At 58.7% G+C, this 91886-nt stretch carries 82 protein-coding genes and 4 pseudogenes; 29 read left to right on the top strand and 57 right to left on the bottom strand.

Annotated elements, in window-relative coordinates; genetic code table 11:
* Positions 1-112: 112 nt before the first annotated feature.
* Positions 113-295: pseudogene (locus GTU76_RS30085) on the top strand (VanW family protein); the annotation flags it as partial.
* 39 nt (positions 296-334) lie between these two features.
* Here the strand turns inward: GTU76_RS30085 and GTU76_RS21430 are convergent.
* The 23 genes and pseudogenes from GTU76_RS21430 to GTU76_RS21320 form a co-directional block, all read right to left on the bottom strand.
* Entirely contained in the window at positions 335-832 is a 498-nt protein-coding gene (locus tag GTU76_RS21430) for a hypothetical protein (RefSeq protein ID WP_180699526.1), read from the bottom strand.
* A 59-nt stretch (positions 833-891) separates the two neighbouring features.
* Positions 892-1362 (bottom strand): hypothetical protein, encoded by a 471-nt coding sequence (locus GTU76_RS21425; protein WP_180699525.1) that lies wholly within the window; start codon positions 1360-1362, stop codon positions 892-894.
* 152 nt (positions 1363-1514) lie between these two features.
* Entirely contained in the window at positions 1515-2042 is a 528-nt protein-coding gene (locus GTU76_RS21420; protein ID WP_175554718.1) for an SMI1/KNR4 family protein, read from the bottom strand.
* Positions 2043-2229: 187 nt separating this feature from the next.
* On the bottom strand, positions 2230-2619 hold the full coding sequence (locus GTU76_RS21415) for an immunity 22 family protein (RefSeq protein WP_016983323.1): 390 nt from the start codon (positions 2617-2619) through the stop codon (positions 2230-2232).
* Positions 2620-2917: 298 nt separating this feature from the next.
* Positions 2918-3340: a HEAT repeat domain-containing protein gene (locus GTU76_RS21410; RefSeq protein WP_016983322.1), complete on the bottom strand. Its 423-nt coding sequence runs from the start codon at positions 3338-3340 to the stop codon at positions 2918-2920.
* 157 nt (positions 3341-3497) lie between these two features.
* Positions 3498-3899 (bottom strand): hypothetical protein, encoded by a 402-nt coding sequence (locus GTU76_RS21405; RefSeq protein WP_180699524.1) that lies wholly within the window; start codon positions 3897-3899, stop codon positions 3498-3500.
* A gap of 162 nt (positions 3900-4061) precedes the next feature.
* Positions 4062-4493, bottom strand: a complete 432-nt coding sequence (locus GTU76_RS21400; RefSeq protein ID WP_175554717.1) for a hypothetical protein — start codon at positions 4491-4493, stop codon at positions 4062-4064.
* Positions 4490-5419 (bottom strand): annotated as a pseudogene (locus tag GTU76_RS21395) (RHS repeat-associated core domain-containing protein); the annotation flags it as partial. The gene GTU76_RS21400 and the pseudogene GTU76_RS21395, both read right to left, overlap by 4 nt.
* A gap of 64 nt (positions 5420-5483) precedes the next feature.
* Positions 5484-5771, bottom strand: coding sequence for a barstar family protein (locus GTU76_RS21390; RefSeq protein WP_175554716.1), 288 nt, complete (start codon positions 5769-5771; stop codon positions 5484-5486).
* A gap of 6 nt (positions 5772-5777) precedes the next feature.
* Positions 5778-8255: pseudogene (locus GTU76_RS21385) on the bottom strand (RHS repeat-associated core domain-containing protein); the annotation flags it as partial.
* Positions 8256-8539: 284 nt separating this feature from the next.
* Entirely contained in the window at positions 8540-8845 is a 306-nt protein-coding gene (locus GTU76_RS21380; protein WP_180699523.1) for a hypothetical protein, read from the bottom strand.
* Positions 8846-9056: 211 nt separating this feature from the next.
* Entirely contained in the window at positions 9057-9527 is a 471-nt protein-coding gene (locus tag GTU76_RS21375) for a hypothetical protein (RefSeq protein WP_180699522.1), read from the bottom strand.
* A gap of 342 nt (positions 9528-9869) precedes the next feature.
* Positions 9870-10295 (bottom strand): SMI1/KNR4 family protein, encoded by a 426-nt coding sequence (locus GTU76_RS21370; protein WP_016983324.1) that lies wholly within the window; start codon positions 10293-10295, stop codon positions 9870-9872.
* Positions 10292-15229 (bottom strand): RHS repeat-associated core domain-containing protein, encoded by a 4938-nt coding sequence (locus GTU76_RS21365; protein WP_180699521.1) that lies wholly within the window; start codon positions 15227-15229, stop codon positions 10292-10294. Before GTU76_RS21365 ends, GTU76_RS21370 begins: the two co-directional genes overlap by 4 nt.
* Positions 15226-15966, bottom strand: a complete 741-nt coding sequence (locus GTU76_RS21360; RefSeq protein ID WP_180699520.1) for a DUF4123 domain-containing protein — start codon at positions 15964-15966, stop codon at positions 15226-15228. Before GTU76_RS21360 ends, GTU76_RS21365 begins: the two co-directional genes overlap by 4 nt.
* Positions 15956-17998: a type VI secretion system Vgr family protein gene (locus GTU76_RS21355; protein WP_180699519.1), complete on the bottom strand. Its 2043-nt coding sequence runs from the start codon at positions 17996-17998 to the stop codon at positions 15956-15958. Before GTU76_RS21355 ends, GTU76_RS21360 begins: the two co-directional genes overlap by 11 nt.
* A 130-nt stretch (positions 17999-18128) precedes the next feature.
* Positions 18129-18644, bottom strand: a complete 516-nt coding sequence (locus GTU76_RS21350; RefSeq protein WP_007919523.1) for an Hcp family type VI secretion system effector — start codon at positions 18642-18644, stop codon at positions 18129-18131.
* Positions 18645-19075: 431 nt separating this feature from the next.
* Positions 19076-20455 (bottom strand): 2-oxoadipate dioxygenase/decarboxylase HglS, encoded by a 1380-nt coding sequence (hglS, locus tag GTU76_RS21345; protein WP_180699518.1) that lies wholly within the window; start codon positions 20453-20455, stop codon positions 19076-19078.
* Between the two features lie 88 nt (positions 20456-20543).
* A complete protein-coding gene (glcF, locus tag GTU76_RS21340; RefSeq protein WP_016983315.1) occupies positions 20544-21764 on the bottom strand; it encodes a glycolate oxidase subunit GlcF in 1221 nt (406 codons plus the stop codon).
* A 2-nt stretch (positions 21765-21766) separates the two neighbouring features.
* Positions 21767-22816, bottom strand: coding sequence for a glycolate oxidase subunit GlcE (gene glcE / locus GTU76_RS21335; protein WP_016983314.1), 1050 nt, complete (start codon positions 22814-22816; stop codon positions 21767-21769).
* A complete protein-coding gene (gene glcD / locus GTU76_RS21330) occupies positions 22816-24315 on the bottom strand; it encodes a glycolate oxidase subunit GlcD (protein WP_180699517.1) in 1500 nt (499 codons plus the stop codon). The genes glcE and glcD overlap by 1 nt, the downstream gene beginning before the upstream one ends.
* A 37-nt stretch (positions 24316-24352) precedes the next feature.
* Positions 24353-25279, bottom strand: a complete 927-nt coding sequence (locus GTU76_RS21325) for an alpha/beta fold hydrolase (protein ID WP_016983312.1) — start codon at positions 25277-25279, stop codon at positions 24353-24355.
* Positions 25280-25300: 21 nt separating this feature from the next.
* On the bottom strand, positions 25301-26755 hold the full coding sequence (locus GTU76_RS21320; protein WP_180699516.1) for a flavin-containing monooxygenase: 1455 nt from the start codon (positions 26753-26755) through the stop codon (positions 25301-25303).
* A 177-nt stretch (positions 26756-26932) separates the two neighbouring features.
* Here GTU76_RS21320 and GTU76_RS21315 point away from each other — a divergent pair, with 177 nt between their 5' ends.
* The 3 genes from GTU76_RS21315 (at position 26933) to GTU76_RS21305 (ending at position 30303) form a co-directional block, all read left to right on the top strand.
* On the top strand, positions 26933-28006 hold the full coding sequence (locus GTU76_RS21315; RefSeq protein ID WP_180699515.1) for a diguanylate cyclase: 1074 nt from the start codon (positions 26933-26935) through the stop codon (positions 28004-28006).
* Between the two features lie 215 nt (positions 28007-28221).
* Positions 28222-29460: a M20/M25/M40 family metallo-hydrolase gene (locus tag GTU76_RS21310; RefSeq protein ID WP_016983309.1), complete on the top strand. Its 1239-nt coding sequence runs from the start codon at positions 28222-28224 to the stop codon at positions 29458-29460.
* Positions 29461-30000: 540 nt separating this feature from the next.
* Positions 30001-30303, top strand: coding sequence for a hypothetical protein (locus GTU76_RS21305; RefSeq protein ID WP_016983245.1), 303 nt, complete (start codon positions 30001-30003; stop codon positions 30301-30303).
* 133 nt (positions 30304-30436) lie between these two features.
* On the opposite strand, the gene GTU76_RS21300 is transcribed toward GTU76_RS21305, so the two are convergent.
* The 8 genes from GTU76_RS21300 to GTU76_RS21265 form a co-directional block, all read right to left on the bottom strand.
* Positions 30437-31306, bottom strand: a complete 870-nt coding sequence (locus tag GTU76_RS21300) for an isocitrate lyase/PEP mutase family protein (protein ID WP_007919546.1) — start codon at positions 31304-31306, stop codon at positions 30437-30439.
* 166 nt (positions 31307-31472) lie between these two features.
* Positions 31473-32507 carry an arginine N-succinyltransferase gene (astA, locus tag GTU76_RS21295; RefSeq protein WP_016983246.1) on the bottom strand — a complete coding sequence of 345 codons (1035 nt, stop codon included), beginning with the start codon at positions 32505-32507 and terminating at the stop codon, positions 31473-31475.
* Positions 32508-32568: 61 nt separating this feature from the next.
* The gene (locus tag GTU76_RS21290; RefSeq protein WP_180699514.1) at positions 32569-33585 is read right to left on the bottom strand and encodes an arginine N-succinyltransferase; all 1017 of its coding nucleotides are present in this window, start codon (positions 33583-33585) and stop codon (positions 32569-32571) included.
* A 118-nt stretch (positions 33586-33703) separates the two neighbouring features.
* Positions 33704-35053: an APC family permease gene (locus tag GTU76_RS21285; RefSeq protein ID WP_016983248.1), complete on the bottom strand. Its 1350-nt coding sequence runs from the start codon at positions 35051-35053 to the stop codon at positions 33704-33706.
* An 81-nt stretch (positions 35054-35134) separates the two neighbouring features.
* Positions 35135-35887 carry an N-formylglutamate amidohydrolase gene (locus tag GTU76_RS21280; RefSeq protein WP_180699513.1) on the bottom strand — a complete coding sequence of 251 codons (753 nt, stop codon included), beginning with the start codon at positions 35885-35887 and terminating at the stop codon, positions 35135-35137.
* On the bottom strand, positions 35871-37202 hold the full coding sequence (locus GTU76_RS21275; RefSeq protein WP_175554704.1) for a glutamine synthetase: 1332 nt from the start codon (positions 37200-37202) through the stop codon (positions 35871-35873). The genes GTU76_RS21280 and GTU76_RS21275 overlap by 17 nt, the downstream gene beginning before the upstream one ends.
* Positions 37199-37843, bottom strand: coding sequence for a cysteine hydrolase family protein (locus GTU76_RS21270; RefSeq protein ID WP_180699512.1), 645 nt, complete (start codon positions 37841-37843; stop codon positions 37199-37201). The genes GTU76_RS21275 and GTU76_RS21270 overlap by 4 nt, the downstream gene beginning before the upstream one ends.
* Before the next feature lie 2 nt (positions 37844-37845).
* Positions 37846-38700 (bottom strand): MurR/RpiR family transcriptional regulator, encoded by an 855-nt coding sequence (locus GTU76_RS21265; RefSeq protein ID WP_016983252.1) that lies wholly within the window; start codon positions 38698-38700, stop codon positions 37846-37848.
* A 331-nt stretch (positions 38701-39031) separates the two neighbouring features.
* On the opposite strand from GTU76_RS21265, the gene GTU76_RS21260 reads away from it, so the two are divergent.
* Entirely contained in the window at positions 39032-39604 is a 573-nt protein-coding gene (locus tag GTU76_RS21260) for a histidine phosphatase family protein (protein ID WP_175554702.1), read from the top strand.
* Positions 39601-40356 (top strand): precorrin-6A synthase (deacetylating), encoded by a 756-nt coding sequence (gene cobF, locus GTU76_RS21255; protein WP_016983254.1) that lies wholly within the window; start codon positions 39601-39603, stop codon positions 40354-40356. The genes GTU76_RS21260 and cobF overlap by 4 nt, the downstream gene beginning before the upstream one ends.
* Positions 40357-40576: 220 nt before the next feature.
* Here the strand turns inward: cobF and GTU76_RS21250 are convergent, their stop codons facing one another.
* The 3 genes from GTU76_RS21250 to GTU76_RS21240 are packed head-to-tail and all read right to left on the bottom strand — an operon-like array spanning position 40577 to position 43158.
* Positions 40577-41758, bottom strand: a complete 1182-nt coding sequence (locus GTU76_RS21250; protein WP_016983255.1) for an acetyl-CoA C-acetyltransferase — start codon at positions 41756-41758, stop codon at positions 40577-40579.
* Positions 41759-41769: 11 nt separating this feature from the next.
* Positions 41770-42435 (bottom strand): CoA transferase subunit B, encoded by a 666-nt coding sequence (locus tag GTU76_RS21245; RefSeq protein ID WP_016983256.1) that lies wholly within the window; start codon positions 42433-42435, stop codon positions 41770-41772.
* Positions 42436-42459: 24 nt separating this feature from the next.
* Entirely contained in the window at positions 42460-43158 is a 699-nt protein-coding gene (locus tag GTU76_RS21240) for a CoA transferase subunit A (RefSeq protein ID WP_016983257.1), read from the bottom strand.
* 184 nt (positions 43159-43342) lie between these two features.
* Between GTU76_RS21240 and GTU76_RS21235 the strand changes: the two genes are divergently transcribed.
* A complete protein-coding gene (locus GTU76_RS21235) occupies positions 43343-44230 on the top strand; it encodes a LysR family transcriptional regulator (RefSeq protein WP_016983258.1) in 888 nt (295 codons plus the stop codon).
* 199 nt (positions 44231-44429) lie between these two features.
* Here the strand turns inward: GTU76_RS21235 and GTU76_RS21230 are convergent, their stop codons facing one another.
* Both GTU76_RS21230 and GTU76_RS21225 read right to left on the bottom strand, forming a co-directional pair.
* A complete protein-coding gene (locus GTU76_RS21230; RefSeq protein WP_016983259.1) occupies positions 44430-45272 on the bottom strand; it encodes an NAD-dependent protein deacetylase in 843 nt (280 codons plus the stop codon).
* A 55-nt stretch (positions 45273-45327) separates the two neighbouring features.
* Positions 45328-46374 carry a class I SAM-dependent methyltransferase gene (locus GTU76_RS21225; protein WP_016983260.1) on the bottom strand — a complete coding sequence of 349 codons (1047 nt, stop codon included), beginning with the start codon at positions 46372-46374 and terminating at the stop codon, positions 45328-45330.
* Between the two features lie 413 nt (positions 46375-46787).
* On the opposite strand from GTU76_RS21225, the gene GTU76_RS21220 reads away from it, so the two are divergent.
* Positions 46788-47627 carry an HvfB family MNIO-type RiPP peptide maturase gene (locus GTU76_RS21220; protein WP_016983261.1) on the top strand — a complete coding sequence of 280 codons (840 nt, stop codon included), beginning with the start codon at positions 46788-46790 and terminating at the stop codon, positions 47625-47627.
* Positions 47628-47631: 4 nt separating this feature from the next.
* Positions 47632-48372, top strand: coding sequence for an HvfC family RiPP maturation protein (locus tag GTU76_RS21215; RefSeq protein ID WP_180699511.1), 741 nt, complete (start codon positions 47632-47634; stop codon positions 48370-48372).
* 1 nt (position 48373) lies between these two features.
* On the opposite strand, the gene GTU76_RS21210 is transcribed toward GTU76_RS21215, so the two are convergent.
* The 4 genes from GTU76_RS21210 to GTU76_RS21195 form a co-directional block, all read right to left on the bottom strand.
* Positions 48374-49402: an NAD(P)/FAD-dependent oxidoreductase gene (locus GTU76_RS21210; RefSeq protein WP_180699510.1), complete on the bottom strand. Its 1029-nt coding sequence runs from the start codon at positions 49400-49402 to the stop codon at positions 48374-48376.
* Entirely contained in the window at positions 49389-51572 is a 2184-nt protein-coding gene (locus tag GTU76_RS21205; RefSeq protein WP_180699509.1) for a hypothetical protein, read from the bottom strand. The genes GTU76_RS21210 and GTU76_RS21205 overlap by 14 nt, the downstream gene beginning before the upstream one ends.
* A 241-nt stretch (positions 51573-51813) precedes the next feature.
* Positions 51814-53121, bottom strand: coding sequence for a sensor histidine kinase (locus tag GTU76_RS21200; protein ID WP_016983265.1), 1308 nt, complete (start codon positions 53119-53121; stop codon positions 51814-51816).
* Positions 53118-53858: a response regulator gene (locus GTU76_RS21195; RefSeq protein ID WP_016983266.1), complete on the bottom strand. Its 741-nt coding sequence runs from the start codon at positions 53856-53858 to the stop codon at positions 53118-53120. Before GTU76_RS21195 ends, GTU76_RS21200 begins: the two co-directional genes overlap by 4 nt.
* Before the next feature lie 297 nt (positions 53859-54155).
* On the opposite strand from GTU76_RS21195, the gene GTU76_RS21190 reads away from it, so the two are divergent.
* From GTU76_RS21190 to GTU76_RS21180, 3 genes are read left to right on the top strand one after another with little or no spacing between them, the layout of a single operon-like run.
* Positions 54156-54419, top strand: coding sequence for a DUF2790 domain-containing protein (locus GTU76_RS21190; protein WP_180699508.1), 264 nt, complete (start codon positions 54156-54158; stop codon positions 54417-54419).
* A 29-nt stretch (positions 54420-54448) separates the two neighbouring features.
* Positions 54449-54787: a hypothetical protein gene (locus GTU76_RS21185; protein ID WP_180699507.1), complete on the top strand. Its 339-nt coding sequence runs from the start codon at positions 54449-54451 to the stop codon at positions 54785-54787.
* Between the two features lie 37 nt (positions 54788-54824).
* Complete coding sequence (locus GTU76_RS21180; protein ID WP_180699506.1) at positions 54825-56036, top strand: cytochrome c biogenesis protein DipZ; 1212 nt, start codon at positions 54825-54827, stop codon at positions 56034-56036.
* Between the two features lie 17 nt (positions 56037-56053).
* Here the strand turns inward: GTU76_RS21180 and GTU76_RS21175 are convergent, their stop codons facing one another.
* Positions 56054-56515 (bottom strand): GNAT family N-acetyltransferase, encoded by a 462-nt coding sequence (locus GTU76_RS21175; protein WP_180699505.1) that lies wholly within the window; start codon positions 56513-56515, stop codon positions 56054-56056.
* Positions 56516-56740: 225 nt separating this feature from the next.
* Here GTU76_RS21175 and GTU76_RS21170 point away from each other — a divergent pair, with 225 nt between their 5' ends.
* Both GTU76_RS21170 and GTU76_RS21165 read left to right on the top strand, forming a co-directional pair.
* Entirely contained in the window at positions 56741-57013 is a 273-nt protein-coding gene (locus GTU76_RS21170; protein ID WP_180699504.1) for a DUF4242 domain-containing protein, read from the top strand.
* Between the two features lie 33 nt (positions 57014-57046).
* Positions 57047-57859: a class I SAM-dependent methyltransferase gene (locus GTU76_RS21165; RefSeq protein ID WP_180699503.1), complete on the top strand. Its 813-nt coding sequence runs from the start codon at positions 57047-57049 to the stop codon at positions 57857-57859.
* A gap of 152 nt (positions 57860-58011) precedes the next feature.
* On the opposite strand, the gene pcsA is transcribed toward GTU76_RS21165, so the two are convergent.
* Positions 58012-58734, bottom strand: a complete 723-nt coding sequence (gene pcsA / locus GTU76_RS21160) for a phosphatidylcholine synthase (protein WP_180699502.1) — start codon at positions 58732-58734, stop codon at positions 58012-58014.
* Between the two features lie 260 nt (positions 58735-58994).
* Between pcsA and GTU76_RS21155 the strand changes: the two genes are divergently transcribed.
* Positions 58995-59777, top strand: coding sequence for a tellurite resistance TerB family protein (locus tag GTU76_RS21155; RefSeq protein WP_180699529.1), 783 nt, complete (start codon positions 58995-58997; stop codon positions 59775-59777).
* 92 nt (positions 59778-59869) lie between these two features.
* Here the strand turns inward: GTU76_RS21155 and GTU76_RS21150 are convergent, their stop codons facing one another.
* Positions 59870-60328 (bottom strand): REP-associated tyrosine transposase, encoded by a 459-nt coding sequence (locus tag GTU76_RS21150; RefSeq protein WP_180699528.1) that lies wholly within the window; start codon positions 60326-60328, stop codon positions 59870-59872.
* A gap of 314 nt (positions 60329-60642) precedes the next feature.
* On the opposite strand from GTU76_RS21150, the gene GTU76_RS21145 reads away from it, so the two are divergent.
* The 3 genes from GTU76_RS21145 to ligD are packed head-to-tail and all read left to right on the top strand — an operon-like array spanning position 60643 to position 65593.
* Positions 60643-62019 (top strand): iron-containing redox enzyme family protein, encoded by a 1377-nt coding sequence (locus GTU76_RS21145; protein ID WP_180699501.1) that lies wholly within the window; start codon positions 60643-60645, stop codon positions 62017-62019.
* Positions 62020-62030: 11 nt separating this feature from the next.
* The gene (locus tag GTU76_RS21140; protein ID WP_180699500.1) at positions 62031-62984 is read left to right on the top strand and encodes a methyltransferase; all 954 of its coding nucleotides are present in this window, start codon (positions 62031-62033) and stop codon (positions 62982-62984) included.
* Between the two features lie 17 nt (positions 62985-63001).
* Positions 63002-65593, top strand: coding sequence for a DNA ligase D (gene ligD, locus GTU76_RS21135; protein WP_180699499.1), 2592 nt, complete (start codon positions 63002-63004; stop codon positions 65591-65593).
* Here the strand turns inward: ligD and GTU76_RS21130 are convergent, their stop codons facing one another.
* From GTU76_RS21130 to sodC, 3 genes are all read right to left on the bottom strand, one after another.
* Complete coding sequence (locus GTU76_RS21130; RefSeq protein ID WP_016983278.1) at positions 65594-65995, bottom strand: hypothetical protein; 402 nt, start codon at positions 65993-65995, stop codon at positions 65594-65596.
* 80 nt (positions 65996-66075) lie between these two features.
* Positions 66076-66390, bottom strand: a complete 315-nt coding sequence (locus GTU76_RS21125; RefSeq protein WP_016983279.1) for a DUF2388 domain-containing protein — start codon at positions 66388-66390, stop codon at positions 66076-66078.
* Positions 66391-66549: 159 nt separating this feature from the next.
* Positions 66550-67071: a superoxide dismutase family protein gene (gene sodC, locus GTU76_RS21120; protein ID WP_016983280.1), complete on the bottom strand. Its 522-nt coding sequence runs from the start codon at positions 67069-67071 to the stop codon at positions 66550-66552.
* A gap of 224 nt (positions 67072-67295) precedes the next feature.
* Here sodC and GTU76_RS30605 point away from each other — a divergent pair.
* Positions 67296-68072 (top strand): annotated as a pseudogene (locus GTU76_RS30605) (MCP four helix bundle domain-containing protein); the annotation flags it as partial.
* Positions 68067-68930, top strand: coding sequence for a methyl-accepting chemotaxis protein (locus GTU76_RS30600; RefSeq protein WP_412071516.1), 864 nt, complete (start codon positions 68067-68069; stop codon positions 68928-68930). The pseudogene GTU76_RS30605 and the gene GTU76_RS30600, both read left to right, overlap by 6 nt.
* 146 nt (positions 68931-69076) lie before the next feature.
* Here GTU76_RS30600 and GTU76_RS21110 read toward each other — a convergent pair whose 3' ends face one another.
* Positions 69077-69508, bottom strand: a complete 432-nt coding sequence (locus GTU76_RS21110) for a nuclear transport factor 2 family protein (RefSeq protein ID WP_016983282.1) — start codon at positions 69506-69508, stop codon at positions 69077-69079.
* Between the two features lie 521 nt (positions 69509-70029).
* On the opposite strand from GTU76_RS21110, the gene mqo reads away from it, so the two are divergent.
* Positions 70030-71676, top strand: coding sequence for a malate dehydrogenase (quinone) (gene mqo, locus GTU76_RS21105; protein ID WP_180699497.1), 1647 nt, complete (start codon positions 70030-70032; stop codon positions 71674-71676).
* Between the two features lie 177 nt (positions 71677-71853).
* Here the strand turns inward: mqo and GTU76_RS21100 are convergent, their stop codons facing one another.
* Complete coding sequence (locus GTU76_RS21100) at positions 71854-72282, bottom strand: nuclear transport factor 2 family protein (protein WP_175554684.1); 429 nt, start codon at positions 72280-72282, stop codon at positions 71854-71856.
* Positions 72283-72720: 438 nt separating this feature from the next.
* On the opposite strand from GTU76_RS21100, the gene GTU76_RS21090 reads away from it, so the two are divergent.
* The 3 genes from GTU76_RS21090 to GTU76_RS21080 all read left to right on the top strand — a co-directional run bounded on the left by GTU76_RS21090 (position 72721) and on the right by GTU76_RS21080 (position 75164).
* Positions 72721-73167, top strand: coding sequence for an NUDIX hydrolase (locus tag GTU76_RS21090; RefSeq protein WP_026000463.1), 447 nt, complete (start codon positions 72721-72723; stop codon positions 73165-73167).
* A 121-nt stretch (positions 73168-73288) separates the two neighbouring features.
* Complete coding sequence (locus tag GTU76_RS21085; protein ID WP_180699496.1) at positions 73289-74500, top strand: helix-turn-helix domain-containing protein; 1212 nt, start codon at positions 73289-73291, stop codon at positions 74498-74500.
* Between the two features lie 31 nt (positions 74501-74531).
* A complete protein-coding gene (locus GTU76_RS21080) occupies positions 74532-75164 on the top strand; it encodes a Vgb family protein (RefSeq protein WP_180699495.1) in 633 nt (210 codons plus the stop codon).
* A 122-nt stretch (positions 75165-75286) separates the two neighbouring features.
* Here the strand turns inward: GTU76_RS21080 and GTU76_RS21075 are convergent, their stop codons facing one another.
* The 9 genes from GTU76_RS21075 to GTU76_RS21035 form a co-directional block, all read right to left on the bottom strand.
* The gene (locus tag GTU76_RS21075) at positions 75287-75478 is read right to left on the bottom strand and encodes a hypothetical protein (RefSeq protein WP_016983288.1); all 192 of its coding nucleotides are present in this window, start codon (positions 75476-75478) and stop codon (positions 75287-75289) included.
* A 202-nt stretch (positions 75479-75680) separates the two neighbouring features.
* A complete protein-coding gene (locus GTU76_RS21070) occupies positions 75681-77069 on the bottom strand; it encodes an amidohydrolase family protein (protein WP_180699494.1) in 1389 nt (462 codons plus the stop codon).
* Between the two features lie 13 nt (positions 77070-77082).
* Positions 77083-78450 (bottom strand): nucleobase:cation symporter-2 family protein, encoded by a 1368-nt coding sequence (locus GTU76_RS21065; RefSeq protein WP_180699493.1) that lies wholly within the window; start codon positions 78448-78450, stop codon positions 77083-77085.
* Positions 78451-78701: 251 nt separating this feature from the next.
* Complete coding sequence (locus GTU76_RS21060; protein ID WP_180699492.1) at positions 78702-79745, bottom strand: CobW family GTP-binding protein; 1044 nt, start codon at positions 79743-79745, stop codon at positions 78702-78704.
* Positions 79746-79833: 88 nt separating this feature from the next.
* Entirely contained in the window at positions 79834-80463 is a 630-nt protein-coding gene (locus GTU76_RS21055) for a UbiX family flavin prenyltransferase (protein WP_175554678.1), read from the bottom strand.
* Entirely contained in the window at positions 80460-81845 is a 1386-nt protein-coding gene (locus tag GTU76_RS21050; protein WP_180699491.1) for a UbiD family decarboxylase, read from the bottom strand. The genes GTU76_RS21055 and GTU76_RS21050 overlap by 4 nt, the downstream gene beginning before the upstream one ends.
* Before the next feature lie 244 nt (positions 81846-82089).
* Positions 82090-82995 carry an amidohydrolase family protein gene (locus tag GTU76_RS21045; RefSeq protein ID WP_003224037.1) on the bottom strand — a complete coding sequence of 302 codons (906 nt, stop codon included), beginning with the start codon at positions 82993-82995 and terminating at the stop codon, positions 82090-82092.
* 4 nt (positions 82996-82999) lie between these two features.
* Positions 83000-83929, bottom strand: a complete 930-nt coding sequence (locus GTU76_RS21040; RefSeq protein ID WP_099758662.1) for an amidohydrolase family protein — start codon at positions 83927-83929, stop codon at positions 83000-83002.
* Between the two features lie 374 nt (positions 83930-84303).
* On the bottom strand, positions 84304-85227 hold the full coding sequence (locus GTU76_RS21035; protein WP_180699490.1) for a LysR substrate-binding domain-containing protein: 924 nt from the start codon (positions 85225-85227) through the stop codon (positions 84304-84306).
* Positions 85228-85345: 118 nt separating this feature from the next.
* On the opposite strand from GTU76_RS21035, the gene GTU76_RS21030 reads away from it, so the two are divergent.
* From GTU76_RS21030 to GTU76_RS21010, 5 genes are all read left to right on the top strand, one after another.
* Complete coding sequence (locus GTU76_RS21030; RefSeq protein WP_175554675.1) at positions 85346-85810, top strand: (2Fe-2S)-binding protein; 465 nt, start codon at positions 85346-85348, stop codon at positions 85808-85810.
* Complete coding sequence (locus GTU76_RS21025; RefSeq protein ID WP_180699489.1) at positions 85810-88023, top strand: xanthine dehydrogenase family protein molybdopterin-binding subunit; 2214 nt, start codon at positions 85810-85812, stop codon at positions 88021-88023. The genes GTU76_RS21030 and GTU76_RS21025 overlap by 1 nt, the downstream gene beginning before the upstream one ends.
* A gap of 6 nt (positions 88024-88029) precedes the next feature.
* Complete coding sequence (locus GTU76_RS21020) at positions 88030-88920, top strand: LysR substrate-binding domain-containing protein (protein ID WP_180699488.1); 891 nt, start codon at positions 88030-88032, stop codon at positions 88918-88920.
* 192 nt (positions 88921-89112) lie between these two features.
* Positions 89113-90609 carry a helix-turn-helix transcriptional regulator gene (locus tag GTU76_RS21015; RefSeq protein WP_180699487.1) on the top strand — a complete coding sequence of 499 codons (1497 nt, stop codon included), beginning with the start codon at positions 89113-89115 and terminating at the stop codon, positions 90607-90609.
* A 135-nt stretch (positions 90610-90744) separates the two neighbouring features.
* The gene (locus tag GTU76_RS21010) at positions 90745-91002 is read left to right on the top strand and encodes a DUF1652 domain-containing protein (RefSeq protein WP_122600016.1); all 258 of its coding nucleotides are present in this window, start codon (positions 90745-90747) and stop codon (positions 91000-91002) included.
* The last annotated feature ends 884 nt before the right edge of the window (positions 91003-91886 follow it).

Raw genomic sequence — 91886 nt, 5'->3', positions numbered from 1 at the left:
CCGCATCCCGTTTGAAATCTGTCGAAAAATATCGTCTGGTCAAATCACACCTCGTCGTTGGGCGTAGATTAACGCCCTTTAGGGGTGTCCAGAATCATTAAGCCAGATCAATCGCTATCACGTGTTTCAAGAGGCGCATCGGTTTGTGCGGGAGGGTGCGCGGGTGTATCGGGAGAATGAGATCTGGCGGGAGGTGAGGGAGAAGGGGCAGGTTGGGGAGTTGGTGGAGCGGGTGAGGTTGTATCGGAATCGGGTGGTGGTTAAGTATGACGTGGCAGATGAGTTGATCGGGTAGGGCGCGTGAAAGCACTTCGCTGACGATGGCGCCCTTTGATCAGTTTCTGAAATACAACTCATCCAGTTGGCGTCTGCGTATCGAGAGGTACTCCTCCCATACCTTGGGAAAGTCCTCATCTTTGGTTAGAGGGAAAGTCAGATAAATGTACTTTCCAACAACGCTGATGTATTGCCTCGCGCGTTTGAAGGCCGGCTGCTCGTAAGCTGCGACGCTTTCATCGTAGGCGTCATGGTAGTGATAGATGCTTACCCGATGGGGAGCGATCATGCATCGCGAAAAATCGATCACCCAGCAGCTATCAACGGCTGTACTCAAATAACCGTAAACACCATCAGTAGATAGATGCAGGCATGAATTTGCTTGGGTGCCGTCGTCATCGTTGACCAGAATGATCTGGTCCGCGAAGTAATGAATATTCCTGCCGTCCGGCCCTTGCAAAGACAAGCTCCAACCTTCGGCTCCCATACGGAATTCACCGTTGTTATCAAAGGTTGCTGTCCATCCATTGGCTAGAGTGATCTGGTGTTTATTCATGAGGACTGGTCAAGTATCGAGCTTACGGTGGTATGAGGTAGTCACATTAAATATCTTGCTCAAAGGTGTTCGAGGTCAATTAGACAGCCTTTGAGTTCTAATCGCTTGATCTCATCATTGAATTTGTATCTTGGCAAGAGTTCGTTTTTTATGTCGTAGTGCTGTCTAAGGAGACGGAATAATTTCCCTATGTTGCTTTTGCTTTTTTCGTCAAGGCTCTCGACTAAGTCGTAGTTGTTGTCCGACAGAAAAGCGATTTTGTTTTTAAGGGTGTAGTAAGCGCTTATGTTTGAAAGCAATCCTTCTGCATCTGAATAATCTTCTTTTAAGTGTTCTGCATAATTCTCAAATATAGTTGTCAGCAGGTGTTGTGCTGATTGCTGATGTTTTAAAACTCCGCACATTTCCTGCCAGTTGCTAACGAAGAGATGGTCTCCCCAGTCGGAGCCGCGGGCAAAATATTTCCCATTGCCTTTGAAGAAATCAGATGTTTCATGAAGTTCTAAAGCTGTTTCAAAGGTGGTTTTCATAGAAACTTTTTCCAATCATCAAAATTTTCAATGACGCTGGGGAGAAAAGGGGGTGGATTTATTATCAGTTTGTAGAAAATAAATCTGTCCCCTTTTTGTCTTTTTATTCGTTTGGTTCGCTCCTTTTTTAAAGATTTTTAATGGTGTGAGGTTTAAGATAAGTACCAAATCAAAAACTCAAAGAAGCTAGCCCATTTTTGCTGTGTTTTACCAGCTAGGAAATCATCTCGGTTAGCAAGGCTGAAGTCTAAAACTTCGCCGCTATTTATGTCATACAAGTAACAGCCTTCGCCTTGAATGTTGGTGAGGCAGACAAGGTTTTCCGGTAGCTCCCATACTTCGTGGATGAAATTTGTTCCGATTTCGATTTCGTTGCTTGGGTCGGCGATGTCACACAATTCTTCATCAGAAGAACTGCTTTTAAAAAAAGTTATTGTGTAGTTTAAAAAAAACTCTGCGAGTTCGCTATTTATGTCTATGTTTAGCTGTTTTAAAGCCTCGGTAACTGATTGCTTGTCTGTTCGAAGGGTATTACCCGGCTGATTTTCAATTAGTAATTTTAATTTGGTCGGTATCATTTTGCGGCCTGCGCTGCACGGTCTTTCCAATATCGCGGGACTTTTTCTTGAATGATCAATCAGGGGCGGACCACTTTTACAACGCGAAAAATTGCAGCTCATAGTGCAGGCCGCCTTCAGAAAAAGAAAACGTGATCTGTCCCCCGTTTACGCTTCGCCATATTTTCCATATGCCTCAGCTACAGGCTCTAATTGGGGTTTGTCAAAAAGAAAAATAGGCAGGGTTATTTTCAGCGTGTAGAAAATAACTCCATCCCCTTTTTTCTTTATCGGTTGCGTCTCATGTGTCCTAATCTTGATATTCAAACTGACCTCGATATGTGAATTCGATGCCTCGTAATATGGTAGCTGTGGTTTTTCCTTTATAAGCACAATCATAAATTGCAATAACAGTGTTTATTTTTTCAGGTAAAGTAGAGAGGTTTTTCTTTTTTATTTCAGCGATGATATCGGAGTCATAAGAAAAATCCTCGATTGCTTTTTCCAAGTTTTTAGTTGGCTCTACGATATCAGCTTCAATAAAGTCGTCGTCAATAAAGCCCAGAGAAAATGCATTGCTGAACTCCGATCCTAGAGATTCTCCATCGTCAGAATAGGCCGGCGTCACTATTTCCCGAAGAGTGGATTGCTGCCAGTCGGCGTTTGCAGTCCAAATTGATACTGTTTTTTTATTACTCATCTTTTTCTCCTCAATTTTTAAGGCCGGATGGGAGAGAGTCCACTCCACCTTCTAACCTCCGACCCGCCCACTCATTGAGGCCCTGTCGGAACTCGCCGTAATCTTTCGAATTGTCAATTATTTTAAGTATTTCATTATGTGCTTTTGTGGACCCTTTGCCCCCATGATGACCAGTAGGGTTCACAAATTTCACTTCAGCAATCGCGGTCCGTAGCTCATAGATCTGCTCAGCAGAAAAGGGGACAGATTTATTTTCAGTTTGTAGAAAATAAATCTGTCCCCTTTTTTGTCGTCTTTATTAGGAACCTTGGTTTTGTGATTTTTTTAGTAGGTTTTTGAGTTCAGGGTAACAATCAATTTCTTCATCGGGTAGATTATCTATGATTCGCTGAATTTTATTAGAGTATTTTTCCTCAATAAATGCTTCAGTCCAATCAAGTTCGGAAGCTGCGGTGACTGCTACCTCGGAGAACGTAGAGTCAAGAAGTTTTTTTAAAATCTCTATCGCTTCGGGCGATCGCAACTCTCCCAGAGCAGCAGCGCTTCTTTCTTGCCAGTATTCCTCTTTTAAAAGAATTGATTCATTAAGTTGTTGCCAGTCCATGGCGTTAAATTTTCCTAAAACTCCATGAGCTACCTGTTCAGTAATGTACTCATTCCAATTTGAGTCTTCATTCGGTCCAAGCCAGTAGTTATATTTTTCGTAAATCTTGCTGTTCATGTTGTTCAGGGACGGATCACGTTAAATAGCGAGAAAGAGGAGAGTTCCCAAGTGGCAGATTATGGATGTAAAAAAACTGTGATCTGCCCCGTTTAAAATAAGGAGTTGTGGTCTGTCCCCGTTTTATTTATTTCAATTACCTGGAGTCGATTTGTTTTTATTGAGTGCTATCGCTGGTATGAACGCAATCATGATCATCCATATAGATTAGCACTTTGAAGTTGTCGTCGACTATCCAGAATGGGAATCCAGTCGTTTCGGAAAATAGCGTTTTAAGATCTGCAGAGTTTGCTAGTTTCCAAGCGTGAATCTTACTGTCTTGAACTATTAGTAAGGGGTTTTCAAAATTTTCGAGAGTGTCTACTTTTTTCCAGAAGTCTGGGTTGTGTTTTTTCTGGGGGTTCTTCAAGTAGAAAGGGTCGAGGCTCTTTGTCTCAGAAGAAAAAAATGATCTCGTTAGCTTGGCGATCAATTTGGCTAGTTCATTGTTGCGTACTTTCTCATGCGCTAAGTTGTGCTCTGCTAATGCCGAGTCGATTTCTTTTTCTAGGCAGTTCATTGAGGATTTCCAGTTCTCGCGCGTTAGACAGGCAAAGATTCCAATAATACAGAAAAAAGGGGCGGATTTATTTTCAGCTTGTAGAAAATAAATCTCTCCCCCTTTCTGTTTTTTTGTCATTGCAATTGTAGTTTTTCTCCTTTGAGTTGTAGATTTGATTTTCTAAGTTTTCTGAACTGGATACGTGTCGCCCGTGATTGTAATTGATCTTCCATCTGATTTTATGTCTTCGATGCTGTTAATAACCACCTTAAGCTCTCTTGAGTTGGGGAATAAGAAGTAAAAAAGCTCGAAGTAAAGATAATCTTTTATAAGGCTGGCAGCCAAATTGTGATGGTCGTTTAAAATTTCATTAAAGGTTGGATAACCTATTTTTTTTAGTTCGGGAATGTCAGCGTAGCCTTGCTCAGAGTCATCAATTTTGCATTCGGCAATAAATGAGTTTGCATGGTTGATGAAGTTTTCCGGGAACTCATCGTTGTTTATCGTCATTTCGTATTTTTTTGTTTCGAGAATTGATTTCTCACCGAAGCCAAGGCTCCTGTAAGTGACCGTGTTTAGATTGACTTCTGTGCCGGCTGATTTAAATATCATGGAAATTCTCCAGGTGGTATTAGCGTGATCGTACCATCCTCTTTAAGCGTTATTGAACCTGATGGTCTATAAGCTTCACCTGCTTTCTGATCCTGCTCAGAACGTTTACCTGAGCGTTGGAAAAATTCTTCTGGAGATTTTATTTCTTCAATGGATGCAGTTTTGTTGCCCGGCGCGATTTTAGTTTCTTCGAGCGACAAAAAGCCTTCCTTTCCCTCAAATGATTTTTTAAGGTCCTTAAGTATTTTGCCGGCTTTATTTGCATTGACATCTCCGAATCCAACATCCAAGTCGCTACCGGGGTGACTGTCCCCCCTTACTCGACTTCCGCCGATGACAACGGACGTTCCCTTTTTATACGATTGTTCAAGGATCATTTGAGCCTGCTCCTTAGGCAGTCCAGGCAAATGTTCTTGTAGGAAAGCGGCTTGTTCCTCTGGCCCAGAGGTTTTTATGACCGTTTTCTTTGGGTATTTATTAAATACTGAATTTTCAGTCCATTTGGGAGGTTCGGCGTCAGGACATTGTCCTGGCGTACAATTTAAACCTAGCGGATCTACCCAGCCCGTTGGATTCGGCACGTATTGGTAACCGTTCAATCCACCGACTAGCTTTATCGGATCCGGCGTCAAAAACCGTCCAGTCCCCGGATTGTAGTAGCGGTGGCGGTTGTAATGTAATCCTGATTCGGTATCGAAATACTGACCCTGGAAGCGCAATGGGTTATCGATCTCGCTGACGTCCAGCGCTGCCAGGTTACCGTAGGCTCGGTACTTCGCCGACCACATGATTTCACCACTGTAGTCGGTGAGCTCCTGCGGTGTGCCAAGGTGGTCGAGTTGGTAATAGAACGGCGTGGCTTTACGTGGGCCATCGAGCATCGCCAATGGGCGGAAACTGCCAGGTTCGTAGATGTAGCTGCGGTGTTATTCAGGGACAGACCACCTTCAGACAAAATAAAACGTGGTCTGCTCCCCGTTTACAGCTTTACTATTTCAGTTGGTAACTAAATTTCTCATCCAGTCCAAAGTTTTCATCTTGAGTTTTGACTCGATCAAGAATAATTAATATTTTTCTATATGAGTCGCCCATTAGTTCTTCTGAATGTTTTGAGTTTGTCCAAATTAATTCAATTGGGCGCTCTACATCGGTGCTGAGTAGATCCCAAAGCGCATTAAGATTATTTCCATAGTATTGAGTAACAGAAAAAGCAGACGCTATCCGCTTATGGAATTCTTGCTCAGATGAGATGGACAATCCATCAAGCTCAACTATCATTTTGATTCACTTCCACTTTCCAATAGGGGTAACAGTTTCGTAATGATCACTAGTTATGTAGAGGAGTCCGTCATCTGAGTAGAGTAGCCTGGTCCCCGGCTGATTGCTCCGCGACATCGTGTTATTGAGACCGACGTCAGCTTCATACCAGGTTCGGCCGGGGGCTGAAGGAAGTACGTTTGTATCATTGTAAAAAACATCACCGCCTAGCTGCCCGCCAGGAACGCTATTGTTGACTGCTTTACCTTTTTTCCATCCGCTTTGTGTTGCCTGAGCTTTTGTAACGTAATTTGGGGGAAGATCACCAGTGGCCCGCAAACTTTCGACTAAGGGATTCGCAGCCTCAGTCGTTCTAAGATCACGCTTCATGGCTTCGTATTTGGCGGCGTTATGAGCGGAGTTGTTATAGGGTTCAGGCTCATCACACTCTTTACTTGCTAGCCCCAACGGATCCACCCACCCCGTAGGGTTGGGCACGTACTGGTAGCTATTCAACCCACCCGCAAGCTTGATCGGATCCGGCGTCAAAAACCGTCCAGTTCCCGGATTGTAGTAGCGGTGCCGGTTGTAATGTAACCCCGTTTCGGCATCGAAATACTGACCCTGGAACCGCAACGGGTTATCGATCTCGCTGACGTCCAGCGCGGCGAGATTACCGTAGGCTCGGTACTTCGCCGACCACATGATCTCGCCGCTGTAGTCGGTGAGCTCCTGCGGTGTGCCGAGGTGGTCGAGTTGGTAATAGAACGGCGTTGCTTTACGTGGGCCTTCGCCATCGAGCATCGCCAATGGGCGGAAGCTGCCCGGTTCGTAGATGTAACTGCGGTAACGGTTTTCGGCGCTTTCGGCAATCAGGCGTTCGCCTTGCCACAGGAATTCGGTGATGTGGCCGTCGACGGTTTTTTCTATACGTCGACCGAAGGCATCGTACTTGTAGGTTGCAGTGCTGCCACCCGGTAGGCTAACGCCGATCAAGCGGTGCTGGCAGTCGTAACGATACTCGGTGACGAGTTTCTGTCCTGTGCCACGGCGCTCGCGAATCAGATTGCCGTAGGCGTCGTAGTCGTAGTAACGATCACCCTGCATCAGCAGGCGGTTGCCTTTGACGTTGGCGAGGTTTGCTGTGCCTTCATTGCTTTGGCCCAGCAGGTTGCCCGCCGGGTCATGGGCGAAGCTTTCCGGAGTAGCACCGCGCACGCTGATGAGTCGATCGAGCGGGTCGTAGTGGTAGCTGCGATTGCCTTTGCGGCTGTCATCAATGCCAGCGAGGTTGCCGTTGGCATCGTAATTATAACGACGCTGGAACAGGTTCTTGTCTCGCTGGCCAACAGTGTGGGCTTGCAGGCGGCCTTGTTCGTCGTACTGGTATTGGCTGAGCAGCAAACCTTGCTGACGTTTTTGTTCGCGCCCAGCACTGAACTGGTGAGAGGTCAGGCGCGAGCCATTGAGGTCGATGCTGCTCAGTTGTCCGCCCGGTTGGTGACGGTAATCGAGTTTGCTGCCGTCAGGGAGGCGGCAGTGTTTGAGCTGACCAACGCTATCGTACTCGTAGCGCAGGGTGCCCCAACCTTGGTGTTCTTCGATGAGGCGGTCTTGCAGGTCGTATTTGTAGGCGAGCGGCCAGTTGCCGTCATCGACGTTTACGAGGCGACCGAGGGCGTCGTAGCTGTAGTGGATTTCTTCGCCATCGGCCAGGGTTTTCACCAGCAGCCGGCCAGCCGCATCGCGCTGATACTCAGTGACCAGTTCGCTGCCATCGTCGCCGAACTCGGTTTTCTTCAGCAGTTGGCCGTTGAGGTCATACTCGTAAGCCGTGCGACGACCGTCGAAGCCTGTTTCCTGCTGGATCAGGCCGTTCGCGTAGTAGTCGAGGTGGTATTGCTCGCCGCGCTCGTTTTCGATTTCAGTCAGCAGCAGACGAGAGTTGTCATAGCGATAGCGAAGTTGGCTGCCGTCCGGATTGATGCGGCGGCAGACCAGATGCAGGTTGTCGGCGTATTCGTACCGAGTGATGCGGCCGAGTTCATCGCGTTCAGCGGTGACATTACCGTAGGCGTTATAGGTAAACGCACGGGTTGCACCGCCCGGCAGTGTAACTTGGGCGAGGCGATTAGCGGCGTCCCACTGGTATTGGGTAATGGCGCCGGACTCTTCCTGGCGGGTAATCTGCCGACCCAGCGCGTCGTAGCGATACTTGCGCTGGCCGCCATCGGGCAGGCGTTCTTCCAGCAACTGGCCGAGGTTGTTCCAGCCGAGTTGATGACGGCTGCCGTCCGGGTGGCGAATCTCCAGCAGACGCCCCTGGCCGTCGTAGCTGTATAGCGTGGCATTGCCGTCCGGATCGATTTGCTGGGTGATATCGCCTTGACGGTTGCGTTGGTACTTCCAACTGGCTTTGCCGCGATGAACATCACTCACGAAGCCGTTGATGTATTCGTACGTTGTGGCTTCGTGTTCCGGCGGGATAACGGCAGTCATCAAGCCGTTGTCGTTGGAGAAAAGGGGACAGATTTATTTTCAGTTTGTAGAAAATAAATCTGTCCCCTTTTGTCCCCCTTTTGTCCAATATTAAGGAATCAAGTCGCGTCTAGAGCTTTAAGTGTTTCGGGCCGTTCTGGTCTTTTGTCTTTCGATTCGGGCATGTTGTACGCGGCAAAGCCGTGGCCTTTATGCGTTTTTTATTGTTGCAATAATAAGTGGTAAATAGACCTAAGGTTTCCGGGGGGTTACATTTTTTACGAAGGGTCTGTTTTTTGACTGCGTAAAGATTACGCTATTTTTATTTTATTCAGGGCGTGATATAACGCTTTTTCAAGTTCGGCCCAAGTTTTCGCACTTTCGCTGTATATTGGCGACTCCCAGTTTTGATCTGAGATTAGCGAGATTCTAAAGGCGCCATTTTCGCTGAATTCTGGGTACCATCCAATATCGATTATTTGTTCGAGTGGCAGTGATGCTTGTAAAAGGTCTTCTTTGAGTCCGTCGGTTACAAGTGTGATGTCGGATCCAACTAGTGTGGAGAGATCATCGAAGGTTATTGTTCCGCCGAGCGTTGTTATCTTATTAATGTTCATCGCTTATTTTTTCTTCTTGGTTAGCCTTTTGAAGGCGTCTTCAGATATCGGATGTCCATGTATGGTATTCGCACTCAATTCCACCCTCATGTACCGGGTTTCTTTTTCGTCGTTAGCGCCGATCAGAAAAGGGGACGGATTTATTTTCATTTTAGAGAATAAATCTGTCCCCTTTTTGGTCACCTTTTTACAGTGGGTTCCGTCGAAAGAGTTAGAGGCTCTCTATATTGGTTGGGCCGCCGTCATCAATGAGTTTTCTCATGCGGCGATTATAGAGTTCAAGGTCTTGAACATTATTGTTGGCTTCGATTGTTTTTCTCAGAAAGGTCATGACATGTGAAATTTTCTGTTTCTCACTATCAGCAGCATCGCGTACAAGATCAAATCCATCTTTTGACAAGAAAGGATGTTTATTTCTTAGGTAGTAATAGCAGCCAATGTTTTCAAGCAGGTCGCTGGCGTCATTTTTTGTAAACTCAACCGAGTTTAAGTATACGCTAAATGCATTCCTCAATATTTCGATCGAGCTTTCTAGCGATTTTAAATAGCCGCATAGTCCTTGCCAATTTATGATATGCAACTGGGTTCCCCAGTCGGGGTCTCTTGTGAAATATTGGCCATTACCTCTGAAGTAGTCAGGGAATTCATTCTTTTTCAAAGCTACTTCAAAGTTGGTTGTCATTGAAGTTGTTCTCAGTCGTCAAATTGGCTTAGAAGCTCGTTCATGTCGGCGCCGTGGTCGATTTTTCCAGAGCCAATAAGAGCGGCCTCTTTTGTGCCGCTCTTCGTCTCACCTCCAGGAACCCATTCTTTAGGATAAGCGCCTGCTTCATTTCCATTCGGTATTTCGTATTTGAATCGTGGATCGTCAGGTTTTATTTTTACTAAATAAATTTTAGCTGATGATAGATCGCAGAAAAGGGGACAGATTTATTTTCAGTTTGTAGAAAATAAATCTGTCCCCTTTTTGTCTTTTTATTCGTTTGGCTCGCTCCTTTTTTTAAAGGTTTTTAATGGTGTGAGGTTAAGATAAGTACCAAATCAAAAACTCAAAGAAGCTAGCCCATTTTTGCTGTGTTTTACCAGCTAGAAAATCATCTCGGTTAGCAAGGCTGAAGTCTAAAACTTCGCCGCTATTTATGTCATACAAGTAACAGCCTTCGCCTTGAATGTTGGTGAGGCAGACAAGGTTTTCCGGTAGCTCCCATACTTCGTGGATGAAATTTGTTCCGATTTCGATTTCGTTGCTTGGGTCGGCGATGTCACACAATTCTTCATCAGAAGAACTGCTTTTAAAAAAAGTTATTGTGTAGTTTAAAAAAAACTCTGCGAGTTCGCTATTTATGTCTATGTTTAGCTGTTTTAAAGCCTCTGTAACTGATTGCTTGTCTGTTCGAAGGGTATTGCCCGGCTGATTTTCAATTAGTAATTTTAATTTGGTCGGTATCATTTTGCGGCCTCCGCTGCACGGTCTTTCCAATATTGCGGGACTTCTTTCTTGAAAAGTTCCCTGTTTACAGGCTCATCTGGATGTTGATTGTGGCCATAGGGGTGAACCGCTTCCCGGCCTTTACCTTTGAGAGTCGTAAGGTGTGTCTTGCGACTCAACTCAAAAAGCGGTCCCTTTCCGTTCTGCCTTGAGTGATGGAGCTGTAGCTGTTGAGGAACCCCATCTTTCATTATGTAAGGGGCACCGCCTTCTTTTGCTCTGTCTAAGTTCGACATGCCCTTGTGCTCTAAATCCCAGTCAATATCCTGTTGGAAAACCTTATATTCGTTACCGGTGCCTTTACCGCTTGCTTTCCATGTGGTTTCGGTTTTAAAGAACTTTGGATTTTTACCACTCTCGGGTCCAGGGACATCAGGAGCGCCTTCGCTGACCTTTGCGCCATTTTCTGGTGCCTCAAGTCCACTTGGAGGCTTGCACCCATTACCCTCTGGGCAATTATCGAGCCCCAACGGATCTACCCACCCCGTAGGGTTAGGCACATACTGATAGTTGTTCAAACCACCCGAAAGCTTGATCGGATCCGGCGTCAAAAACCGCCCGGTGCTTGGATTGTAGTAGCGGTGCCTATTGTAATGTAACCCCGTCTCCGCATCGAAATACTGACCCTGGAAGCGCAGAGGGTTGTCGATTTCGGCGATGTCCAAGGTGGCCAGGTTGCCATAGGCACGGTATTTCGCCGACCACATGATTTCGCCGCTGTAGTCGGTGAGTTCTTGAGGTGTGCCGAGGTGGTCAAGTTGGTAATAGTACGGGGTTGCCTTGACGGGGCCCTCGCCATCGAGCATTGCCAGCGGACGGAAGGTGCCAGGTTCGTAGATGTAGGTGCGATAGCGATTCTCGGCACTTTCGGCGATCAGGCGTTCACCTTGCCAGAGAAACTCTGTGGTCTGACCATCGACGGTCTTCTCAATGCGACGACCAAAGGCGTCGTACTTGTAGCTTGCGGTGCCGCCACCGGGCAGCGTGACGCCAATCAAGCGATGCTGGCAGTCGTAGCGGTATTCGGTGACCAGTTGCTGTCCGGTACCACGGCGTTCCCGGGCCAGATTGCCGTAGGCGTCGTAGTCGTAATGCCGGTCGCCTTGCATAAGCAGGCGATTGCCTTTCACGTTGGCGAGGTTCGCAGTTGGCAGATCGCTTTGGCCGAGCAAGTTGCCGGCCGGGTCATGAGCGAAGGTTTCGGGAGTGGCGCCGCGAACGCTGACCAGACGATCCAGTGGGTCGTAGTGGTAGCTGCGGTTTCCTTTGCGGCTGTCATCGATGCCGGCCAGGTTGCCGTTTGCATCGTAGGCGTAGCGGCGCTGGAACAGATTGCGATCCTGCTGACCTACCGTGTGCGCTTGAAGCCTTCCCTGTTCGTCGTATTGGTATTGGCTAAGCAGCACGCCTTGTTGGCGCTGCTGTTCACGGCCAGCGTCGAACTGATGCGTAGTCAGGCGCGACCCGTTGAGGTCAATGCTGCTCAGCCGACCGCCGGACAAGTGGCGGTAATCGAGTGTGCTGCCATCCGGCAGGCGGCAGTGATTGAGTTGGCCGACGCTGTCGTACTCGTACCGCGTGGTGCCCCAACCTTGGTGCTCAGTGATCAGGCGATCTTGTACGTCGTACTCATAGGCGAGGGGCCAGTGGCCGTCGTCAACGTTTACCAAGCGACCCAAAGCATCGTAGCTGTAATGGATTTCTTCGCCATCAGCGAGGGTTTTGACCAGCAAGCGGCCAGAGGCGTCGCGCTGGTACTCGGTCACCAGCTCACTGCCGTCGTCACCGTATTCGGTTTTCTTCAGCAGTTTGCCGTTGAGGTCGTACTCGTAAGCGGTACGACGCCCGTCAAAACCGGTTTCCTGCTGGATCAGCCCATTTGAGTAGTAATCGAGTTGATAGTGTTCGCCGCGTTCGTTTTCGATGTCGGTGAGCAGCAGACGCGAATTATCGTAGCGATAGCGCAGTTGGCTGCCGTCCGGGTTGATGCGACGGCTGACTAGATGCAGGTTATCGGCATACTCGTAACGGGTTACGCGGCCCAGTTCGTCGCGTTCAGCAGTGACGCGGCCGTATGGGTTGTAGGTGAACGCACGGGTAGCGCCGCCGGGCAGCGTGATCTGTGCCAAGCGGTTAGCCGCATCCCACTGGTAGTGGGTGATTGCACCCGTTTCAGCCTGACGTGTGATCTGGCGACCGAGCGCATCGTAGCGGTACTTGCGCTGACCGCCGTCCGGCAGGCGCTCCTCCAGCAATTGGCCGAGGTTGTTCCACCCCAGTTGGTGGCGGCTGCCGTCGGGATGGCGGATCTCCAGCAGGCGTCCCTGGCGATCATAGGTGTAATGCGTAGAGTTGCCATCCGGGTCGACTTGCTCAGTGATGTCACCCTGGTCGTTACGCCAGTAGATCCATTTGGCGGTACCGCGATTCACCACACGGACAAAGCCCTTGTAGTACTCGTAGGTGGTCGCCGCGTCTTCTGGCGGGATCACCGCGATCAAACGGCCGGCCTCGTTGTACTGATATTCAGTGACCGCACCCATCGGGTCTTTTTCGGCGATCAGTCGGCCTTTGTCGTCATAGGCTTTTAAGTGCTCGGCACCATCCGGATCAACTTTGGCGACGAGTCGCGCCTTGTCGTCGTGGGTATAGATCTCTTCGCTGCCATCGGCGTTGGTAACGGTGACGCTGCCTTTGTCATCCCACGCATAGTGCGCATCCATCTGAGAGAAACTGGCCCAGTGATGGATGCAACGTGCGGACTTGCCTTCCTTTTCCCACTCCCAGTAGAAGCTTGCGCCTCCGGCGAGCTGCCGCTCAAGAATGACGTTCTGTTCGTTGTAGGCATAACGCTCGGACTCTCCCAGAGCGTTTGTGGCTTTGATCAACCGATGTTGAGCATCGTACTCATAGGTGGTCAGCGTCTGAACGGTGTTCCAGGCGTCTTCGAGATTGTCCGCCGGAATGAATTGCTGATAGTCGATGGCGACAATATGCTTGCGGTCGTACCGCACAAGCAATGCACGACCAGCCCCGTTATCCACGCGCTTGATTCGACCATGGATGTCACGGGTGATGTGCAGGCGATTGTCGTAGTTGTCGCTGATGGCGATCAACGTCGCGCCTTTGCTGTTGAAGCGGAAGTGATAGAACTGCGGCTTTTCGCCGGCTTGAGTCAGTACGAGTTCGGACGGATCGTCGCCAATGAAAATCGCGGCTTCTGAAAGGCTGTTGGTGATTGCCGGGCGCTGTACGCTGGGCAGCGGAAAAGTGGTGACCCGGTTTTCGTGATCCGTCCACACGACCTCGTCGCCATTGATGTCCACCCGCTGAGCGAGAGCGTGACTCCATCCATAGCCTAGACCGCAGTCGATTTCAGCCGCGCTGGTTCGGTAGAGACGAGTCCAGCTGAATGGCAGCAGGCCGCCGAGTTCACCGTCGGTAATGGTTAGCAGCTCTTCACCGGTGACCATCGAGACCGGGCAGCCGTTCGTACAGGTCTTCTTCGCGCAGGTGGCGCTTTTGTCATCGGGCGTCTTGGACTGATCGGGAACGTCGTCGACTTTTTCTTCAGGTTGCAAAGTGGATTGGTTCTTTTTCTTGTCCCTTGGGAACGAAGAGGCGTCTTTGACTTCCTGTTTCGGAGTATCTGCAGTTTTAGGCAGTTGTTTTGCGGGAGACAGTCCCTCTAGTTGGCTTTTGGGTTCAGCCTTGCGCGAGCCAGCCTTTGGCGCTTCAGTGGTAGCTTCATCGATTTTCAGCGCTGCGGTTTTGGCAGGCTTCATCGGCACATTCTTGGCACTGGCGATGATTGGCTTCGATACTTCCGCATGGGCGGGCAGGGCGTGTTTGTTGCTGAGTGTCATCAAGGTCGACGCAAGGTCTTCAAGATACTTGATCGCTTCTCCGGATTTGACGGTGGAGAGGACTTTGGTGCCCGCTCTCACGGCCAGCCCGGCGCCACCTGTTAGACAGATACCCACCAGTACGTTGATCAGGAATTCCGAGGCAATGGCAGTCATCACGTCGACAACAACCTGCGGCGGCAGCATGCCGACCCAAGCGACAATGGCGGAGACGTATATGAACATCAGCGGCTCATCGCTGAGGATCAATAGCCCTGAAGCAATCGACTCCTTGGAAGCAGCGTAAAGCTTGTCGATCTCAATATCCGACAGATACTTTTTAAGTTTTTCGTAGTTTTTCTTCGGATTGGCGAGCAGGTCGAAAAGGCTTTTGATGTCGTCCCACAGCCGCAGCAGCGCTTCTTCGAAACCGTCCAAGGCTCGTTTGAGCAAAATCACCGAACGCCCGGCACGATCCGCTGCAGAGTAACTGGCCCATTGCGGCTTAAACTTGCTCGACCATTCGCTCTGCAACCAGCCATCAAGCTTGCCGATAACGCCTTGATAGGAGTCATAGAGCGCCTTGACGTCGCTCTGGGATACGTTGGGGAAAAAAGTGATGCGGTAAGTCTGACCTCTCTTGGCCCCCTCGATCACTTTGATGCCGCTGGGTCCGATCATGGTTTCGATGACCGGACCGGTAACGTCGTCGTAAAAGGTACCCTTGGTGACCGGTTCCAGTTTGACTGGCGTGTTGCCAATCGGCACAAAGCGCGCCGACTCGAACATATGAATTAGCGTGAAATCACCTACCAACGGGCAAGTGGCATAGGTCTTCACCGCACCTGTTTCGGTTTTCCGTTCGGTGATGCTGACTTCGTTGCCGACCTTGAAGGTCTGGTCGACGTCCAGCGCCCAGCCAGTCCAGAAACCGTCTGCCCATTCCTTGTAATCACTCAGGCAGTTTTTGAAGTCTTTGAGAATCAAGTTCACGTCAGGTGTTTTGGCGTCCAGCACACGCAGGACCAGGGTACCAATCGGGGTATTCATGACGTGACTTCCTTTGTCAGCTCTGCGGCGAGACGCTCTGCCATCTCTTCTGTGTTTGGGTTCTGGCGCACGAAGCGCTCAACCTTTCTGCGCAAGTTGGCTTCGGGGAGTTCGAAGTACAACTCAGGGCAATCTTCGGATAGCCACTGCATCAGGTTTTCAACGACGGTGGTGTGGTCCTTTTTCGCGAGAGCATCCAAAAGCGTTTGGGGGATCTCCCACCAGGGCCACTCTTTTGCGGGAGGTACCGCTCTTCTGCCGACATCGAGCGTCTGCCCGTTAATCAGGTAGCGTTGGAACACCGGCAGCAATTCACCTGCTGTAGCACCTAACCCTTCGATGATCGGATGAAAATGTCGACCATCCCAGAACCTGAAAAACACCTCAGTGGCGTCCGGCATTTTTACCTGAGTCAGGCTGCGCAAATGCTCCAGCACCGTTTCCGGCGCGCTGGTGGATACCGCTAGCCAACCCCAATCCGATGCATCGGTTTCAGTAATCCATTGCAGAAAACTGGCATTGGGGCTGATCTCGGCGAGATACGGCATGACAGGAAGCCAATCAGCGTAAGGCGTTCCACCCCAAATAGGGTGAAGTTGTGGTGCGGCATCTTGCTGATAGAAAGGCTTGAGCGGCTCGGAATCACTCGCCGCACTAATAACCAAATACAAACGCTCACCAGTCTGCAACGGCTGTTGCGCCAGCCAATCCTTGGGTGTAATTCGATCAGATGGCACAGGCACCTGCCTTGCATTTTTCGCATTCTTCGCAGAATGGCGCGTTACGTTTGAGGGTGTTGATCTGGGCTGGGGTCAGAACCTGGCCGGCCTTGTCGGCGTCGGCCTGTTTCAGGATTCCGGGTATCAGCGGGGCGGCACCAGTGCCGCTCCCTGGACTGCCGCCGGAGTTCATGTTGATCACCGGGCCGCTCAGGGTCACGCCGCCGGCGTCGATCTTGATGAAGCTGCCGCCGCCGATCAGGGTCAGCTCGGCGCCGGCTTCCATTACCACCTTCATGCCGCTGCTGAGGTGGATTTCTTGCCCAGCGTCGATGAACTGGCCGGTGCCGATCTTGATGTGTTGGTTCACGCCGACGGTGAGGTGATCATTGGCGCGGGTTTCGACTTTGCGGTCGGCGTAGACGGTGTGGTGTTCTTCGGCCTTGAACTCGCTGTAGCTGTTCTTTTCGACGGTGTCGTGGCGTTCGTTGCCGACGCGGATTTTCTGGTCGTGCTCGATGTTTTCGTCCCAGTCGCGCTGGGCGTGCAGGTAGATCTGTTCCTGACCTTTTTTGTCTTCGATGCGCAGTTCGTTGTAGCCGCCACCGCCCATCGAGCTGAGGGTCTTGAAGGTGCTGCGGGTCTTGTTCGCCGGCAGCTCATACGGGACGGTGTTTTCCTTGTGGTACAGGCAGCCGCTGATCAGCGGTTGATCGGGGTCGCCTTCAAGGAAGGTGACCAGCACTTCCATGCCGATGCGTGGGATGGCGATGCCGCCATACTGGGCGCCGGCCCAGGCGCTGGAGACGCGCAGCCAGCAGCTGGTTTTGTCGTCGGCCTGGCCTTCGCGGTCCCAGTGGAACTGGACTTTGACGCGGCCGTATTCGTCGCAATGGATCTCTTCGCCTTTCGGGCCGGTGACTACGGCGCTCTGGCTGCCGAGGATGCGCGGTTTCGGGTGGCGCAGGGGCGGGCGGTTCGGCACGTCCCACGGCGTGGCCTGGAAGCGGTTGCGATAGCCCTGATGGAAATCGTCTTTGAGTGCAGTGGTGTCGCTGGTTATCGACTCTTCGAGGACTTGCGGCTGCTTGCCTTCGTGGAGGACTTCGGTCAGTAACCAGAGGTCGTTCCATTTGGCTTTCGGGTGCGCGGTCAGGGCGAGGAAGTGGCCGCTGACCAGCAATGGCTGATCGCTTTTGCCTTCGGCGAGCTGGAAGTCGCTGCGATGGCGTTCGAGGGCGCGTTTGGCCAGGTGTTTGCCGCGCTCGCGGTCGATGAAGCGACCGGGGTAATCGTAGTCTTCAAGGTCGGGCAGGGCGTCGCCACGGTTTTCGCTTTCGAGTGTGAGGCGTGGTTTTTCGAAATCGTAATCGCGGCGGGTGGTGCGGCTGGTACGGGTTTCCAGGCGCAGGTCGAAGCGCTTGATCACCGGGTCGCTGGCGACCATGCCGGAGTCTTGCTGATAGGCCACTGGCTTGAGTTTCGGGAACACCGTCTGGTCATCGCCGAACACCAGTTTGTGCGCCGTCGCCGTGTGTTCGAAGTGGTAATGGATACCTTCTTCCTCGCACAGGCGCTGGATGAAATGCAGGTCCGATTCATCGTACTGCACGCAGTAGATGCGCTCGGGATAGATCGAACCGGTCTTGAATTCGTAGGCGTTGCTTTGGATACCGTGCTCTTCGAGGACCTTGCCGATGATTTTCGGCACGGTGAGGTTCTGGAAGATGCGCTGGTTGACGCGATGCGCCAGGTAGGACAATTGCGGGCGCAGGGTCACCGAGTAACGGGTCAGGCGTTTGCCCGAATCGCCTTGCGCGGCGCGGTAGATCTGGCCGTGGATGCCGCTGCCGTCGGGCGACAGTTGCAGGAAGGCCGGTTTGTGCAGCAGGGTTTCGAGGTCCAGCGACGGCTGCTCACTGACCAGCTCCACCTCAAAGACAAAAGGCTGGCTGATGGCTTCGCGACCTTGCAGGGTGAATACCTGAAAGTCAGCAGAAAGACCTTCGATGGTCAGGGCAAAATGGGTTTCATTGGCCGGCGCGAACATCCCTTGTTCCTCGTGCTGTACAGCGGCGTGAGTTGACGACCGCAAAACGGCTCAACTTACGCGAAATTCTGGAGGGCGAAAACAACATCGACCAGCAGAGCTGGCCGATGCTTGTAACGATCAGCCGTAATTAAACGACTGGAGCACGCCAGTCATCGGAACCCGAAGTACCGGATACTTCGTGGGTCCAGGTGATTTTACGGTAGGTGAACTGCACTTCTTCCAGGTGGGTGAAGTGCGAGTTGCCTGGATCCTGGCAGTTGTGCATTTTGTTGTTGATGGCGACGATGATCGCGTCTTCCAGTTTGGTGGTGTAGTAGTGCTCTTGGGTGCCTTGAGCAGAAGTACGGAACCACTGGATAACGATTTCGCTCATGCGCTCGCCGGAGGTCAGAGCGGCTTGCAGCAGAGGCGAAGCCTTGTCGTAGACCTTGGTGATCACGACTGGCTTGTGAACGCGCTGACCGGTTGGCTGACCGGATTGTGGGTCACGCGGGATGATCACGTCGTGGCTGAAAGCCTGAACCATAACCTGGTCTTCGTGGCCTTCCTGGTAGGTGTTGCCTACGGAGTCAGCGGTGAAAGCGCCTGCAGTGATCAGGCCTTGTTTTTCGCCGGTAACCGACATGTACGCTGGTGTTGCCATGGGGTGCTCTCCTTGCGGAATAATTTAAGGTGCCCGGGAGGCGAAATCGCCCGGTGGGTGCCTGACTGTTATCAAGGAGCGTGCCAACAATTGTGCGGGCCATGCGGGCCGGGGTGTTTGTCTGATTTTTCAGGCGCTTGTGCGAAATAAAGCGCGCGCCGAATGCAAAAGTGCGCAAGAAGTTGCGCAGTACTGCGCAACTTCTTGCGCACTTGGCTGCAGGCCTTGTGCGACGTGGCTCCCAGCGGTTTTATCAGGCTTTTTTGCAAAACAAGTGCGCAACTTCTTGCGCACAATGGCTACGCGCCATCATTTGGTCGAGGCGGCTGCTTCAAGATTTTCAGATCAAAAGATCGCAGCCTTCGGCAGCTCCTACATTTGGAATGTATTTTTCCTGTAGGAGCTGCCGAAGGCTGCGATCTTTTGATTTTTCAACGCGTAAGTTGTGTCAGGCACTCATCAATCGAACGCTGCTGCGTCGCCGCATACAACCGCAACTCATCAATGGTCGCGCGCCCCAGCGCCTGCTCGAAGGCCTGCCGATTGGAATGCTCGCCATAAAGCGCCTGCGCCGCATCCCCAAGGTTCGACTGAAAAATCCCCGCCGCACTCACCGGCAGGAAATCTTCGTACACCAACGGTTCCGCTTTCACATAACCATCGCGCAACAAGTCCTCCAAAGATGACTGCCCAAGCCCTACCGCTGCCAGGCCCTTTTCCGTGGCGAAATAGCGAAAGTACGCCAGTTCTTGTTCACGCATACCCTCGACACTGTCAGGAAATTCGCCAAAGTGCTGAGCCATCAGCGCGTTGTAGCGTGCGGCGTTGGCTTCGTTGGGGAAGTCACCGAGTTCATCGCGCGCGGCATTCAGCAAGCGGTCATACAGCGCCCGGCCTTTGGGCGTAAGTGCCGCGCCGCGCTGTTCGATTTCGCCGAAACGCGCGCTGTGGCTGCCACGGATTTGGTTTTGATCGGTGAAGGCGATCGGCTCGTCCAGCGCCTTGAAACTGGTCTGGCGCAGCAGGATCGGGCACTGCCGGCGCGGTGGGCCTTCGATCACGGCTTTCGGGGTGATGCCATGGGCTGGCATCTGTTCCTGGACGCGGTCGATGTCCAGCGTGCGCGGCGTCAGGTGATTGATGTGCGGGCCTTTGAACGCCACCACATCGGCGATCAAACGGTGTTGGGCGCTCAAAGTTTGATATTGCGCAGCGGTAACCGTGGCGCTGTGATGCCAGCGAAAGGTTTCCAGTGCCTGCAGGACGAATGCCTCGGCCTCGCTTTCATTCAGTCCGCCCGCGTTTTCAGCTTGCGCGATCAGGCGCAACGCCTCCGAGGTAAAGATCGAACGCTTGGCCAGCACTGATTCGGCAAAGGCCCGCAGTTGCGCATCCTCAATCAACTCGAGGCGCAACAGCGACGTAAACACCCGAAACGGGCTGACTTGCAGCGCCTCTTCATGCACCGCGCGAAACGCTGTGGAGTGCACCGGCACGCCCGCCGGGGTCAGGTCGTAATAACCCACCGGTTGCATGCCCATCACCGCAAACAGGCGGGCGAGGGTGGCCAGTTCCGTCGCAGTACCAACGCGGATGGCGCCATGGCGCTCCATATCCAGCCGCTGAATTTCGCCGGTGCTGTCGAGTTGCCGGGCGATATCCGGTTGACGTGCAAGCACCTCGCGGTTGGTTTGCTCGACCAACTGCATCAGCGCGCCGTACAACGGCACTTCCTCGCGGTACATGTCGGACATCGCTTTGGAGAAGCGTTGGCGGATCAGGTCGGGGCTGATGAACGGCTGCACGGTCATGAAAAAAATTCCTGCCACGGTCACGGAATGGATGAGGGAAAAGATCGCAGCCTTCTCGCACGCGGGCAAACGAAGAATCCTACGAACTTCATTCTGCCAACGACTGATCCACCAGTTCGATCCAGTGCATCACCCGAGTGCGCCCGGCGCTGCCCAGATGGCTCTGACAGCCGACGTTGGAGGTGACGATCAGCTCGGGGCGGCCGCTTTCCAGCGCATTGAGGCGGTTGTCGCGCAGTTGCCGGGCCAACGCCGGTTGCGTCAACGAATACGTGCCCGCCGAGCCGCAGCACAAATGGCCGTCGGGCACGGCGGTAAGATTGAAACCCAAGCGCGTCAGCACAGCTTCCACCGCACCGCCCAGTTTCAACGCATGCTGCAACGTGCACGGGCAATGCACGGCAACCCGCCGTTCAGTGGCAGCGCAGATCTGTTCGAGCGGTTCCTGCGCGAGTATCTGCACCAGATCCACCGTGCGCTCGCTGATTTCCCGGGCCTTGGCTGCATACAGCGGATCGTCTTCCAGCAAATGCCCGTAATCCTTGATGAATGCGCCGCAACCGCTGGCGGTCTGCACAATCGCTTCGGCACCGTTTTGCAGGTGCGGCCACCAGGCATCGATGTTTTGACGCGCGCGGTCGAGGCCTTTGGCCTGGGCGTCGAGGTGATAGTCCAACGCGCCGCAACACCCGGCCTCGGCCACCGGGGTGACACTGATGCCCAAGCGATCCAGCACCCGCGCCGTAGCGTCATTGGTGTTTGGCGACAACCCCGGTTGTACGCAGCCTTCAAGCAACAACACGCGACGGGCATGCCGGGGGGCAGGGCGCGAGCTGTTAACCGGCAAGTGCTGCGGCAATTTGCTTTCCAGCATTCGCGGCAACAGCGGCCGAAACGTCGTGCCCACTCGCAACAAACCTTTGAACAATCCCGGATTCGGCGCCAATGCGCGCAAGCCCTCACGTAACAGGCGTTGCGCCGCCGGACGCGGCACTGCTTGATCGACCACCGCGCGGCCGATGTCGAGCAGGTTGTGATAGTCGACGCCGGACGGGCAGGTGGTTTCGCAGTTACGGCACGACAGGCAGCGATCCAGATGCAGTTGTGTCTGCGCCGTCGCGGGTGCGCCTTCGAGCACTTGCTTGATCAGGTAGATGCGCCCGCGCGGGCCATCGAGTTCATCACCGAGCAATTGATAGGTCGGACAGGTCGCGTTGCAAAAACCACAGTGCACGCAGGTGCGCAGAATCTTCTCCGCCTCGGCGGCGCGGGGCAGTTGTCGCGATTGTTCGCTGAGGGTGGTTTGCATGGCTAGAACTCCGCGTACATCCGCCCGGGATTGAACAGCCCTTGCGGGTCGAGCTGCGCTTTGAGTTGCCGGTGATAACGCAGCAGTGTCCAGGCCAGCGGCTGGAACGGCGAAGAGCTGGCGCCGTGGGTGAAGCAGGTGGCATGGCCGCCGAGTTCCTGAGCGAGGATATGAATGTGCGCCGCGTCGGATTTCAGCCAGCGTTGTGCACCGGCCCAGTCGATCAGTTGCTCGCCGGGCAGATCCAGTGGCCCGAGATTGTTCGGCAACGACAAGCGCCACAGCGGCAGACCTTCGTTGAAAAAACCTAGACGCTGCTCATTCAGATCTCGCCAGAACCCTGAACCCAGCGGCTCTCCACCGAGGCGTTGATGTGCCGCCGTCACCGAACCTTCGCCGCCCTCGAGACGCAGATACAGGCTCTGGCCATCGTGGCAGGCGGCACTGATCGGCAACGGTTGCTGACCCCACTCGGCAAGCTTGGCCAGTGCCCGCGCGCAGTCCATGTCGAGGCGAATGCTCAGGCACTGGCGCGGTTTCGGCAGGACTTTCAGCGACACTTCGGTGAGCACGCCGAGGCAGCCGTAACTGCCGGCCATCAGTCGCGACAGGTCATAACCGGCGACGTTTTTCATCACTTCGCCGCCGAAACGCAGGTGCTGACCAAGGCCTGTGATCACCCGCGTGCCGAGGACGAAGTCGCGCACCGAGCCAGACCACGGCCGTCGTGGCCCGGACAAACCGCTGGCGATCATGCCGCCGACGGTGGCGCTGTCGGCGAACGCCGGCGGCTCGCACGGCAACATTTGTCCGGCAGCATCCAGCGCCGCCAGCAGTTCGGACAGAGGCGTGCCGGCGCGCGCCGTGACCACCAGTTCGGTCGGCTCGTAACGGACGATGCCGCAGTGGGCACGGGTGTCGAGTACTTCGCCGGCCACCTCGCGGCCGAGAAAGGCTTTGCTGTTGCCGCCCTGAATTTTCAGCGGCGTGGCATTGGCCCGCGCCTCGTTGACCTGATCGAGCAGGGCGCTGGCGGCGTCGACATCGGCCATCAGAAACGCTCCAGTTCGGGAAAGGGCAATTGCCCGGCGTGAATATGCATCGCGCCGAATTCGGCGCAGCGGTGCAGGGTCGGAATGTTCTTGCCGGGGTTGAGCAGGCCTTTTGGGTCGAACGCAGCTTTTACAGCATGGAACAGGCTTAGTTCGTCGCTGTTGAACTGCGCACACATCTGGTTGATTTTTTCGCGGCCGACGCCGTGTTCGCCGGTGATGCTGCCGCCGACCTGCACGCACAGTTCGAGGATCTTGCCGCCCAAGGCTTCGGCGCGGTGCAGCTCGCCCGGTTGATTGGCGTCGAACAGAATCAGCGGGTGCATGTTGCCGTCGCCGGCATGGAACACGTTGGCCACGCGCAAACCGTATTCTTCGCCGAGGCGGGCGATACCTTGCAGGACACCGGGCAATTCGCGGCGCGGGATGGTGCCGTCCATGCAGTAATAGTCCGGTGACAAACGGCCGATGGCCGGAAAGGCATTCTTGCGTCCGGCCCAGAAGCGCACACGTTCGGCTTCATCGCGGGCCTGACGCACTTCGGTGGCACCGGCCGCGGTCATGACCTCGCGCACCCTTTGGCAATCGTCGTGGACATCGGCTTCGACACCGTCGAGTTCGCACAGCAGGATCGCCTCGGCGTCGACCGGGTAACCGGCGTGGATGAAATCTTCAGCGGCGCGAATGGCGAGGTTGTCCATCATCTCCAGGCCGCCGGGAATGATCCCCGCCGCGATGATTTCGGCGACCGCGCGGCCAGCCTTTTCCACGGAATCGAAACTGGCCAGCAGCACTTTCGCGACTTGCGGTTTGGGCAGCAGTTTGACCGTGACTTCGGTGATGATCCCCAGCAGTCCTTCGGAGCCGGTGAACAAGGCGAGTAGATCAAAACCCGCTGAATCGAGGGCATCCGAACCGAGGGTCAGGCGTTCTCCTTCGATGGTCAGCACTTCGATTTTCAGCAGATTGTGCACGGTCAGGCCGTACTTGAGGCAATGCACGCCGCCGGCGTTTTCGGCGACGTTGCCGCCGATCGAACAGGCAATTTGCGAGGAGGGGTCCGGCGCGTAATACAGGCCGAACGGCGCCGCTGCCTGAGATATCGCCAGATTGCGCACCCCCGGTTGAACCCGCGCGGTGCGTGCGGCCGGGTCGATGTGCAGGATGTTGTTGAAGCGCGCCATCACCAACAGCAGGCCCTGTTCCAGCGGCAAGGCGCCGCCGGACAACCCGGTGCCGGCACCACGGGCAACCACCGGGACGTTTTTTTCATGGCAGAGTTTGAGCAGGGTTTGCACTTGCTCGAGTCGACGGGGCAGGGCGACCAGCATCGGCGTGGTGCGGTAGGCGGAGAGGCCGTCGCATTCGTAGGGTTTGAGTTCTTCTTCACGCCACAAAATGTCGAGGTCAGGCACGGCGTGTTGCAGGGCCTTGAGCAAGTCGGCCTTGTTCACCTGCGGCAGCGGGCCGTCGAGGCGTTCGTCATAAAGAATATTCATCTGCGCCTCACATCTCCTGCAGGGGATGTACAGAAGTTCAATGCTGGCTCCCCAGAAACTCGCGATACAGCCGCGCAGTATTCCCCGGCTGTTCAACCATCGGCATGTGCCCGACATGGTCCCAGACATCCACGCGCAAATTGGCAATCCCCTTGCTCCACACCGGCACGCTGCTGACGTCGATCAGCCGATCCTTGCGCCCCCAGAGCAACAGCGCCGGGCACTTGATGTCGGCGAGTTTCGGCTCCATCGGCGGGCTGGCGCGAAAATCGCGGAAGATCTCCTCCAGTTCATCGCGTTGTTGTTCGTAGCGCTGGGCGATGGCGTCCAGCACCAGATTCGGCACCCATGGCGGTGATTCCATGGTCATCGCATAAAACTGGCGAAACTCTTCCCGGGAATTGATCAGAAACGGGTTATGCCCGCGCGCCAGATGCCGCTCCATGTCGCTGACCTCCGGTGCAGTGACGCCCGCCGGGTCGATCAGCGCCACCGAAGCGATGCGATCCGGATAAGTCGCCGCCAGCCACGCGGCGATGTAGCCGCCCATCGAGTTGCCGATCACATGGACTTTCTCCACGCCGCAAACGTCGAGCAACTGGATCATGCGCTTGGCCTGCAACGGAATGTCGTAGCCGCCGCCAGCCTTGAAGCCGGTTTCACCATGGCCGGCAAGGTCCGGGATAATCACTCGATACTGGCGCACGAAGTGCCGGGAAAAGCGCAGCCACAGATTCTTCTCGGCGCTGTAGCCATGCAGCATCAGAATCGCGCTGGCCGCTTCATACGGCCCGCCCTGCCACGTCGAGACGCTCATCTCGGCGATCGGCACTTCGATCTTGTGCAATTTGTACAACTTGGCCTCGATGGCCATGTTCAAGTCGTACAGCCAATGGCCGACCGCCGGATAACTCAACCAGCTCCAGGCTACGAAAACCGCGAGGGCGACAAACAGCAAAAGCATCGACGTCTTCCTTTTACGTGTTCAGGACAGAATGTGGTCGGCCGGTTTCAGCGCTCGGGTCAAGCGGTGATAGCTGAAACTGAAGCCGGGAAACATCGCGATCACATGACCGCTCTTGCTTTGATACCAACTGTGGCAGCCGCCGGACTTCCAGACCGTGCGCTCCATCTCTCGATGAATCATCTCAGTGTAGGTACGTTCCGCATCACGGCGCACTTCGATGCTGCGCAGGCCTTTGGCCTGCACGGTGCGAATGCAGTCGAGGATGTAGTTCATCTGCGACTCGATGATGAACAGCGCCGAGGTGTGGCCGATGCCAGTGTTGGGCCCGGTGACGATAAACAGGTTGGGGAAGTCCGGCAGGCTGGTGCCCAGATACGCGCGCGGGTATTGCGCCCAGACCTCTCTGAGTTGCACGGCGTTTTTTCCGCTGACCGGGTAGGAAATCACCCCGTCGGTGGCGTCGTAACCGGTCGACCAGACGATCAGATCAACATCGATGTGTTGGCCGTCCTCAGTGTTGATGCCGCTTTCGTCGATGGAAGCGATGCCTTGTTCGCGGGTATGCAAGGTGACATTGGGACGGTTCAGCGCCGGGTAATAGGTGCTGGAAACCAGCACCCGTTTGCAGCCAATGGTGAAGTCCGGGGTGAGTTTTTCTCGCAGCACCGGGTCCGGCACCTGGCGTTTGAGAAAACGCAGGGCGTGCTGCTGCACCATGTGAATCGCCGCTTTCGAGTATTTGAACGCGATGACCCGGGTTTCGAATTGCCAGTAAATCAGCCAGCGCAACAGTTTGTAGGCGGGTTTGCGGCCGAGCAGCCAGCGTTGCAACGGCCCGAACTGGCGATCGGCGCGGGGCAGCACCCAATGCGGCGTGCGTTGAAACACGTGCAGTTGCTCGACCTGCGCCGCAATCGCCGGAATCACTTGCACCGCACTGGCACCGCTGCCGACGATGGCCACACGTTTACCGCGGTAGTCGTAGCTGTGATCCCAGTTGTTTGTATGAAAAGTCTTGCCTTGAAAGCGCTCCTGGCCGGGGAAGTGTGGGATGACCGGTTGGCTCAATGGTCCGGTGGCATTGATCAGGAACTGCGCATAAAAGGTGCCTTTGCTGGCGGTGTGCACGGCCCAGCGTTTTTCCGTGTCGTCCCACTCGACGCGCTCGACATTGGCCTCCAGCTCCACGCGTTCGCGCAAACCGAACTGCTCGATCACATGCTCGGTGTAGCGGTGCAATTCGGCCTGTCCGGCGAACATCTGCGACCAGCGGTACGGGGCAAACGACAGTGAATAGAGCGGCGATGGCACGTCCACCGCCGCGCCGGGGTAGGTGTTCTGGCACCAAGTGCCGCCAAAGAAGTCCCGTCGCTCCAGCAGGCGAAAATCGTCGATCCCGGCCTTGAGCAGGTTGACCGCAGCACATTGACCGCCAAAACCACTGCCGATGATCAACACTTTATAGATGTGCATGGGCCTCCTTCTTATAGTTGTTTTTCCATTTTGCTCCTTTCATGTATAGCCAAATATTTGCACTGTGTGCGGCCGTGATGTCGCTCTATTCAGCCCGCTGGCCGGTGATGGCTATTTAACGTCGCCCTGTTAGACTTCCAGCACATCCGTCCTGCGGTGTGCGTGATCGAGGTCCTTATGGGAAATACCGGAGGAAAGGGACTTTCATTGGCCAGGAGGCTTTATACATCGCGCATCCTCGGGTTGATTCTGGGGCTCGTGTGCGTGAGCGTGGCGATGTACTCGCTCGATCCGCCGCTGTGGGTCTGGGCACTGATGTTCTTCAACGGCCTGGTCTGGCCGCATCTGGCGTTTCAATGGGCGCGCCGCGCCCGGGTTCCTTACCACGCTGAACACCGCAATCTGTTGATCGACGCCTTTTTCGGCGGCTTTTGGCTTGCCGCCATGCATTTCAATCCGCTGCCGACTGCCACGACCATTTCGATGATGGCGATGAACAACGTCGCTATCGGTGGTTCACGCTTTCTATTGGCAGGCTCTGCGGCGCAGTTGCTCGGGGTCGGCGTCGGGCTGGTGGTCTTTGCCCCGGCATTCGTTCCGGAGACCTCGCCTGCGCAAATGTACGCCTGTTTCCCGTTACTGCTGCTGTACCCGTTGGCGCTGGGCTGGATCTGCTTTCGCCAGGCCTACACCCTCGGTCGGCATAAACGCGAATTGCTTGCCCTGAGCCGCACCGACAGCCTCACCGGGCTGCTTAACCACGGCGCCTGGAAGGATCAACTGGAGATCGCTTTTCAGCGCTGCAAGCGGCAGAAGCAGGGCGCGGCGATTGCGTTGATCGACATCGATCACTTCAAGGCGATCAACGACACTTACGGCCATGTTGCGGGCGACATTGTGTTGCGTCAGTTGAGCAAGTTACTTAAACAAAATCTGCGCGCGACGGACATTGCCGGGCGCTATGGTGGAGATGAGTTCTGCGTGATTCTGCCGGAACTGCCGTTGTTCAACGCCGCGCAGGCGATGGAGGCGTTGCGTGAGCGTTTCGCGATTCTGGGTTATGAGCAGAATCCGGCGTTGAAGGTCAGTTTGAGTATCGGCCTGGCGGCGTACGATCCGGCGCATGCCGACGCGACGCGCTGGCTCAATGATGCCGATCAGGCGTTGTACGAGGCCAAGGCGAGCGGACGTAACCGGGTGATCTGCAATTGCGATGACAAGCCCCGGCGGACATTGCTGGATTCGGTTTGATCCGCATCACCACACATCCCCTGTGGGAGCGAGCTTGCTCGCGAAGGCGTCCTGCCAGGCGATATCAATGTTGACTGATCCACCGCTTTCGCGAGCAAGCTCGCTCCCACAGGGGGTTGTGTGTTGTCGGTTAGATCAGTGTCGCATTCGGTGTAGAGCCTCGCGCCGATGTCGGGTACGGTTAAATCCCCCCGACGCGAAACAAGGATCGCTTCATGACGTTCTCATTTTCTCGCTCCCTGCTGGCCGCCAGCCTCGGCCTGTCTCTCGCTTTCTCCGCTGCCCACGCCTTTGCCGAACCGCACAAACAAGTGCTCGCCGATGCCGAGCAATACCAGCCAGAAGCGCTGAAACTGCTGGAGCGGCTGGTCAATATCGACTCCGGTTCCGGCTATGAACCCGGCCTCAAGCAAGTCAGCGACATCGCCATCGATGAGCTGAAAAAACTCGGCGCCACCATCGAACTGGTGCCCAATACGCCGGAAAAATCCAACCATGTACTGGCGACGCTGAAAGGCACCGGCAAGGCGAAAATCCTGCTGATGGCGCACATGGACACGGTGTTCAAGGAGGGTTCGGCGGCCGAGCGGCCGTTCCACATCAAGGACGGCCGCGCCTACGGGCCGGGGGTGATGGATGACAAGGGCGGCATCGTTGCCGGGATCTATGCGCTGAAAGTCCTGAAAAACCTCGACTTCAAGGACTACGCGCAAATCACCTTCCTGCTCGACGCCAGCGAGGAAACCGGCTCGGACGTCGCCACCGACCTGATCAAGAAAACTGCCAAACAGCACGACGTGACGCTCAATCTGGAGCCGGGACGCCCGGCCGACGGCCTGGTGGTATGGCGCAAGGGCAGCGCGACGGCGCTGGTCGAGGTCAAGGGCAAAGCGGCGCACGCTGGTGTCGCACCGGAACTGGGGCGCAACGCCGCGATGGAGGCCGCGCACCAGATTCTGCAACTGGGCAAACTTGGCGATGAGGCGAAGAAAACCACCATCAACTTCACCGTGCTCAAGGCCGGCGATCGCACCAACGTGATCCCCGATCAAGCCACGGCCAAGGCTGATGTGCGTGCTGCGGTGCCGGAGGAGTTCGACCGGATCGAGAAGGATCTGGCGCGGGTGTCGCAGGACAAATTGATTCCTGAAACCGAAGTGAAGACTTCATTGCAACGCGGCTTGCCACCGATGCCGCAGACGCCCGAATCGGATCGTCTAATGGCCATGGCTCAGGGGATCTACGGCGAGATTGGCCGCAAGTTGACGGAGGAGGGCAGTGGCGGCGCAGCGGATGCCAGTTTGTCTGCCGGGGTCGGCACGCCGACGCTGGATGGTTTCGGGATTGTTGGCGGCAATATTCACACGCCGGAGGAATACGCCGAAGTGGCGAGCGTGGCGCCGCGGATTTATCTGTTGTCGCGGATGATTATGGAGTTGGCCAAGCCACGGTGAGTGGTTTTGTGGTGTGACTGGTGCGGGTGGGGTGTCAGGTGCATTTGCCCTCACCCTAACCCTCTCCCAGAGGGAGAGGGGACTGACCGTGTTGTTTGTGATGAATACGGCGATCTGAAAGATCCATTTGAATTCAAAGTCGGATTCAGCGCGGTATCACAAGTCGGCGTAGATCCCGAGCATCCCCCAATCAGTTCTCTTTCCTGGAGGGAGAGGGGACTGACCGTGTTGTTTGTGGTTAACGCGGCGGCCTGAAAGATCAGTTCGAACTCAAATTCGGATTCAGCGCGGTGTCACAAGTCGGCGTAGATCCCGAGCATCCCCCAATCGGTTCCCTCTCCCTCTGGGAGAGGGCTAGGGTGAGGGGCTTTTGTGGGAAAAATGGAAGTCGCGAACGGCGTACAAAAAATACCGAAAAGTCCGACAGAAGCGCTCATTGCGGCCGTTGAGCGCGGCTCTTATAGTCTCGGCTCGCAGAAAAATCTGCGACGATCTTGGCCGGTCGAATACAGCACCTGACCCCTATTTGGAGTGAACTCTATGACCGACCAAGTAATGCCCCGCTTCCTCCCCATCGACACCTACGACGCCGAATCCCCGGTGCTCTTCCTCAATACCCACTCAGAACTCAGCGACATGGCCGCCTGTGCGATGCACCGGTTTGTGGTCGTGCGCGATCTGGCCGACACCTTTGCCAGCCTCAACCTCAAAGGCATTTTCGATTGTGATCTGACGCGGGTGACCAGCGCGGTGCATCTGTTGATGCGCGAGGGCTGTGCGATTCTGAATGTGATTCAGGCGCGGGCGGTGCAGCGGGAAGAGGCTTACAAGACGCCGGTTTAGCGGTGTAGCGGCTGTTGCTATCGCGAGCAGGCTCACTCCTACAGTAGATCTTCAGTGCAAACAGTATTTGTGTTCAACACTGATCAATTGTAGGAGTGAGCCTGATCGCGATGGCGTCAGCCCGGCCAACCCATCACTCCTTGACGCTCATGTATTCCTTGGCCCAGAGAATGTATTCCTCCGGCTGGGTATAGGTGTGCGTCAACTCGGTCGCGCTCAGGTCGGACGCCTGAGTAAAGATCTGCCGCTGCTCGCGCAGGCTGTCGTACGTCGCTTTGATCGCCGCAAAGTAAGCGCCATGGCCATCAATGGTCACACGCACACCGAGTTCGGCCAGACGTTTGTCATCGCGCAGCGCCGGGTTGCCGTAGGTCACCAGCATCAGTGGCACGGTCAGGTGTTCGGCGATTTGCTCGAGCTGATCGAAATCCTGAATCCCGACCATGCAGATGCCGTCAGCGCCGGCCGCCTGATACTGGCGAGTGCGGCTGATGATTTCCTGATTCGGCAGGATGCCGGCATTGGTACGGGCGATGATCGCCATTTCCGTATCAACCCGGGCTTCCAGTGCCGCGCGGATCTTGCCGACGCCCTCGGCAACGGTGATCAAGTCGGTGGATTTGCGGCCGAATTGGGCCGGCAGCAAGGTGTCTTCGATGGTCAGGGCGGCGACCCCGGCGCGTTCCAGTTCAACGATGGTGCGCATCACGTTGAGGGCGTTGCCGTAGCCGTGGTCGGCGTCGGCGATCACTGGCAATTGGGCGACGCGGCCGATGCGGGTGGCCTGTTCGGCGAACTCGCTGAGGGTGATCAGGGCAAAGTCCGGGGCACCGAGTACCTGCAAAGAGGCCACGGAACCGCCGAGGATCCCCACTTCAAAACCCAGGTCAGCGGCAATGCGCGCGGACATCGGATCGAACACCGAAGCCGTGTGGTAGCAGGTGTCGGAAGCCAGCAGTTGACGGAAGTTACGGCGCAAATCTTGATGGGAAAGCCTGGTCATACGAGTTCCACCAATACAAAGGAATGGAAAGGCTTGAACAAAGGTGTCAACGCCGAAGAATGAAAAGGCTATCACGCGAATGGGTCAATGATCATGACGAATTTGCAAGGGACAGGTTGTCGCGGACGCTTTTGCTGAAAGGATTTACCTTTTTGCGGTGATGCCGTCAGGCCGCCACCGCCTGTTGCTGTTGATTGGGCAGCATCGCCGCGCGCACCGAATTGCCCGGTTGCAGTTGCAGGCGCTTGGCGGTGAGGCGGTCGATCACCAGGCTGCTGCCGACCCGACGGGCGCGGGCGACGGTGATGCGGCAGTTTTCCAGGCGCCGGTTGTGAATCAGCCACAGCGGTGCCTGTTCATCCGGGCTGCCGAGGCTCAGGGTCAGCTCAACGCTCTCGCGCACGGTGCGGATATTGCGCACGGGCGCTTCGATCACCGGGCCGCCGTCGAAGATGTCGATGTAGCCTTTGTGGGTAAAGCCTTCGGCCTGGAGGATCTTCAGCGCCGGCTCGGTATTGGGGTGTGCCTGGCCGATCGCCGCCTGGGCTTGTTCGGTGAGCATGCAGGTGTACAGCGGCTGGCGCGGCATCAGTTCGGCGATGAACGATTTGTTGCCAAGGCCGGACAAGTGATCGGCATGGCTGAAGTCCATCTGAAAGAAATGCCGGCCCAGACTGTCCCAGAACGGCGAACAACCGTGTTCATCGGCACTGCCGCGCAGTTCGGCAATCATCTTCTCGCCGAACAGGTGCGGGAATTCGGCAACGAACAGCAAACGTCCCAGCGACAGCAGGCGGCCATTGCTGCCGTGGCGCTGATCATGGCCAAGAAACAATGAGCACAGCTCCGATTGGCCAGTCAGTTCGTTGTTGAGGAACAGCGTCGGGATCTGCCGTTGAATACCCAGATCCGGTGCCGAACTCACGGTCAACCCGACCCGATAGTTGTACCAGGGCTCGCGCAGGCCGACCGCACCGGCCAATGCGCTGACGCCGACTACACGCATGTCGTCGTCTTCGAGCACAAACAGATAGTCCGCATCGGCACGTTCGACCTGTTCGGCGAACGCCCGTTGTGCCCAACGAACCCGGTGGGACAGGCGATCTTCGTTGGCCGGCAGGGTGGTGAACCCCGGGCCGGCCTGTTGCACCAGCGCCATCAAGGCTGGCAGGTCGCTGACTTTGACCGGGCGGACAATCATGCTGTATCTCCTTCTGCGCGCCTGTTCGGGCACTGTCGTTGACTGCGCAACCGCGCGGGTTTCACAGGGCAATCAGCCGGATCGGGCTGCCATCGGTCACGTTCAGCGCCGCACACATTGCAGGGGTGAGGGACAGCGGTTGATCGGGTTGGAAATCGAGTTCGGCCATGATCGCGCGAAAGCCGTGCAGCGCGTCATTGCTCAGCAGGTAACGGCCACGGGAATCGATCTGTGGTCGTTGCTGCACCGTTGCGGTCTGGCTGCGGGCGATCGAACGGATATTGGCGGTACGCGCATACAGGGTCGGGCCGGCGTCGAACAGGTCGATGTAGCTGTTGGTTTCGAAGCCTTCACGCTCAAGGATGTCGAACGCTTCCTGGCCATCCGGGTGGATGCGCCCGATGCAGTCCTGTGCAGCTTGCGGCAGCATCGGCACGTAGATCGGGTATTGCGGCATCAGTTCGGCGAGAAACGTGCGGCTCTGCAGCCCGCACAGGCGTTCGGCTTCCGCGTAGGGCAGGTCGAAGAAATGCTTGCCCAGCGCATCCCAGAACGGTGAATTGCCGGCCTCGTCGCTGTAACCGACGATTTCGGTAATCACCGCCTCGGCAAAGCGCGGTGCATGAGCGGCGATGAACAGCAGGCGCGCCCGAGACAGCAACTCGGAAAATGGCGTGCGCACCAGATTGGCGTCGATGTGAAAGCCGCGCAGCAGCGTGTGGTCGTTGAGGTCGTGGCACAGCGACAGCGCTGGCACGACGTGTTCGATGTTCAGCTCGCGGGACGCACTGGTGAAGTGGCGGTTGCGCAGGCTGTAGAACGGCTCGTCGAAGCCCGCCGTCGCGAGAATTTCCGAGCAGCCGAGCAGCCGTTGGCTGTCGAGGTCTTCCAGCACGAAGAAGTAGTTCTCCGGGCCGTTAGCCTCTGCCGCGCTGGCGAAGGAGGCACAGGAACCGGCGATTTTCGCGCGCAGGCGCTCGCTGTCGTCCGGCAGGGAGGTCACGCCCACCAGACTGTCGCGGGCCAATTGTTGTAGCTGGGGCAGGTCAGTCTGCTCGACTGGGCGTAAGACCAGCATGGATGTACTCCTGTATCAAAAGGTTCGGCAAAGTCGCCGAACCTGACTATCACTGTCGGTTTCCACGCGATAAATCGGCGGTCGCCTGATTTGTTGTCAGACGCCGCTCTTTTTCTTGTCAGCCTTTGCTAGGGTCGGGCAGCGCGGTGCTGGCGCCGAGTTTGTTGAGGAAGAACAGGTACACCAGACCCAGAGCAATCCAGATCAGGCCGAGTTTCTGCGCATCGACGCCCATGTTGTACATGATGGCCGCGACGATGATGAAACCGATCACCGGGCAGATCAGGTGACGCACGACCTGACCGGACTTTTGCCGACGCCAGTAGTAGTTGATCACTGTCAGGTGCAGCAGCATGAAACCGCTGAGCGCGCCGAAGTTGACCAGCGAGGTCAGGGTGTCGACCGAGTTGATGAACAGGTAGCAGATCACCAGCGACAGCACCGCCACCAGGTAAATGCTCAGGTACGGCGTGTTGTGTTTCGGGTGCACCTTGGCCAGCACTTTCGGCAACTTGCCGTCGCGCGCCATGCCGAACAGCAGACGCGAAACCGCGGCTTGCGAGGTGATTGCCACAGCCACGCCCCAGGCCAGCGCCGTGGCGACAGCGGTCAGGGTCGCCAGCCAACTGCCGGCGGCAATTTCGGCGATTTCATAGAACGCGGTGTCGGCCGATTTGAAGCCCATGCCTGCTGCGAGATCGGTGGCGATCCAGGTTTGTGCAACGAAAATCACGCCCATGACTACCAGGGTGATCAGTGCGGCTTTGCCGACGCTCTTGCCCGGATCGCCCTTGATTTCTTCGGCGAGCGTCGAGATCGCATCGAAGCCGAGGAACGACAGCACCGCAATCGACACCGCTTGCATCAGCAGGGCGAAGTTGAAGGTTTCCGCGTGATACAGCGGCGCCAGGGTCAGCTCGCCGTTACCGCCACCGTTGTGCAGGGCATTCCAGGCGTAGAACAGGAAAATGCCCAGCACCACCAGTTGCGCCAGCAGGAAGATGATGTTCATCCGAGCGGTGAAGGTGATGCCGCGCAGGTTGACGAAGGTCGCGCTGACCAGAAACGCCAGAATGAAGCCGACTTTCGGAATGTCCGGGTACAAATGGTTGAGCGCCATCGCCGCGTAGACGTAGAGCAGTGGCGGAATCAGCAGGTAATCGAGCAGCATCAGCCAACCGGCGATGAAGCCGACGTGTTGATTGAGGCCGCGCTGTGCATAGGAATACACCGAGCCGGCAATCGGAAAGGCTTTGGCCATGCTGCCGTAGCTCAACGCGGTAAACAGCATCGCCACCATGCCGATGACGTAGGCCAGCGGCACCATCCCCGGCGCCTCGGCGTTGACGTAGCCGTACACCCCGAACGGGGCGATGGGGATCATGAAGATCATCCCGTACACCACCAGGTCGGTCAGCGTCAGGCTACGTTTCAACTCTTGCTTGTAGCCGAATTCTTCAATTTCCATGAAGCGCAACTCCTTGTCAGCCAGTCGGTCGTTTTAGTTGTTATCGGTCCATCGTTTACAGCGTCAGCAGTCTTTCATTCATTACAGCAATGGCGCGAGGTATCCGGCCCAGCGCGATACGGCTTCGGGGCTGCGCAGCAAATCGTTGCGCACCTCGATCAGCACCGAGTCGAGGCCTCGGGCATCGCCGTGCACCGGCACGGTCATGTCGCCCAGCGGATCGATCTTGTACGGCTGATTGCCGGCCACTTTCAGCGGATGCTCGCCGAGACCGTCGAGCAGGCGTTGCGCGTAAGCCTTGGCCTGACCGAACAGCACACCGGCTTCCAGCGGTCGAGGCTGGCCGTAATACACCGGGGTGAAACTGTGAATCCCCACCACACGTACCGCTAGGCCCTTTGCAACACGCTCGTCGATCAGGGTTTGCAAGCGCGCGTGAAACGGCTTGAACAGGGTCTGGCGGCGGTATTCGCGGGTGGCTTCAGCCAGCTCGCGGTTGCCCGGCACTTGATAAATCTCGCTCTGCGCCGGAATGCTGTCCGGGGCGTGGCGGGGCCGATTCAAATCGATCAGCAGGCGCGAATAGTTGGCGCTCAACAGGGTGACGCCGAGCATTTCCGATAACTGCTCGGCCAGTTGCAGGGCGCCAATGTCCCAAGCGATGTGTTCGCGCGCGGCGGCATCGTCCAGGCCCAGGTTGTTCAGGGCGTCGGGGATGTAGCGGCTGGCGTGTTCGCACACCAGAATCAACGGGTGCGTCGAATCTTCGCGGCTCAGGTTGTAGGCCGGTCGGGTGTACAACCCCAGCTCGGCGGATTCAGTACAGGCGTGCATATTGCTCACACAAGTCAGCGGGCGAGAGCTGTTCCGTCAGCGCCAGTTCCTCGGTTTTCAGGGCGTAATAGGTGTCGAGCAGCGGCTTGGGCAGCCATTCGGCGAAGGCGCCACTGTTGCGCAGGCAATCCAGCGCCTGGGCCAGCGAGGCGGGCAGGGCAACGATGCCCCGGGCCTGGCGTTGCTCGTCGTTGAGTGAATCGGGAATTTCATCGGTGATCGCGTTCAGCGCTAGGCGTTGTTCGATACCCAGTCGCCCGGCGATCAGCAGTGCAGCCATGGCCAGATGCGGCGAGGCAGTGGCGTCCATGGCGCGGAATTCGAGGTTGAACTGGTTGGCCACGGATTTGCCGCCGAGGGTCACGGTCGGGCAGATGCGCAGCGCCGCCTCGCGGTTCTGTTGGCCGAGACAGGCGTAGGACGCGCTCCAGTGATGCGGCTGCAAGCGCTCGTACGACACCGGCGTCGGCGCGGTAAACGCACACAGCGCCGGCAAGTAATGCAGGATCCCCGCCGCCCAATGCTGGCCGAGGCTCGACAGACCATTGCTGGTGCCAGCGTCGTAGAGCATCGGCACACCGGCCAGATCGAGCAGGCTGACGTGCAGGTGCACGCCGTTGCACACCGCGTCGGCGGCGGTTTTCGGCGCAAAGCTCAAGTCCAGACCCATTTGCCGGGCGATCTCGCGGGTGATCTCGCGCACATTGACGGCGCGATCCGCCGCCGCCACGCCGAGCGTCGGACGGCAGGTGATTTCGTATTGGTGCTTGCCGTATTCCGGCAGAAACATTTCCGGCTCGACACCGCCGGCGCGCAAGGCGCTGAGCAGCCAGCCGCCGAACTCGGCGCCCTGACGCTGGGCCTCGAGGGAGAACGCCAGATGCTCGGCGAAACCGGCGTGCAGGTTGAACTCGTGTTCGAACGCGGCGTTGACCTGCAAGCCCAGTTCATCGCGATAACGCTCGATTTCGTCGCGCAACAGCGTGCGCGGGCAGGCGCCCCACGGACGGCCATCGGTTTCGCGAATATCGCCGTGGATAAAATCCAGCGCCGGCGCGTTGGCGTCCGGGCCGTTGCCGACGGTGACGCGGCTGCCCAGATCGGGAATCAACCGCAGGTCGCCATAAGCGCCCCATGGATTGGTCGAGGCGATGATGTCCTGCGGCGTCAACGCGCTGTTGGCCGGCACCCAGCCGCAACCCGCCGCTTGATAATGCTCAAGCTCATCGGTGGGGAACGAGCGGCCCCGGGTAATGCCGATCAGGTCAGTGGTGACCAGCGTGGTCATCGGCAGCGGCGTCAGGCGCGTGCTCATGGTCGCATGTCCTGCAGGCGGGCGAGCACGGTGTCGGTGTCGGTAATCCAGCAGTAACCCTTGATCGCATTCAGGCAGGCGTGATGGCGTTCGGCGCTGTAGGTGGCGCAGGCGTCCTCGACCAGCGTGACCAGATAGCCGCGATCAGCAGCGTCGCGCACGGCCATGTCCACGCATTGGTCAGTGACGATGCCGGCGATGATCAGGTGACGGGTTTGCAGGTTGCGCAGCACGTAGTCGATGTTGGTCGAGTTGAAGACGCCCGATGACGTCTTCGGCAGGACGATCTCGTTTTCCACCGGGCTCAGGTCTTCAATGATCCGCGCCTGCACGCTGCCCTTGGGCAGGTGCATGTCCGAGAGCTTGTGATCGAGCGAGCGGTCGCGGCCATCGGCGGTAAGGCTTTCGATAATGGTGTGCAGCACGTTCTGCCGCGCTTCGCGAAAAGCGCTGAGCAGGCGACGTTGGTTGGGCACCACCTGCATGTGCGCGCGGGTCAGAAAATACTCGGCGTCAGGCCCGTTGAGGTGCGCGTCGAACTGCGGTTCGAGCCAGGCACGCTGCATATCCACCAGCAACAGCGCGGTGTGATCGGTGACAAACGGCAAGTCCCGCGGCGAGCGGTGGGGAAGGCTGAACATCCTTATTTATCCTCCAGCAGGTGGGTGTTGAAGTCATTGCGCAGGGCATCGATGCCTTCCAGGCGATCGGCGAGGTTTTCGGTGCGCAAGGTCAGGCAGGCAATCAGTGCTTCGACCTGAGCCAGCGCCGGGACCATGGTGTCGAACGGCGAGGCCGATTCGACCGGGGCGCTGATGATCAGGTCGGCCAGTTCGCGCAGCGGCGAGGCATAGATGTCGGTGAACAACACCACGCGTGCGTTGTTGTTTTTTGCCGCACTGGCGACCCGCAGGGCTTGCGTCTGGTAGCGGCGATAATCGAACACCAGCACGACGTCCTGACGTTGCAGATCAAACAACCGATCAGGCAGTTGCGCGTTATCTTCCAGGGCAAAGCAGCCGGGCCGCAGCAGGCGCAGGTGATTGAGCAGGTAGGTGGCCATCAGACTGCTGAAGCGCCCGCCGAAGCAATACACCTGATGCCGGGCATCGAGCAGCCAGTCGGTGAGAATGCGCACGTCTTCGGGTTGGGTCAGCGATTGGGTTTCGACCAGCAGGCGATGGCTGTCGCCCAGATAGTGGCTCCAGGCGTCGTCCTTGTGCTGATGGGCGCGCGGTTGCAACAACGTGCGCGGCGAGCGCAGGCGGTGGTCCATGTCGCTGAGCAGTGCATCCTGGAATTCGGCATAACCGCCGAAGCCGAGTTTTTTCACCAGCCGCACAATGGTCGGATCGCTGACGCCGGCGTGTTCGGCCAGCCGCGCCATCGGCCCCAGACCGTTGCGTGGGTACTGATCCAGCAAGGCGCGAACGACTTTGCGCTCCGACGGCGTAAGATCCAGGCCGGGATCGGTGATCAGGTCTCTGAGAGGGGGCATCCGGGCTCCTGCTGGATGGAGGGTGTTGAATTCGCTTCATAATCCGTTAAAACAGTATTTATGTAACTGACGTTACATGTCTAGTGAATTTTTCAGCGTGTTGAAACGGCGCCAAAATGAGGCGCGGTGCCCGTGTAACAAGGGCTACACGTAATTCGATCGGATTTGTAGTCCATTGCCCACAACGGTGTCAGATATTGCCGTATTCCTGCCGTCGCCGGTTTTTGCCGGTGGCTATCCGGCCGCCCCGCAACCCTCGGTTTAAGGCACAATTGCCCACAGAGCGGCTTTGCGTCGTTGATTTTCATGAAGGCCTACCGGAGCGATGCCTGTGCAGACCACTCGTTTGACATTGATCTGCCATGCGCGAACCGTCGCACAGAAATTGGCGTGTTTTCCTACGAACGAGCCTGTTGAAAATATCGACTTGGCGTCAGGTGCACTGGCTGAGCGTTTCGACGCCGCGCGACGCTTGATTTGTGCGCCGGAATTGCGCGCTCGCCAGACGGCGGCGTGGTTTGGCGTGGATGCGCAGATCGACGAGGCGCTGCGCGATTGTGACTGGGGACGCTGGCACGGGACTTCGATCAAGGATCTGCAACGCTCGGAAGCCGCCGGGCTGCATGCCTGGCTGGAAGATTCCCACGCAACCCCCCACGGCGGGGAGTCGGTGGCGCAGTTGTGCGAGCGCGTGTCGATATGGCTGACCAGTCTGCAAGCCACGCCCGGACAAGTGGTGGCGGTGACGCATCCGTTTGTCATTCGTGCTGCGCTGAACCACGCGATGAGCGGCGCGGCGTTTCATGACATTGATGTCGAACCGTTGTCGATGGTCGAACTACGCTACACCGGGCGCTGGCGTTTGCGTTTGCCGGGCCTCGACATTAAAGGAGCGCTTCGATGAAACAGCTACTGGTGATCGGCATCGGCGCGGGTAATCCCGACTACATCACGATGCAGGCGGTGAAGGCGCTGAATCAGGTCGACGTGTTTTTTCTGATGGATAAAGGCCAGAGCAAGGACAAGCTGATCGACTTGCGCCGTGAGATCTGTGAGCGCTACATCGACGATCCTGACTATCGCTTCGTCGAAGCCCACAGCCCGGAACGCGAACGCGGCGATGTCGACTACACGGCCAGTGTCGATGACCTGAACCGTGCCAAGCAGCAGACCTTCGAACGCCTGATCAATGACGAATTGTCTGACGGCCAGTGCGGTGGTTTTCTGGTGTGGGGCGACCCTGCGCTGTACGACAGCACCGTGCGCATCCTCCAGGCGATTCTCGCGTCGGGCACGTGTGCCTTCGAGTTTGAGGTGATCCCCGGGATCACCAGTGTTCAGGCGCTGGCGGCGCAGCATAAGGTGCCGTTGAACACGATCGGTCACTCGATCGAAATCACCACCGGTCGGCGTTTGGCGGCCGGGCAGGTGAGTGATACGGACAGTCTGGTGGTGATGCTGGATGCCGAGGATTCCTATCATCAGGTTGCCGATCAGCAGACCGAGATCTACTGGGGTGCCTACCTGGGCACGCCGGACGAGATTCTGATCAGCGGCAGGCTGGCGAATGTCGCGGAGGAGATCGAGCGGGTGCGCAAGGCTGCGCGGGCGGAGCATGGGTGGATCATGGATACGTATTTGCTGCGCAAGCCATAGATTTTCGCTGACCGGGCGGGCCCCTTCGCGAGCAAGCTCGCTCCCACATTTTGAAATGCGTTCCCTTGTGGGAGCGAGTCTGCTCGCGAAGGGGCCGCCACATTCAAAGCACATTTCGAACAGGCAAAAAAACACCCGATGCAACGCAAGTCGCACCGGGTTTTTTGTTGCCAGCGCACGGCGGATGTCGTGGATCCTCCGTGCGCTGTTGAACTCTTGGTTATGCGCGTTCCAGCGCCAGTGCCACACCCTGACCGCCGCCGATGCACAGGGTCGCCAGACCCTTTTTCGCATCACGCTTGATCATTTCATGCAGCAGTGTCACCAGCACGCGGCAACCCGATGCACCGATCGGATGGCCCAGCGCAATGGCGCCGCCGTTGACGTTGACCTTGTCCAGATCCCATTGCAGTTCCTTGGCCACCGCCAGCGATTGTGCGGCGAAGGCTTCGTTGGCTTCGATCAGATCGAGCTGGCCGATGTCCCAGCCGGCCTTGTCCAGGCAGCGGCGGGTCGCCGATACCGGGCCGATGCCCATGATCGCCGGATCGACGCCTGCGTTGGCATAGGCGGCGATTTTCGCCAGCACAGGCAAGCCGAGGGATTTGGCTTTTTCCGCGCTCATCAGAATCACGGCGGCGGCGCCGTCGTTCAGCGACGAGGCGTTGCCCGCAGTAACGCTGCCGTCCTTTTTGAACGCCGGACGCAGTTTCGCCAGGGATTCGGCAGTGGTGTCGCCACGTGGCTGTTCGTCAACCTTGAACGCCACCGGATCGCCTTTGCGCTGCGGGATCAGGATCGGCGTGATCTCATCGACAAAGCGACCGGCCTCAATCGCGGCGGCGGCTTTCTGCTGCGAGGCTGCAGCAAAGGCGTCCTGCTGCTCGCGGCTGATGTCGTACTTGTCGACCAGATTCTCGGCAGTGATGCCCATGTGGTAGTCGTTGAACGCGTCCCACAGACCGTCGCTGATCATCGTGTCGACGATTTGCGCGTGGCCCATGCGCAGACCGGTGCGTGCGCCCGGCATCACATAGTTGGACAGGCTCATGTTTTCCTGGCCGCCGGCAATAATCACCTCAGCGTCGCCACAACGAATCGCCTGTGCGCCGAGGTGCAGTGCTTTCAGGCCCGAACCGCAGACCTTGTTCAGGGTCAGCGCCGGCACGGCGTGGGGCAAGCCAGCCTTGATCGCCGACTGGCGCGCCGGGTTCTGGCCGGCGCCGGCGGTCAACACCTGGCCCATGATCACTTCATCGACCTGCGCACCGTCCAGACCGGTCTGCTCGAGCAACTGGCGGATCACCGCCGCGCCCAGATCAACGGCGGACACGCTGGCCAGCGAGCCTTGGAAACTGCCGATCGCGGTACGCGTGGCGGCAACAATTACGACGTCTTGCATTTTCGAATTCCTCACTGGGCAGCGAACTGCATTTCCGGTACGTGATCCGGGACGATCAGTTTACCAGCGGTTTTGGCGACGATTTCCTCGACGCTGACGCCAGGTGCGCGTTCCTTGAGGACAAAAGCGCCATTTTCGATCTCGAGGTAGGCGAGGTCGGTCAGTACGCGTTTGATGCAGCCGGCGCCGGTCAGCGGCAGGCTGCATTTGGCGAGCAGCTTGGACTCACCGTCCTTCGATGCGTGGGTCATGATGACGATGATGTTGTCGGCGCCGGCCACCAGATCCATTGCACCGCCCATGCCCTTGACCAGTTTGCCGGGGATCATCCACGAAGCGATGTTGCCTTCGACGTCGACTTCGAACGCGCCGAGCACGGTCAGGTCGACATGGCCGCCGCGAATCATCGCAAAGGACTCGGCGGAGTTGAAAATCGACGCGCCGATGCGCGCGGTCACGGTCTGTTTACCGGCGTTGATCATGTCGGCATCAATGGTGTCTTCAGTCGGGAAAGGGCCCATGCCGAGCAGGCCGTTTTCCGATTGCAGCATGACTTCCATGCCTTCTGGAATGTAGTTGGCGACCAGGGTCGGAATGCCGATGCCGAGGTTCACATAAAAGCCGTCCTGCATTTCGCGGGCGACGCGCTGAGCCATTTGTTCGCGGGAAAGTGCCATGTTGTTGTTCTCCGTCAGCCTGAATTATTTGCGGATGGTGCGCTGTTCGATGCGTTTTTCGAACGTGCCGCAAATGACCCGATCGACGTAGATGCCCGGGGTATGGATCTGCGAGGGGTCGAGTTCGCCGGGTTCGACGATTTCTTCGACTTCAACCACGGTGATCTTGCCGGCGGTGGCGGCCAGCGGGTTGAAGTTCTGCGCGGTGTGACGATAGATGACGTTGCCGAAGTGGTCGGCTTTCCAGCCTTTGACGATGGCGAAGTCGCCGGTGATGGATTCTTCCATCAGGTACTTGCGACCTTTGAATTCACGCACTTCCTTGCCTTCGGCGACCGGTGTGCCGACGCCGGTGGCGGTGAAGAAGGCCGGAATACCGGCGCCGCCCGCGCGCATTTTCTCGGCGAGGGTGCCTTGCGGGGTCAGGATGACTTCGATGTCGCCCTTGAGCAGTTGCTCTTCGAACAGCTTGTTTTCGCCGACGTAGGAGGCGATGACTTTACTGATCTGGCGATCGGTGAGCAGCACACCGAGGCCGAAACCGTCGACGCCGCAGTTGTTGGAAACGACGGTGAGGTCGCGGGTGCCTTTGCGCTTGATCTCGGCGATCAGGTTTTCCGGAATGCCGCACAGACCGAAGCCGCCGGCGATGACGGTCATGCCGTCCTCAAGCCCGGCGAGGGCTTCCTCGTAGGAACTCACGCGCTTGTCGAAACCTGCCATATGCACCTCTTTTATTATTTGCGGGCGGCTGGCTAGCCGAATGGTTGGAGTGTCTCGCTGGTGGATATATTTGTTAAGTTGATTTTTAAGGTTGATTGATTGATAAAGCTCAATAGTCGCGTTATGGCTTGCCGCTTAACGCTTGATCGTTCCCACGATGCACCGACGATCCTGAGGCTTCAGTATGACCATCAAACAGATCCGCGCCTTCCTCGCCGTGGCCCAGAGCCTCAGCTTCGCCGTGGCCTGCGAGCGCCTGCACCTGTCGCAATCGGCGTTGAGCCTGACCATCAAAGCGCTGGAGGAGGGCCTGGGCGGACGCCTGTTCAGCCGCAACACGCGCAATGTGGCGCTGACCGCAGAAGGCGAATCGCTGCTGCCATTGGCCCGGCGTCTGATCGCCGACTGGGACAACGCCGAAGACGAAATGCGTCAGCGATTCAGTTTGCAACGCGGGCGGGTGACGGTGGCAGCGATGCCGTCGTTTGCCGGTAATCTGCTGCCGCCGATCCTCAAGACGTTTCGCGCGCGCTATCCGAACGTCAACGTCACGGTCAATGACGTGATCAACGAGCAGGTGTTGGAGATGGTGCGCGATCGTCAGGTTGAACTGGGCGTGGCGTTCGAGCCGATGCAAAACACCTCGATGACATTCACGCCGTTGTACATGGATCGCTTCGTCGCGGTGGTGCCGAAGGATTCGCCATTGGCCCGGTTTAGCGAGATCGACTGGCAGACGCTGTTGCAGCAGCCGTTCATCACCTTGCAGCGACCCTCGACGGTACGAGTGATGCTCGAGGAGCACTTGCAGGCGCGGGGCATGAAATTGCCGGTAGAGTTTGAGAGCCATCAATTGGCGACGGTCGGGCGGATGGTCGCCAGTGGTCTGGGTGTCAGTGCCGTGCCAGCGTTGTGCGCCGAGCAGATGCAGGAGCTGGGCGCGCATTGCCTGACGCTGGATGACTCGGTGGAGCGGGCGATTGGCGTGCTGACCGAACCGGGCAATGAACTGTCGGCGGCGGCGCAGGCGTTGTTCGATATCCTCAAGGCTGAAGATCTGGGGCGACGGTGAGATCTACCCCCTCACCCCAGCCCTCTCCCCCAGGGGCGAGGGGGAAAGGGAGCCAATCGAGGATTTCTCAAATCCTGAGTTCGACTCGAAATTTTCAGGTTGATGTATCGCGTGAGAACAACTCGGTCAGTTCCCTCTCCCTTGGGAGAGGGCTAGGGTGAGGGGCTTGGCTCCTGAGTCGAGCACAGCGTGCAGCAACTCACCGGTCCAGCTCCCTGACCAACAGGGGCAACAGCTGTTCACACGACGCTTCAATCTTCAAATCCAGCAAATCATCCGCGCGGGTCTTGCCCAGATTGATCGCAATCAGCGGCTTGTCGCGATCGGCAATCACCCGGCACAAACGGAACGCCGAATACGCCATCAACGAAGAGCCCACCACCAACATCCCCGCCGCACTTTCTGCCGCCGCCATCGCCTGAGCCGCCGTGTGCTGCGCGACGTTCTCGCCGAAAAACACCACATCCGGTTTCATCCGCTCGCCAGCGCAATGCGGGCAGAGCGGCACTTGAAAGCGCGCCTCGAACGCCGGGTCGAGCAGGGTGTCGCCATCCGGCGCCTGCACCGCATCAACGCCGGCCAGATACGGATTTTGTCGTTCCATCAATTGCTGAATCGAATCACGCTCACTGCGCTGGCCGCAGTCCAGGCAGAGGACGCGATGCAAGCTGCCGTGCAACTCGATCACATCGTGGCTGCCAGCCTGATCGTGCAGGGTGTCGACATTCTGAGTGATCAAATTGCGTATCAGCCCACTGCGCTGCAAATCGGCCAATGCCTCGTGAGCCGCATTCGGCTGCGCCTGACGCACCCTCGGCCAGCCGAGCATCGCACGCGCCCAGTAGCGACGGCGTGATTCAGGGGCGGCAAGGAATTCCTGGTACATCATCGGTTGCCGGCCACGGCGTACACCGTCGCTGTCGCGGTAATCCGGAATGCCCGACGGCGTGCTGATACCGGCTCCGGTCAGGACGATAAAATCGCCCTCGGCCATCACCTCTTGCAAGGTGTCGAGATGTTCGCGGGTCGGGCTGTCGAGCATGGTCAGCGCTCCGGGGAAGGACGATGCCAGCAGGTTAGCACGCGACCCGCGCAGGTTACTTGCGTGCCTCCAGAATGAGGTTGAACGGTGTTTGTGTGGCCCGGCGGAAGTGCTTGAACCCGGCCTCGACAAACACTTTACGCAAGCGTATTTCCCCGGCTTGCGCACCCAAGCCGAGGCCGACTTCCTGTGACAGCGAGTTCGGTGTGCAGATAAACGTCGAGGCGGCGTAAAACAGCCGTCCGACCGGGTTGATGTTGTCATCCAGGGTGTCGTTGGCAAATGGTTCGACCAGCAACACCGTGCCGTCGTCCTTCAATGAATCATAGGCGTGACGGGCGGCACCGACCGGGTCGCCCATGTCGTGCAGGCAGTCGAAATAGCAGATCAGGTCGTAGTCATTGCCCGGGTAGCTTTTCGCCGAGCCCTGAAAAAACTTCGCCCGGCTGCTGACTCCTCCTTCCTCGGCGCGCTGGGTGGCGACAGTGATCGACGGCGCGTGATAGTCGTAGCCGACGAAACGCGAGTTGGGGAACGCTTGGGCCATGATCACCGTTGAGGCGCCGTGACCGCAGCCAATGTCGGCGACTTTGGCGCCTTCCTCAAGCTTGGCCACCACACCGTCCAGCGCCGGCAGCCATTCGGCAATCAGGTGGCCTTTGTAACCTGGCCGGAAGAATCGCTCGGTGCCGGTAAACATGCATGGGTGGTGATCGCCCCACGGCAGGGCGCCATTGCCGCGCATGGCTTTGACCAGTTTGTCTTTGTCGTGGAAAAACGATGCCACCACGCCGAGTCCACCGGCAACGTAGACCGGCGAGTCTTCGACGGCCAAGGCCAGCGCCTGTTCTTCCGGCAGGCGGAATTGGCCATCGTGGTGCTCCATATAGCCGGACGCCGCGTGAGCGCTGAGCCATTCGCGCACCAGACGCGGGTTACAGGTGGTTTTCGCGGCGAGGGCATCGGCACTGATCGGCTGACTGTCGGCCATGGCGCGGTACAGGCCGAGTTCTTCGCCGACGATGACATTGGCCAGCATCGCCGCGCCGCCCATGTCGTTGACCAGTTTGCCCATGAATTGGTTGAGTTTCGCCTCGTCCATCATGTGTGCTCCTGAAACAGGATCACGGTCCGGCGGCGTCGAGGGTCGAGGCGTGCGCCACCGGGCGGTGGTCACGGAGTTGGGCAGGGCACGGCTGACGTCCTGCGGCCCCCTCGACTGGGTCATAAAAGAGTCTAGCCCCGGTCCGGGACTGCCGCTGTATTTGTAAACACTGAAGTCCTGTGGGAGCGAGCCTGCTCGCGAAGGCGGCATGTCAGGCGGTTCTTATATTGGCAGTGCCGACACTTTTGCGAGCAGGCTCGCTCGCACAATATTGATCGGCAGTGAGTCTGTATCGCCGTGTATCGCCGTCATCGCAGGATACACAAGGCTGCAAATGCCCGGTCATCTGCACACAGACGTAATACATCTGGCGGCTCAAATGTGGAAAATCCACTGCTGAGGTACATCCTATGCATACGTCGCCCTCCTCACGGCCACCCAGCGTCGGCCTCGGTTTGCGCCGTGGTCTGCTGAAAGATCTGCAAGCTGCCCGCACGGGTGATTTCGACTTTCTCGAAGTCGCTCCGGAAAACTGGATCGGCGTCGGCGGTGCCCATGGGGCGGCGTTGCGTGAACTGGCTGAGCGTTACCCGTTGTCCTGCCACGGATTGTCATTGTCGCTTGGCGGATTCGCGCCGCTGGATGTCGAGTTTCTGCAGGAAGTGCGCGTGTTTCTCGACCGTTACAACGTGCCGCTGTACAGCGAACACCTGAGTTATTGCAGCGATGACGGTCATCTGTATGACTTGCTGCCATTGCCGTTCACCGAAGAGGCGGTGCACCACGTCGCTGCGCGAATCCGTCAGGCCCAGGACATTCTCGGCCGGCGTCTGGCCGTGGAAAACGTCTCCTACTACGCCGCTCCGCGTCAGGACCTGGACGAGGTGACCTTCACCAATGCCGTGCTGCGCGAGGCTGATTGCGATCTGCTGCTGGACGTCAACAATGTCTACGTCAACGCGATCAACCACGGCTTCGATGCGCAAACCTTTCTCGCCGGTCTCGAGCCGGGCCGGGTGGTCGGAATGCACGTGGCCGGGCATTTCGATGAGTCCGACACACTGAAAATCGATACTCACGGTGCCTCGGTAAAACCGCAGGTCTGGGCATTGCTGGCTGAGGCCTACGCGCGGTTTGGCGCGCAGCCAACGTTATTGGAGCGGGATTTCAACTTCCCGGCATTCTCCGAACTGATTGCCGAGTTGCAGACCATTCGCCACTTGCAAGCCGGGGGACGTCATCGTGGATAACCTGATGCAGCAACAACGGGCCCTGACCCGATACCTGCGCGATCCCGAACGTCAGGCGCCGCCGGCCGACATGAACGCGGCGCGGGTCGATGTCTATCGTGATCTGGTGTTCAACAACGTATTGCGACTATTGAGCGGCACGTTTCCGGTGTTGATCCGTATCCTCGGTGAGCAACGCTGGGGCCTGCTGGTGCGAGGGTTCCTGCGTGACTGGCGGGCGCAGACACCGAAGTTCGGCGAGATCGCCGAAACGTTTCTCGACTATCTGGCCACGCAACCGCAGGTATTGTGCGAAGGAGAGTGGCCGGCGTTTTTGCTGGAGCTGGCGCATTACGAATGGGTCGAGATGGTTTTGCAGCATTCCGATGCTCAGCCGCTGTCGTCGACGGATCCGGCGCTGTTGCTGGAGTGCCCGCTGCAGATCTCGGCACTGGCCTGGCCGTTGGCGTATGCCTGGCCGGTACATGAACTCGATCCGGACAATCAGCCCGCCACGCCACCGGCTCAACCGACCTTGCTACTGGTGCGACGCACGGCTGACTGGAACGTGAAGTTTTCCGAACTGAGTCCGCTGGCTTGGCGGTTGCTGCAGCGTATCGACGAATATCCCGCCCTTGATGGCCGTCGGCAGTTGCAAGCTTTGGCAGTGGAGGCGGGGGTGGCCGCAACCGCTGCGTTCATGGACAACGGATCGATATTGCTGCGGCAATTGCATGAGGACGCTGTGCTCGGCAGCGTCGTTTGAATCAGTTGGCAGGCAACCATGACGGTGGGTAAGGATGCTGACGATAGAAGTTGCGCAGTTGCGCCACATCGCGTGCGAACCCTTCGATGAGCCATTCTCGATATTGCATCTGCACAGGCACTTGCCAGGCCGGTTGGCGCAGGCTATCTGCCACGGCTTGCGCGGCCTGCATGCCGCTCATCAACGCCTTGAGTACGCCGTGGGAAGACGCCGGGTCGAGCCGGTTGGCGGCATCACCCACCAGAAAATAACCGGCACCGGCGGCGGCCGGCGTGAGGCGCCAGGTCACATCGGCGCCGCGCATGGCGCCCATCGCAGGCAGCGATTGCAAAGCCTTGGGGAGCATCACCGACCGAGCGTTGCGTTCGAAGGTCAGGCGCGTCCAGTGCAACAAACGATCCCCGACCTGGGCAATCCACGTCCACCCATCAGGGTCGGCCAGCAAGTGCGCAGTCGTCGCATAGGCTGCGTTGTAGCCGTGCAAGTAGCCGTAACGTGCAACCAGCGGCGCAGAACAATTATGGGTCGTCAGGCCGAGTTGGCGGCTCAGCCAGTCGCGAGCGCCGCTGGCATCGATCAGGCAGCTCGCGTAAAGGCAGCCGCTGTCGGTGTCCACGCCGATTACCCGGTTGGCCTGAGTCAGCACCCGCCGGGCCCGGCAGGGCTGGTTTACCTCAACGCCCAAAGCGGCGGCTTGCGCCAGCAGCGTCGCGTCCAGTTGTGCTCGCTCGAGATGAAAACCCTGCCAGATGCCGCTGTCATCGGTGCCAAAACCGTTGAAACGCGGCGTACCATTCCACTGTACCCATTGGCCTTCGAAGCGCCGGGCCGCGTGACCGCACAACTGCTCGGCGACTCCCAGTTGCTGCAGCAGCGGTTCGATGCCCGGATGCAGGCTTTCGCCGGGGCGAAACCGTGGGAACGGTTGCCGTTCGATCAAGGCCACGCGCAGGCCACGCCGGGCGCAACTGATTGCCGTTGCGCAGCCCGCAGGCCCGGCGCCGACGATCACCACATCAAAATGCTTCATGGGCGTCCTGCCACGGTAGCGTGTCGCGTTTGATCAGGATCCTATCGGCGCTGAGCAGCAGGATCACCAGTTCTTCGACCTCGACGTGGCGCAGCCTGAAATCACGTTTGGCGCTCTGTACGGCGCCGCGTTTGTAGAGCAAAAAGCGCTGAACCCAGCCGTCGAGGATTTGACCGGACTCCTCCTGCGCAGTGTCCAGTTCGGCATTCGGTCGCTGCACTTCAAGGAACGACAACAGCGGCCAGGTATTACGCAATGGTTTGTCGCTGGCGGCGCCGAGCACGCGGTACACGCGATACATCGACCGTACGCGATGCTGATAGGCCATTTGCGAGGTGCGGCCGGTCATGCTCAAGGAAAACCGGCCATCGAGGGCCACTTGGGTGTAGTCGGCATGGGCGTACGCGTGGTACTGGACGATCAGCCGATCGTCTTGAGTGATCAGTTGCGGACCGCGCTGATCATCCCAGGCCACATCGCCGCCCATGCCTGTTTCCTGATCGGTCAGCGGAATGATGCTGTGCAGTGTCGAGCGCGGCTCGAAGACCCGCGCCGAATCAGGTGACACGCCGGGCCAGAAAGAACCTAGCGCCGCGCAAATCTTCGCATCCTCGGGAAACGGGCTGGCCATCTGATAACCGGCGAGGACGTTGATCCACTCAGCGTCCGGGGTCTGCTGGCGCACCCAGCCGACCTCCCAGCCAGGCCCGAACACCCCTGCGGCGCCGTCGGGCAGAGTGGTCGGGCGCGATGGCGACGGCAGTATGGTGGTGGATTGCAGCATGCCGGCTGGATCGGCGAGACCGACGATAGCGCTCACTCCACGATCGGCGGGGGAGAACAATTGATCCTGCAAATGCAGATTGGCGCAGTAGCGGACGTTGGAAAGCGCCTCCAGTCGTGCATGCCACAGATCGGTGCTCGGTAACGTCGGTTCATCGCTGACCCAGTGCAACAGTTTGCGTTGGTTGCATAGCGGATAGAAGTCCGGAGGGCCGATCAGCGAGTAGGCCGCTACCGTCGGCAAACTGTTTTCCAGCGCCGGACACCGTGGCCGTACCCAGCCATCAGCGGTGCCGTCCTGATAATGCAAGGCGCGATAACCGCCCTGACGCACCAATTCCTCGACATTCTCGTACGCGTTCAGGTCTTCGATGCTGCCATCCACCTCGACCCGGTGACGCCCGTGAATCATGCCGCCACTGTTGGCCGGCATCACAAAGGACAATGGTTGACCCTGATAGGCGACCGGCTCGACCAGCCGGGATTTGGCCTCTGGCACCAGAAGCCCGGGGCCGACATCCGTAACTGGTGCCCAATGCGCCAGATTGTCGGTCACGACGAAGGGCGGCTGGCTGATCTGCGGTTCCTGCCAGCCGGTGCCGCTGTGGCGTAAGTGGATATGCCGCAGTTTTTCGTTGATCTGGTGGTTGTCCAGCGTTAACGCCAGATTCATGGCTTGCAGGCACTGCGAACCATTGAACAACTTGTGCAGAGGCACCCAGAAATCCAGTTCGGGATCGACGTCGAGCTGAAAATCCATCGGTCCGAAGCGTTCGGCATCGCCCTTCAGTTGCACGGCAATGTAGGCGCTGTAGCGCACTGGCATCACCCGGATGCCGTGCGGGTCATCGTCGACGAAGGGCAGGAAACTGCGCAGCGTGGCGTCATAACGCGCGGAGGCGGTGCCGACGCGGGCAATGCCGGTGCGCGAGAAACACAAGTCGGCATGCCGGCCATGCACGGTGTCGGTGGCGCAGCGATATTCACTGGCAAACGCGACCATTGCCAACGGTGCGCCCAACACTTTGCTGCGCAGACTGTCGAGCGTGGGCGGGCTGACGCTGTAGACATAGTCGAGCACCGTCTCGATCTCAGCGGCGGTGGGAAACAGCTGCAACGTTTGCCCGTTCTCATCGCAGAGCACGTTGGGCGAGGCCAGTGCGTGGTAGAGCAGGCTGCGCGCCGGTGCGCCGGCTTCAATCGCGCGGCTCCCGGCCAGTGCGAAATCGGCAAACCCGGGCAATGAACGATCAATGTTCAGTGGCTTTTGCAATTCCGCCGCCAGCGGTTCGGCGAGCAGGTCCAGGCCATGCGCGAGCATCAGCGAATGCCAGCCGCCGGGCGCCAGTCGCCTGCACACTTGAGTGACGGATTCGAGCAGATTCATGTTGCGCCTCGACAGGTTGGGCCAATCGTCATGGAACCGCAGCCCGGCGCTGGCTCGCCACTGTCAGATCTGACAGTGGCGACCAGTGGTGATCAGTGCGAAACGGGCAGCACAACGATAAGCGCACCTGCCAAGGCGCACAGTCAGTGGATTCTGATGAGGTTGTAGGCATTGGCGCTGCAGTGTGCAGGCTACCGACTGGCGCCTGTCGGTAGCGTTTAAACAGCTGCCGTGGAACCGATCAGAGTTGCAGCGGCAACTTCAGCTCAGCACACAACCCGCCGCCCTTGCGGTTGCTCAAGGTCAGCGAACCACCCAGCGCCATGGCCAGTTGCTGGGCGATGGCCAAGCCTAGTCCGGTGCCACCGGTATCGCGATTGCGCGAGTTTTCCACGCGATAAAACGGTTGCAGCACCTGCGCCAGTTCGGCATCGGCGATGCCCGGGCCGCGATCCATGACGGTGATCGCCAGACTGCCCTTGTTGGCTTCGACCCAGACTTCGGCGGCGCCAGCGAACTTCAGTGCATTGTCGGTGAGGTTCACCAGCACTCGGCGCAACGCATGAGGACGGGTGTCGATGACGGCCGTACTCTTGCCGACCAGTTGCACCTGTTTGCCCATGTCCTGATAGTCGAACACCAGGCTTTCGAGGAAGGAATCCATGTTGGTGCGGCGGCTTTCTTCGGTCGAGCCATGGATGCTGCGTGCGTAGGCCACGCCTTCGCGCACCAGATGTTCCATCTCGCTGAGGTCATTCCACAGTTTGTCTTTCTCGGCGCAATCGTCCATGAGTTCGGCGCGCAGTTTCATCCGCGTGATCGGCGTTTGCAGGTCATGGGAAATCGCCGCCAGCAGTTGCATGCGTTCCTTGAGGTAGGCGGCGATGCGCGCCTGCATCGTGTTGAACGCCCGTGCTGCGTAGACCACTTCGTTCGGGCCGCTTTCGTCGAGGTTGATCGGGTGGGCGTTGGGGTCGAGGGTTTCCACGGCGTTGGCCAGGCGGGTCAGCGGACGGATCGCGATGCGCACCGCCAGCCAGGTGCAGGCGATCATCAACGCCAGTTGACCGAGCAAGACCGCCGGCAACCAGGGTGACAACGGGACCATGGCGGGGCGCACGTCGATGGTCACCGGGCTGCCGTCGCTCAGGCGCAGATGGCCTTGAAAGTGTTTCTTCGGCCCGGGAATATCGGTGAAGGTCAGCGGATAGCGTTCACCAATGGCTTCGGTGATCGAGGTGACAGCCACCGGCACATCACCAGCCTCGATCGGCGTGCCCGGTTCGCCTTCGCTCAACAGGTAGCCATAATTTCTTCGCGCCAGACGCTCGAGCCAGGCAGGGCGCTCTTCGGCAGGCAAGCGATCAAGGATCGCAATCGAGGTCGAGACGTCGGTTTCCAGATTGCCGAGCATGGTGTTCTTGGCGCTTTGGTAACGTTCGTAATACTGCGCGCCGAACGACAGCGCCTGGGCGAGCAACAGGCCAATCAGGAAAATCAGCGACAGGCGCGAGGCGAGGGTGCGCGGCCAGTGCAGATTGACGCTCATGCCGGGGCACCGAGAATTTCGACCGGCAGCGAGAACACATAACCCTCGCTGCGCACGGTCTTGATGTAGGCCGGCTCGCGCGCATCATCGAGCAGACGCTGACGCAAACGGCTGACCAGCAAATCGATCGAGCGATCAAACAGATCGGCATCACGACCCTGGGTCAGATTGAGCAACTGGTCGCGGCTGAGCACCCGTTGCGGGTGATCGAGAAACACCCGCAGCAAGCGGTATTCGGCGCCGCTGAGGGCGACCATGGTGCCGTCCTTGTCCAGCAAGTGACGGGCCGAGGTGTCCAGTTGCCAACGACCGAAGGCCAGCAAGCGACCGGCCTCGGTGACCACCAGATTCGGCGGCAGCATCCGCGTGCGGCGCAGCACGGCGTTGATCCGCGCGAGCAATTCGCGGGCGGCGAACGGCTTGGTCAGGTAATCGTCGGCGCCCATTTCCAGGCCTATGATGCGATCGGTTTCATCGTTGCGCGCGGTCAGCATCAGCACCGGCGTGGCCTTGTGTTTGCCCACGCGCAGTTCGCGGCACAGCTGCAGGCCATCGTCGCCGGGCATCATGATATCGAGCACGATCAGGTCGACGGTGTTGGCTTCGAGAAAGTTGCGCATCTGCCGGCCATCGGCGACCACGGTGGTACGCAGGCCGTTTTTCTTCAGGTAGTTGCCCACCAGTTCACGGATCTCGCGGTCGTCGTCGACGATGAGAATGTGATCGACATGATCCATCGGTGTAAACCTCTATCAAAAGGGACTGCCGTGCAGTGTATCGAGCCTGCTGCGGCTCGCCTGCCTGCCTTTGTATTGCAGTGTATCTGCCGTATCGCTGGATACACGGGAACGCAAAAACGCGGTTTTTCCAGGGTTTTGTATCGCTGTGTATCCCTCGATGGCAGGGATACACAGCGATTGAAACGCGCCTGTTCCTGACACAGACGCGATACCTCGCGAGCCTCAAATAGGCTCCATCGAGGCCCACACAGATCGCCTCGGCTCAAACCCAACTGAAGCCTTGAGGAAAACGCCATGAACAACAAATCCGTAATCGCCGCCTGCCTGTTTGCCGCCCTGAACATCTGCACGCTGTCGGCCCGTGCCGAAGCCGCTGTCACTCCGCAAACCTACACCTACGGCACCCACCTGGATATCCAGAAAGTGATCTCGCTGAAACAGGACAACTCGGTGGTTTGCGGGATTGTCGAGGCGCGCATGACCTACCTCGATTCGGCCGGTCAGACCCGCGTGCTCGATTACAGCAAATTCGCCGACGGCTGCAACAACGACAACTGAGTCATCACTCTTTATAGAAGGAAACAGCCATGAACAACGTATCGCGCTTTTTGACTGCCATCGCTTTCTCTCTCGCCGGCGTCGCCGCCCACGCCAACGCCGCGGTTGAACAGCATAGCTGCCACAGCAATACCTGCTTCCAACTGACGCCGGTGGCCCAGCAGGGCAGCGACGGCTTGATCGCAGCAGACGGCTCCAGCCGCACACCACAAGGCCAGATGTTTGCTGCAGACGGTTCCAGCCGCACGCCGCAGAGCCAGATGTTTGCCGCGGACGGTTCCAGCCGCACGCCGCAGGGCCAGATGTTTGCCGAGAACGGCGCCAGCCGTACGCCGCAGAGCCATTGGCTGGAAAGCCAGAGCGCCTGAACGGCTTGTCACATTCATTGATCAAGGGTGACTCACTATGTACCTCATCGCATTCCTCGGCGGTCTGCTGACCGTGCTCAGCCCCTGCATCCTGCCGGTGGTGCCGTTTCTGTTTGCCGGCGCCCAGCGCAGTCGCGCTTCGATAATGCTGGCCCTCGGCGGCATGGCCCTGACTTTCGCGCTGATCTCAAGCCTGGCGGTCGTCAGCAGTGAGTGGGTGATTCAAGCCAGCAACAGCGGACGTTATGTCGCGTTGATCGTGATGAGCGTGTTCGCCTTGTCGCTGATCTCGGCGCGCATCGGCGACTGGCTGACACGACCGTTCGTGATGCTCGGCAACCGCCTCGATCCGGACACGCGGAAAAAGGCCGGGCCGATGGGGTCTATCATGCTCGGCGTGGCCACCGGATTGCTGTGGGCACCCTGCGCCGGGCCGATTCTCGGCGTGATCCTCACCGGCGCCATGCTGCAAGGCGCCAGCGCGCAGACCAGCCTGTTGCTGCTGGCCTATGGCGCCGGCAGTGCGTTGTCGCTGGGCACGCTGATTTTCACCGGACGCGGCTTGGTCAATCGCCTGAAACCGTCGATCCCGTTCACCGGCTGGTTGCGCCGTGGTGCCGGGGTTGCGGTACTGGCGACGGCAGCGGTGATTGCCACCGGCTTGGATAAAACCTTATTGGCGAAGACCTCCTCTGAAGGCGTCGCCAGCGTCGAAAAAAGCGTGTTGGAGAACGTGCCGAAAGTGGTCGACTACTTTGTCAGCAAAGTCCGTGCGGACTCGCCGATGGAGGAGGGCAAAGGCGCGATGCCGTCGCTGGCCGGCGCAGTGCAATGGCTGAACTCGCCCGACCTGAGCGCTGAGTCCCTGCGCGGCAAAGTGGTGCTGGTGGACTTCTGGACCTACGACTGCATCAACTGCCAGCACACCTTGCCGTACGTCAAAGACTGGGCGAAGAAATACGAAAAAGACGGGCTCGTGGTGATCGGTGTCCACACCCCTGAGTACGGTTACGAGCGGATCATCGACAACGTCAGGGATCAGGTGAAAAAGCTCGGCATCACCTACCCGGTGGCCATCGATAACAACTATGCGATCTGGCGCAACTTCGACAATCAGTACTGGCCGGCGCATTACCTGATCGACGCCAAGGGGCAGGTGCGTTACAGCCACTTCGGCGAAGGTCGCTACGAAGCGCAGGAGCAGATGATCCAGCAGTTGCTGCAAGAGGCGAAGGCGCCTGCCGCTTGATCAGCCAAACCAATGGCTCAAAGGTCGCGGACCATGAGCCATTGCTCGTTGTCCCAGGCACGAAAGCGCTCCACGACTTGCCAGCCGCGCTTGGCGTAGTAGCCCTGCTTGTTCTGTGTGTGCAGATACAGACGCGCAAACCCGCAGTCTTTCGCCTCCCGGCAAACCCCCTCAATCAAGCGTTCCGCCAGACCTTGCCCGCGTGCGTCGGGGCTGACAAACACGCAGGCCAGCCAAGGTCCGAGATCAGGGCGCAGGGCAAGGTCATCGCGTGCCAGCGCGGCGCCGCCGAGCAGGTGTTCACCGTCCATGGCGATCAGACAGGACCAGTCGCCATTGCTTTGGCCCTCGGCAAATTCACGCTGCCACTCGGCCAGCGGGTGGTCGACGTATTCGTAGGGGAATTGTTGGTGGATCCATTGGGCATAACGGTCGCTGTGGTGCATGTGGTGTGCGAGCCAATCGATTTTCAGTGACATCAGTCGAGTCCGTTCCAGAAGCGAGAACGCATCAGAAACCAATAGCCGAACCTTGGCAATGCTCAAGGTGTTCCAGCCGCTTTACAGATTTCCGCCGCTCATCGGCAAACCCCCGGTTTTGCGGGGTTGACAGACGATTGGCAGGGACGCCGGGCGGTCTCGGCGCGATAGTGCAGGAGCAGGGTCACTGCCGGCCTTGCCACATAACAAGAGCGCGAGGTTGCCATGCCGAAATTCGTGATTGAACGCGAGATTCCAGGGGCCGGAAAGCTGTCGCAAGCAGAACTTCAGGCTGTGTCGCAAACGTCGTGTCAGGCGTTGCGCGAACTTGGCCCGCAGGTGCAGTGGCTGCAGAGTTACGTCACCGCTGACAAAGTCTATTGCGTGTACATCGCACCTGATGAAGAGCAGGTACGCGAACACGCCAGACTCGGTGGTTTTCCGGCCAACAGTGTGGCGCGTGTGGTGACGGTCATCGATCCGACCACGGCCGAATGATCACCGGCCCAACCTGCAGCGGAGCTCACGTTCATGAGTACCCCGATTGATCTGACTGCCTTGAAGGAACGCCAGAAAGTCGCCTGGGCCAGTGGCGACTACGCCGTGATCGGCACCACATTGCAAATAGTCGGCGAAAACCTCGCCGAAGCCTGCGACCTGCGTTGCGATGAAGAGGTGCTGGATGTCGCCGCCGGCAACGGTAATGCCACGCTGGCAGCGGCGCGACGCGGTTGTCTGGTCACCTCGACCGACTATGTCGCGGCGCTGCTGGAACGCGGCCAGGATCGTGCCCGCGCAGAGCATCTCGACGTGACGTTTCAGGTCGCTGACGCCGAGGCATTGCCGTTTGCCGATGAGAGCTACGACGCCGTGCTGTCGACTTTTGGCGTGATGTTCGCACCGGATCAGGACAAGGCAGCGAGTGAACTGGGCCGGGTCTGTCGGCGGGGCGGGCGGATCGGTCTAGCCAACTGGACGCCAGAAGGGTTCGTTGGGCAGATGTTCAAGACCCTTGGCCGGCATCTGCCACCGCCTGCCGGTGCCCAGCCCCCCTCGAATTGGGGCTCCGATGCCTGGCTGCACAAGCATTTCGATGACCGTGACTTTCTACTGCGCGTGACGCGGCGCGAGTTCAATTTTCGCTATCGCTCGGCCGCGCACTTCATCGACATTTTCCGCCATTGGTACGGGCCGGTGCACAAGGCCTTCGCGGCATTGCCGCCGGAGAGCGGGCAGGCGCTGGAGAGTGATCTGGCGGATTTGCTCAATCGTTTGAATAGGGCGGGGGAGGAGTCGCTGGTGGTGCCGAGCGAGTATCTGGAGGTGGTGATTACTAAGCGCTGAGGCACACAACCGATTTCAGATTTGTGGTGATCCCCTGTGGGAGCGAGCCTGATCGCGAAGACGGAGTGTCAGACAACATCTAAGTTAAATGACACAGCGCTTTCGCGAGCAGGCTCGCTCCCACAAGGGTAAATGTAGTTGGCGTGGAATGCCTATTTCACCTGCGGCCGCTCAAACCACTCAAGCGCCGTACGCCAGATGCAGATCCCCAGAAAATACGCCGACATCAGCAACCACAACCCCATCACCAACGGGTTGATCACCGGGTGGTTGAGCACCAGCGACAAACTGCACAGCAGCCAGATCGCTGTCACCGCAATGTTGATCGGCATGAACCGGCGCACGCGGAACGGGTGCAGGAACTTCATTCGCGTCACCGTCAGCAACGCCAGGCCGATCACGGTCAGGAAGGTGATCCACGGCCCCGGCCCGATGATGTAAAGGCACAGCGCGACCACATTCCACGCCGCCGGAAAGCCGACAAAGTAGTTGTCCTTGCTCTTCATGTTGACGTTGCAGAAGCAGAACAGCGACGACACCAGAATCAGCGACACGGTCAGCAGCAGGGTGTAGTAGGGCAATGGCACGTAGCGATAGATGAACAGTGCCGGAATGAACACGTACGTCAGGTAATCGATCACCAGATCGAGGATCGAACCATCGAAGCTCGGCAGCACCGATTGCACGTTGACCTTGCGCGCCAGCGCGCCGTCGAGGCCGTCGACAATCAGCGCCACGCCCAGCCACATCAGGCAGTGGGTCGGCTGGTTTTCCAAAAGGGCGAGGGTGGCCAGAAAGGCAGTGACCACGCCAGTCGCGGTAAAACCATGGGCGCCCCATGCTTTGAGCCTGGCGATGTGTACGGTCGATATCACGGGGGCGTTCTCCAGAAAGTGAAGCAAGCCGGGTATCACCCTTGGACAATAAGGGCGCCGGCAAACCGGGTCGGGGTTGCAGCTATCGACCGGTCTGGCCGGGATAAGGTTCACCATTGATCAATCTTAGCTGGCCGGCGAAAAAATACGTTGGCGAAATTCGTCAGGGCTTCGAGCATCAGCCAAACGGTGCTGGCGCTAAGGCCGCACGGGTCTATCGTTGCCAGACGCAGTTACTGCCAATGCTTGAGGATGACGTCATGAACACCAGCGATTTGCTCGAACAACTGCTGCGAGGCCAGGCCTCGGCAGGTCAACAATCTTCAGCGTCTGCCGGTGCGGGTCTGGGCGGCCTTGGTGGCTTGCTGGGTGGTCTGCTCGGAGGCGGCTCGGGCGCGGCCAGCGGCGGCGGATCTGCCGGTGGACTTGGCGGCTTGGGCGGCTTGCTCGGTGGTTTGCTCGGTGGTTTGCTCGGCGGCGGTGCCGGTGGCGGCCTGGGTGGCGCACTGGGTGGGGCGCTGGGCGGCGGTGGCGGCACGCAAAGTCGTTCCGGTGGTACCAATTATGCGGCGCTGGCCTCGCTGGGGATGATGGCGTTCCAGGCGTATCAAGCCTGGCAACGCAGCCAGGCCAGTTCGGCACCGTCACAAACGCCGCAAACGGCTAACCTGCTGGCCGGCCCGGAAATTGAAGAACACAGCCATGCGGTGCTGCGCGCCTTGATCGCCGCGGCCAAGGCTGACGGGCGTATCGATGAATCCGAGAAACACCTGATCAGCAGCGAAATCGGCAAACACACCGATGATCCGCAGTTGCAGCAATGGCTCGACGCCGAAGTCGCCAAGCCGCTGGATCCCGCAGAAGTGGCGCAGTCGGCAAATGGGGATCCGGCCGTCGCCGCCGAAATGTACCTGGCCAGCGTCCTGCTGGTGGATGACCAGCAGGACGCCGAGCGCAGTTATCTGGATGAACTGGCAGCCGCGTTGCAGATCGACCCGGATTTGCAGGTGCATCTGGAACAGCAGGCCAAAGGCCAGGCCTGAAAGCAAAATCAAAAGATCGCAGCCTTCGGCAGCTCCTACAGGGTGTACATCATTCCATGTAGGAGCTGCCGAAGGCTGCGATCTTTTGATCTTCAAAGCCAGATTGCATCCCACAACGGGTAGTCCCCCACACGCCGAACCAATCCGGCGCGCAACGGGTTCATAACGATATATCGGGCCGCCGCTTTAAGATCTTCATCGCGACGCAACGCCCGGTCGTAGTAACCGCGTTGCCATAACCGTCCCTGACTGCCGCGCTTGAGATTGATCGAACGACAACTGCGCGATTTCACGCGGCACATGAGCGCTGCCAATGAACCTTGTTTCAATTCAATCAGCCAATGCAGATGATCCGGCATCACCACCCACGCCAGCGACTGAACCATTCCCTCGTCATTGGCTGCACGCATTTGCTCTACCAGCAGTCTTCCCAAACGCCAATCCGAAAACATTGACTGACGTTCGTAAACGACGGCGGTGAGCAGATAAATACGTCCAGCCTCGCTATAGCGTCCCTTGCGTAATCCACACGCCTTTGCAGCAATAGGCATTCCTTTGCCCTCCCAAAAACATCGTTCCTGAACGTTAGCCATCCCTCGCCCTTACGCGAACTCAATCCGTTGCACGATGTAACCCTGTAGGAGCTGCCGAAGGCTGCGATCTTTTGATCTTGTTTTTAAAATCAAAATCAAAAGATCGCAGCCTTCGGCAGCTCCTACAGAGGAATTCAGTGTGTGCGAGGATCGCGCAGACGGCCGTCCGTCCGGGCAATTTTCACGTCGATTGAATTTTTCGCAGGCGCTGGCTCTCTGCTGCTGTAGAGGCGTGTGGAACAGCGCCCTGTCAATCGACCGAGAACTTTGCCATGACTGTCCTGACACACCTGCAGGCTGCGCCTGACCAACCGCATGTGATGAACGCCGCCGGAAGCATTCGGCAGGTCTATGATGCGCTGTTGCGCGATGACAATTCACAAGACCTTGCGCGGACGTTTTTGCAGGAGCAACTGCAACACGCCGCGCAACTCTCCGATTCCCTGCCCGAAGACCCGGCGACGTGGCACTCGTGGGTAGCCGAACATTGCGCCGATGTCGCCCGGCAATACGCCGACTATCTGCAACAGCGCAAGGCCGGTGGGCCTCGGCAATTCTTCCGTGGCAAGGCGCAGGCGCTGTATTTCCTGCAAGCGGTAGCGCCGACCAAACTGGTTGATGGTGCCTGGCTTTCTGGCCTGCTGCCGCGCTGGCAGGACCCGCGTTTCCAAGGCTTGCTGCGCACCTTTCTGGAAGAACTGGGCGAAGGCAATCCGGCGCAGAACCACGTGGTGATTTACCAGAAATTGCTCGCCGAGCACGATCTGCAGGACAGCAGCGCCATCGACGATGAACGCTACCTGCAAGGCGCGATACAACTGGCGCTCGGTGTCTGTGGCGCGGATTACTTGCCCGAGGTGATCGGCTACAACCTCGGCTATGAACAACTGCCGTTGCACCTGTTGATCAGCAGTTACGAACTCAGTGAGCTGGGCATCGATCCGTACTATTTCACCCTGCATGTGACCATCGATAACGCCAGCACCGGCCATGCACAAAAAGCCGTGCAAGCAGCGCTCGATCTACTACCGCTTGAAGCCGATCGCACCGAGTTTCTACGCCGGGTATCGCTGGGCTATCGGCTCAACGACCTGGGGCAGGGCAGTCGCGCAATCATCGAGGGTTTCGACCTAGAGCACGAGTTGCTGGCGATGCTCGAGCGCAAGTGCCCATTCGCCCAGCACATGCACTCCGATTACTGCCGCTTCGAAGGGCAGACCGTCAATCAGTGGCTGGCTGCACCGGAACAATTGCCCGGTTTTCTTCAAGCGTTGCAGAACAAGGGCTGGATCAAACGCCACGAAGACCCGCAGGCCAGCCGTTTTTGGCAACTGATCGCGGGCGACGGTGCGGCGATGTTTGGCGTGTTCAATGCCTACGAAAAACAACTGGTGCACGACTGGATCGCTGGCGACTGGACGCCGTCGGATAAAGCGAAACCTGTTCGGCGGCACAGTCATCCCGCAGCGCCCATCGAAGGGCTTGAACAGGATCCCGACGTACAGGCGCTCAACGCCGCGCTGCAAGGTCGGGACGGATTGGCGCAGATGGCGATTCTGATCCCCTGGCTCGCCCCGGCCCGTCATGCGCATCCGGCCGGGCTGCTCGCTACCCGCCGTTTTATCGAACTCAAATCCCGTTTGCCTTAAGGACCTTGCCGATGAATCAGGAAGAACAACTCTGTACCAACGACCTCGTGCTGCTGCAACTGGGCCGGCGCTTGTTGGCAGACGGATATCGGTTCGTCACCCCGACGCCGTTGACCCATCAACGGGTCAACCAGCGTGACGAGGGTCAGATGGCCGACTCCTTGCGCGATGTGTTCGGTTGGTCGCGTCCATTCGCACCGGGGTTGTTGTCGGCCGATGAACAGCGGCAGCTGCAAGACGCTCAGGTCATTGATACCTACGAAGGTCAGTTGAAAAGTCGTGTGCGCTGGTCAAGCCTGGATGATTTGCTGTTCGTGCATTCGGCGTTCCCTACCGAGGCTGCTGATGCGGTGTTTTTCGGCCCCGACACCTACCGTTTTGCGCAACTGATCCACGCTCACCTGCAACAGAATTTCGCGCCGATCCATCGCGCGGTGGACATTGGCTGTGGCGCTGGGGTCGGTGCGATTGTGATCGGCCGTGCCCGTCGCGAGGCACAAGTGCTGGCGCTGGACATCAACCCTGCAGCGCTGCGTCTGACTGCGATCAATGCGGCGCTGGCAGAAGTCGGCAACGTCGAAGTGCGCGCCAGTGATCTGTTGCAAGGCGTTGACGGTGAGTTCGACCTGATCGTCGCCAACCCACCGTACATGGCCGATCCAGCGGAACGCGCCTATCGCCACGGTGGCGGCACGCTGGGCGCTGGGCTGTCGCTGCGCATCGTCGAACAGGCGCTGAATCGGCTGGCACCTGGCGGCTCGTTGCTGCTTTATACCGGCGTGGCGATGGTTGATGGTCGCGATCCGTTTCTTGACACCGTGCTGCCGCGACTCGATGAACAGCGCTTCGGCTGGACGTATCGCGAACTTGATCCGGATGTCTTCGGCGAGGAGCTGCTCAACCCCGGTTATCAACGGGTCGACCGGATCGCCGTGGTGGCGTTGACCGTGACCCGAATTGGCTGAAGCAAGGCAGGTGCGCAATGAGCAGAAACCTTGACGACTACAACCGCATGCGCGATTTCTCGGCGACGTCCGAGCCGGCCGCCGTCAAGCGCTCCGGGCGTAAAACCGCCACGGATCACGCGTTGCAGTTCTGCATCCAGAAGCACGACGCTTCGCACCTGCACTATGACTTTCGTCTGGAACTCGATGGCGCCTTGAAGAGCTGGGCCGTGCCGAAAGGGCCGTCGCTCGATCCCAAGGTCAAGCGTCTGGCGGTGCATGTCGAGGATCATCCGCTGGATTACGCGACGTTCGAGGGCAGCATCCCCGAAGGGCATTACGGTGCTGGCGATGTGATCGTCTGGGATCGCGGTGTGTGGATTCCGCTGGAAGATCCGCACAAGGCCTACGCCAAGGGCAAGCTCAAGTTCGAGCTGCAAGGCGAAAAGCTCGGCGGCATCTGGAATCTGGTGCGCACGCACATGCCGGGCAAGAAGGAGAACTGGTTTCTGATCAAGCATCAGGACAGCGCCGCTCGCCCGCAAGATGATTACGATGTGTTGGTCGCCGAGCCGGACAGCGTGCTGAGCGAGCGAACCCTTGTAACCAAGCCCAAGTTGGCCGCAGAGCAAAGCAAACCGCCGAAGAAGGCCCCGGCCAAGGCGCGCAAGCAAGCGACCGGCAAGCTCACCGGCGCGCACAAGGCGAAACTGCCGGCACAACTCAAGCCGGAGCTGGCCACGCTGGTCGATAGCGCACCCGAAGGGCAGTGGAGCTACGAGATCAAATTCGATGGCTACCGGATCATGGCGCGGATTGATCATGATCAGGTGCAACTGTTCACCCGCAACGGCCATGACTGGACGCACAAGTTGCCGCAACAGGCTGCAGCCCTGGCCGCGCTGGGATTGGAATCGGCGTGGCTGGACGGAGAAATGGTCGTCGCCAACGAATACGGCGTGCCGGACTTTCAGGCCCTGCAAAATGCTTTTGAAGGTGGAAGCAGCGGCAACATTCTCTACTACCTGTTCGACCTGCCGTATCTCAACGGCGTTGATCTGCGCGAAGTGCCGGTCGAGGAACGTCGCGCGGCGCTGGCCACGGTGCTCGGCAGCCATGAACAACCGTTGCTGCACTTCTCCGAAGCCTTCGATGAAACTCCGGACGCACTGCTCAACAGTGCCTGCCAGATGCAGATGGAAGGGCTGATCGGCAAACGCCTCGGCTCTCCCTATGTGTCGCGGCGCAGTGGCGACTGGATCAAGCTCAAGTGCAAACACCGCCAGGAGTTTGTGATCGTCGGATACACCGATCCGAAGGGCTCGCGCAGTGCCTTCGGTGCATTGTTGCTGGGGCTGCACGATCGCGACAGTGGCGAATTACGCTACGCCGGCAAGGTCGGCACCGGTTTCAACGAGTCGACGTTGAAAAGCATTCTGGCCCAACTCAAACCCTTGCAAGTGAAGAAGGCGGCGGTGGTCAATCCACCCAGCGGGTTCGAGGTCAAAGGTGTGCATTGGTTGAAACCGAAGCTCTTGGCAGAGGTGGCGTTTGCCGAAATGACCAAGGACGGTTCAGTGCGCCACGCCGTGTTCCATGGCTTGCGCGACGACAAGCCAGCCAAGGACATCACTGAGGAGCGAGCGAAACCGGTGAAAACTGCAGAGAAGAAAACGTCTACGAAGAAACCGCCGAAAAAGGCCTCGGCGAGCAACGCCGACACGGCGCCGTCACAGCTCGGACTGGCCAACGGCAAGGTGCGCATTACTCACCCCGATCGAGTCATCGATGCCGCCAGCGGCACCACCAAGATGCAACTGGCCGAATACTACGCCAGCGTCGCCGAGTGGATCCTGCCGCAACTCAAGGAGCGCCCGGTCGCCTTGGTGCGCGCCCCGGACGGCATCGCCGGCGAATTGTTCTTCCAGAAAAATGCCGAACGCCTGGCGATCCCCGGCATCACCACGCTGGACAAGGACGTCACCGGGCAACCGGTAATGTTGATCAACAACGCCGAAGCGCTGATCGGCGCAGTGCAGATGAGCACCGTCGAACTGCACACCTGGAACGCAACCACGGTCGATCTGGACAAGCCTGACCGCTTCGTACTCGACCTTGACCCGGATCCGGCATTGCCGTGGAAAAGCATGGTCGAAGCGACGGCGCTGACCTTGACCGTGCTCGATGAGCTGGGCCTCAAGGCGTTCCTCAAAACCAGCGGTGGCAAGGGTATTCACCTGGTCGTGCCGCTGACCCGCAAACTTGGCTGGGACGAGGTCAAGGACTTCAGCCACGCTATCGTCAGTCATATCGCCAAGCTGTTGCCGGACCGCTTTTCTGCGGTGTCCGGGCCGAAAAACCGCGTCGGGCGGATCTTTATCGATTACCTGCGCAACGGTCTGGGCGCCACCACCATTTGCGCCTATGCGGCGCGCACCCGCGAAGGATTGCCGGTGTCGGTGCCGCTGTTTCGTGAGGAGGTCGCCGAGATCAAAGGCGGCAATCAGTGGAATGTGCACAACGTTCATGAGCGGTTGGCGGAGGTTGGCGACGAGCCATGGGCTGATATGAAGAAAACCCGCCAGAGCATTACCGCCGAGATGCGTAAACGCTTGGGTCTGAAAAAGTGATCAGGTGTCGCGCAGCAAGTCGTGGGCGTTGAGCAGTTCGAAGGCGATGTCCGGGCGATTTTCCAGTCCGCGGCGAATCGCCGCCGGAATCGCCGCCCGCGTCTTGCGGCACAGGCCCGGTAACTCGTCGATCTGAATGGCGATACCGCGCATCGTCCGCACTTCATTGAAACCGGGAGCGACGTCCACGCGAATGCCCAATTGCTCGAACATGCGCTTTTGCAGGTGTGCGAGGTCAGCGAGGTCTTTGAGTTTTTCCAGCCGCGCGAGCAAGACTTTCTCTTCCTCACGAGTCAGACGCAGGATGCGCAGATCCGAACCTGGAGTCTCCAGCAACGGGTCGCGCCCGCAAATGCAGGCGCCGGGCGGGCAGGGGGAGCGCAAGGGCACAGAAGTCGTCATGGCCTCCATCATAGAGGCCGTCGGACAGTTTTGCCTATGCGCCGTCAGCGGCCATCCATCGGCTGCTTTATCCGTGACGGCTACTGATTCAGCCCTTCGTAATGCACCAGAATCGCGTTGGCCAGATCTTCATCGCTGGCGTTGATGCCAGGATTGTCCTGGCGAACCTGTTGCAGCACCGATTCAAGATAAACCCCACGAATGGCCCCGCCACTGGCGACAAACGCAGACAAGTCGTCACGGGCTGGAATCACCATTTTGTGATCCTTGAAGGTCGAGTACAGCGACGCGGAGACGCCGGCCGAAGTGGCGACGTCACCCGCATCAACACGGGCCAACGCCGAGCCGACCGGCAGGCATAGGAGTAAAGAAGAAACGAGCACTAACTTGCGCATGACGGTGTTCCTCCACAAGCGCGAAGCAAAAAGGGAAGGACTACATAATGTGAGAGGGGCGCGGGGGGCGGGAGTTCCGTGACGCTGGAAAGTCTGCGCTATTGCAAGACAGACGCGGGCAACGCCATTGTGGGTTGCCCGGCTTCAGGCTACGGCGGGTCAAATCACCCCGCAGGCCATGCGATCACCGCCACCACCCAGCGGTTTGGGCATGTCAGCGTGGTTGTCGCCACCGGCGTGGATCATCAGCGCGTGACCCTTGATTTCGGCGATCTTTTTCAGACGCGGCGCGAGTACCGGGTAGTTGGCGACGCCGTCAGCCGTCACGTAGACCGCCGGCAGATCACCCAAATGGCCGTCGGCGTAGGGGCCGAGGTGCTTGCCGGTTTTCTGCGGATCGAAATGCCCGCCTGCGGCCAGTGCGGCGCCTTTGACGCCGTCCTTCATGCCGGCTTCACAGCTACCGTTTTCATGCACGTGGAAACCGTGCACGCCGGCCGGCAGGGATTTCAGATCGGGCGTGAACAACAGGCCATATGCGGTCTCACTGATAGTGACCGAGCCGATCGCTTGCGGCGCGCCGTCGGCACTGACCAGATTGATGGCGACTTTTTCCGTTGCCGCCTGCGCGGTACCGATGGCGAAGGTGCCGAGCAAACCCAACCACAATGCGCGTTTCATAGGCGTTTCCTTTTGCTGTACGAATGTTCAGAGCGACGGATTCAATAGCCTGCCGGCATTAACCGGCGATGAAGGCCGTGTCCGCTCGCGTTGAAAAGTGAGACTTTCCGCGCAATTGGAAAGTTTTACGGCATTCTGTCTGCACGCCGACACCTGCTGACACGCTCTGGCGCGGCAGACCTGCACAAATAGGCTTAACTGAAGGCTGACAAGCGCTTACGGGCGTGACGAGAGAGGAAAACCCGGTGTCGATCAAACTGCGTTTAGTGTTGCTGATTGTGACAAGTCTGCTGACGGCGTTGATCGTGAGTCTGGTCAGTTACGTCGGCAACCAGCGGATGGCCTCGGCGGTCAGCGACAACGCGGTCAGCATGAGCGCGCTGCGCAACCACATGGAAGCCGACATGATGCACGACGCCCTGCGCGCCGATGTCTACTCGGCGATGCTGGTCGGGCTGGGCAAAAGTACCAGCACTGCGAGCGAGGTGCGCGATTCGATCAATGAGCATGCCGGGCATTTTCGCGAGGTGCTCGAGGAAAACCTCAAGTTGCCGATCAACCCGACATTGCGCACGGCGCTGGAGCAGATCAAGCCTGGCCTCGATACCTACATCAACACTGGCGAGCGGATCGTCGGATTGGCGCTGGACAATCCTGATGCCGCTCAACGGGAACTGGGCACCTTCAACACGGCGTTTGGTCAGCTTGAAGAACAAATGGCCGCGTTGAGCGAGTTGATCGAGTCCAATACGCGGCAGACCAGCGCTGCAACCGAATCAGCTATCCACAGCGCCAACGTTGCGCTCGGTGTGGTGTTGCTCGCCAGCCTCGTGCTGCTGTTGATTCAGGGGCGCTGGGTGATTCTGAGCATTATGGGGCCGTTGAAGACCGCCAGTCGCATCGCCGAAAGCATCGCCCACGGCAACCTCAGCGAGCCGATCGCCGAGCCGTCCGGCAAGGACGAAGCCAGTGGCTTGATCCGCACACTAGCGACCATGCAGCGCGACTTGCGCAACATGATCGATGTGGTGCGGCGCAATGCTCACGGCGTCAGTGGCATGAGCGAACAACTCAGCCAGGGCTGCCATCAGGTCGCCGACAGCAGCCAGCAGCAAAGCGTGGCTGCCGGCACCATGGCCGCAGCCGCCAGCCAGATGACCGCGAGCATCGAGGAAATCACCCGCCACGCCGAACGGGCCCTGAGCATGGCCAGTCAAGCCGAAACCCTGGCCAAGGAGGGCGGCGGCGTGATTCATCAAGTGGTCAGCGACATGGACGATATCGCGCGCTCGGCGCAACAGTCGGCACAGGTGATCCGCACGCTGGATCAGGAGTCAGAAGCCATTTTCAACATCATTCAGGTAATCAAGAGCATTGCCGACCAGACCAACCTGCTGGCGCTCAATGCCGCCATTGAAGCGGCCCGGGCCGGGGAGCAGGGCAGGGGCTTTGCGGTGGTCGCGGATGAAGTGCGCAGTCTGGCGGCACGTACCAGCGCTTCTACCCAGGAAATCGCCGCGATGGTCGCGCGCATTCAGCACAGCACCCGCGAGGCGGTCAGCAGCATGGAGGCGGGCGTCGCGCAGGTCGACAAGGGTATGGCGGTGACGGCGGATGTCGAGCGGGCTATTCGCGAGATCCTCGAGGCGACGTTGAGCACGACGCAACTGGTCAACGACATCACCCGCACGATTGGCGAGCAGAGCCAGGCCAGTAACGAGATTGCCCATCAGGTGGAAATGATTGCCGGGATGTCCGAGGGTAATAGCCGTGTGATCGGGCAAACCGCAAATACCACCGATGAATTGTCGAGTCTGGCGGGGCAGTTGGCGCAGTCGGTGGATCGGTTTCGGTTATAACGGGGAGGGCAGTGGATTTGTGCAAGCCGGGCTGCCGCCTTCGCGAGCAAGCTCGCTCCCACATTGGAATGCGTTCTCCTGTGGGAGCGAGCCTGCTCGCGAAGAGGCCCGCTTGGCCAACGTTCATTCAGGCTAGATCATTGCCCTCAGAACTTGAACGCCTGCCGCCCCACCAGCAACCACTTGCCACCCTGCTTCTGCCAGATCTGAAAATTCTCGATCTCCGTTGGTATCACCTCGGTCCCCTTCAACGCTTGCGCGGAAAAGTGGTGGCGCACCAGCGCGGTATCGCCGGACAGGGTGATGGTCTGATTCTGCATTTCCAGGGTCTTGAACGCGCTCTTGCCGGTTTCAATGTCGGCGATGAATTCCTTCTTGTCCTGAATCTTGCCGCTGGAGTGGCCGTAGGTCAGGTTGGGCGCGGTGAGGGCGTTCAACTCGGCGATGTCCTTGTGCAGCATCGCCTGGGTCAGATGATCCACCGCTTGGGCGACATCTTTTTCTGCCGGGGCAGACGCGGCCATGGCGTAACCGTTAAAGGCACAGAGAAAGCCGATCAGCAGTCGGGTCTTGGTCATTGAGATTGTTTCCTTGTTGTTATGGGTTGACGACTTGTTTGTCAGTCGTCGTACAACCTAGCAGAAAATTCGTCAGTAATGCACTGCAGAAAAGCGCTTGATCGCTGGGAAACTACACTTGAATGCAGGGTGATTTGAGTCGGCGCACTCATCCGAGGGTCATGTTCAGCGACTGGCGGCCGATAAGTCCCTGAGCGGAAAAAGACTCTCAAGTCGGGAACAGACGCGCGGGTTTGCCCTGACGTGATATTCTTCGCGCCAACTTGGTTTGACCTTATTCAGTTTGCTTGCCTCTGGGCGGGCCGACGGAATCCCTGTCGCTCAAGTAGCTGAGCCAATAATGATAAGAAGTCAGTTCAGAAGGGACATTAACTGAGGTCGATGCGGCATGTCGGCCTTGTGTGCCCACCCGTCAAAATTGAAGTGTGCCGGAATCTGCGACGCGAGCCTGAGCGTCATCAAAGCGGATCGCATACTGATAACAGCGGCGGGCGGAAGGCGTTTTATCATAGGTGCAACAGATGTTTAAAAAAGTGAACACAGCCCTGCTGGGTCTGGCTTTGGCGATGGGGATGACATCCGCCAATGCTGACGAAGCAAAGAAAGTCGACGTTCTGCTGATCGGCGGCGGCATCATGAGCACCACCCTCGGTGTGTGGATCAATGAGCTGGAGCCAAGCTGGTCGATGGAAATGGTCGAGCGCCTCGACGGCGTCGCCCTGGAAAGCTCCAACGGCTGGAACAACGCCGGTACCGGTCACTCGGCGCTCGCTGAGTTGAACTACACCCCGGAAGACGACAAAGGCAACGTAACGATCCCGAAAGCCGTCGAGATCAACGAAGCGTTCCAGGTCTCCCGTCAGTTCTGGGCCTGGCAGGTTCAGCAAGGCGTTCTGAAGAACCCTCGCTCGTTCATCAACACCACGCCGCACATGAGCTTTGTGTGGGGCGATGACAACATCAAGTTCCTGAAAAAGCGCTACGAAGCCCTGCAAGCGAGCCCGCTGTTCGCCGGCATGCAGTACTCCGAAGACCCGGCTGTGATCAAGAAGTGGGTCCCGCTGATGATGGAAGGGCGTGACCCGAGCCAGAAAATCGCGGCCACCTGGAGCCCGCTGGGTACCGACATGAACTTCGGCGAAATCACCCGCCAGTTCGCCACGTACCTGCAGACCAAGCCTAACTTCGATCTGAAACTGTCGAGCGAAGTCCAGGACATCACCAAGAATGCCGACGGCACTTGGCGCGTCAGCTACAAAAACCTGAAAGACGGCACCAAAACCGAAACCGACGCCAAGTTCGTGTTCATCGGCGCGGGCGGCGGTGCACTGCACCTGCTGCAGAAGTCGGGCATTCCTGAAGCCAAGGAATACGCTGGCTTCCCGGTTGGCGGCTCGTTCCTGGTAACCGATAACCCGGCCATCGCTGAACAGCACCTGGCCAAGGCCTACGGTAAAGCCTCGGTTGGCGCACCACCGATGTCCGTTCCGCACCTGGACACCCGTGTTCTGGACGGCAAGCGCGTCATCCTGTTTGGCCCATTCGCGACCTTCAGCACCAAGTTCCTGAAAGAAGGTTCGTACCTGGACCAGCTGACCAGCACCACCACCCACAACATCTGGCCTATGACCAAGGTCGGCATCAAGGAATACCCGCTGGTCGAGTACCTGGCTGGCCAACTGATGCTGTCGGATGAAGACCGTCTGAACGCGCTGAAGGAATACTTCCCGAACGCCAAAGCCGAAGACTGGCGCCTGTGGCAAGCCGGCCAACGCGTGCAAATCATCAAGCGTGATGAAGCCGCTGGCGGCGTGCTGAAACTGGGCACCGAAATCGTTGCTGCACAAGACGGTTCCATCGCCGGCCTGCTGGGCGCATCGCCAGGCGCGTCGACCGCTGCACCGATCATGCTGAGCGTGCTGCAGAAAGTTTTCAAAGACAAAGTCGCAACGCCAGAGTGGCAGACCAAGCTGCACCAGATCGTTCCAAGCTACGGCACTCAGCTGAACAGCGATCCGGCCAAAGTGGCTGCAGAGTGGGCGTACACCGCCAAGATCCTCGAACTGCCGACACCTCCAGTGATCGGTCAGGTGGCTGCTCCGGCCGCGCCTGCAGCTGAAAAAGCTGAAGCTCCGAAGGAAAACGCTGCACGTGACATGGCACTGTAACCAGACGCCTGACACACAAAGCCCACTGAACCGGCGACGGTCAGTGGGCTTTTTTGTGCACGTGCCCTTTCCGCCCCTGTAGGAGCTGCCGAAGGCTGCGATCTCTTGATCTTGAAGAAAAGTCAAAAGATCGCAGCCTTCGGCAGCTCCTACGGGGTTATATCTGTGCCCAGGTGTTCAGGCTTTTGCCTTGGCCAGATATGCACCGAGCCGCCGGCCCATCTCTTCGCCCAAGGCTTGCAGACCGCTCAGCGGCCGCACCATCACCTCGAACTCGACAATCTTGCCGCGCTCGTCAAAGCGAATCATGTCGATACCTTTCAGCTCCTTCGAACCCACCTTGGCGCTGAATTCCAGAATCACATTCAAGCCATCGGCAGTCGCCAGCTCACGGTGATAGGTGAAGTCTTCAAACACCTCGAACACGGTATTGAGGATCATCGACACCACCGGCGCGCCCGGATAAGGCGTGTGGGCCATCGGCGAGCGGAACACGGCTTGCGGGTCGAGCAGGCCGGGCAAGGCGCTGAGGTCGCCGGTGCGGATCATTTCGTGCCATTTGCCCAGCGATGCGGCGACGTTGGGTTGCAGGTTCAGGTCGGTCATGTTCACTCCAGGATTTTTCTTGTTGTTGTCGCGACGGCAATGACTCTAGATCAACCACGCCGAAATTGAACCCTTGTGCCGCGATCTGAATATCGGTCCATGGGCCATGCGGATCAGATGCGCATCTGATCCGTATTTTTTCGCCGGATCTGCCTCTGTTACCAGTTCAGTCATCCGCTCAAAATAGCCCCACGGTTCGGCACTCGCGGCAGTCCTTCATCCCGAAGCGCCCAGTGCACCGCAAGCTCAGCATTGAGGAGAGCAACATGAACAAGATGGCGTTTTTTCTGGGTGGCTTTCTGACACTGACCATTCTGATCGGCCTGCTCGCAACGATTTCTCCGGTCTGAAGCGACCCTTTTCCAGTGACGTCCACGGGTGTGTCGCGCAAAACATGTTCAAATGCCGCGCCCCACACCTGTAAACGGACTTCAGCCCATGACCGAACACCGCATCCGCGCGCTCGCACTCTGTGTCTTTCATCACAACGGCAAAATTCTGGTCAACCAGTTTCGTGACCCGGTCAGCCAGCAAACCTGCTTTCGGCCTATTGGCGGCGGTATTGAATTTGGCGAGACCAGCGCCGCAGCGATCGTGCGCGAAGTGCAGGAGGAGTTGGGCCTGTCCGTGACTGACGTGCGCCTGCTCGGCACACTCGAAAGCCTTTTCGTCTACAACGGCAAACCGGGTCACGAAATCGTTCAGGTGTATGACGCGACGTTTGCCGACCCCAGTGTCTATGCGAATTCGCAGATCGACGGCCATGAAAGCGACGGCGCTCCCTTCACCGCGCGTTGGCATGCCAGTTCAAGCTTCAGTGAGCAGTCGCCTCTGGTGCCGAAAGGCTTGCACGATCTGCTGAAGAGCGCCGGACTGCTGGCTTGAGGGCTGGCGCCGCGCTCGACTTCCTGCGTTTCCCATCCCCTGTCAAATGTGTCGCGACGTCGACCGTCATTCCAGGTATTAGACTCAACTGACGATTCGGTCGTCAGGGTATGAATGAACCATGGATTCGCTGATCAACGCTGCCGGCAGAGCGCTGTCCGCCGGTGACCCGCTAGGCGCGTTGAACTACGTCGCTCTGCGCGAGGACCCGCCGGCGCTGGCCCTGCGCGCAATTGCCATGGCTCAGCTCGGTGATCTGCCCCGTGCCAAGGCGTTGTTGCAACGGGCGATAAAGGCGTTCGGCAGCAATGAACCGCTGTCGCGGGCACGTTGTGTGGTGGCCGAGGCCGAGGTCGCGCTGGCGGCGCGAGATCTGTGCTGGCCGGTGAAGGCGCTGGAGGCGGCACGCCAGGTGTTGCAGGCGCACGGTGACGGTGTGAATGCGGCGCACGTGCGCTATTTGCAGATTCGCCGGTTGCTGTTGATTGGCGAGCTGCAAGAGGCCGAAACGTTGCTGGGTGAAACTGACCCGGCGCCGTTGCCGCCGGCGCTGCGTACTGCTCATGAGTTGATTGCCGCCGGGATCGCCGTGCGTCGGGTCCAGGCACACAAGGCCAGCGCGGCGCTGGCGCGAGCGCAGGCTGCGGCGCAACAGGCCGGGATCGCCGCACTGAACGCCGAGGTCGATGACGCCAGTCACATGCTCGCTGCGCCGGCCGCGCGGCTGATCGTTGCCGGTCAGGCGCAACTGGTGAATCTGGTGCAGGTTGAAGCTTTGTTCAACTCGTCGATACTGATCGTCGATGCCTGTCGCTACAGCGTGCGCGGTGCCGGCATGACGGTGGCGCTGGCCACGCGGCCGGTGCTGTTCAATCTTGCTCGATTACTTGCGCAAGCCTGGCCGGACGATGTGGCGCGCGAAACGCTGTTCGCCAAGGCTTTTCGTTTGCCCCTCACGGATGAATCGCACCGTGCTCGCCTGCGGGTCGAAATTGGCCGCTTGCGTGCGGCACTGAAGCCACTGGCGAATATCGCCGCAACGCCAAGGGGCTTTGCGCTGGTGGCTGAGGACGTTGCGTTGCTGACGTTGCCGGTTGAAGACAAATACGCGGCGTTGCTGGCCTTGCTTGCCGACGGCGAGGCTTGGTCGAGTTCGGCGTTGGCACTGGCCTTGGGCAATAGTCAGCGCCAGGTGCAGCGGGCGTTGGAGGCATTGGCGCAGGCGGACAAGGTGCAGGCCTTCGGCGTGGGCCGGGCGCGGCGCTGGATGACGCCGCCGCTGCCGGGTTTCGCGACGATCTTGTTACTCCCGGTGTCGCTGGGCAATGGCTAGGCTGGACCCACACATCCACGAGGAAGTTGCCATGAAACAAGCAAACGCAGAAATCCTTCGCGAGTACGGTCCTTTTGATGACATCAAAGGCGTTCACGGCGTGACATTCGATGGCCAGCAGGTCTGGTTTGCCAGCGACGGCCAGCTCAATGCACTGGATCCGGCCAGTGGCGAAACCGTGCGCACGCTCAAGGTCGGCGCCGACGGTGGCACCGCCTTCGACGGCCAGCATCTGTACCAGATTGCCGACCGCCACATCCACAAGATCGACCCGGCCACCGGGCGCGTTCTGCGCACCATTCCGGCACCGGGCAATGGCGGTGATTCAGGCATGGCCTGGGCGGACGGCTCGTTATGGGTAGGGCAGTATCGCGAACGCAAGATTCATCAGATCGATCCGCAGACCGGCGAGATCCTCCGCACGCTGGAGTCGAATCGTTTTGTCACCGGGGTGACCTGGGTCGATGGCGGGTTGTGGCATGGCACGTGGGAAGGCGATGAGAGTGAGCTGCGGCATATCGATGCGCAGGATGGCGAGGTCTTTGAGTCGCTGATGATGCCGGCGGGGCAGGGAGTTTCGGGTTTGGAAGCTGACGGCGCGGATCGCTTTTATTGCGGTGGCGGCGACAGTGGACGGGTAAGGGCGGTGCGTCGGCCCAAATGATGAGGGTGCCTGCACGGGCCTCTTCGCGAGCAGGCTCGCTCCCACAGTGATTGCGGCTGAACACAAGTTTTGTGAACGACTCCAAACCCTGTGGGAGCGAGCCTGCTCGCGATAACGGAATGTCAGTCACCGCTGTTTCGACGGCGATCGACGCCGTCCGGATTGCCGATGTCCAGCAGCCTTCTTTCCACCAAGACATTCTCAAGGGCCTGACGCTCTACCGGCTTCATTTGGTGCTCACGTTTTTTCAGCTCCAGCAGAATCGGGCTGGACCAGGTGCGGTAAGTCTGTTCGATGGTGCGACGCGACGTCATCAGTCTCTCCTTGATCAAGAGCCCGGTGTTGCGGGCAGGGGCTCAATCCGATGAGGTGTTAACGTTAGTCGAGAAAGCCAAGACGCGCGAATCCACACGCCGGCTGTAGGAGCTGCCGCAGGCTGCGATCTTTTGACTTTGTTTTTTAAAAGACAAGATCAAAAGATCGCAGCCTGCGGCAGCTCCTACAGGGGGGGCGAGGTTAGTCGTCGACGTCCATCAGTTGCTGCACACCTTCCCACGCTTCGGCGCGCATGCGTTCGATGTCGAGGCCCGGAATCACACCGTTGTCGACCACGATCCTGCCGCCCACCAAGCTGTATTTCACCGTGATCGGCTCACCCGCCACCACTGGCGCGACGGCGCTGTCGTGGAAACCATAGAACCGTGGATGGTCGAGGCTGTAGACCACCAGATCCGCAGCCTGAGCGACTTCAAGTGTGCCAACGGCACCGAGGCCCAGCACTTGCGCGCCGCCCGCTGTGCCCCAGTGGATGACATCTTCAGCGGTGGTCGCCGACGCGCCTTGTTCGGCGCGATGGATCAGCCATGCGGTGTTGGCCTCGCCGACCATGCTCCCGGATTCGTTCGACGCCACGCCATCGACGCCCAGGGAAATCGGCACGCCAGCCTCGTACATCTGCGGCACCGGTGCGACGCCGCTGCCCAGGCGGGCGTTGCTCACCGGGCAGTGCGAGATGCCGGTGCCGGTTTGCGCGAGCATGCGGATTTCACCCGGTTGCAGGTGCACGGCGTGGGCGAACCAGACGTCCGGGCCGAGCCATTCATGTTCGGCGACGAACTCCACCGGCAGGCAGTTGTATTTCTCGCGGCAGAAATTCACGTAGTTCTGCGTTTCCGACAGGTGCGTGTGCAGGCGTAAGCCGAGGCCACGCGCGGTGTGTGCCAGTTCGCGCAGCAGGGTTGGCGGCAGCGAGAAGGTCGGCGTAGTTGGCGCGACGACGACGCGGCGCATCGCGTCCGGGGTGTCCTGGTGATACCGCGATTTCAGCCGTTCGATATCACCGACCATTTGCTCAAGGCTCTCCGGTTGCAGCGCGGTTTTCGAGAAGCCCGGGTGGGCGCTCGCCGACTCCAGCGCGCCGCCTCGGCACAGCACGAAACGCAGGCCGAATTCATCGGCCATGTCGAACAACAGGTCGCCGGTCTCGGTGCTGCCGTGGGCGTGATAGAGATAGTGGTGATCGGCGCAGGTGGTGACGCCGGACAGCAGCAACTCGACCATGCCCAATCGCGCAGCGATCCGCGCCAGTTGCGGAGTAAAGCGGTTGAGGCGCGGGTAGGGCACGCTGGCCAGCCAGCCTTGCAGATCCTGATTCAGCCCTGCGGGCACGGCTTTGAGCAGATTCTGGAAGAGGTGATGGTGAGTGTTGATCCAGCCCGGATAGACCACGCAGTTTCGTGCGTCGATCAGTCGTTCTCCGGGTTGTGGCTCAAGGTTCGCGGCCATCTCGCCAATGCGACCGTTGACCACGCGGATGTCCACGGCGCCGGCCCGCGCGCGAGGGCCGCGCAGGCCGGTCATCACCGCGACCGGGTTCTTGATCAGGATGTTCTGAAGTTGAGTCATGGGCAGCTCCAAACTAAAGGATGTGCGAGGCGGATTTGCTGGCGGTGGTTTCCGGCACGCTGACGCCATTCAGCGCGGCGTTGAGCAGCACCGACACCAGGCAAGCGATAACCACGCTGCTGTGCAGGAACGGCTGCGACCACTCGGGGAGTTGTTTGAACAGGGTGGGTGCGAGCACCGGCACCAGCGCGGCGGCGATGGTGAAACCGACGATCAGCACGTTGTAGCGATTGCGCTCGTAGTCGACTTTGGCGAGGGTTTGAATGCCCGCCGCCGCGACCACGCCGAACATGGCGATGCCGGCACCACCGAGGGCGGCAGTCGGCATCGAAGCGATGATCGCGCCGGCTTTCGGCACCAGGGCAATCGAGCACATCAGCAAGCCGCTGACCGCGACGACCCAACGGCTGCGTACGCCGGTGAGGATCACCAGGCCGACGTTCTCCATGAAGGCGATAAAGGGAAACGCGGCGAACATCCCGGCGATGGTGCTGGCCAGACCATTGGCGCGCAGACCGTTGATGACCTGTTTGTCTTCCACTGGTTTTTCGACGATGTCGCCAATGGCCACGAACAGCCCCATCGACTCGACCATCTGCACGATCATCACCACCACCATGGTCGCGATGGGGATCAGGCTGAAGGTCGGCAAGCCGAAATAAAACGGGTAGGGCACGGTCAGCCATGGCGCTTCTTCGACGCTGTGAAAACTGCCCATGCCCAGACCGTAGGCCAGACCGGCGCCGATCAGCATACCGATCAACACAGCCATGTTGCGCAGTAAAGGGCTGCCATAACGGTTGACCAGCAAAATGGTCAGCAACACCACCACCGCCACGCCGAGAAACGCCGGCGCGCCAAAGTTGCTCGCATTGCGTCCGCCGCCAACCCATTCATAGGCAATCGGGAACAGCTGCAAGCCGATCACGGTGACGATGCACCCGGTCACCACCGGCGGGAAGAACCGCCGTAATCGACCGACGAAGGGCGCCATCAGCATGGTGAAAATCCCCGCGCCGATAACGGCCCCACAGACCCCGGCGAACCCCACCTCCGGGTTGCTGCCGATGGCGATCACCGGGCCGACGCTGCTGAACGCGACGCCCTGCAGAATCGGCAAGCGCACGCCGAATTTCCAGAAGCCGACGGTTTGCAGGAGGGTGGCGATGCCCGAGCAGAACAGCGTGGTGCTGATCAGCACCACCGTGTCGGCATGAGACATTTTCAAGGCACTGGCGACAATCAACGGCACGGCGATGGCGCCGATGTACGACACGGCCATGTGTTGCAGGCCGAGGGTGAGCATCTGTCGCACCGGTAAAATGCGGTCGACGGGATGCACGGTGGCGGCGGATTGCGTTGGAGATGGGGCTGACGACATGGGGAAACACCTCTGGCTGTTTTTATGCGGTAGAGAGGGGTATTCGTCTGATGCCGATCAGCTCAAGGACACAGTGGAACCCTGTGGGAGCGAGCTTGCTCGCGAAGGCAATATGTCAGTCAACTGAGAGGTTGAATGTGACGGCCTCTTCGCGAGCAAGCTCGCTCCCACAGGGACTTGTGCAGCCCCAAGTGGCGAACATCAGTCATTCGTGCTGCGAAGCCGCCATCCACCGGCTCCGATGCCTTGTTTCAGCCTGCCAGGCAGGCGGCGAAGCCTTGGTTCAGCGCCGCGCGATCCAGGTCGCGGCCGATGAACACGATCTTGCTTGAGCGGGGCTCCGTGCCCCACGCGGTCGAGGCGCGGAATTCCACCAGGCTGTGCACGCCTTGCAGCACGTAGCGCTGGTCTTCGTTGGCCACCGCGAGCACGCCTTTCATGCGGTACAGGTTGTCGGCCTGAGAGAAACGCAGCTCGCTGATCCAGCGATGGAAGGCCATAAGGTTGACCTCGCCGTCCACGGCGATGCCCACCGATGACACGCTTGGGTCGTGCTCGTGATCCGGCTCTTCATGATGGTGTTCGTGATGGTCGTGATGCTCGGGTTCCGCGCCGATCTCCATCAGCTTCTGCGTGCATTCAAATGCGCCGATGCCGAGGATTTTTGTCAGGTCGATTTGCGCATGGGTCGAGGTCACCAGATCCGCTGTGGCATTCAAGCCACGGATCTTGCCGCGCAGAACTTCCACCTCGTCGCTGCTGACCAGATCGACCTTGTTGATGACGATCCGGTCGGCGCAAACAATCTGATCCACCGCCTGATTGTCGACGCCGTCGAGTTGCAAATCCTCCAGGTGCTGGGCGATGTGCTTGGCGTCGACCATGGTGACGATCGCGTCGAGTTCGACTTCATCGGCGATCGGGTCATTGATGAAAAAGCTCTGCGCCACCGGGTACGGGTCAGCGAGGCCACTGGTCTCGATAAGGATGTGATCGAGGCGCACGGGACGTGCGACAAGTTCGCGGACGATGCGCACCAGATCCTCGCGAACCTCGGCGGTGCAGCACACGCAGCCGTTGACCATTTCGTAGATTTCTTCGGTTTCCGAGCTGAGGACGAGGTCGCCGTCGATGCCGACTTCACCGAATTCGTTTTCGATCACGGCGATTTTGCGGCCGTGGTTTTCCTTGAGGATGTAATTGAGCAGAGTGGTTTTACCGGCACCGAGGAAGCCGGTGAGGATGGTCACGGGGATTTTGGTGTTGCGGGTTGGGGCGTTGAAGGGGGTGTTCATGGTGAGGCTCCTTTGATTGACCGGTGCACACTGAATTTGGGTGATGCTGCTTCATTGTGGGAGCGAGCCTGCTCGCGAATGCGGTGTGTCATTCAGCAGTGATGGCGACTGTTCCAACGCTTTCGCGAGCAAGCTCGCTCCCACAGGATCCCTGGTGTTCTCGCCATCGTTGTGCGGTGCCAGAGTCGAGACCAAACAGGTCGAGCACGCGACCGAGGCTGTGGTCGACCATTTGCGCAAGGCTTTCCGGGCGGGCATAGAAGGCGGGCACCGGCGGGGCGATGATCCCGCCCATCTCGGTGACGGCGGTCATGTTGCGCAGATGGGCGAGGGTCAGCGGGGTTTCCCGGGCCATCAACACCAGCGTGCGGCGTTCCTTGAGCGTGACGTCGGCGGCGCGGCCGATCAGTCCTGATGACGTGCCGGTGGCGATTTCCGCCAAGGTGCGCATCGAACACGGCGCGACGACCATGCCCAGGCAACGAAACGAGCCACTGGCAATTCCGGCAGCGACGTCATCGGCGCGGTGATAATGGCTGGCCAGCGCGGTCACGTCGGCCAATTTGTAGTCGGTTTCGTGGGCCATGGTCAGCAGCGCGGCACGGCTGATGATCAGGTGGCTTTCGATGTTCAGCTCGGCGAGCAATTGCAGGAGTCGCACGCCATAGATGAAGCCGGACGCGCCGCTGATGCCTACCACCATCCGCTGGCGGTTCATGATTGAAGTCCTTTGAGCAGAACCCGCGCGCGTTCGAGTATCTCTTGATCGAGCTGCGCCTTGATCCCGTCAAAGCCCGAACCTCGTGTGGCATCCAGGCCCATCCGCGAAGTGGTGCCGTTGACCGACGACGAAGGGTCGAGCGGACTGCCCGGTAAACCATCAATGGTGAACATATCCAGGTGCGGCTGAAAGTGTGTGGCCAGCGCCCACAGCACCTGACTGTCATCACTGATGTCGATATCGCTGTCCACCGCAATCACGGTTTTCAGGTACGGATCCCAGCCGAGCAAGGCCAGCATGATCTGCCGCGCCTCGCCGTCGCGACTCTGATCCAGAGCCACGTAACAGTGAAAGTGCGTGCCGGAATTGGGGTAATGCACGGCGGTGACGGCGGGGAAACGCGCTTTCAGTTTCTCGCTCATTTCCGCTTCGCGCGGCAGGCGGGCGAGGGTCAGGTGCTCGGCGTAGCGGCCGCCCATGACGTCGACCAGCCAGGCGTCTTTGCGCTTTAACAGCGTATCCACGCGCAGCACGTTGTTGGTCGAACGATCCGAGGAGTAACCGCTGAACTCACCGAACGGGCCTTCCTCGGCGTAGGCCGCCGGGTCGATCGCACCTTCCAGCACGAACTCGGCATACGCTGGTACACCGATGCTGTAGCGCGGGGTTTTCACCAGCTCCAGCGGTGCGCCGAACAGTCCGCCAGCCACAGCGCGTTCATCGCTGCCGTAGGGCAAACGTGCAGCGGCGGCGAGCATGAACAACGGATGCGCACCGATGACCATCGCCACGCGCAGTTCTTCGCCACGCTCGCGAGCGGTCTGCAACATCCGCCACAGATGCCCGCGTGAATGCAGGCTGGTCGCAAGTGCTTGCCGGGCGTGGCGCATCGAGCGGTGATAGCTCATGTTGGCAATGCCGGTCAGCGGGTCTTCGGCGATGATGATTGCGTTAGTGATGTACGGCCCGCGATCGCTGGCGAAATGCTTGAGCATCGGCAGCAGCGCCAGGTCCAGCGCTTCGCCTTCGAAGACTTCATCGAGGATCGGGCCGCTTTCTACATAACGCGGCGCGATGGGTCGGTTGGCGCGGGTTTGAAAGGTTTCGTGTAACTGCGCAGGCATTACGCCGAACAGCCGGGCGATGCGGGTTCGGGACGCAAACAGATTGGTCGCCACCGGCACGCCGAGATGGCCGACGTGTTCGCAGATCAGCAGTGGATCGCGGCCTTGGGCGGCGAGGGCATCGACCAGGGCGGTGACGTCCTGATCGGCGGAAATCGCTTGGGTGACAGTCAGCACATCGTCCGGGTACTCACGGCGATAGGCGTCGATGAACACGTGAAAGTCCTGGGAATCGCCGAGCGTCGAACGGGTCATGGTGTCACCTCGTAAAAAGCAGGCACGCAGGGGTGAGAGGGCGATCGCGCGGCCAGCCGTTGGCCTGCCGGACGAGCGAAACGCCGGGTCATCTTCGTGCCTGTAAAGTCGCTGTGCTTTTAAATTCTGGCAACGAACCCTGTGGGAGCGAGCTTGCTCGCGAAGGCATTGATTCAGTCACCATCGTTGTTGAATGACACACCGCATTCGCGAGCAAGCTCGCTCCCACAGGTTTTGTGTATGGCTACAGGTATGTGGTGGTCAGGCGTATGTCGGCCTCGACCAGATCCTTGGGCGGTGGCGTCGGTTCGATCCCGCACAACCGGGCGATGTTGTTGCCCAGGTAGTCTTCGAGATGATCCTCATCGATGCCCAGACCTTGCGGCGCCGGTGAGCACAACACCTCAAGTTCGCGCAGCCACATGCCCGGTTCGTTCGGCGGCGAATCGGTGCCGAACACGATCTTGTTGCGCGGCAGCTCCTTGGCGAATTCGACGATCCGCGACTGGAAGCACCAGCCCGATTCGCAGTACACGTTCGGCGTGTCCATGGCCATCCAGAACGCTTCGAACGAGTAGTTGCCGCCGGTCTGGATACCGAAGTGGCCGATGATGAAATTGACCATCGGAAACTCGCGGATGATCGGATAAAACATCGTCGGAATCGTGTATGGGCCGTCACCAGTGTGGATCAGCACGACGATGTTGTACTTGGCGCAGACCTTCATCGCCGGGCGCAGCCAGTCGAGTGCGCGATCCGGGCGATAGCCGTGCATGTTGGCGTGCAGCTTGAGCATCTTGAAGCCGTATTCCTTGATGTGGAATTCCAGCTCCGCCGCACCGTTTTCCGGTCCCCAGCGCGGGTTGAAATTGAAGTTGCCGATGAAGCGATCCGGGTACTTCACGCAGAGTTCAGCGACGTAGGACATGTAGTCGCGCACGCCCTCGCGGCCGCGGCGGTTGCCGTCGCGATAACCGGTGTTGCCCGGTGGCGGCTGGATGAAACCCATGTCGATACGGCGCGGTTTGCCGTTGATCATGTACGGGCCGTCCATCAACTTGAGCATGCGCTCGCCGGTGAACGGTTCGCCCGTGTGGCGCCAGGCCTCGTCGACCAGATTGGTGGGGTGCAGATGGGTGTCGATGATCATCGGTTCAGCTCCTGGCCAGTTGAGTAGTGACGGGACGCTTGAGTTGCGCCTCTGCTTCGGAAACGGAACGCGGTGGCGGGGTCGGTTCGAGGCCGATCATCCGCGCGGTGTTGTTGCCCAGGTACTCTTCGAGGGTGTCCTCGTCGAGGTTCAGGCCTTGCGGCGGTTCGTGGCAGAGCACTTCGAGCAGGCGCAGCCACATGCCCGGTTCGTTCGGTGGCGTGTCGGTGCCGAAGAGGATCTTGTGCGTCGGCAAGACCTTGGCAAATTCGACGATCCGCGATTGCAGGCACCAGCCGGATTCGCAGTAGACGTTGGGCAATTCCATCGCCCATTGCATCGGTTCGAAGACGTAAACGCCGCCGGTCTGCACACCGAAGTGGGCCATGATGAAATTGACGTTGGGGAATTCCTTGATCATCGGCACCCATTCCGACGGGATGCTGTAAGGCCCGTCGCCGGTGTGCAGCTTGACCGGAATGCCCAGCTCAGCGCATTTCTCGAAGCATGGGCGCACCCAGTCAAGGGCGCGGTCAGGACGGTAGGCGTGCATGTTGGCCTGCATCTGCACCATGCCGAAACCGTGTTCCTTGACGTAACGCTCGATCGCCTCGACGCCGTTTTCCACGCCGCAGCGCGGGTTGTAGACGAAGCAACCGATGAAACGATCCGGGTAGGTCTGGACCATTTTCAGGGTGTAGGCCATGTAGGCGTCGATGGATTCGCGGCCGGTAAGGTCGCCGTCGGTCCAGGTGTAAATCGTGTTGCCCTGCGGTGGCTGGATGAAGGCTTTGTCGATACGGCGCGGCTTGCCGTTGACCATGTACGGGCCATCCATCATCTCCAGCAGACGCTCGCCGGTGAACGGGTCACCGTCATGCCTCCAGGCGAGGTCCACGAGATCCGTGGGGTAGCAGCTGATATCGATGATCATTGCAGTCGATCTCCTGATAGCGGGGAAGGGAGCCTTGCGGCTCTCGGCATCCACGTCCCGGGCAATCGGCCGTTTCTATGCGCAAGACTCGCGCATTCCCTCGCCTGTTCGCATCCGGCCCGGGTGGGTGGCTGCTGAGGGCGAGTATTGGAAAGGGGGGAGGGGTTCGTACAATATTAATTGGGCGCATTGGTGATACTTGGGCGATATGGGTAGATCAAAAGCTACCCTCACCCCAGCCCTCTCCCGGAGGGAGAGGGAGCCGACGGAGGTGACTTGCCTTGTACATCGACCTGAAAGAACCAGTCGATTATGGATTCACAGCAGGAGGTGCACGTCGGTGTCATTCGCCAATATTCCCCGATCGGTCCCCTCTACCTCTGGGAGAGGGCTAGGGTGAGGGCAGGGTTCTCAAGCGTACACAGGACTAACTGCCTAACCGCATCAACCACCGGCGCCACACGTTCGGCCTGCCCATGCGGCCATACCGCATAAAGGTTGTAATGCGCCGCAATCTGCGCCTCGTTCAACGCCACCAATCGCCCACTGCGCAACGCATCAGCCGCCAGTAATCCACGCACCAACCCTGCGCCAACGCCGGCCTCAGCCGCCGCAATCAGATTCGCCGCATTATCAAAAATCACCCGCGCTGACGGTTCGGTCGGTGTCATCCCGGCCGCATCCAGCCATGGAATCCACGACCGCCGCGTATACCCCAATAGCGGCAACTGCAGGATCTGCGCCGGGCTAAGCGGCACTTGCAAACCATAGCGTTCAAGCAACTCTGGCGAAGCCACCGCCAATACCCGATCGCCACAAATCTGCGTCATCTCGCAGTCGTCCCAATCGCCATAGCCATAACGCAACGCCAGATCCACTCGCTCAAACGTACTGCGATCACTGCGCGGCATCGACAGCAGCGTCACCTCGTAATCCGGCAGTTCATCGAGCAACTGCGGCAGGCGCGGATTGAGCCAGCTCTGCGCCAGTTCACTGTCGACGTCGAGGGTCAGGCGTTGCGCCATGCTGCGGTTTTTCACCGAGGACAAGGCGCGATCAATCTGCGCCAGACCGTCCGACAGCACACTGGCAAACAACTGCCCGGCGTCGGTCAGATTGCTGCCGCCACCTTCACGCACGAACAGCGGCTGGCCGATGAAATCTTCCAGCGCGCGGATCTGCTGACTGATCGCACTGTGCGTGAGGTCGAGCTTACGCGCAGCACTGGAGAAACTGCCGCTGCGCGCCGCGTGGATAAACGCGCTCATGGACTGCACCGACGGGTATCGCTTGTACATGTTGTTAGTCCTGCTTACAGCGGTTGGCAGAAATCGTCGCTGGCCGCGTTTTGCCCGGGGTTCCAATAATCGGTCACCAGGCCCGCACAAAGACGGGCCGCTCTTTTGGAGCCTGACAATGATTGCATTCACGGTTAACGGCGAACGACGTGAGCTGGATGAAGCGTCCTCCTCCATGCCCTTGTTATGGGTACTGCGTGATCGACTGAAACTCACCGGCACCAAATTCGGTTGCGGCATGGGCCTGTGCGGTGCCTGCACCGTGCACCTGGATGGCGTCGCGGTGCGTTCCTGCCAGTTGCCGGCGGCCGCCGTCGCGGGCCACAGCATCACCACCATCGAAGGCCTGTCGCCGACGGAAACTCATCCTCTGCAACTGGCCTGGATCGCCGAAGATGTGCCGCAATGCGGTTACTGTCAATCCGGGCAGATCATGTCCGCCGCCGCATTGCTCAACACTGGCGCGGCGGTGACCGACGATTCGATCCGCAATGCGATGTCCGGGAATATCTGCCGCTGCGGCACCTACGGGCGCATCAACAAGGCGATCAAACGTGCGGCGAATGCGCCGAAGGAGGCCTGATGAGCCTCGTCGACGACACCCGCATCGAACTGCCGCGCCGGGTTTTTCTCAAGCAAGCGGCAACAGTCGCTTCGGGCCTGGCGATTGCCCTTTATCTGCCGGGTGGCATGGCGGCTACTGACCCAAAAGCGCCAGCACCGGCGAGTGAATTCGAGCCGAATGCCTGGGTGCGCATCTTTCCCGACGGCACGGTGAAACTGGTGGTGCACAAGCACGACTCCGGCACCGGCACGCAAACAGCGCTGGCCGCGTGCGTGGCTGAAGAGCTGGACGTCAACCCGATGACCGTGCAGGTGATCACCCCGGAAGATCCGTTTTTCGAAACCTACATTCATCCGGTCTGGAAGGTCTTTTCAACGGGCGGCAGCACCAGCGTTTCCCTTGAATACGACCGCTTGCGTATGGCCGGAGCTACGGCGCGGGCGCTGTTGATTACGGCGGCAGCCAAGCAGTGGAAAGTCAGCCCCGACAGTTGCGTCACCGAAGAAGGGCGGGTCGTTCACACCGCGAGTCAGCGCAGGCTCGGTTATGGTGAACTGGTCGCAGTGGCGGCGAATCTGCCGGCGCCGACCAACGTTACGCTGAAGGATCCGACGCAATTCAAGTACATCGGCAAACTGCGTCACAAACGTGATGCGGCGGCCAAGGTCTGCGGGCGTTTCAAATACAGCATCGACGTGCAATTGCCGGACATGCTGGTGGCGGTGATTCAGCGTGCGCCAGTGGTCGGGGCGAAAGTGCTCAGCGTCGATTCTGCTGCGGCTCTAAAAGTGCCGGGCGTGCGCAAAGTGCTGGCGATTGCGGGGCGGCCCGATGTGCTCGGCGGCAATCTGGAAGGTGTCGCCGTATTGGCGGATACGTTCTGGGCGGCGCAGCAGGGCCGCCAAGTGTTGGAGATCAAGTGGAGCGATTCACCTTTGGCCGGGTTCGACAGCGAGCAGTTATTCAGCGCTCAAGCCAAAGCCATCGGCGATCCAACAGCACAAACCGTCAAAGCCATGACCCACGGTGATGTCGCCGGGCAATGGGCGGGCGCGGCGCAGCTGATCGAAGCCGATTACACCATGCCCTACAAGGTGCAAAACCCGCTGGAACCGATCTGCATCACCGCGCAGGTCAAGGGCAAGGCAATCACCTATTGGGGCGGTGTGCAGGTGCCGTCCTCGGCACTGGAAGCGGCGCAAACCGTATGCGGCATCGACAAGGCCAACGTGACCATTCATGAATTGGTCTCCGGCGGCAGCTTCGGTGCGCGGGAGGCCAAGTACTGGTTGTTTGAAGTCGCGTATCTGGCGCAGAAAACCGGTGTGCCGGTGAAATTGCTCAATAGCCGCGAAGATGAAATGCACGCGCTGTTCAATCATCCGGCCACTTTGCATCGGGTCAAAGGTGCGCTCGACGCTCAGGGCAAACTCAGCGCGCTGCAACTGCACGCGGTGTCGCCAGCCTCGCCGGAACAGTGGGAACCGGGTTATTTCGAACGTCCAGACAAAATGGATTACAGCACCACCGAGGCGATCACTGCGTGGGACTTCGCCTACCGTCCGCCGCATCTGGAATTGAACTGGGTCAAGCACGAAAGCAACGTGCCCAGTGGTTGGTATCGCTCGGTGAGTTTCATCCCCAATGTGTTCGCCGTGGAAAGTTTCATGGATGAACTGGCTCATGCCGCCGGTGAAGATCCATTGGCGTTCAGGCTGACCAATATGCAGGAGCGGCCACGGCACGTGGCAGTGCTCAAGCAAGCTGCCGTGCGCGCCGGTTGGGGTAAACCGCTGCCACCTGGCACGGCACTGGGGATCGCGACCAATCAGGGTTACACCAGTTTTATTGCGGTGGTCGCGCGGGTGACAACGGTCGACGGCAAGCCGAAAGTCGAGAAACTCACCTGCGTGGTCGATTGCGGTTTGGCGGTCTCGCCGGGCGGTGTCGAAGAGCAGGTTTACGGCGGCTTGATGTGGGGGGTCGGCCATGCGTTGTTCGACCGGCTCGACATCAAACAGGGCAGGGTGGTGCAGAGCAACTTCCACGACTACCGCGTCACGCGCATGTCGGACATGCCGGCCACCGACATCCTCGTACTGGACGGTGAACCGAGCAAACCTGGTGGCGTCGGTGAGTTGGGCAGTCCATCGGTGGTGCCGGCCATCGCCAATGCCCTGTTCGCGCTGACCGGCGTGCGCCAACGTTCGACGCCATTGAGCCTGGGGTAAGTCGCCATGGATTTGCGTCTGCTGCGGTATTTCATGGCGTTGGCCGATGAGTTGCACTTCGGTCGCGCTGCCGAACGCCTGCACATCTGCCAGCCGCCGCTGAGCCAGCAGATTCGTTTGCTGGAGGAGGAACTGGGCACGCCGCTGTTCGAGCGCAGCCATCATCGGGTCGAGCTGACAGTGGCGGGGCAGATGCTCAAGGAGCAGGCGCCGCTGGTATTTGAACAGCTAGAGCGGGCGCTGGACCTGACGCGGCAGACCGGACGGGGACAGTTGGGCGAGCTGGAAATCGGCATGATCAGTTCGGTAATGGTCGGCGTGCTGCCCAAGGCCCTGCATCTGTTTCGTGAGCGCTATCCGCAGGTCAACTGGCGTCTGCATGAAATGACCCCGGCGGCACAGGTCAAGGCGTTGAAGGAAAAACGCATTGATGCCTGTGTGTTTCGTGTCGGTTACGACGATCCGCAGTTGCGCAATGAACTGCTGATCTACGAGCCGATCAACGTGGTGATGCCGGCGGATCATCCGCTGGCTGGCCGCGAGGTGCTGGCGCCGGCGGATCTGGCGCAGGAGCCGTTTGTGGCGCTGGAATTGAAGCAGTCGCGGTTCGCCCATTTTCTGTTTCAGTGCTGCATTCAGGCCGGATTCACGCCGCAGATTCGTCAACAAGTGATCGAGGTGCAGACCTTGCTGAGTCTGGTGCGCGCCGGGTTTGGCGTGGCGCTGTTACCGGCGTCCATTGAGCAACTGGCCCCGGCGGGGCTGGTGTTCCGGCGCCTGACTCCGGCGCTGCCGGAGGTGCCGTTGTATGCCACTTATCGGGCGGACGATGCTTCGCCGGTGCTCAAGCTGTTTCTCGATACGCTGCGCGAGTTGAAAACCCAATCCTGCGGTTGATCACTTAATCCCTGTGGGAGCGAGCCTGCTCGCGAAAGCGTAGTGTCAGCTGGCATCTGCTTCGAATGCCACACCGCCTTCGCGAGCAGGCTCGCTCCCACAAGGGAATGGTGATCGGGTTGAAGCCGTCGGCACGATCTCGGGCCGCCGCGGTCGTACTCTTCACATGGGCGTATCACTTGTGGAGATCCAATGAGCCAGGAAGTCCTGACCACCGAAACCAACCGCCGCCAGTTGCAGCAGATCATCGCCGGGCTGTCCGACGGGGTGATTCTGCTGGAGCTGGATCAGAGCATTCTCTGGGCCAACGAAGCCGCGATGGCCATGCACGGTGTCAGCCGGATCACCGATCTGGGCCACAATGCCGACGAGTACGCCAAGAAGTTCCACCTGCGCTATCGCAATAATCACTCGATCACCGCCGAAAACTATCCGATCAGCCGGGTGGCGCGCTGTGAGAGTTTCAATGATGTGCTGATCGAAGTGTCGCCGGCCGACGATCCGGAGCGCATCTGGGTGCACAGCGTGCGCAGCATGATTCTCACCGATCGCGAGGGGCAGCCCGAGTCGCTGGTGCTGATCATGAGCGACGTCACCGACTGGGCCAACGCCGAGCAGCGCTTCGAAAAGACTTTCAATGCCAACCCGGCGCCGGCGGTGATCTGCCGTCTCAGCGATTTGCGGTACATCAAGGTCAATCCCGGGTTTCTCGAGATGACCGGCTACACCCGCGAGCAGGTGATCGGCACTTCGGCTTATGAAATCGACATCTTCGAGCAGGCCGAGAAAAAGGATCTGGCGATTCAGCGTCTGCGTGATGTGGCGACCATTCCACAGATGCAGGCCGAATTGCGCCTGCCCGATGGCGGTAGCAAACAAGTGATCGTCGCCGGCCAGCCGCTGACGCTCAATGATGAGGATTGCATGCTGTTTTCCTTTGTCGACATGGAGCTGCGGCACAAGGCCGAGGTGGCGTTGCGTCAGAGTGAGGAGCGTTTTGCCAAAGCATTTCGCTTGACGCCGGTGCCGATCCTTATCTGTAGTGCCGACGAGCAGCACGTGATCGACGTCAATCAGGCGTTCCTCGATACCCTGGCCTACGACAGCGAGGACATGCTCGGCAAAACCGTGACGCAGCTGGATTTCATCGATGACAGCGGCGCGCGTACACGGTTGCTGGCGGCGCTGGCGAAAAGCGGTCGGGTGGATCGGGTGGATGTGCGGGTGCGCAAGAAGGATGCGGACCTGCTCGAATGTGCGCTGTCCGCCGACACCGTGAATATTCAGGACATGCCGTGTTATTTGCTGGTGTTGATGGACATCACCGAGCGCAAGCGCACCGAACTTGAGTTGGTGGCGGCGATTGAAGAGGTGATGAAGGACGCTTCCTGGTTCAGCCGTACGTTGATCGAGAAGCTGGCCAATGTGAAGAAGGTTAACTCGCCGCAATTGCCTAGCGTGTCGTTCACTGATCTGACGGCGCGCGAGCGTGATGTGCTGGGGTTGATCTGTGAAGGGCTGGCGGACAAGGAGATCGCAGCGCGGCTGAAACTGGCGCCCAACACGGTGCGAAATCATGTGGCGACGGTGTATTCCAAGCTGGATGTGCACAGCCGCAGTGAGGCGATTGTCTGGGCGCGCGAGCGTGGATTGTTTTCCGGGGAGTCGGGGGGCAAGGGCCAGCGATAAGGTGCAAATGCACTAGTTCGAATGGTGCAAATTGAGGTGTTGGCGGGTGAGGTCTGTTCTTAGTCTGGTGGGGTGCGATACGAGCCTTTTTGGCTCGGGATCGCGGCCCTTCGCAGTCGTTATAGGAACAGTCTGATGATGAATCTTGCGCAGTTGCGCACGCAGCTTGAACGCAGTTTTTCGCCGCTGGCGTGTGAATGTCTGGTGGATGGTGATCATTCGCTGACTGTGAAGCTTTATCACCCGGTGTCGGGGCAGGTGGATCTGGTGATCAGTGGGTTGAAGCTTGATGCGCTGCGTACGCCTGAGTCGGTTGATGCTTTGATTGAAGAGTTGCGGTATGAGCTGGAGAGCAACTCTTTGCGTTCTTCTCTTGATCCTGATTTGGCTTAGGGCTTGGCGGCCTTTGGGCCGACCAGGCTCTTGGGGTTTGGGGTGTATATCCGTTTTTGTGGGTGCTGCCGCTGGCGGTTTCGCTCTTACAGCGAGTCCCTTTGGCAAACGCCCCAAAGGAACCAAAGGTCTGTGCCCTGACGTTCGGCCCGCTCGCTGGAGCTCGGGGTTCCTTCGCTCCGGGATCGATCCGGGGGCATCGCTTCCGGTTTGCTTCGCTGCACCTGCTTTCGATGTGTTCGACTTCGTCGAACGGTCGCTGCGCTCCCACCCCCGGATCAATCCCTCCACTCAGCCTGCCGACGGGCTTCCAGATCAAGATCAAAAGCCGCAGCCGAGCTAACGCTCATCCTGTTGAGTGGTGAGAAGCGGATGCGGTTTGCTTTTGCTTTTGCTTTTCTGTAGGAGTGAGCCTGCTCGCGATGGCGGCCTGACGGCCGACCAATCTCTGCCAGATGCACCAATCCCTGTGGGAGCAGCTTGCCAGCGATGGCGACCGACAACCCACCAAACTCTGCCAGATGTAATCAGCCCACTATGGGAGCAAGCCTGTCTGCCCGGCACGTTTCAATTTGCGAACCCTTTCGAATCCCAACGCAAAATCGACAGCCATATCCTTACGATACAGCCGATTCACTGGCGCTTGCGGGGGGCTCGGCTATAAAGAATGAGTGGTCAGGTCTTCCGTGGTCGGTTCGGTCGCGGGAGTTGCTCTTCCATTTATCGCGGGTCGTCCTATGAACCATCCTGGGAAACGCGTGTTGCCGTTGGCTTTTTTTGCTGTGTTGTTGGCTGGTTGCGCCAGTCCTCCACCCCCTCCGCCAGTGACGCCACCGCCACCGCCGGAGCGCACGTGTCAGGTTCTCGAAAACACTGAGGTTGCC

Origin of the sequence: Pseudomonas crudilactis (assembly GCF_013433315.1) — a bacterium.
Lineage (GTDB): Bacteria > Pseudomonadota > Gammaproteobacteria > Pseudomonadales > Pseudomonadaceae > Aquipseudomonas > Aquipseudomonas crudilactis.
Note: the sequence above shows the minus strand (reverse complement) of the source record. Positions and strands in the feature narration are given on the sequence as shown.

Coding starts and splice junctions, on each gene's coding strand:
- GTU76_RS21090 (WP_026000463.1), top strand. CDS start 72,721: ATGACCGAACACCGCATCCGCGCGCTCGCACTCTGTGTCTTTCATCAC.
- GTU76_RS21420 (WP_175554718.1), bottom strand. CDS start 2,042: ATGAGCTGCAATTTTTCGCGTTGTAAAAGTGGTCCGCCCCTGATTGAT.
- GTU76_RS21180 (WP_180699506.1), top strand. CDS start 54,825: ATGTACCTCATCGCATTCCTCGGCGGTCTGCTGACCGTGCTCAGCCCC.
- GTU76_RS21425 (WP_180699525.1), bottom strand. CDS start 1,362: ATGAAAACCACCTTTGAAACAGCTTTAGAACTTCATGAAACATCTGAT.
- GTU76_RS21205 (WP_180699509.1), bottom strand. CDS start 51,572: ATGAATCTGCTCGAATCCGTCACTCAAGTGTGCAGGCGACTGGCGCCC.
- glcF (WP_016983315.1), bottom strand. CDS start 21,764: ATGCAAACCACCCTCAGCGAACAATCGCGACAACTGCCCCGCGCCGCC.
- GTU76_RS21210 (WP_180699510.1), bottom strand. CDS start 49,402: ATGAAGCATTTTGATGTGGTGATCGTCGGCGCCGGGCCTGCGGGCTGC.
- GTU76_RS21430 (WP_180699526.1), bottom strand. CDS start 832: ATGAATAAACACCAGATCACTCTAGCCAATGGATGGACAGCAACCTTT.
- GTU76_RS21020 (WP_180699488.1), top strand. CDS start 88,030: ATGGATTTGCGTCTGCTGCGGTATTTCATGGCGTTGGCCGATGAGTTG.
- GTU76_RS21155 (WP_180699529.1), top strand. CDS start 58,995: ATGAACACCAGCGATTTGCTCGAACAACTGCTGCGAGGCCAGGCCTCG.
- GTU76_RS21355 (WP_180699519.1), bottom strand. CDS start 17,998: ATGTTCGCGCCGGCCAATGAAACCCATTTTGCCCTGACCATCGAAGGT.
- GTU76_RS21050 (WP_180699491.1), bottom strand. CDS start 81,845: ATGACCCGTTCGACGCTCGGCGATTCCCAGGACTTTCACGTGTTCATC.
- GTU76_RS21045 (WP_003224037.1), bottom strand. CDS start 82,995: ATGATCATCGACACCCATCTGCACCCCACCAATCTGGTCGACGAGGCC.
- GTU76_RS21250 (WP_016983255.1), bottom strand. CDS start 41,758: ATGCAAGACGTCGTAATTGTTGCCGCCACGCGTACCGCGATCGGCAGT.
- GTU76_RS21140 (WP_180699500.1), top strand. CDS start 62,031: ATGAATCAGGAAGAACAACTCTGTACCAACGACCTCGTGCTGCTGCAA.
- GTU76_RS21195 (WP_016983266.1), bottom strand. CDS start 53,858: ATGGATCATGTCGATCACATTCTCATCGTCGACGACGACCGCGAGATC.
- GTU76_RS21110 (WP_016983282.1), bottom strand. CDS start 69,508: ATGACCAAGACCCGACTGCTGATCGGCTTTCTCTGTGCCTTTAACGGT.
- GTU76_RS21215 (WP_180699511.1), top strand. CDS start 47,632: ATGCAGCAACAACGGGCCCTGACCCGATACCTGCGCGATCCCGAACGT.
- GTU76_RS21175 (WP_180699505.1), bottom strand. CDS start 56,515: ATGTCACTGAAAATCGATTGGCTCGCACACCACATGCACCACAGCGAC.
- GTU76_RS21065 (WP_180699493.1), bottom strand. CDS start 78,450: ATGTCGTCAGCCCCATCTCCAACGCAATCCGCCGCCACCGTGCATCCC.
- GTU76_RS21390 (WP_175554716.1), bottom strand. CDS start 5,771: ATGATAGTTGAGCTTGATGGATTGTCCATCTCATCTGAGCAAGAATTC.
- GTU76_RS21410 (WP_016983322.1), bottom strand. CDS start 3,340: ATGAACAGCAAGATTTACGAAAAATATAACTACTGGCTTGGACCGAAT.
- GTU76_RS21035 (WP_180699490.1), bottom strand. CDS start 85,227: ATGTACAAGCGATACCCGTCGGTGCAGTCCATGAGCGCGTTTATCCAC.
- astA (WP_016983246.1), bottom strand. CDS start 32,507: ATGATTGTCCGCCCGGTCAAAGTCAGCGACCTGCCAGCCTTGATGGCG.
- GTU76_RS21265 (WP_016983252.1), bottom strand. CDS start 38,700: ATGCCCCCTCTCAGAGACCTGATCACCGATCCCGGCCTGGATCTTACG.
- GTU76_RS21235 (WP_016983258.1), top strand. CDS start 43,343: ATGACCATCAAACAGATCCGCGCCTTCCTCGCCGTGGCCCAGAGCCTC.
- GTU76_RS21380 (WP_180699523.1), bottom strand. CDS start 8,845: ATGAACATTAATAAGATAACAACGCTCGGCGGAACAATAACCTTCGAT.
- GTU76_RS21285 (WP_016983248.1), bottom strand. CDS start 35,053: ATGGAAATTGAAGAATTCGGCTACAAGCAAGAGTTGAAACGTAGCCTG.
- GTU76_RS21080 (WP_180699495.1), top strand. CDS start 74,532: ATGAAACAAGCAAACGCAGAAATCCTTCGCGAGTACGGTCCTTTTGAT.
- GTU76_RS21150 (WP_180699528.1), bottom strand. CDS start 60,328: ATGCCTATTGCTGCAAAGGCGTGTGGATTACGCAAGGGACGCTATAGC.
- GTU76_RS21200 (WP_016983265.1), bottom strand. CDS start 53,121: ATGAGCGTCAATCTGCACTGGCCGCGCACCCTCGCCTCGCGCCTGTCG.
- GTU76_RS21070 (WP_180699494.1), bottom strand. CDS start 77,069: ATGACTCAACTTCAGAACATCCTGATCAAGAACCCGGTCGCGGTGATG.
- GTU76_RS21075 (WP_016983288.1), bottom strand. CDS start 75,478: ATGACGTCGCGTCGCACCATCGAACAGACTTACCGCACCTGGTCCAGC.
- GTU76_RS21055 (WP_175554678.1), bottom strand. CDS start 80,463: ATGAACCGCCAGCGGATGGTGGTAGGCATCAGCGGCGCGTCCGGCTTC.
- sodC (WP_016983280.1), bottom strand. CDS start 67,071: ATGAAACGCGCATTGTGGTTGGGTTTGCTCGGCACCTTCGCCATCGGT.
- GTU76_RS21400 (WP_175554717.1), bottom strand. CDS start 4,493: ATGATATTTAAATCAGCCGGCACAGAAGTCAATCTAAACACGGTCACT.
- GTU76_RS21030 (WP_175554675.1), top strand. CDS start 85,346: ATGATTGCATTCACGGTTAACGGCGAACGACGTGAGCTGGATGAAGCG.
- GTU76_RS21315 (WP_180699515.1), top strand. CDS start 26,933: ATGGGAAATACCGGAGGAAAGGGACTTTCATTGGCCAGGAGGCTTTAT.
- GTU76_RS21060 (WP_180699492.1), bottom strand. CDS start 79,745: ATGAACACCCCCTTCAACGCCCCAACCCGCAACACCAAAATCCCCGTG.
- GTU76_RS21290 (WP_180699514.1), bottom strand. CDS start 33,585: ATGCTGGTCTTACGCCCAGTCGAGCAGACTGACCTGCCCCAGCTACAA.
- GTU76_RS21190 (WP_180699508.1), top strand. CDS start 54,156: ATGAACAACAAATCCGTAATCGCCGCCTGCCTGTTTGCCGCCCTGAAC.
- GTU76_RS21350 (WP_007919523.1), bottom strand. CDS start 18,644: ATGGCAACACCAGCGTACATGTCGGTTACCGGCGAAAAACAAGGCCTG.
- GTU76_RS21085 (WP_180699496.1), top strand. CDS start 73,289: ATGGATTCGCTGATCAACGCTGCCGGCAGAGCGCTGTCCGCCGGTGAC.
- GTU76_RS21300 (WP_007919546.1), bottom strand. CDS start 31,306: ATGACCAGGCTTTCCCATCAAGATTTGCGCCGTAACTTCCGTCAACTG.
- cobF (WP_016983254.1), top strand. CDS start 39,601: ATGAAACAGCTACTGGTGATCGGCATCGGCGCGGGTAATCCCGACTAC.
- GTU76_RS21305 (WP_016983245.1), top strand. CDS start 30,001: ATGACCGACCAAGTAATGCCCCGCTTCCTCCCCATCGACACCTACGAC.
- GTU76_RS21405 (WP_180699524.1), bottom strand. CDS start 3,899: ATGAACTGCCTAGAAAAAGAAATCGACTCGGCATTAGCAGAGCACAAC.
- hglS (WP_180699518.1), bottom strand. CDS start 20,455: ATGACCGTGCAGCCGTTCATCAGCCCCGACCTGATCCGCCAACGCTTC.
- glcD (WP_180699517.1), bottom strand. CDS start 24,315: ATGAATATTCTTTATGACGAACGCCTCGACGGCCCGCTGCCGCAGGTG.
- glcE (WP_016983314.1), bottom strand. CDS start 22,816: ATGGCCGATGTCGACGCCGCCAGCGCCCTGCTCGATCAGGTCAACGAG.
- GTU76_RS21165 (WP_180699503.1), top strand. CDS start 57,047: ATGAGTACCCCGATTGATCTGACTGCCTTGAAGGAACGCCAGAAAGTC.
- GTU76_RS21225 (WP_016983260.1), bottom strand. CDS start 46,374: ATGGACGAGGCGAAACTCAACCAATTCATGGGCAAACTGGTCAACGAC.
- ligD (WP_180699499.1), top strand. CDS start 63,002: ATGAGCAGAAACCTTGACGACTACAACCGCATGCGCGATTTCTCGGCG.
- GTU76_RS21365 (WP_180699521.1), bottom strand. CDS start 15,229: ATGAATACCCCGATTGGTACCCTGGTCCTGCGTGTGCTGGACGCCAAA.
- GTU76_RS21145 (WP_180699501.1), top strand. CDS start 60,643: ATGACTGTCCTGACACACCTGCAGGCTGCGCCTGACCAACCGCATGTG.
- GTU76_RS21270 (WP_180699512.1), bottom strand. CDS start 37,843: ATGTTCAGCCTTCCCCACCGCTCGCCGCGGGACTTGCCGTTTGTCACC.
- GTU76_RS21170 (WP_180699504.1), top strand. CDS start 56,741: ATGCCGAAATTCGTGATTGAACGCGAGATTCCAGGGGCCGGAAAGCTG.
- GTU76_RS21220 (WP_016983261.1), top strand. CDS start 46,788: ATGCATACGTCGCCCTCCTCACGGCCACCCAGCGTCGGCCTCGGTTTG.
- GTU76_RS21245 (WP_016983256.1), bottom strand. CDS start 42,435: ATGGCACTTTCCCGCGAACAAATGGCTCAGCGCGTCGCCCGCGAAATG.
- GTU76_RS21280 (WP_180699513.1), bottom strand. CDS start 35,887: ATGCACGCCTGTACTGAATCCGCCGAGCTGGGGTTGTACACCCGACCG.
- GTU76_RS21240 (WP_016983257.1), bottom strand. CDS start 43,158: ATGGCAGGTTTCGACAAGCGCGTGAGTTCCTACGAGGAAGCCCTCGCC.
- GTU76_RS21275 (WP_175554704.1), bottom strand. CDS start 37,202: ATGAGCACGCGCCTGACGCCGCTGCCGATGACCACGCTGGTCACCACT.
- GTU76_RS21015 (WP_180699487.1), top strand. CDS start 89,113: ATGAGCCAGGAAGTCCTGACCACCGAAACCAACCGCCGCCAGTTGCAG.
- GTU76_RS21415 (WP_016983323.1), bottom strand. CDS start 2,619: ATGAGTAATAAAAAAACAGTATCAATTTGGACTGCAAACGCCGACTGG.
- GTU76_RS21310 (WP_016983309.1), top strand. CDS start 28,222: ATGACGTTCTCATTTTCTCGCTCCCTGCTGGCCGCCAGCCTCGGCCTG.
- GTU76_RS21100 (WP_175554684.1), bottom strand. CDS start 72,282: ATGACCGACCTGAACCTGCAACCCAACGTCGCCGCATCGCTGGGCAAA.
- GTU76_RS21010 (WP_122600016.1), top strand. CDS start 90,745: ATGATGAATCTTGCGCAGTTGCGCACGCAGCTTGAACGCAGTTTTTCG.
- GTU76_RS21125 (WP_016983279.1), bottom strand. CDS start 66,390: ATGCGCAAGTTAGTGCTCGTTTCTTCTTTACTCCTATGCCTGCCGGTC.
- GTU76_RS21320 (WP_180699516.1), bottom strand. CDS start 26,755: ATGCACATCTATAAAGTGTTGATCATCGGCAGTGGTTTTGGCGGTCAA.
- mqo (WP_180699497.1), top strand. CDS start 70,030: ATGTTTAAAAAAGTGAACACAGCCCTGCTGGGTCTGGCTTTGGCGATG.
- GTU76_RS21040 (WP_099758662.1), bottom strand. CDS start 83,929: ATGATCATCGATATCAGCTGCTACCCCACGGATCTCGTGGACCTCGCC.
- GTU76_RS21325 (WP_016983312.1), bottom strand. CDS start 25,279: ATGCTTTTGCTGTTTGTCGCCCTCGCGGTTTTCGTAGCCTGGAGCTGG.
- GTU76_RS30600 (WP_412071516.1), top strand. CDS start 68,067: ATGCAGCGCGACTTGCGCAACATGATCGATGTGGTGCGGCGCAATGCT.
- GTU76_RS21230 (WP_016983259.1), bottom strand. CDS start 45,272: ATGCTCGACAGCCCGACCCGCGAACATCTCGACACCTTGCAAGAGGTG.
- GTU76_RS21185 (WP_180699507.1), top strand. CDS start 54,449: ATGAACAACGTATCGCGCTTTTTGACTGCCATCGCTTTCTCTCTCGCC.
- GTU76_RS21130 (WP_016983278.1), bottom strand. CDS start 65,995: ATGACGACTTCTGTGCCCTTGCGCTCCCCCTGCCCGCCCGGCGCCTGC.
- GTU76_RS21025 (WP_180699489.1), top strand. CDS start 85,810: ATGAGCCTCGTCGACGACACCCGCATCGAACTGCCGCGCCGGGTTTTT.
- GTU76_RS21370 (WP_016983324.1), bottom strand. CDS start 10,295: ATGATACCGACCAAATTAAAATTACTAATTGAAAATCAGCCGGGCAAT.
- GTU76_RS21375 (WP_180699522.1), bottom strand. CDS start 9,527: ATGACAACCAACTTTGAAGTAGCTTTGAAAAAGAATGAATTCCCTGAC.